Origin of the sequence: Streptomyces pseudovenezuelae, assembly GCF_029892565.1 — a bacterium.
GTDB lineage: Bacteria > Actinomycetota > Actinomycetes > Streptomycetales > Streptomycetaceae > Streptomyces > Streptomyces pseudovenezuelae_A.
In genome coordinates this window covers 1-94606 of sequence record NZ_JARXVH010000028.1, presented here as the reverse complement: position 1 = coordinate 94606, position 94606 = coordinate 1, and the positions used below count along the sequence as shown (strand labels likewise).

General features: G+C 68.4%; 88 protein-coding genes and 17 pseudogenes. 51 read left to right on the top strand and 54 right to left on the bottom strand.

Annotation, left to right across the window (positions count from 1 at the left end):
- Positions 1–53: 53 nt before the first annotated feature.
- The gene (locus M2283_RS46825) at positions 54–311 is read right to left on the bottom strand and encodes a hypothetical protein (protein WP_280882715.1); all 258 of its coding nucleotides are present in this window, start codon (positions 309–311) and stop codon (positions 54–56) included.
- A gap of 465 nt (positions 312–776) precedes the next feature.
- Here M2283_RS46825 and M2283_RS46820 point away from each other — a divergent pair, with 465 nt between their 5' ends.
- The 3 genes and pseudogenes from M2283_RS46820 to M2283_RS46810 all read left to right on the top strand — a co-directional run bounded on the left by M2283_RS46820 (position 777) and on the right by M2283_RS46810 (position 3783).
- Positions 777–1301 (top strand): hypothetical protein, encoded by a 525-nt coding sequence (locus M2283_RS46820; RefSeq protein WP_280882714.1) that lies wholly within the window; start codon positions 777–779, stop codon positions 1299–1301.
- 143 nt (positions 1302–1444) lie between these two features.
- Positions 1445–1967, top strand: a pseudogene (locus tag M2283_RS46815) (transposase); the annotation flags it as partial.
- A gap of 406 nt (positions 1968–2373) precedes the next feature.
- Positions 2374–3783, top strand: coding sequence for an acyltransferase family protein (locus M2283_RS46810; protein WP_432423235.1), 1410 nt, complete (start codon positions 2374–2376; stop codon positions 3781–3783).
- A 152-nt stretch (positions 3784–3935) separates the two neighbouring features.
- Here M2283_RS46810 and M2283_RS46805 read toward each other — a convergent pair whose 3' ends face one another.
- On the bottom strand, positions 3936–4313 hold the full coding sequence (locus M2283_RS46805) for a MerR family DNA-binding transcriptional regulator (protein ID WP_280882713.1): 378 nt from the start codon (positions 4311–4313) through the stop codon (positions 3936–3938).
- 76 nt (positions 4314–4389) lie between these two features.
- On the opposite strand from M2283_RS46805, the gene M2283_RS46800 reads away from it, so the two are divergent.
- A complete protein-coding gene (locus M2283_RS46800) occupies positions 4390–5118 on the top strand; it encodes an SDR family oxidoreductase (protein WP_280882712.1) in 729 nt (242 codons plus the stop codon).
- 80 nt (positions 5119–5198) lie between these two features.
- On the opposite strand, the pseudogene M2283_RS52160 reads toward M2283_RS46800, so the two are convergent.
- Positions 5199–6080 (bottom strand): annotated as a pseudogene (locus M2283_RS52160) (IS701 family transposase); the annotation flags it as partial.
- 357 nt (positions 6081–6437) lie between these two features.
- Between M2283_RS52160 and M2283_RS46785 the strand changes: the two are divergent.
- Entirely contained in the window at positions 6438–7439 is a 1002-nt protein-coding gene (locus M2283_RS46785) for a glycoside hydrolase family 11 protein (RefSeq protein WP_280882709.1), read from the top strand.
- Positions 7440–7473: 34 nt separating this feature from the next.
- Complete coding sequence (locus M2283_RS46780) at positions 7474–8457, top strand: polysaccharide deacetylase family protein (RefSeq protein ID WP_280882708.1); 984 nt, start codon at positions 7474–7476, stop codon at positions 8455–8457.
- A 73-nt stretch (positions 8458–8530) separates the two neighbouring features.
- On the opposite strand, the pseudogene M2283_RS46775 reads toward M2283_RS46780, so the two are convergent.
- Positions 8531–8632, bottom strand: a pseudogene (locus tag M2283_RS46775) (SDR family oxidoreductase); the annotation flags it as partial.
- 691 nt (positions 8633–9323) lie between these two features.
- Between M2283_RS46775 and M2283_RS46770 the strand changes: the two are divergent.
- Positions 9324–9467, top strand: a complete 144-nt coding sequence (locus M2283_RS46770; RefSeq protein ID WP_280882707.1) for a hypothetical protein — start codon at positions 9324–9326, stop codon at positions 9465–9467.
- A 209-nt stretch (positions 9468–9676) separates the two neighbouring features.
- On the opposite strand, the gene M2283_RS46765 is transcribed toward M2283_RS46770, so the two are convergent.
- The 3 genes from M2283_RS46765 to M2283_RS46755 form a co-directional block, all read right to left on the bottom strand.
- On the bottom strand, positions 9677–10855 hold the full coding sequence (locus M2283_RS46765; protein WP_280882706.1) for a hypothetical protein: 1179 nt from the start codon (positions 10853–10855) through the stop codon (positions 9677–9679).
- A 112-nt stretch (positions 10856–10967) separates the two neighbouring features.
- Positions 10968–11876, bottom strand: coding sequence for a nitrilase family protein (locus M2283_RS46760; RefSeq protein WP_280882705.1), 909 nt, complete (start codon positions 11874–11876; stop codon positions 10968–10970).
- A 54-nt stretch (positions 11877–11930) separates the two neighbouring features.
- Positions 11931–13121, bottom strand: coding sequence for an asparaginase (locus M2283_RS46755; RefSeq protein WP_280882704.1), 1191 nt, complete (start codon positions 13119–13121; stop codon positions 11931–11933).
- Here M2283_RS46755 and M2283_RS46750 point away from each other — a divergent pair.
- A complete protein-coding gene (locus tag M2283_RS46750; protein ID WP_280882703.1) occupies positions 13089–14156 on the top strand; it encodes a LacI family DNA-binding transcriptional regulator in 1068 nt (355 codons plus the stop codon). The two genes, M2283_RS46755 and M2283_RS46750, sit on opposite strands and share 33 nt — an antisense overlap.
- A gap of 532 nt (positions 14157–14688) precedes the next feature.
- Here M2283_RS46750 and istB read toward each other — a convergent pair.
- Positions 14689–15483: pseudogene (gene istB, locus M2283_RS46745) on the bottom strand (IS21-like element helper ATPase IstB).
- Entirely contained in the window at positions 15480–17141 is a 1662-nt protein-coding gene (gene istA, locus M2283_RS46740; protein WP_280882718.1) for an IS21 family transposase, read from the bottom strand. The pseudogene istB and the gene istA overlap by 4 nt, the downstream one beginning before the upstream one ends.
- A 505-nt stretch (positions 17142–17646) precedes the next feature.
- On the opposite strand from istA, the gene M2283_RS46735 reads away from it, so the two are divergent.
- Positions 17647–17967, top strand: coding sequence for a hypothetical protein (locus M2283_RS46735; protein WP_280882702.1), 321 nt, complete (start codon positions 17647–17649; stop codon positions 17965–17967).
- Between the two features lie 446 nt (positions 17968–18413).
- Here the strand turns inward: M2283_RS46735 and M2283_RS46730 are convergent, their stop codons facing one another.
- The gene (locus tag M2283_RS46730; protein WP_280882701.1) at positions 18414–19022 is read right to left on the bottom strand and encodes a TetR/AcrR family transcriptional regulator; all 609 of its coding nucleotides are present in this window, start codon (positions 19020–19022) and stop codon (positions 18414–18416) included.
- A 151-nt stretch (positions 19023–19173) separates the two neighbouring features.
- Between M2283_RS46730 and M2283_RS46725 the strand changes: the two genes are divergently transcribed.
- Both M2283_RS46725 and M2283_RS46720 read left to right on the top strand, forming a co-directional pair.
- A complete protein-coding gene (locus M2283_RS46725; RefSeq protein ID WP_280882700.1) occupies positions 19174–19887 on the top strand; it encodes an SDR family NAD(P)-dependent oxidoreductase in 714 nt (237 codons plus the stop codon).
- Positions 19888–19927: 40 nt separating this feature from the next.
- Positions 19928–20377 (top strand): helix-turn-helix domain-containing protein, encoded by a 450-nt coding sequence (locus M2283_RS46720; RefSeq protein WP_348538986.1) that lies wholly within the window; start codon positions 19928–19930, stop codon positions 20375–20377.
- Here the strand turns inward: M2283_RS46720 and M2283_RS46715 are convergent.
- Positions 20347–20889 (bottom strand): annotated as a pseudogene (locus M2283_RS46715) (transposase); the annotation flags it as partial. The gene M2283_RS46720 and the pseudogene M2283_RS46715 sit on opposite strands and share 31 nt — an antisense overlap.
- 226 nt (positions 20890–21115) lie before the next feature.
- On the opposite strand from M2283_RS46715, the gene M2283_RS46710 reads away from it, so the two are divergent.
- Positions 21116–22561, top strand: coding sequence for an eCIS core domain-containing protein (locus M2283_RS46710; RefSeq protein ID WP_280882697.1), 1446 nt, complete (start codon positions 21116–21118; stop codon positions 22559–22561).
- Positions 22562–22582: 21 nt separating this feature from the next.
- Here M2283_RS46710 and M2283_RS46705 read toward each other — a convergent pair whose 3' ends face one another.
- Positions 22583–22753, bottom strand: a complete 171-nt coding sequence (locus M2283_RS46705; protein ID WP_280882696.1) for a hypothetical protein — start codon at positions 22751–22753, stop codon at positions 22583–22585.
- Between the two features lie 492 nt (positions 22754–23245).
- Here M2283_RS46705 and M2283_RS46700 point away from each other — a divergent pair.
- Positions 23246–23422: pseudogene (locus tag M2283_RS46700) on the top strand (zinc-binding dehydrogenase); the annotation flags it as partial.
- A gap of 479 nt (positions 23423–23901) precedes the next feature.
- Here the strand turns inward: M2283_RS46700 and M2283_RS46695 are convergent.
- Positions 23902–24828 carry an AraC family transcriptional regulator gene (locus tag M2283_RS46695; protein ID WP_280882694.1) on the bottom strand — a complete coding sequence of 309 codons (927 nt, stop codon included), beginning with the start codon at positions 24826–24828 and terminating at the stop codon, positions 23902–23904.
- 72 nt (positions 24829–24900) lie between these two features.
- On the opposite strand from M2283_RS46695, the gene M2283_RS46690 reads away from it, so the two are divergent.
- Positions 24901–25743 carry an SDR family oxidoreductase gene (locus M2283_RS46690; protein ID WP_280882693.1) on the top strand — a complete coding sequence of 281 codons (843 nt, stop codon included), beginning with the start codon at positions 24901–24903 and terminating at the stop codon, positions 25741–25743.
- A gap of 111 nt (positions 25744–25854) precedes the next feature.
- Here the strand turns inward: M2283_RS46690 and M2283_RS46685 are convergent, their stop codons facing one another.
- Positions 25855–26814, bottom strand: a complete 960-nt coding sequence (locus tag M2283_RS46685) for an NADP-dependent oxidoreductase (protein ID WP_280882691.1) — start codon at positions 26812–26814, stop codon at positions 25855–25857.
- 152 nt (positions 26815–26966) lie between these two features.
- Here M2283_RS46685 and M2283_RS46680 point away from each other — a divergent pair, with 152 nt between their 5' ends.
- Entirely contained in the window at positions 26967–27809 is an 843-nt protein-coding gene (locus M2283_RS46680) for a helix-turn-helix transcriptional regulator (RefSeq protein ID WP_280882717.1), read from the top strand.
- Between the two features lie 69 nt (positions 27810–27878).
- Here M2283_RS46680 and M2283_RS46675 read toward each other — a convergent pair whose 3' ends face one another.
- On the bottom strand, positions 27879–28244 hold the full coding sequence (locus M2283_RS46675; RefSeq protein ID WP_280882690.1) for a VOC family protein: 366 nt from the start codon (positions 28242–28244) through the stop codon (positions 27879–27881).
- Positions 28245–28254: 10 nt separating this feature from the next.
- Complete coding sequence (locus M2283_RS46670) at positions 28255–28860, bottom strand: TetR/AcrR family transcriptional regulator (protein ID WP_280882689.1); 606 nt, start codon at positions 28858–28860, stop codon at positions 28255–28257.
- A 108-nt stretch (positions 28861–28968) separates the two neighbouring features.
- Here M2283_RS46670 and M2283_RS52155 point away from each other — a divergent pair.
- Together M2283_RS52155 and M2283_RS46665 are read left to right on the top strand one after the other, a co-directional pair.
- Positions 28969–29126: pseudogene (locus M2283_RS52155) on the top strand (IS1380 family transposase); the annotation flags it as partial.
- A gap of 167 nt (positions 29127–29293) precedes the next feature.
- Complete coding sequence (locus M2283_RS46665) at positions 29294–30616, top strand: hypothetical protein (RefSeq protein ID WP_280882688.1); 1323 nt, start codon at positions 29294–29296, stop codon at positions 30614–30616.
- Positions 30617–30676: 60 nt separating this feature from the next.
- On the opposite strand, the pseudogene M2283_RS46660 reads toward M2283_RS46665, so the two are convergent.
- A pseudogene (locus M2283_RS46660) lies at positions 30677–30912 on the bottom strand (DUF4360 domain-containing protein); the annotation flags it as partial.
- On the opposite strand from M2283_RS46660, the gene M2283_RS46655 reads away from it, so the two are divergent.
- Complete coding sequence (locus M2283_RS46655; RefSeq protein WP_280882720.1) at positions 30907–31308, top strand: hypothetical protein; 402 nt, start codon at positions 30907–30909, stop codon at positions 31306–31308. The pseudogene M2283_RS46660 and the gene M2283_RS46655 sit on opposite strands and share 6 nt — an antisense overlap.
- Before the next feature lie 18 nt (positions 31309–31326).
- Here the strand turns inward: M2283_RS46655 and M2283_RS46650 are convergent, their stop codons facing one another.
- From M2283_RS46650 to M2283_RS46640, 3 genes are read right to left on the bottom strand one after another with little or no spacing between them, the layout of a single operon-like run.
- The gene (locus M2283_RS46650; protein WP_280882687.1) at positions 31327–31749 is read right to left on the bottom strand and encodes an arsenate reductase ArsC; all 423 of its coding nucleotides are present in this window, start codon (positions 31747–31749) and stop codon (positions 31327–31329) included.
- A 25-nt stretch (positions 31750–31774) separates the two neighbouring features.
- The gene (locus tag M2283_RS46645; RefSeq protein ID WP_280882686.1) at positions 31775–32512 is read right to left on the bottom strand and encodes an MIP/aquaporin family protein; all 738 of its coding nucleotides are present in this window, start codon (positions 32510–32512) and stop codon (positions 31775–31777) included.
- Positions 32509–32883 carry an ArsR/SmtB family transcription factor gene (locus tag M2283_RS46640; protein ID WP_280882685.1) on the bottom strand — a complete coding sequence of 125 codons (375 nt, stop codon included), beginning with the start codon at positions 32881–32883 and terminating at the stop codon, positions 32509–32511. Before M2283_RS46640 ends, M2283_RS46645 begins: the two co-directional genes overlap by 4 nt.
- A 105-nt stretch (positions 32884–32988) precedes the next feature.
- Here M2283_RS46640 and arsM point away from each other — a divergent pair, with 105 nt between their 5' ends.
- Positions 32989–33882, top strand: a complete 894-nt coding sequence (gene arsM / locus M2283_RS46635; protein WP_280882684.1) for an arsenite methyltransferase — start codon at positions 32989–32991, stop codon at positions 33880–33882.
- 175 nt (positions 33883–34057) lie between these two features.
- Here arsM and M2283_RS46630 read toward each other — a convergent pair whose 3' ends face one another.
- Entirely contained in the window at positions 34058–34648 is a 591-nt protein-coding gene (locus tag M2283_RS46630) for a class I SAM-dependent methyltransferase (RefSeq protein ID WP_280882683.1), read from the bottom strand.
- A 176-nt stretch (positions 34649–34824) separates the two neighbouring features.
- On the opposite strand from M2283_RS46630, the gene M2283_RS46625 reads away from it, so the two are divergent.
- Positions 34825–35397, top strand: a complete 573-nt coding sequence (locus M2283_RS46625; RefSeq protein WP_280882682.1) for a Chromate resistance protein ChrB — start codon at positions 34825–34827, stop codon at positions 35395–35397.
- A complete protein-coding gene (locus M2283_RS46620) occupies positions 35394–36572 on the top strand; it encodes an MFS transporter (protein WP_280882681.1) in 1179 nt (392 codons plus the stop codon). The genes M2283_RS46625 and M2283_RS46620 overlap by 4 nt, the downstream gene beginning before the upstream one ends.
- A gap of 267 nt (positions 36573–36839) precedes the next feature.
- On the opposite strand, the gene M2283_RS46615 is transcribed toward M2283_RS46620, so the two are convergent.
- Together M2283_RS46615 and M2283_RS46610 are read right to left on the bottom strand one after the other, a co-directional pair.
- Positions 36840–37952 (bottom strand): sensor histidine kinase, encoded by a 1113-nt coding sequence (locus M2283_RS46615; RefSeq protein WP_280882680.1) that lies wholly within the window; start codon positions 37950–37952, stop codon positions 36840–36842.
- Positions 37949–38617 (bottom strand): response regulator transcription factor, encoded by a 669-nt coding sequence (locus M2283_RS46610; protein ID WP_280882679.1) that lies wholly within the window; start codon positions 38615–38617, stop codon positions 37949–37951. Before M2283_RS46610 ends, M2283_RS46615 begins: the two co-directional genes overlap by 4 nt.
- A gap of 196 nt (positions 38618–38813) precedes the next feature.
- Here M2283_RS46610 and M2283_RS46605 point away from each other — a divergent pair, with 196 nt between their 5' ends.
- The 3 genes from M2283_RS46605 to M2283_RS46595 all read left to right on the top strand — a co-directional run bounded on the left by M2283_RS46605 (position 38814) and on the right by M2283_RS46595 (position 41098).
- Complete coding sequence (locus tag M2283_RS46605) at positions 38814–40064, top strand: DUF418 domain-containing protein (RefSeq protein WP_280882678.1); 1251 nt, start codon at positions 38814–38816, stop codon at positions 40062–40064.
- Positions 40065–40339: 275 nt separating this feature from the next.
- Complete coding sequence (locus tag M2283_RS46600) at positions 40340–40684, top strand: hypothetical protein (protein WP_280882677.1); 345 nt, start codon at positions 40340–40342, stop codon at positions 40682–40684.
- A gap of 291 nt (positions 40685–40975) precedes the next feature.
- Positions 40976–41098: a hypothetical protein gene (locus M2283_RS46595; protein ID WP_280882676.1), complete on the top strand. Its 123-nt coding sequence runs from the start codon at positions 40976–40978 to the stop codon at positions 41096–41098.
- A gap of 98 nt (positions 41099–41196) precedes the next feature.
- Here M2283_RS46595 and M2283_RS46590 read toward each other — a convergent pair whose 3' ends face one another.
- Positions 41197–41586, bottom strand: a complete 390-nt coding sequence (locus M2283_RS46590; protein ID WP_280882675.1) for an ArsR/SmtB family transcription factor — start codon at positions 41584–41586, stop codon at positions 41197–41199.
- Between the two features lie 133 nt (positions 41587–41719).
- Between M2283_RS46590 and M2283_RS46585 the strand changes: the two genes are divergently transcribed.
- Positions 41720–43705: a heavy metal translocating P-type ATPase gene (locus tag M2283_RS46585; protein ID WP_280882674.1), complete on the top strand. Its 1986-nt coding sequence runs from the start codon at positions 41720–41722 to the stop codon at positions 43703–43705.
- 288 nt (positions 43706–43993) lie between these two features.
- On the opposite strand, the gene M2283_RS46580 is transcribed toward M2283_RS46585, so the two are convergent.
- On the bottom strand, positions 43994–44644 hold the full coding sequence (locus M2283_RS46580) for a type III effector protein (RefSeq protein ID WP_280882673.1): 651 nt from the start codon (positions 44642–44644) through the stop codon (positions 43994–43996).
- Between the two features lie 126 nt (positions 44645–44770).
- Here M2283_RS46580 and M2283_RS46575 point away from each other — a divergent pair, with 126 nt between their 5' ends.
- From M2283_RS46575 to M2283_RS46565, 3 genes and pseudogenes are all read left to right on the top strand, one after another.
- Entirely contained in the window at positions 44771–45205 is a 435-nt protein-coding gene (locus M2283_RS46575; RefSeq protein ID WP_280882672.1) for an Hsp20/alpha crystallin family protein, read from the top strand.
- Positions 45206–45299: 94 nt separating this feature from the next.
- Positions 45300–45580, top strand: a pseudogene (locus M2283_RS46570) (DUF2267 domain-containing protein); the annotation flags it as partial.
- Positions 45581–45687: 107 nt separating this feature from the next.
- Positions 45688–46122 carry a DUF2267 domain-containing protein gene (locus M2283_RS46565; protein ID WP_280882671.1) on the top strand — a complete coding sequence of 145 codons (435 nt, stop codon included), beginning with the start codon at positions 45688–45690 and terminating at the stop codon, positions 46120–46122.
- 155 nt (positions 46123–46277) lie between these two features.
- Here M2283_RS46565 and M2283_RS46560 read toward each other — a convergent pair whose 3' ends face one another.
- Positions 46278–46613, bottom strand: a complete 336-nt coding sequence (locus tag M2283_RS46560; RefSeq protein WP_280882670.1) for a MerR family transcriptional regulator — start codon at positions 46611–46613, stop codon at positions 46278–46280.
- Between the two features lie 902 nt (positions 46614–47515).
- Entirely contained in the window at positions 47516–48328 is an 813-nt protein-coding gene (locus M2283_RS46550) for an amidohydrolase family protein (RefSeq protein ID WP_280882669.1), read from the bottom strand.
- 131 nt (positions 48329–48459) lie between these two features.
- Between M2283_RS46550 and M2283_RS46545 the strand changes: the two are divergent.
- A pseudogene (locus tag M2283_RS46545) lies at positions 48460–48687 on the top strand (RNA-guided endonuclease TnpB family protein); the annotation flags it as partial.
- Between the two features lie 85 nt (positions 48688–48772).
- Positions 48773–48958 (top strand): annotated as a pseudogene (locus M2283_RS46540) (zinc ribbon domain-containing protein); the annotation flags it as partial.
- Positions 48959–48974: 16 nt separating this feature from the next.
- Here the strand turns inward: M2283_RS46540 and M2283_RS46535 are convergent.
- Complete coding sequence (locus M2283_RS46535) at positions 48975–49349, bottom strand: STAS domain-containing protein (RefSeq protein ID WP_280882668.1); 375 nt, start codon at positions 49347–49349, stop codon at positions 48975–48977.
- Between the two features lie 239 nt (positions 49350–49588).
- On the opposite strand from M2283_RS46535, the gene M2283_RS46530 reads away from it, so the two are divergent.
- On the top strand, positions 49589–49960 hold the full coding sequence (locus M2283_RS46530) for a helix-turn-helix transcriptional regulator (RefSeq protein WP_280882667.1): 372 nt from the start codon (positions 49589–49591) through the stop codon (positions 49958–49960).
- Positions 49961–50315: 355 nt separating this feature from the next.
- Here the strand turns inward: M2283_RS46530 and M2283_RS46525 are convergent.
- Positions 50316–51019, bottom strand: a pseudogene (locus M2283_RS46525) (CocE/NonD family hydrolase C-terminal non-catalytic domain-containing protein); the annotation flags it as partial.
- A 97-nt stretch (positions 51020–51116) separates the two neighbouring features.
- Positions 51117–51749: a TetR/AcrR family transcriptional regulator gene (locus M2283_RS46520; RefSeq protein ID WP_280882666.1), complete on the bottom strand. Its 633-nt coding sequence runs from the start codon at positions 51747–51749 to the stop codon at positions 51117–51119.
- Between the two features lie 106 nt (positions 51750–51855).
- On the opposite strand from M2283_RS46520, the gene M2283_RS46515 reads away from it, so the two are divergent.
- Positions 51856–52590 carry an SDR family NAD(P)-dependent oxidoreductase gene (locus M2283_RS46515; protein ID WP_280882665.1) on the top strand — a complete coding sequence of 245 codons (735 nt, stop codon included), beginning with the start codon at positions 51856–51858 and terminating at the stop codon, positions 52588–52590.
- 324 nt (positions 52591–52914) lie between these two features.
- A complete protein-coding gene (locus M2283_RS46510; RefSeq protein ID WP_280882664.1) occupies positions 52915–53535 on the top strand; it encodes an NADPH-dependent F420 reductase in 621 nt (206 codons plus the stop codon).
- Between the two features lie 59 nt (positions 53536–53594).
- On the opposite strand, the gene M2283_RS46505 is transcribed toward M2283_RS46510, so the two are convergent.
- Together M2283_RS46505 and M2283_RS46500 are read right to left on the bottom strand one after the other, a co-directional pair.
- Positions 53595–54041, bottom strand: coding sequence for a hypothetical protein (locus M2283_RS46505; RefSeq protein ID WP_280882663.1), 447 nt, complete (start codon positions 54039–54041; stop codon positions 53595–53597).
- A 312-nt stretch (positions 54042–54353) separates the two neighbouring features.
- Positions 54354–54838: pseudogene (locus M2283_RS46500) on the bottom strand (hypothetical protein).
- A 93-nt stretch (positions 54839–54931) separates the two neighbouring features.
- On the opposite strand from M2283_RS46500, the pseudogene M2283_RS46495 reads away from it, so the two are divergent.
- Positions 54932–55659, top strand: a pseudogene (locus M2283_RS46495) (transposase).
- 87 nt (positions 55660–55746) lie between these two features.
- Here the strand turns inward: M2283_RS46495 and M2283_RS46490 are convergent.
- The 3 genes and pseudogenes from M2283_RS46490 to M2283_RS46480 all read right to left on the bottom strand — a co-directional run.
- Complete coding sequence (locus M2283_RS46490) at positions 55747–56631, bottom strand: helix-turn-helix transcriptional regulator (RefSeq protein WP_280882662.1); 885 nt, start codon at positions 56629–56631, stop codon at positions 55747–55749.
- 36 nt (positions 56632–56667) lie between these two features.
- Positions 56668–57474 (bottom strand): SDR family oxidoreductase, encoded by an 807-nt coding sequence (locus M2283_RS46485; RefSeq protein ID WP_280882661.1) that lies wholly within the window; start codon positions 57472–57474, stop codon positions 56668–56670.
- 374 nt (positions 57475–57848) lie between these two features.
- A pseudogene (locus M2283_RS46480) lies at positions 57849–58017 on the bottom strand (IS1380 family transposase); the annotation flags it as partial.
- Positions 58018–58825: 808 nt separating this feature from the next.
- On the opposite strand from M2283_RS46480, the gene M2283_RS46475 reads away from it, so the two are divergent.
- On the top strand, positions 58826–59350 hold the full coding sequence (locus M2283_RS46475) for a GNAT family N-acetyltransferase (RefSeq protein ID WP_280882660.1): 525 nt from the start codon (positions 58826–58828) through the stop codon (positions 59348–59350).
- 12 nt (positions 59351–59362) lie between these two features.
- Here M2283_RS46475 and M2283_RS46470 read toward each other — a convergent pair whose 3' ends face one another.
- Together M2283_RS46470 and M2283_RS46465 are read right to left on the bottom strand one after the other, a co-directional pair.
- Positions 59363–59743, bottom strand: coding sequence for a hypothetical protein (locus M2283_RS46470; RefSeq protein WP_280882659.1), 381 nt, complete (start codon positions 59741–59743; stop codon positions 59363–59365).
- Positions 59744–59882: 139 nt separating this feature from the next.
- Positions 59883–61643 carry a PucR family transcriptional regulator gene (locus tag M2283_RS46465; RefSeq protein WP_280882658.1) on the bottom strand — a complete coding sequence of 587 codons (1761 nt, stop codon included), beginning with the start codon at positions 61641–61643 and terminating at the stop codon, positions 59883–59885.
- Positions 61644–61844: 201 nt separating this feature from the next.
- Here M2283_RS46465 and M2283_RS46460 point away from each other — a divergent pair, with 201 nt between their 5' ends.
- The 12 genes from M2283_RS46460 (at position 61845) to M2283_RS46405 (ending at position 75412) form a co-directional block, all read left to right on the top strand.
- The gene (locus M2283_RS46460; RefSeq protein ID WP_280882657.1) at positions 61845–62150 is read left to right on the top strand and encodes a general stress protein; all 306 of its coding nucleotides are present in this window, start codon (positions 61845–61847) and stop codon (positions 62148–62150) included.
- A 303-nt stretch (positions 62151–62453) separates the two neighbouring features.
- Entirely contained in the window at positions 62454–64370 is a 1917-nt protein-coding gene (gene dnaK, locus M2283_RS46455) for a molecular chaperone DnaK (protein WP_280882656.1), read from the top strand.
- Between the two features lie 10 nt (positions 64371–64380).
- Positions 64381–64965: a nucleotide exchange factor GrpE gene (locus M2283_RS46450; protein WP_280882655.1), complete on the top strand. Its 585-nt coding sequence runs from the start codon at positions 64381–64383 to the stop codon at positions 64963–64965.
- Between the two features lie 6 nt (positions 64966–64971).
- A complete protein-coding gene (locus M2283_RS46445; RefSeq protein ID WP_280882654.1) occupies positions 64972–65907 on the top strand; it encodes a J domain-containing protein in 936 nt (311 codons plus the stop codon).
- On the top strand, positions 65907–66275 hold the full coding sequence (locus M2283_RS46440) for a chaperone modulator CbpM (protein ID WP_280882653.1): 369 nt from the start codon (positions 65907–65909) through the stop codon (positions 66273–66275). Before M2283_RS46445 ends, M2283_RS46440 begins: the two co-directional genes overlap by 1 nt.
- A complete protein-coding gene (clpB, locus tag M2283_RS46435; RefSeq protein ID WP_280882652.1) occupies positions 66266–68905 on the top strand; it encodes an ATP-dependent chaperone ClpB in 2640 nt (879 codons plus the stop codon). Before M2283_RS46440 ends, clpB begins: the two co-directional genes overlap by 10 nt.
- Complete coding sequence (trxA, locus tag M2283_RS46430) at positions 68902–69360, top strand: thioredoxin (protein ID WP_280882651.1); 459 nt, start codon at positions 68902–68904, stop codon at positions 69358–69360. Before clpB ends, trxA begins: the two co-directional genes overlap by 4 nt.
- A 6-nt stretch (positions 69361–69366) precedes the next feature.
- Positions 69367–69627, top strand: a complete 261-nt coding sequence (locus tag M2283_RS46425) for a UBP-type zinc finger domain-containing protein (RefSeq protein ID WP_263233558.1) — start codon at positions 69367–69369, stop codon at positions 69625–69627.
- Positions 69627–71408 (top strand): FAD-dependent oxidoreductase, encoded by a 1782-nt coding sequence (locus M2283_RS46420; protein ID WP_280882650.1) that lies wholly within the window; start codon positions 69627–69629, stop codon positions 71406–71408. The genes M2283_RS46425 and M2283_RS46420 overlap by 1 nt, the downstream gene beginning before the upstream one ends.
- A gap of 41 nt (positions 71409–71449) precedes the next feature.
- Entirely contained in the window at positions 71450–71947 is a 498-nt protein-coding gene (locus tag M2283_RS46415) for an Hsp20/alpha crystallin family protein (RefSeq protein WP_280882649.1), read from the top strand.
- A 473-nt stretch (positions 71948–72420) separates the two neighbouring features.
- Positions 72421–74349, top strand: a complete 1929-nt coding sequence (locus M2283_RS46410; protein ID WP_280882648.1) for an MFS transporter — start codon at positions 72421–72423, stop codon at positions 74347–74349.
- Between the two features lie 271 nt (positions 74350–74620).
- Positions 74621–75412 carry a class I SAM-dependent methyltransferase gene (locus M2283_RS46405; protein ID WP_280882647.1) on the top strand — a complete coding sequence of 264 codons (792 nt, stop codon included), beginning with the start codon at positions 74621–74623 and terminating at the stop codon, positions 75410–75412.
- Positions 75413–75477: 65 nt separating this feature from the next.
- Here M2283_RS46405 and M2283_RS46400 read toward each other — a convergent pair whose 3' ends face one another.
- From M2283_RS46400 to M2283_RS46375, 6 genes are all read right to left on the bottom strand, one after another.
- The gene (locus tag M2283_RS46400) at positions 75478–76809 is read right to left on the bottom strand and encodes an ISL3 family transposase (protein WP_280882646.1); all 1332 of its coding nucleotides are present in this window, start codon (positions 76807–76809) and stop codon (positions 75478–75480) included.
- 253 nt (positions 76810–77062) lie between these two features.
- On the bottom strand, positions 77063–77731 hold the full coding sequence (locus M2283_RS46395) for an NADPH-dependent F420 reductase (protein WP_280882645.1): 669 nt from the start codon (positions 77729–77731) through the stop codon (positions 77063–77065).
- Positions 77732–77904: 173 nt separating this feature from the next.
- Positions 77905–78522 carry an NADPH-dependent F420 reductase gene (locus tag M2283_RS46390; RefSeq protein WP_280882644.1) on the bottom strand — a complete coding sequence of 206 codons (618 nt, stop codon included), beginning with the start codon at positions 78520–78522 and terminating at the stop codon, positions 77905–77907.
- Between the two features lie 99 nt (positions 78523–78621).
- On the bottom strand, positions 78622–79476 hold the full coding sequence (locus tag M2283_RS46385) for an LLM class flavin-dependent oxidoreductase (RefSeq protein ID WP_280882643.1): 855 nt from the start codon (positions 79474–79476) through the stop codon (positions 78622–78624).
- Between the two features lie 68 nt (positions 79477–79544).
- Positions 79545–80981 carry an MFS transporter gene (locus M2283_RS46380; protein WP_280882642.1) on the bottom strand — a complete coding sequence of 479 codons (1437 nt, stop codon included), beginning with the start codon at positions 80979–80981 and terminating at the stop codon, positions 79545–79547.
- A gap of 173 nt (positions 80982–81154) precedes the next feature.
- Positions 81155–81889 carry an SDR family NAD(P)-dependent oxidoreductase gene (locus M2283_RS46375; protein ID WP_075028644.1) on the bottom strand — a complete coding sequence of 245 codons (735 nt, stop codon included), beginning with the start codon at positions 81887–81889 and terminating at the stop codon, positions 81155–81157.
- A 204-nt stretch (positions 81890–82093) separates the two neighbouring features.
- Between M2283_RS46375 and M2283_RS46370 the strand changes: the two genes are divergently transcribed.
- Positions 82094–82561, top strand: coding sequence for a MarR family winged helix-turn-helix transcriptional regulator (locus tag M2283_RS46370; RefSeq protein ID WP_280882641.1), 468 nt, complete (start codon positions 82094–82096; stop codon positions 82559–82561).
- A gap of 106 nt (positions 82562–82667) precedes the next feature.
- Here the strand turns inward: M2283_RS46370 and M2283_RS46365 are convergent.
- Positions 82668–82937: pseudogene (locus M2283_RS46365) on the bottom strand (ISL3 family transposase); the annotation flags it as partial.
- A gap of 210 nt (positions 82938–83147) precedes the next feature.
- Between M2283_RS46365 and M2283_RS46360 the strand changes: the two are divergent.
- Positions 83148–83351, top strand: a pseudogene (locus tag M2283_RS46360) (IS5 family transposase); the annotation flags it as partial.
- A 21-nt stretch (positions 83352–83372) separates the two neighbouring features.
- Here M2283_RS46360 and M2283_RS46355 read toward each other — a convergent pair.
- The 4 genes from M2283_RS46355 to M2283_RS46340 form a co-directional block, all read right to left on the bottom strand.
- Positions 83373–84215: an aldo/keto reductase gene (locus M2283_RS46355; protein ID WP_280882716.1), complete on the bottom strand. Its 843-nt coding sequence runs from the start codon at positions 84213–84215 to the stop codon at positions 83373–83375.
- A 252-nt stretch (positions 84216–84467) separates the two neighbouring features.
- The gene (locus tag M2283_RS46350; protein WP_280882640.1) at positions 84468–84902 is read right to left on the bottom strand and encodes an NUDIX hydrolase; all 435 of its coding nucleotides are present in this window, start codon (positions 84900–84902) and stop codon (positions 84468–84470) included.
- A gap of 246 nt (positions 84903–85148) precedes the next feature.
- Entirely contained in the window at positions 85149–85799 is a 651-nt protein-coding gene (locus tag M2283_RS46345; protein WP_280882639.1) for a response regulator transcription factor, read from the bottom strand.
- Complete coding sequence (locus M2283_RS46340; RefSeq protein ID WP_280882638.1) at positions 85796–86950, bottom strand: sensor histidine kinase; 1155 nt, start codon at positions 86948–86950, stop codon at positions 85796–85798. Before M2283_RS46340 ends, M2283_RS46345 begins: the two co-directional genes overlap by 4 nt.
- A gap of 123 nt (positions 86951–87073) precedes the next feature.
- Between M2283_RS46340 and M2283_RS46335 the strand changes: the two genes are divergently transcribed.
- Together M2283_RS46335 and M2283_RS46330 are read left to right on the top strand one after the other, a co-directional pair.
- Complete coding sequence (locus M2283_RS46335) at positions 87074–87799, top strand: class I SAM-dependent methyltransferase (RefSeq protein WP_280882637.1); 726 nt, start codon at positions 87074–87076, stop codon at positions 87797–87799.
- Positions 87796–88476 carry a DedA family protein gene (locus M2283_RS46330; protein ID WP_280882636.1) on the top strand — a complete coding sequence of 227 codons (681 nt, stop codon included), beginning with the start codon at positions 87796–87798 and terminating at the stop codon, positions 88474–88476. The genes M2283_RS46335 and M2283_RS46330 overlap by 4 nt, the downstream gene beginning before the upstream one ends.
- Here the strand turns inward: M2283_RS46330 and M2283_RS46325 are convergent.
- From M2283_RS46325 to M2283_RS46300, 6 genes are all read right to left on the bottom strand, one after another.
- Complete coding sequence (locus M2283_RS46325) at positions 88446–89102, bottom strand: response regulator transcription factor (protein ID WP_280882635.1); 657 nt, start codon at positions 89100–89102, stop codon at positions 88446–88448. The genes M2283_RS46330 and M2283_RS46325 overlap by 31 nt on opposite strands.
- A gap of 45 nt (positions 89103–89147) precedes the next feature.
- A complete protein-coding gene (locus M2283_RS46320; RefSeq protein WP_280882634.1) occupies positions 89148–90251 on the bottom strand; it encodes a sensor histidine kinase in 1104 nt (367 codons plus the stop codon).
- 439 nt (positions 90252–90690) lie between these two features.
- A protein-coding gene (locus tag M2283_RS46315; RefSeq protein WP_432423234.1) for an IS5 family transposase occupies positions 90691–91622 on the bottom strand; the annotation gives its coding sequence in 2 pieces (ribosomal slippage) (positions 90691–91286 and positions 91286–91622; 933 coding nt in all).
- 56 nt (positions 91623–91678) lie between these two features.
- A complete protein-coding gene (locus M2283_RS46310) occupies positions 91679–92152 on the bottom strand; it encodes a hypothetical protein (RefSeq protein ID WP_280882633.1) in 474 nt (157 codons plus the stop codon).
- Between the two features lie 9 nt (positions 92153–92161).
- Positions 92162–92965: a response regulator transcription factor gene (locus M2283_RS46305; RefSeq protein WP_348538985.1), complete on the bottom strand. Its 804-nt coding sequence runs from the start codon at positions 92963–92965 to the stop codon at positions 92162–92164.
- 105 nt (positions 92966–93070) lie between these two features.
- Positions 93071–94006 carry an SGNH/GDSL hydrolase family protein gene (locus M2283_RS46300; RefSeq protein WP_280882632.1) on the bottom strand — a complete coding sequence of 312 codons (936 nt, stop codon included), beginning with the start codon at positions 94004–94006 and terminating at the stop codon, positions 93071–93073.
- Between the last annotated feature and the right edge of the window lie 600 nt (positions 94007–94606).

Here is a 94606-nt window from a genome sequence, read left to right as displayed (position 1 = left end):
AAGCGCGGCAAGCCCCCGGTCAAGTGACCCCGATCAGGCGAGGGGTGGGCGAATTACGCAAACTTTCGGCGGGGGAATATCGCGAACGTCCACAACTGCTCCAAGACCGTCAACTCGCCGCCGCCGACCACGAGCTGCCGCATCTCCCGCACGTGCGGGATGTACGCGACACGGTCGTACACGGCCCCGTTGATGCGCTGGACGAAGGTCGGCGTGATCAATCTGTCCAGCGTCGTTTCCAGCGGCTCAGTGCTCTCGTCTCCGAACAGCAGCTCCGACAGGACGGCGGGCAGGTCGATTTCCTCGCTCATCAGTGATGCTTCCTTCTGCCCCGCAGAGGGGCGGACGTGTTCACGCGGTGATGCCCCACCTCGCGGTGTCGGCGCACTGACATCATGCTTTCGGAGATCAACGGCAGACAGGGCCAGCCTGTCCCCCTTGCTCCTGACTGCGGACTTGCCCAAGGGACGGGCTGCTGCCGCCGACTTCATCGGCGGCAGCAGCACTTTGCCCGGAGCGCTCCTCCGGGGAGGGAGGAGGGCCGCGGAATCCGTCCCCACCCGGTCCCGACAGATCACCCGCACCCCGGGGCGCGCGGTCAACCATGCCGACAGTGGGGCCACTTCAGCAGAATGGTTGAGCTTGACACTGGAACAGGCCATCGACAGCATCGGCCTCGCTCGGCAACATCAGCCGAAGCCCTCCCTGCCCGTCCCGTTGTCAGTGCGGACTGGCAGGATCACGAACCAAGCTGACCGAGACGAAGGCGGATGCAGATGAAGGTGCTTGTCAGTGGCGAGGTGCATGTTGACTACGGCCAGGTCTTTGTGGAGAGCGAAAGTGGCGAAGGCGACCTGCACGATGCCTTTACCGGGCAGGAGGGGGTCGGGCTCTGCGGGGGCGGGACTGACGGTCTGCTGTTTCTCCTGACCGGTCTGCGTATTGGCGGCGTTGGCTTCACTGTCGAGCTGCATGACAGCCGACCTGCGGTGGACGAGACGTGGGAGGAGATCGTCGAGGTCCCGTTCCGGCCGGTGTCGGAGGAGACGCGGCTGCGGCAGTGGAACTGGAAAAACTCTTGGGAGTTGGAACTGGAGAAGCAGGACTACCGCGTGCGCTACTCCGCCGTCGGTATGGATTCCGGCAGGCGTAAGGACGTCCGGGAGGACGACGAGCCTCAGACCGATGACCGGTATCTGCTGCAGTTGTGGCCTGCCGCGCCCGAACCGGCCCGACTGCTCAAGCAGACCAGCCGCGCAGCCGCGTCCTGGCATGCCTTCGCCACTTCGCCGGTGGGCTGACCGCCTGAACGGACCGGGTGCGGGCGGACACGGCAGCCGCTTTGTCATCTCGGGCTCCCCAGACCGTAGTTGACGGCTCAGCGTCACGGACCGCTCCCGCAGAAGACCGTGTCCTACGTGGTGAGGCGGACGGTGAGCCGTACATGCGGCGGGGCACGTGGAGTTGGATTGTTCCGGACAGGCTGTGGGAGATCGCGAAGCCGCTGACCCCGCCGTCGAGCGTGCGACCGCAGGGCGGCGGAACGCAGGACGCGCCTGATGAGCCGCTGTTCGCGGCCATCGTCTACGTCCTGGTCAGCGGTTGTGCCTGGCGTCAACTGCCGGCCTGCTTCGGGATATCGAATTCGTCCGCCCACCGCCGGTTCCTGGTCTGGTCCCGGGCCGGCGTCCGGGCCGCCTGCACGAAGCCGTGCTGCACTGCCTCGACGACGCCGGCCTCATCGACGTCACCCGTGTCGTTCTCGACACCACCCACGTCAGGGCGAAAAGGAGGGCGAACACACAGGTCCGAGCCCTGTGGACCGGAGGCGGATTCAAGGGGGCAAGCCGGGTTTCAAGATGCACGTCCTGTCGGACGCGAACGGACCGCCTCTCCTCGTCGGCATCTCTCTCGGCAACACCCACGACAGTGAAGGGCACCGCCCTCTCAGTGCTGGTCTGCCCACGGTGGTCCGTCAGCCGACGACGTCGTCGAACGGTCGCGGTGAGTTGTACCTCCTGCCTGATGGCCCAGCTGCCAAGCGGTGCCAGAGCGGCGGGCAGCGCGCGGCCGAGCTTCTTCGATGCACGCAATAGCGATGCGGTGAAACTTTTGGCGACCGGTCGGATCAGCGGTACTGCATCAACAGCATTTCGCTGCCGCTGCCGCTGCCGCTGCCGCTGCCGCTGCCGCGGGCATAGCGGTCATCCTCGACTGACCGTCCAGCCAGGCACAAACCGGATGAGCCGTCGGCCCAGAGCCGAGGAGCACTCCAGTCCACTTGATTGGGCGTGAGAAATCCGAGCCCGCGTGACCTACGGGTTGCCGGGTAGAAGAAGTCTTTCCAGCGGCGCGGTCGGCAGATGGGAAGCGATGCGTTTCATGAGCAGGTCAGGGAGTGTGCCAGCGACGGCTGGCGACTGGGAAGCGGGGGCGAAGCAGGATGCCTCAGGTCCTTCACCCGGGCCGGCGGAGTCGTCGAGACGCGCGACGTCCGGCCGGGGTTTCCCGTCGGCGGCCGCGCACAGCGGCCGAGTAAATGGTCTGGACGGACTGAGGACTGTTGCGGTGGCGATGGTCCTCGTCTACCACGTGAGGCCGGACCTGTTGCCGGGCGGCTCGGTCGCAGTGGATGTCTTCTTCACTATCAGCGGTTTTGTCATCACACGTCTGCTGCTCGCCGAGTACGCCCGCACGGGCGGCATCGGCCTGCGGAGCTTCTACCGGCGGCGCTGGCTGCGACTCGTCCCCGCCCTGCTGGTGGTCTGCGCGGTGTGCGTGGTGCTGTCGCTGACCACCTCACTGCGGGCGTTCGACGGCGCTTGGGCGGCTGCCGGCCTCGCGGCGGCGTTCGTGGTGAACATCGTGCGGGCCCTGCAGCCCGGCCCGTACTCCGACGTGACAGGACCGCTGGGGCACACATGGTCGCTCAGCGTAGAAGAGCAGTTCTACCTGCTGTGGCCGCTGGCGTTGCTGTTCCTGCTAAGGCGATTCCGGGCTCGTACGGTGCTGCTGTGCACCGCGGCACTGTGCGCGCTACCGGTGCTGTGGCGATACCACCTGTGGAACCCCGACGCGGCGCACCGCATCTACAACGGCACGGACACCCGCGCCGACCAGTTGCTCGCCGGCGCTTTGGTGGCAGTGGCCCTGGCCCGGTTGCGCGCCGACGATCCACGGCTGGCCATGCTGCGCAGCTGTGCCGGGCGACTGGCCTGGCCCGCGCTCGGCCTGCTGTTCCTGGTTGCCTTGAAGGTGCCGGTAACCGGCGGCGAGGGCGCCTGGAACGCAGTCTGGTACACCGTCGGGTTCTTGGCGGTCGCCATGGTGTCCGCCACGCTCGTCATGGGGCTCGTGCTGCGCCCGGATACCCGGCTCTCACGAGTGCTGTCCCTGGCGCCCCTGGCCTGGGTGGGCCGCAACCTCAGCTACGGCATCTACTTGTGGCACTACCCAATCATCCGTCTCCTGGGCTCCCTCGGGGTGAAGGACGGACGGATGTCGGCCACGGTGGTGCTGACCATGCTTATGGCTCTGCTGTCGTACGCACTCGTCGAGACCCCCTTCTTGCACAGAGGCCGACGAGTCCCCTCGGAGCCTGCACGCTGTGCTGCGGTGAGTAGCCCGACGGCAGCACCTCCATCGACGTGGCCCGAAGCCGACTGTGGAACGGGCCGGCAGCGAACCCGACGAGGCCAAGGCCCGGTACATGTTGACGGTATCTCCGGGAGGCCGACTGCGGCTGGGCCTCGTAGTGAGGGACCAGTCAGTGATGGTTCATGAGGCGGCCCAGTGTGTTCTCGACGTTCCAGCGACGACAGCTGCGCAAGCATTTCGCCGAACACACGGTAACCCTCGGCATCGACGTCAAAATCGTCCAACGACCCCTAATACTCCAGCCGTAGATCGCTGGTGCGACGTCGGACCGACCGCGCCTACGGGTGCGTGTCCGTGATCGCGATGACCTCGTCGAGGCGGTCCAGGGCAGCCTGCAAGTCGTCGATCTTGGCCCGGATGCGGTCCCGCTCGGCGCGCAGCATGGCTCGTTGCTCGGCGTCGGTGTGCCCGGCATCCCAGCACGGAAGGAGTTCCGTGATCCTTCGGCTGGTCAGGCCAGCGGCGAACATCTGCTGAAAGAAACGGACCAGGGGGACGGCATCCTGCCGGTAGAGGCGCTGGCCGGATGGGCTGCGCTCCGCGATGAGCAGCCCCTGCTGCTCGTAGTAGCGCACGGCGCGTACCGAGACGCCGGCACCCCGCGCCACCTCGCCGATGCGGATCAGCCGCTCGGCCGCAGCCTCTGTGACGGTCATGAATGATTCCTCTCAGCCCGGCCCTGATGACCAGCACTTGCCTCTGACGTTAACGTCAGGTTCTAGCGTACCGGGCATGGACATCAACAACTCAGTTGCCCTTGTCACCGGAGCCAACCGAGGCCTGGGCCGCGCCTTCGCCCAGCGCCTGCTCGAACGGGGCGCCCGCAAGGTCTACGCGACGGCTCGCCGGCCCGAGACCGTGGACCTGCCCGGGGTCGACGTGCTGCCGCTCGACATCGCCGATCCCGCATCCGTGAGGGCTGCGGCCGAGGCCGCCCCGGACGTCTCGCTGCTCATCAACAACGCGGGGATCCAGACGGGGACCGACCTGGTGAGCGGTTCGCTGGACGCGGTACGGCACGAGCTGGAGACGAACGTGTTCGGCCACTTGGGAATGATCCGGGAGTTCGCGCCGGCGCTCGCCAGGGACGGCGGGGGCGCGATCGTCAACGTCCTCTCCGCCATGTCATGGTTCGGGGGCAAGGGCGCCAATGCCTACCACCTGACCAAGGCTGCCGCCTGGGCCATGACCAACGGCGTCCGCCTGGAACTCGCCGAGCAGGGCACGCTCGTGACAGCGGTGCACCTCGGCCTGGCCGACACCGACATGGCCGCGGGCTGGCCCGTGGCCAAGATCGCGCCGTCGGACCTGGCCGACGCGGCGCTCGACGGTGTCGAGGCGGGCTCCGCCGAGGTCCTCGCCGACCAGTGGAGTCGGGACGTCAAGTCCCGGCTGCCGCTGGCGCCGGAAGAATTCAACGACGCGATGGACCGCGCCCTGGCGGCGCTAACGGCGGCATGAGGGGCCCCTCGGGCCGCATTGACTTCGGTCGGTTGCTTCTGAGCGCAGTCAATTAATACTCCATCCGCAGTTGTGGATTTTCATGTTGTGGCCTCGCGTCGGCGGTAGTCAGCCGCGGGCGCGGGCCCGGTGTCGACGACGCCATAGGGACCAGTGCAGACGATGGTCGCGTTGGTCGTTCGGGGATGCGGCGGGCAGGGCGAATAGTCACTGTATTTCGTTGCAGGTGAGGGCGATGAGTCCGGTGGGGGCGGGGTGTTCGTAGTGCTCGCCGGCGCGGATGACGGCCAGGAAGGCGTGGGCGAGCATTGCGAGGGTCACCCAGCGCAGCCAGGGGGTGTGGCGGCGGACCTGGTGCTCATCCAGGCCGGCGAGGCCCTTGCTGGCCTGGAAGGTCTCCTCGATCTTTCAGCGGGTTCCGGCGACGCGGACCAGGGCGGGCAGCGCTACGGGCCGTGGGCTGAAACAGCGGTAGAAGGTCACCTCGCCGGTGGTGCGGTTGCGGCGGATCAGTAGCTGACAGGTGGCCGCCGAGTGGGCGGGGATCAGGTCGACGGCGGCCTAGTCGTATCGGCGCGGGCCTTTTTCGCCGGCGCCCGCGGACAGTTGCTGCCAGCCGCGTCGGGGCACCTTGCCATCAGCACGTCGAGACGGAACTTGCCGCCGGGGGTGCGTACTTCGGTGCGGCAGGAGACGGCCATGACGTATCCCGTCCCGTGCGTGGCGATCACCGACAGCAGGGCCGGGTTGCCACCGTAGGCCTCGTCGCCGGTGACCCAGCCGGCCGTGTGACCGCCGGCCCAGAACCTCTCAAGCATCGCGGCGGCGAGCTGCGTCTTGGTGGCGTAACGCACCTCGTCGGGGTCCAGGCCCGCCCTGCGGTACCGCTCGGGATGGTCGGTCCATGCTCTGGGCAGGTACAACTCACGGTCAACGGCGGCGTGTCCACGCGGCGTGGCATGGGGTCCGGCATCGGCGGCCGGTGCGATGTGACCCGGGAGGCCTTCACGTCGGGGGACGGCGCGCCCAGTGCGTGACGATTCCACGGCTGTCCTGGTGCAGAATCATCCGGAAAATCTCCGAAACATTCGATCGCAACATTCGGTCAGCGGATACTGTCCGTTTACCCATAGCCCGGCAACCCATGCTGTGAATCGTTCAATGAGTGGTGTGAGCTGGAGGATTCCTCCCAGAACCTCGCGTATCTAGGTGGCGAATATTTCGCCACTGATACCGAAACTATTGACAGTTGTCAGGGCCAGTTCAACACTGGCGCCGTCGTGACCGTGTTGCCACGAGAACGAGGAGGAAGCACTCGCATGGACAACGCACCCGCACACACGACGGACCGTGAACACCGTGGACGTGGCCGCTTCAGGCTGTTGGCCAGCAGCGCCTGCACCCTGCTGTTGGCTCTGCTGGCGGCGATGACCCTGCCCGGCACCGCACGTGCCGACACGGTTGTCACCACGAATCAGACCGGGACCAACAACGGCTACTACTACTCGTTCTGGACCGACTCCCAGGGGACGGTCTCCATGAACCTCGGCTCCGGTGGCAACTACAGCACCTCATGGAGCAACACCGGTAACTTCGTGGCCGGCAAGGGCTGGAGTACCGGTGGGCGTCGGAGCGTGACGTACTCGGGGACCTTCAACCCGTCCGGCAACGGGTATCTGGCGCTGTACGGATGGACGTCGAACCCGCTCGTCGAGTACTACATCGTCGACAACTGGGGCACCTACCGGCCCACCGGAACGTACAAGGGCACCGTCACCAGTGACGGTGGGACGTACGACATCTACAAGACGACGCGGTACAACGCCCCCTCCGTGGAAGGCACGAAGACCTTCGACCAGTACTGGAGTGTCCGGCAGTCGAAGCGGACCGGCGGCACCATCACCACCGGCAACCACTTCGATGCCTGGGCGCGCGCCGGGATGCCCCTGGGCAGCTTCAGCTACTACATGATCCTTGCCACCGAGGGCTATCAGAGCAGTGGGAACTCCAACATCACAGTGGGCGGCACCAGTTCAGGTGGTGGCGGCAGCAGTGACAGTTGTGCCGCCACCCTGTCGGCCGGTCAGCAGTGGAGTGATCGGTACAACCTCAACGTCTCGGTCTCCGGCTCCAGCAACTGGACCGTGGCGATGAACGTGCCGTCCCCGGCGAAGGTCCTCTCCACCTGGAACATCGCCGCCACCTATCCGAGCAGTCAGGTGCTGAGCGCCAAACCCAACGGCAGCGGCAACAGTTGGGGCGCCACCATCCAGCCCAACGGCAACTGGACCTGGCCCACGGTCTCCTGCACCGCGAGCTGACCCCCGAACTCCCGAGGCTGGAGGACCACTTCGCATGAGAAACGGACCACGTTGCTCGTTACGCTCCCTGGTCGCCAGGTTGGCCGTCGTCGCCCTGGCCGCGGCGGGTACCCTCGCCGTCGGCGCGGCCGGCCCGGCGCAGGCCGCCACCTGCAATGGGTATGTCGGGCTCACCTTCGACGACGGGCCGTCCGGCAGCACGCCCACCCTGCTCAACGCGCTGAAGCAGAACGGCCTTCGGGCCACGATGTTCAACCAGGGGCAGTACGCGGCCTCGTACCCGTCCCAAGTCAAGGCGCAGGTCGACGCCGGTATGTGGGTCGGCAACCACAGTTACACCCACCCGCATCTGACTCAGCAGAGCCAGGCGACCATCGACTCGGAGATCTCCCGGACCCAGCAGGCCATCGCGAGCGCGGGTGGTGGCACACCCAAGCTGTTCCGGCCGCCGTACGGAGAGACCAACGCGACGGTGAAGGCCGTCGAGGCCAAGTACGGCCTGACGGAGATCATTTGGGACGTTGACTCGCAGGACTGGAACGGCGCGAGCACCGACGCGATCGTCCAGGCGGCCGGCCGGCTCACCAACGGCCAGGTCATCCTCATGCACGACTGGCCGGCCAACACGGTCGCGGCGATCCCGCGTATCGCCCAGGGGCTGGCCGCCCGCAACCTCTGCGCCGGGATGATCTCCCCGCAGACCGGCCGGGCCGTCGCCCCCGACGGCAGTGGCAACGGGGGTGGCAGCGGCGGCAGTTGTACCGCGAGCCTGTCGGCCGGTCAGCAGTGGAGTGATCGGTACAACCTCAACGTCTCGGTCTCCGGCTCCAGCAGCTGGACCGTGACGATGAACGTGCCGTCCCCGGCGAAGATCATCGCTACCTGGAACATCAGCGCCACCTATCCGAGCAGTCAGGTGCTGAGCGCCAAACCCAACGGCAGCGGCAACAGTTGGGGCGTCACCGTCCAGACGAACGGCAACTGGACCTGGCCCACGGTGTCCTGCGCCGCGAGCTGACGGGCAACGGGATCGGCCCGGCAACGCGACATGGTCGCCAAAGGGTGCGGGGAGCCGCGTAAGCGCCCCACACCCTTTGGCCACCGCCCCCTGACACCATCACCCCGGTCACATACGAGGCCGCCGGCGACAGTACGAACGCTCCCGTCCGCCCGAACTCCTCCGGCGCCCCGTACCCGCAACGAGACCGCGCCTCCGGCGACGGCCGGACGGTTTGCCCTCGCCTGGGTCCTCGCCCAAGACGGGGTCACGGCCGTCCCTGGAACGAAGCGGCGCACCTGGCTGGAGCGGAACGTCGCCGCCGAGGCCATCGACCTCGACCCCGCGACCGCGCGGGCCGTCGGCGCCGACCCGGCCCGCGCGATGCGCTTGCCGACCGAGACCGAGGCCACCGGACACTCGTGCACCCTCACGCAGGCAGAACTCGGCGTGGGTCGACCGCACTTCCCCGAACCATCCGTCGTCGGCCGACGCACCGCCGGGGCCCGCCTGCACCCGTACGCCGATCGTCAGCCCGCCGGGACCCGCTCGGCGGTCGTGCGCAGGCTCGGCCACCGCAGCCAGTGGCTGCGTAGCCCTCAACGGATGTCGTTTGTCGATGAGTTCGAATGTCATCCGAGGGTCTGTGGGGCTGTGAATGTCGGTGAGTTTCGATGTCACTCGGGTATGCGGATGCCGGGTCTCTGTGCGCCCGATCTGCTGCAGCCATGGGAGCCTGCGTCTGAAATCAAGATCCGAGGCGAGTGGGTGGGTCGCGTTTGGGTGGCGCTTTGCCGGTGCGGGGCGAGGACACTTGGGGCGGGATCCGTCCGGGTTTCAGCGTCCTAGAGAGGGGCCTTGTGGAGGCGTCGCCCTCTGCTGCCCAGGTGAAGACCATCGCGGAGATCGTGGTGGCGGTCCGCGAGGCTGACCATTGGCGGGCCGGTGTCCTGATGGAACGGTTTGTAGTGAATGCGGACCTGCCGGCGCTGCTCTCGCTGCGGGCGGCTCTCAGCGAGGTTCAGGCGTAACAGGTCTCCGGTCGAAGCCCCTGATGGGCGGGAGTGGCGGCATGTGGGCGGCGCCTGGTGTCGGCGTACACGTGAACTGCCCAGCTGCGTATGGACGAACGTGCTTGCTCAGTTGCTGACGTGCTGAGGGTTGTGAGTCGGCAGTCTGCTGTTGTCCCTTCGGGGGCGAGGACGGGCGACAGTGGTTTTAGGCAAGCTTCGCCAGCTGGTCAGACCAAGTGTCCGATGGTGGGGACGATCACTGCGGTTGAGATCGCCATGGAGACGGTGTTGCCGATGAACGGATGGAAGTCGTCGGGCAGCACTTTGGAGATCGGCCGTGCAATGACGGGGCAGAGCACCGCACCGCTCATGGCACCGAGGACGAGTGCGGTGACGCTGTTCCCGTGGGCCAGGACCGTTGCCGGCGCCACGGACACAACCGAAATGTAGGTAGGTGCCCATCCTCCATCGCGGTACAGGTGGCGCCAAATGATGATGCCGATGGCCGAAGTGAGAGCCTGCGCGAGCATGATCTTGGGCAGCAGCCCTGTGCCGTAGGAGGCGAACGACGGATTGAGCACGGTGGTGACGATCGCACCCACGATCAGCCCGATGCTTGCCCACTCGTTGGCGTAGAACTGGGTTTCGGTGAAGTCGGTGATGATCCGGCGAATCATCCATCTGGTGTCGCCCAGGAGCGTTGGGGCTGCCTTTTTGGCTACGACGGTCTCCTCCTGGGATTCGGGCTCGGAGGTGGGGCGCCTCATCCAGGGCAGCGCCCGGCACAGCAGGAAGGTGAGCGCGGCGCCGATGCTCATGGAAGTGGTGTTCGCTACGACCGGCGGGAGCGAGAGGGGCCCGGTGACATGGTCGATGAGCACCATGGCAAGCGGGGTTGTGAACGCACCGAGGATCGCACCGGTGAGCAGTTTCGTCCAGCCGCGGCCGTAGACCAGGATCACGGAGGTGGCGACACATACGAACGGGACGAAGGTCGGCTGCCACCCACTGTCGAGGCTGCCGCCGAACAGGGCGTTGGACAGTACTAGGCTGAGGCCGGCCGCGCCGAGCATCCACGGCCACAGCCCGGTGCCGTAGGCGATGGGCTCCCCGGCCCACCGCTTCTTCGCCCGCAGGGCCCACCAGCCGACGGTGGCTCCTGCGAGCAGGCCGAGCGAGGCGACCCAGGACTTGTAGAACTGCGGTTCGGTGATGTCCCCGAGAAGCCACTGCAGTCGTGCGACCAGCTCGTGGGGGACTTCCGAGGCCCAGTCCGGGTAGTCCGGCAGGGCATTGTGGCTGGACGGTACCGCGTTCAGGACGGCCAGCAGGGCTGCGAAGGCCCCCACGGTCAGCGCTCCGCCGAGCAGGAGTCCGGGCAGGGCCAGTTCGCGTCGGTTGTTCATCGCGTGTGTTGAGTCGACCGGAGACTGGGGTTGGGTCGGAATTGTCATCGTGGGATCCGCCTGAAGGGTCTGCTGGTGGCCAATGGGCTCAGATGCCTGGTCGGCTGCGGGTTCAACGGACCGTGGGGCTGCCGCCGGTGTAGCCGAGCAGCGGGTCGTAGAGGTCGATGCGGCGGTCGCGGGGGAGGTCGTTGAGTTCGCTCCAGACGACCGCCGAGCGGGAGGCGACGACGTCCATGTCGGCGTAGAGGATCTCTTCCTTCTCCGCGTCGGCGATGCCGGCGCTCGGCCAGCCGTTCACGCCGGTGATCAGTGAGCATCCGAGGAACTTGCCGCCTCGTTCCTCACCGACGCGGTTCGCGGCGATGATCGGGACGCTGTTGACGTGGGAGGCCCCCATCGTGAGGTAGCTGGCCATGCAGTTGCCGGCCTGGTCGAACAGGGGCGGTGGTGTCCACACCCAGTTGTTCACCGAGCAGATGATGTCGGCGCCCTGCGCCGTGAGGATTCGGGCTACCTCGGGGAACCAGATGTCCCAGCAGACGAGGAGGCCGATCCGCCCGATCTTGGTCTCGAAGACGGGGTAGGACGATCCGGGGGTGAAGATGAGCTTCTCCCGGTTCCACAAATGAGACTTGCGGTACTTGCCGATGAAGCCGTCGGGACCGATCAGGACGGCCGTGTCGTACAGGTGGACGCCGTCGATTTCTGCGATGCCGGCCACGATATAGACATCGAGCTGGCTGGCGAGTTCGATCCACTTCGTGCAGGTGGGGCCGTCCGGGACGGGCTCGGCGTGCGCATAAGCCTCTTCTCTGGTGTCGAAGGAGTAGCCGGTGCCGGCCAGCTCTGGCAGCACGATCAGTCGGGCACCGTTGCCGGCGCACTTGGTGATCTGCTCGAGGGTGGCCGCGACGTTGGCCTCCTTATTCTCAAGTCCGACCTGCGGGTCGGACTGGACGGCGGCGACGCGGAGCGGGCTCGCGGCCGGGTGGGTGGCCGAGCGGGGGGTTTCAGTCATGGCGGGGACTCCCTGTGGGTTTGGGTATTGCTTCTGACTCGACGGCGGCTGGGGTCACGTGGACAACGACGGCGTCACCGCTTCCGGTGACTCGATGTACCGATCGGGTTCGGCGGCGAACGCCGGGACGATCTCCTCGCGCGTGCGCCCGGAGGCGATGAGCGCGGCGAGCAGGATCCGCGCCTGGCTCGGACGCAGGTGGCCTGAGGAGATGGCGCCCGCGGCAACCAGGTCGACGCCGCCACCTCCGCCCCCGTACACCGGCTTGATGACGCCGGCCGCCACACGCGAGGAGAGGACCACGTGCACGCCGGCGCGTGTGCAGCGTTCGACCGCGGCGACGATTTCCGCGTTCGCGTTCCCGTAGCCGGTCGCCTGCAGGACGACTCCTCGGGCGCCCTTGGCGAGAACTGCCTCAAGGGCGGCCGCATCGGCCCCGGGAAAGGTCGCGACGATGTCGACACGCGTGCCTGCGATCACCACGCTGGGCGGCAGTCCGGTCGGGGCCCGCCGGAGCCTGGTGTGAACGCGAACGCAGCCGTCGCCGATGACCGTGCCCAGCGGACCATGGTCGGCGTCGAGGAACGCCGAGTCTGCGCTGTTGTGCACCTTGCGGGTTCCCCGCGCCGAGTGCAGCACGCCGGCGAAGCAGACCAGGACTCCGAGACCTCGGGCGTCGGCGGCCGCCGCGGCAGCGATCGCGTCGCAAAGGTTGCGCGGGCCATCGGTTGCCTGGTTGTCGTGGCTCAACTGGGCCCCGGTGAACACCACCGGCCGGGGGTCCTGGTGGAACAGATCGACCAGCATCGCCGACTCCTCGAGCGTGTCGGTGCCGTGCGTCACCACCACGCCGCAGGTGTCGATGTCGGCGAGCGCCTCCTTCACCAGGCGGCTGATCTCATCCATCTGCTCAAAGCCGATGTCGTAGCTGTTCCGGTTCATCGCCTCCACGACGCGCACCGACACACTCCCTCCGGCGGGAAGACCGGACATCAGGGTGGCGCCGGAGACGCTCGCGACCTTGGCGCCGTCCTCATCCGAGGTGCTGGCGATGGTTCCGCCCGTGGTGATGACGACTACTGTCCGCACAGCTGCCCAATCGTTTGCGCCAATCGATTGTGCTAATGTAGCCGGGGTCACATCGGGTGGCAAGAGGTCGCTTTTAAGGTCTCTCCGGCGGTGTCGCTCGGGGAGAGCTAGGGGGAACGCAGCGTGTCCAAACCGGTCAGGGACGATCTTCCTCATCTGGACAAGGCCGGCCGGCCGACACTGGCGACCGTTGCCACCCTCGCGGGAGTGCACCCCTCGACGGCCTCGCGGGCCCTGTCGAGTTCACTGAAGGGCGGCGTGCGCGTCGGTTCCGCCGACACCGTCGAAAGAATCCGCAGGATCGCCAAAGAACTCGGGTTCTCCCGCAACCTCCACGCGGCCGGGCTCCGGACGCAGCGCACATCACTTGCCGGTGTACTAGTCCCGCGCCTCACCGATCTCGTACTCGCGACAATCTATGAAGGCATCGACGAAGAGGCGCGCCACCACGGCTACCAGACGTTCGTGGCCAACACCAACGACGACGAGGCCGAACGCGCTTCCAAGACCGACATGTTGCTGGCCCGCCAAGTCGACGGGATCGTGCTCGGCGACGCGCGGATCGACCACGACGAAATCATCGAACAACTCCAGGCGCGCCGCGTGCCGTTCGTCCTGGTTAGCAGGCGGTCTCAGCACCATCCGAGCGTGACCTGCGACGACTACGCGGGAGGCCGCCTTGCCGCCCAACACCTCCTCGATCTTGGACACCGCAGGGTCGCGGTCATCGCCGGTGAGCAGTACGCCAGCACCGCCCTCGACCGCCTGCAAGGATTCGCCGACGTCTATCGCGAAGCCGGCCATCCCCTGGCTCCCGAACTCGTCGTCCCATCCCGGTTCGACGTCGCCGGAGGACGCCGTGCATGTCAACAGATCCTGAACACGTCCGGTGCTGCGCCCACAGGCGTCTTTGTCGTCAACGACTTCGCCGCCATCGGCGCTCTGGGAACGCTCCGGTCGGCGGGCCTGACCGCGGGTCGAGACATCGCCGTGATCGGATATAACGACATCTCGCTGGCCAGTGAACTGCCCCTGCCGCTGAGTTCGATCAGATCGCCGCTCCACGACATGGGAACCGAGGCTATGAGGCTCCTGCTCGCAGGAATGGAGGGAGCGGAGATGACTTCCAAGACCCTCAAGCCCAGCCTGGCGGCCCGTGAGAGCACCTTGGGAATAAGCACTCCGGCTTAAGCCGTGGAGTGGAGGTGCGTCACAGGAAACAGCCAGAAGTCCGACGCGCCAGGGCATGCCGGATGTCACCCGTCTGCCAGTTCAGGCCAACATCGGACTGATGCAATATACGAACCTGACGCGGCTCGATGTGTCGCCTTCCCCCTGACCGCACACACCCAACATCAGCACATCGCGGGACTGAGCACGTTCACGGGTACCCCGACACTTGGATGAACGGTGAAGCGGTGAAGCGGGCGGTAGCTGAGCCGCCGGTCGGGCGGGCAGTTTTCCCATGTGGGACACATCTATGTCGGAGAGATGCCGGGTGGCGGCTTGCCCTGACGGAACGGCTGTTGGCGGCTCAGGACTGCGCCGCGCGGCTGGGCAAGGAGAATCGTCAACTCTCTGAGGAGAATCGGCAGCTCAGGTTGTCGCGTTCCCGGACGCTTGAGCTTCTGAAGGCGGACCGGCCGCAGCTTTCCTCCACGGCGACCTGATTCCTGGCAGGTCGCTGGAGAGCATCCCCCGGCGCGAAGCGCCGGGGCGGGGGTCAGACTGTGGCTGCCTGTTCGGCTCGGGCTTTGGTCTGGGCGAGACGGTAGGGGGCTGTGCCGGTCTCGATGATGGCCGCGTCGAAGGTGAGCCGGTCTACGATGGCCGTGCAGAGCCTCGGATCACTGAACGTCTTCGTCCATCCGCCGAAGCTCTCGTTGGAGGCGATGGCGACGCTGTTCTTCTCCTCGCGTTCGGTCAGGACCTGGAACAGCAGCTCGGCGCCCCTGCGATCAAGCTCCATATAGCCTAATTCGTCAATACAGAGGAGATCGACGCGTCCGTATCGGGCGATCGTCTTGGTCAGCAGCCGCTCGTCGGCCGCCTCGACGAGCTCGTTCACCAGTTTCGTGGCGAGGGTGTAGCGGACGCGGTAGCCCTTCATCGCGGCCTCCGTGCCCAGCGCGATCAGCAGGTGCGATTTCCCGGTGCCCGAGTCGCCGATCAGGCAGAGGGGCTGTCCCTTCCTGACCCACTCGCAGGTCGCGAGGGTGTTGATCGTGGCGGCGTCGACGTTGGGGTTGGCGTCGAGATCGAACGCCCGCAGTGACTTCTCGCGCGGGAACGCGGCGGCCTTGATCCGCCGCTCCGAGCGCCGGCGGGCCCGGTCGTCGCACTAGGCCAGCAGCAGTTCGGCGAGGAAGCCCTTGTAGGACATCTGATCGCGCTTCGCGGCCTCGGCGAGGTCGGGGAACTGGCTCCGGATGGTGGGCAGCCGCAGCATCCGGCATGCCTGGTCGATGGCGGTGTCGGCGGCTTGTTCGGTCAGGCCGTGATGGCGTTGGGCACTCACGTCGCTTCTCCCTCGGTGGCCGGGGCACCGCCTGGGCGGCGGTGTCGCAACAGCTGGTCGTAGGGGGCCACCGAGGGCAGCGGCCGGGTGTCGGCCGGCAGATGCGCCATCCGCCAGTCGGACAGGAAGGTGACCGTCGCCCGCTGCCGCCCAGGCGGCTCGGGCAAGGAAACGTGGGCGGGAGCGGAGGCCGCCAGTTCGTCGGCTTCAGCGGCCTTGCGGGCCTCCAGGGCGACCGCGTCCGCGGTCAACGCGCCGGCCCGCAGAGCCGTGGCCAGTCCGGCGACGATGTGTTCGTGGCTCATGTGACGCCCCAGCAGCAGGACCTCGATCAGGGCCCTGGTGCCGTCCTTGTCGCCGTGGGCCGCCCGGGCGGCCGTCCACCAGTCGTCATGGACTGGCGTGAACTTCCCCGCGGACTTGGCCTGTTCGAGGGCGGTGGCGCTGGGGAAGGCGCCGGGCTTGCGGATCAGTGCCTCCAGATAGTGGTCCAGCTCCAGGCGCGAGCCGGCCTTCGTGCTCAGCCGCTCGTGGCGGGCGACCTCCCGGCCCTGGTCGTAGACGATGAGGTGGTTGGCGTGCAGCATCACCCTCACCGTCCGGCCGATCAGCCGGACCGGAACCGAGTAGCGGTTGGTCTGGACGGCGATCTGGCTGTAGCGGTCCACCCGCGGCGTGAAGAGCCGGCCCGTCTCGAACAGTTCGGTCGGCAGCGGCTTGAGCAACGGCGCCTCGGCGGCGAAGTACTCGCCCACCGTCCTCGCCCGCGAGCGGATTCTTCGGCCTTCGTCCTGAAGGTCCCACCGGTCGACCATCTCGTTGAGCTCGGCCACCGAGGCGACCTCGGGGACGGGGACGAAGTGGTTGCGCCGGAAGTACCCGATCTGGCCCTCGACGCCGCCCTTCTCGTGGGCGCCTTCGAGTCCTGGCCTGCAGTAGAAGCTCTCGATGCCCCAGTGTGTGCGAAACGCGGTCCACCGTTCGCTCTCCTTGCGGTGCCGGGCGAACCCGAGCACCTGGGCGACCGCGGCCTTCAGGTTGTCGTAGCGGACCTTGCCGCGAGGCGCGCCGCCCAGCACCGACAGCGCGTGAACGTGGCCCTCGAAGAACGCCGCCTGGCCGCAGGACGCGAATACCCGGTGGACCGCCTTGCCCGAGTACGACAGCCGGAAGGAGAACAGATAGCAGCGGGTCGCCACGCCGGCGAGCACGATGTGCACGTCTCCGAAGTCCACTTCTGCCTCGGTGCCCGGCAGATGGGTCTGTGGCACGAACACCTCAGACGGCCCCCGCCCTGCCTCCTGGCGGATCTCCCCACGACGTGTGGCGATGTAGCCGCGGACCATCTGGTACGAGATCCCCGTCGTCGTGTACTCGTCGAGCAGCCGGTCGAAGACCCGCTTGGCGGTGTGCCGCTGTTTTGGCGGAGCGTCCAGATCCTTGCGGAGCATCTCGTCGATCAGCGGCTTGTAGGGATCCAGCCTGGTCGGACGCGGGGGCAGCTTCTTGCGCGGCTCGGGCCAGACCAGATCCAGTGCCTTGCGGACCGTCTGCCAGGTCACCCCGTACTTGCGCTCCAGAGCACGCATCGACATCCCGGCGCGGTGGTCCCGACGGATCGCCGCGTACAGATCGGCCTTGGATTTCGACAGGCGCATCGGTGCCCCCAGCATGAGAAGCACAGCCATCGTCCCACCACAAGGCCCCAAGTGTCTCTAAAACTCAGCGACTTCACTTTCGCCGCCACGACAGTGCCATCCGCACTCAACGACAAACGACATTACGACTCACCTACAGAGCCACAGCCAGGGTTCTCCAGGCTGCTATGCGTCTCGCGAGGCACACCTACACCCACTCGCGGGTGTCCTTTACTTCCGGACGTCGATCCGCAGCACCAGCGCGAGCTGAGCCCCGGGGTTCCACGACTCTCCTCCGAACGCGCCCGCGGGTCTCGGGGATCGAGAAGGAGATCGAGATCCGGGGGTCCGGTGTGGGCGTGGTGGGTGTCCGTCCAGCTCACGCATGTTCAGTGAGGGTGGGCTGGACAGTAGGGCTGGTGGGGTTGCCCGGACAGTGGCCTGGAATGTGCCGGCTTCTGCAACTCAGGTGGGTGCTCCGGCGTCCCACTCCATGACGGACACCTGCTGATCACCGGGAGAGCGCGTGGCGAAGAGCGACCAGTCGAGGGATGCGGCGGGGGAGAGGGACCGCGAGAAGTGGATGGCGCGTTTCCAGGTACGGCTGGCGATGCAGCCGGGTGTGGACCGGGCGGTCGTGCTTGAGGCGGTGAAGGGTGTCACGGCGCATTGCGCGGAGACGGGAGAGGACCCGCAGACTGCCTTTGGTGATCCGGACGACTACGCGGTGCAGGCCGCCGCGCGGCTGGTGCCGGCGGACCGGGCGGCGCACGCGAGGCGGCGCAACGTCGTGGTGGACAGGTTCAGTTCGGTGCTCAAGAGGGTGAGGGATGTCCCCGGTCTGTGACCGGTTGGAGCGGCTTCTGCCATGGCTCGGCTAGCCGGTCGGTGCCGGTAAGAGGGTGTGCCCCCCGGCGCTTCGGGGCAGATATGGACGCTTTAGTCCTGTTTGCTCGGAGTGGACCGAGAGGTGGCGGGAGCCGAACACTCAGGCGATCTTGCGAGCGGCGACGCTGACGACAGCCCCCGTCGCCATGTCGTGGCGTTGCCCGCCTCCAAGGCGGTCACGCCTCCGTCCGGTCATTCGATCAGTGCCGTTGCCCCGGTGGGCACCGTGGTGTGCACCTTGATACCCGAGGTCCAGGTAGCGGAGTGGACGTGCCATCTCGTCGCGCATGACGCCAAGTGTGGCCCATCTGTACCGAGCTGGGAGATCCGGATGCGGAACCGCTCTGTGGCAGCGGATGCGCCCAGTTTCCGTCCGCGGTTTCCGGGCTGGTTGGCCGCTGCGGGTCAGCCGCGCACCGCGGCCAGGCACTCGTCGTACAGGTCCATGATCTCGCCCTTGCCGTCGTTGGCGACCCACGTCATCGATGCGGCATCCAGGCACGCGAACGCCGTCGCGATCACCGCGCGGACCTTCGCCCCCTCGTTGCCGGTAGCCGCGTCCATACGGGTCTCGACGAGCGGCAGCAGGTTCTCCTGGAATCGCAGTCGCTTTTCGAGCCAACCTGCACGCAGCGAGGCGGTGTTGTGCAGGAGACGGAACCGCTCCAGGGCGTGTTCTCGGCTGTCGTGCAAGGCCAGTACGGCAGCAACCCCTGCGCGCAGGGACTCCCAGACACCGGCATCGGCGGGCTGTTCGCTGATCGTGTCCATCAGGACCTGCCCGAACCGGTCCTGGCCGTCGCCGAGAAGGTCCTCCTTGGTGCCGAAGTAGCGGAAGAGGGTGCGCTGGGAGACGCCGGCCTCCCGGGCGATCTGGGCGATGGTCGTCTCGTCGTAGCCCTGCTCGGTGAACAGGCGTAGCGCCGTCTCGAGGATCTCCTGGGAAGCCAGCTGCCGTGTCCGGTCCCACAGCGTGGTCGGTGCGCCCGTCGCTGACTTGGCTTCCTGCTTCATGTCTCCAGACTAGCCCAGCACTGCCAGGCCGACACTCACATCACACTTGGCAGTCGCTGTCAGATAGGCGTACGCTGCCATGGTGGTGGCGCGGCACCGCCCACTGCCCCACGGACAGAGCCCCCGCCCAGAAGTACGCAAGGAGCGCATCATGCCTGCACCCACAGCTTTGATCACCGGTGGAACCAGCGGCATCGGCAAGGCGACCGCCGAAATACTCCACTCCCGCGGCTACCGCGTCATGGTCACTGGCCTCGGCAATGTCGCCGACGCCGCACTTCCCGAAGACGTCACGGCTGTCCGGGCCGACGCACGGTCCCTGCCGGACCTCGACCAGGTGATGGACCAGGCGCGCCGGCAACTCGGCTCCCTCGACCTGCTCTTCCTCAACGCGGGCGTCTCCCGCCCCGGCTCGATCGAATCAACCGACGAAGACGCCTTCGACGCCCTGTTCGACATCAACGTCAAGGGAAACTTCTTCACCCTGCAAAAGGCGCTGCCGCTCCTCAACGAGGGCGCCTCGGTCGTGTTCACCGTGGGCGCCGCCGAAGGACTCGGCGCCGCGATGACAGCGGCCAAGGGTGCTCTGCTGCCCCTCATGCGGTCCCTCGCGCTCGAACTCGCCCCCCGCCGCATCCGCGTCAACGCGGTCAGCCCGGGAATGATCAACACCCCTGTCTACAGCAAGATGGGTGTCTCCCAGGAAATGATCGACTCCTGGGCCCGGGACGTCCCGCTCGGCCGCGTCGGCGCTCCCGCCGACATCGCCGAAGCCGTGGCCTTCCTCGCCTCGGACGCCGCCGGCTACATCACCGGCGACAACCTCACCGTCTCCGGCGGCATCGGTGTTCACTCCAACGCCTGACGAGTAATTTGGCTCTGTCCTGGAAGGCTCACCGGGTCCGATGCCCAGGCTGTGGCCCTGGCGAACCAACGGCCCGTGCGGGAAGCCGGCCCCGCCGCGCTTCGTTCTCCACCACGGACAGGTGGGCCGCTCTCCTTCCATGCCCGTGTGTCCCGCCGTGCTCTTGGAACTGACCGCTGCCGAGCGCCACCGCCTCAAGAAGACGGCCTACGGCCACAAGACCCCGCACCAGGCACGCCAGCGGGCGACAATCGCGCTCCTGACAGCACGAGGCCGCAGCAACGCCCAGGTCGCCGCTGAAACCCACCTGCACCTGGACACCGTGCGCCGCCGGCGCAGCCGATTCGCGGCCGGCCGGGTGCCCGCCCTGGCCGACCGCAAGCGGTCGGGGCGGCCTCCAACGTTCACCGCACTGCAGGGGGGTGCTTCTATCTGTTCGGTCAAGGTCTGTGGGTTTGGTCAGGCTGTCTGTTGGCGCCCGGGCTGGTAGAGGGTGCGGTGTTTGAGCATGGCGTGCAGGACGTCGACGCGGCGGCGGGTGAGGCAGATGAGGGCTGCGTTGTGGCGTTTCTTCTCCGCCCGTTTCCTGTCGTAGTAGGCCCGCGATTCTGGGCTGCTCAGCGAGGCGAACGAGGCGAGGAACAGGGCCCGTTTGAGCATCTTGTTGCCGCCACGGGGCGGTCCTTCGCCCCGGATGGAGGTTCCCGAACGACGCGTGGTGGGGGTCAGTCCCGCATAGGAGGCCAGGTGGGCGGCGGTGGGGAATGCGCCGGCGTCGCCGACCTCGGCCAGGATGCGGGCACCGGTCCTGACCGCGACCCCGGGCATGGAGGTCAGGACCTTCGCGAGAGGGTGGGCCCCCAGCAGTGCGGCGATGCGAGTCTCCAGAATGTCCCGGCGCCTGAGGAGGACCGCGAGGGCCTCGGCCAGGCCGGAGACGATCTCGCCTGCCGAGGCGGTGCCGGGGACCTGCACCGTCTGCTCGGCCAGAGCGGCGACCATCCAGTGCCGCCAGGACCGGCGACAGCACCCCCCGGATCATCAAGGACAGGGGCAACGAGTCATACCGGCCCCGGAGGCCACGAGCCCGAACCGGGCTCTACAAGAAAGGTAATGGGCTGACCCGGTGCCCGTTCGGGAAGGAGGTCTACCCCGGGGCTTCTACCGGGTGGCGCGGGGAGCTGGTAAGCAGGGCGGGAACGCCGCCACGTCTCCCGAAAGGCCGCCCATGCGCGCGCAGGATCCCGCGAAGGACCCCGACCGAGCAGCCCGCGGCGGCCGTCTGCGGGCGGCCGACCCCGCGGCGCCGCGGCCCGCGGCCGGCCCGGCGGCACAGATGCTCGCGCTCCAGCGCACCATCGGCAACGCCGCGGTGGCCCGCCTGATAGACGCGGCCCGGCACACACACGGGCCCGGGTGCGGCCACCAGGAGGCGCCGGTGCAGCGCTCCGCCGTCCATGAGGCGCTGCGCGGCCCGGGGCAGCCGATGGCGGCGCCGCTGCGCGCGGAGATGGAGTCCCGGCTGGGCGCCGACTTCTCCGACGTACGGCTGCACACCGACGCGGCGGCGCGGCGCTCCGCCTCCGGCATCGGCGCCCGGGCCTACACGTCCGGCAGCCACATCGTGGTCGGCGCGGGCGGCACGGACCGGCACACCCTCGCCCATGAGCTGACGCACATCATCCAGCAGCGCCAGGGGCCGGTGGCGGGCACCGATCACGGGGACGGGCTGGCGCTGAGCGACCCGTCGGACCGGTTCGAGCGGGCGGCGGAGGAGAACGCGGCGCGGGTGATGAGCGGCCCGGCGCCGCAGGCCGCGGTGCAGGCGGAGCCGGCCGCGCGGCCGGTGGCCGGCCCGCGTGCGGCGCCGGTGCAGCGCCGGCTGTCGTACGGTCCGTGGTCGCGGAAGCACGTCCAGGACGGGGAGTTCATGTCGTTGCTGGAGGCGGCGGACCCGGGTGCGCGGGCGCGGGGTATCGAGGCGCCGTTCGCGTCGCTGGTGCGGCAGGTGGAGCAGGCCGGGCGGCAGGTGCACTTCCGGGAGGAGAAGCCGCCCCGGGGCCGGGCGGCGTTCTCGGTGGTAGAGGGCGAGGGGGTCCTCGCGATCGACCCTCCGTCGGCCACCGCGAGCGCCAAGGAGCTGCGGGCGTTCGCCACCACGCTCGCCCATGAGCTGCAGCACGCCGTGGACTTCACGGAGAAGCGGTTCCCGACCGACCGGAAGGCGGAGTATCCGGGAGACGACGACACGAAGCGGAAGACCGGGCAGATCTCGGCGGAGCTGCGGGCGTTCGGCGTGGAGGCGGCCGCCGCGGCGAAGCTGGCGCTCGGCGACCACTACGAGGAGGCGGAGAAGCCGTTCAGCAAGCTGGTGTCGGGGCTGGGGTCGTCGTCGATCTCGCCGGAACAGCAGACGATGGTGCAGGAGTTCCAGCAGATCGCGTCCTTCGAGGCGGCCGGGAAGGACCCGCTGCTCGCGCTGCGCAAGGTCGGTGTGGCGCAGAGCCGGATTCTGGACCGTCTCGCCGCCTATCTCCTGCAGTACGGCATGATGCCCGAGCCCGGCCCCGACAAGGCCCTGGCCTGGCTGGAACAGAACCCGAAGGTGGTACAGCTCGGGCTCGTCGAGGGCGCGGGGCTCTTCCACGCCCGGCGGCCGCAGCTGCGGAAGTGAGCGCGCCGGGCCCGGGGGCGGTCAGGAGCCGCCGCATTCCTCGACCGTCTTAAGGACGGAGGGCAGCGGATACCAGTCAGTGGTGGCGAAACTGGCGTAGGCGTAGGCGAGCCGGCGGACGCGGGCGAGGGCGTCGGCCTCGGTGGGGCGGGTGCCGTCGATCTCCGGGGCCACCTTGTGGGCGTCCGCCATGATCAGCGGGTAGTGGCGACTGTCGTACCAGGCGGTGTCGGTGCCGTCGGTGAGGTACTTCGAGGCGTCGTCGTCGAAGACGACGAACGGGGGGCGCAGCGGGGGCGAGGGTCGCCGGCGGAGGCGCCGTGCACGGCGGGGAAGGCCGTGGAGCGGACGAGGTCGCCCTTGGCGGCGAGGTCCTTGGTCAAAACGATAGATACCGCTGCATTTGGGAATGCGTGGCACAAAGCCATAACGCCCTCACTCCCACCGCGAAGCAAAGGTTGTCGCATCCATGAGCGCCGCCGAACTCACCGCCCGCATCCACGAGGTCGTTGCCCATCCGCTGACCGGTGACGCCGGCTTCGACATTCACCGAGCTCTGCGTGACGTCCTCGTGCCGGCCGGCCTGCGCCCCGAGGACAGCGGCGGAAGGATCACGTTCAACGGGAGCGACCCGATCGTCCCGAGCACCATGCGTCTGGGCGCCGTCTCCGCGCTCGGTCTGACCGCCAAGTCATCGCTGTCGACCCCGACCCGGTCGGCCTGCGGGGGCTTGTCGAACTCGTCGAACAGGGCAGGCTGCGGGTCCACGTGCAGGAGACGTTCCCGTTCGAGCGCGTCGCCGACGCGCACCGGCTGCTCGACGGCGGGCACCTCCAGGGCAAGGCCGTCCTCACCGTCTGATCCCGCCGCGCGGCCTCATGTGAGCGAGGCCCAGGCCGAGTTGCAGATCCACGTGCTCGAAGTGTTCTCAGGGGGCTCGATCGAGCCGATGACGCACAAGCATTCACCGAGGGGGTCCTCATGGCCATCATTCAAGACGACACGCTCCTCACACGAGAGGGGCGAGCTGTGGCGAATCAGTGGCGAGGTGGCGTCCGGCCTTGCCCACCAGGGGGATCCGGCGCGGATGTGTCGTCGCGGTTCAACTCCCGAACCGGCTCGAGTTCGTCTACGTGCTAGCCGCGGTCGTTCGCTTGGGCGCCGTGTTCTGTCAGTTCCGCCGGACTATCGCGCACGCGAGATCGAGTTCATCTTCCGGTTCTCCGAGGCGCACACGTTGGTGGTGCCGGACCGGTTCACCCAGCCTCGGCCGTAGTCGACCGATGTCGCCCCGACCTGCCCGCTTGTCCCGCACGAAACGAAGAATCGAGCATCAGATCTCATACCGCCCTCTGATGGGCATACCGGCCGGGAGCCGATCCGGTAACGCGGGAAAACGCGGTGCTGAAGGCACTGGTCGAGCCGTAACCAACCATCCGGGCGATTTCGGCGATCGGCTGATTCCCTTGTCGCAGAGCTCGTTTGGCCATGGCCATCCGCCAGGACAGCAGATATTCGATCGGCGTCAGGCCCACGCGTCGGACGAACCGCTCGGCCAGGACCGATCGTGAGATCCGTGCCTCGGCCGCCAGGCCGGCCACTGTCCAGGGCCGGGCGACGTTCGCGTGGATCGCGTGCAGGGCAGCCGCCACCGGGGGGTCGCTCAGGCCTGCCAGAAGGCCGGCCGGGGGTTGCTCCAGCGTCGCCGGAGCGCTGCGCAGCGCCTCCACCAGCATCACTTCGACGAGCCGGGTCAGCACCAGCGACGCGCCGGGTCGGTCCGCGCCGGCCTCGTCGCCGATCAGTTCGAGCAGGCTCGCGATCCGCCCGGCGCCGTCGGTACCCGCCCGCAGGTGGACCACGGTCGGCAGCAGGTCCAGCAGGAGATCGGCGTTTTCCGGCTCGATCGCGAAGTGCCCGGCGAGCAACTGCACTGCCGGCCCTCCTTCGCTGCCCAGTCTCAGGTGGTTGTCCTGGGTGCCGGCCAGTGTCCGTTCCCCGTCGACGACGTCCCCGCGGGTGTCCTCGTCGATGTCACTGCTGAAGGTGAAGGCAGGCGGGCCCGACAGCAGCAGGAAGTCTCCCTTCGTGAGCCCGACCGGGCCTCCCTCGCACTGCAGCCAGCAGTGGCCGGTGGTGACCACGCCGAAGTTGATGTCGGGGTTGGCCTCGAATCGCAGCGCCCACCGCCCGGTGCCCTCGATCTTTTTCCAGAGGACGACGCGCGGGTGCAGCAGGCCGATCACATCGGCCAGGGGTTCGGTCACGCGGACGCTCGCTAACTAATGTAGGGGTATTGATGATAGACAGTCCGGGTGGGTGGCGTCGAGACTCAGTGCATGAACACACAGACCCGCAAGACCGTCCTGATCACCGGCAGTTCGTCGGGGTTCGGCAAGGCCACGGCCGCGCTCTTCCTGGACCGGGGGTGGAACGTCGTCGCGACTGCCCGCCGCCCGGCGGCGGAGGGCCACCTCGGCCCGGACACCGAGAACCTGCTGACCTGCGCGCTGGACATCACCGACCCGGACTCGATCCAGGCCGCCCTCCGGGACGCTCTGGTCCGCTTCGGCCGGCTCGACTGCGTCGTCAACAACGCCGGCGCCGGGCTGTTCTCCGTCTTCGAGTCCACCCCGATGGCCACCGTCCGGGCGCTGTTCGAGACCAACGTCTTCGGGATGATGCAGGTGACGCAGGCCGCCCTGCCGATCCTCACGGCCCAGGGCAGCGGGTGCCTGATCGCGATCAGTTCCGGGGCCGCGATCGTCCCTGAGCCGCTGCTGTCGGTCTACAGCGCCACCAAGTTCGCCGTCGAAGGCTTCACCGAATCCCTGCGGTACGAGGCAGCTGCGCGCGGGATCTCGGTCAAGCTCGTCGAGCCCGGGTTGGTGCGGGGAACCAACTTTCTGGCCCACACCGCCGAGAGTGCTCAGGCCGTCCCCGTCGCCGCCGGCTACGAAACGCTCGTGCAGCAGGTGATGGGCGCGTTCGAGCAGGAGTGGCCCTACCGGCTCGCGACCGCACAGACGGTGGCCGAAGTCGTCGTCACTGCGGCCGGCGACGACAGCACGCAGCTTCGGTACCTGGTCGGCGAGGACGTCGAGACCTCCGCCCGGATGCGGCGCGAGACCTCCGAGAAGGACTACAACGACTGGGCCCTGGCCCGCGTCGGCGCTCAGTGAGGTCGCAGGTCGCCCGCCTTTTCACCCCCGGCGTGGCGGCCCGGTTCGTGACCGCCGACGCCCATGACCGTGGCGTCGGCCTGCGCACCACACCCCGCTGGCCGGGCTCAGTCAGAGGGAGCTGCGCGGCACCGTCACCACGTGCTTGCCCACGACGCCGCCGCGCTCGAACGCCTGGTGCGCGGCGGCGATGTCCGCGAGCGGGTACACGCTGTCGATCACCGGGCGCAGCGCACCTGACATGACACGGCCGGCCACGTCGCGCAGGACGGGGGTTTCGGGGTTGGCACTGAAGGTGCGGATGCGGCGGGAGCCGTGCACGCTGGAGGCGGCGATCGCGGCTATGGCGGACGGGGACAGTCCGACGGTGACCATCCGGCCGCCCTTGGCCAACCGGCCTCGGTAGCAGTGCAGTTCCGTGCCGACGGTGTCGACGATGACGTCGAACGGCCCGATCTTGTCCGAGGTGGTGGAGCGGTAGTCCAGGACCTCGTCGGCGCCGAGGTCGGTGAGGAGCTCGGCGTGGCGATCGCGAGCCAGCGCGGTGACGTGACCGCCCATGGCGTGCGCCAACTGCACGGCGGCCGTGCCGACTCCGCCGGCCGCGCCCCGCACCAGGACCCGTTCCCCGTCCGCGAGGTGCACGCTGTCGCGCAGCGCGATGAGCGCCGTAGCACCGGCGACCACCAGAGAAGCCGCCTCGACCGACGAGAGGTCCGCCGGGGCGTGCGAGATACGGCTCGCAGGAACCACGACGTATTCGGCCGCCCCGGCGAGGGAGTGCCGCTGCCGGGGATGCACCATGCCCCACACGCGGTCCCCGACCCGATAGCCCTCGACACCGGCGCCGGTCGCGGCGACGGTGCCCGCGAAGTCCAGTCCCACGCCGATCGGGAAGCGGCGTCCCGACACCATCTTCAACTCTCCCGAGCGGACGATCACATCGTGTCCGTTCACGCTGGTCGCTTCGACCGACACCAGCACCTCACCCGCACCGGGAGCGGGACGATCCACCTCATTGACCCGCAGGACGTCCGCTGTACCGAAACCCGTGATCTGAACGGCCTTCATGTCGCTGTTCCTTCCGTGACCGGCTGTGGTGGATCCGATGCTGGACCCCGCGCGCGACATCGCGGTCGTTCTCTTTTTCCTGGGTCTGGCAGACCCACCCTTACGGGCGGCGCCGACGGCATACTGACGCCGTGACCGACTCCTCCCACGCCATGAGCGACGATCCCCGGCGCGAACTCGCCGACTTCCTGCGCACCCGTCGAACTCGGCTTCGGCCAGAGGACGTTGGACTGGAGCCCGGTCCGAGGCGGCGCGTCGCCGGATTGCGGCGCGAGGAGTTGGCCCTGCTGGCGGGGGTGAGTTCGGACTACTACCAGCGCATGGAGCAGGGACGCGACGTCCGGCCCTCCGAACAGGTCCTGGACGCCCTCGCGCGCGCCCTGAACTTCTCCGCCGAGGAGTCCCGGCACCTGCACAGCCTCGCCGCCGCCGCACGTAATCCGGCCCGCCCGCCGCGGGCGTACGAGCCGGAGGCGGTGCCGGACACCACACTGCGGCTGCTGCGTACGATGACCTCGCCCGCTCTGGTCGTCGGGCGCTTCCTGGACGTGCTGGCCTGGAACCCGCTCGGCGGTGCCCTGCTGGGCGAGTTCACCCGACAGCCGCAGAGGGAGCGCAACCTGCTGGCTCTGTTCCTGCACCCCCAGGCCGACCGGACCTGCCCGAACCGGGCGGCCACCGTCGCCGAGCTGATCGGGATGCTGCGGACCCAGGTCGCCGCCGATCCCGGCCACCCGCGCGCGGTCGAGCTGGTGGGTGAACTCGCCGTCCGCAGCGACGAGTTCGCGGCCCTGTGGGCCCTTCACGACGTGGAGGAACCCACCCGCGGCCAGATGCGCCTCAACCATCCTCAGGTCGGCGAACTGAACCTGGACTGGGACGCCTACCCGATACCGGGCAACCCTGGCCCCGCACTCATGGTGTGTACCGCCGCCGAAGGCAGCCCCGACGCCGAACGGCTCCAACGGCTCGCCGGCCTGCTGGGCACCCCTTGACGCACCACGGAAACCCATCCTGCGGGTCAGTACGAGCTTGGAGCGATGCGGCTCAGATCATCCGCGCTGCTACCTGGGGGACATGATTTCGTAGAGGTTCCCCGCGTCGTCGGTGAAGTACAGGCCACGAGGGCACAAGGGGTGGTCGATCCGACCGTTGTCGGGCTCGCTGGGATCGTTGCCATAGGGCACCCCGGCGGTTCGGAGCCGCTCGAGGATCGCGTCGAAGGACGACGGGCCCACGTCGAAGGCCAGGTGATGGCCGACCGGATTCTCGACGGACATGAAGTCCAGCGTCAGAGAATCGTTGACCTGCACCGGCGCGAAATGCCGATCTGCACCTCGATAGCCCAGTCCCATGACGGAGGCGAAGAAGCGTGCTGCCGCCTCGTTGTCGATGGCTGGGACGATGGTGTGGTTCAGCGTGATGGACATGCTCTGCCTCTCAGTTCTCGACCGGCTGGGACAGGACGCCGTGAAGGAAGACGTCGACGAGGTCGTGCACTCCCGACTGCGTCGACGGATCCGCTGACTCGCCTTCTACCGGCTGCCTGCCATTCCCGACGAACAGCAGACCCAGGAAGATCAGTGCGGCCTGCTCAGGAGGCAACCGCAGCGACTCCCGCTCAGGTTCGAAGAGTTCGGCCAGCGCCTCTCGCACGGGCAGGGAACCAGCCGCACGATCAGGCGGCGCCTCTGAGCTGCCGGGACGGCCACTTCGTCCCCGCCCTCCCGTCGCATGAAGCGCACCAACCACCGCGCCGACCCGGTCCAAGTGGGCATGCAGCGCCGAGGCAGCCTCGGTCAGCCGGGTAGCGAGCGGCTGCTCCATGGACACCAAAGCGAGTTCATCGAGGGCAGGGGCCGGGCTGAGAGCCTCCGTCACGCATGCGTCCAGGAGCTCCTCCTTGTCCGCGAAGACGCGGAAGATCGTGCCCTCCCCGATGCCTGCGGCCCGAGCGATCTGGCGCGTCGTTACCGCGCTGCCGTGCTCGATCACGAGGGGAAGCGCAGAACGAACGATCATTTCCCGGCGGCTGTCGGGGTCCATTGCCGGCGCTCTTCGCCGACTTGATGTTGTCGCCATGGCCACAAGTATCGGAGTGAGCACTCACTCCGGTCAAGGGACCGCCCACCCGGAGGGTGAGCTGCCCGCCCCGGTCGTGGAGCGGTCTCGCAGGCCGGGGCGGTGTTGCTGGTCGACACGATCCGCAAGTCCGGTTTGGACACCGCGACATCGGTGGCAAGGCGCCGGGGCGCAAGCCGCGGACGGTGCACGACCCGGGCGAGGCCAGAGCCTGTCTGGCAATTCCCGTCCGCTCGACGGCGTACAGGGCCATCTCCCGCGCGGTATGGGATGTGGATCCTCCATGAATTCCGTGGAAACTTCACCTACTTCACGTGCTCATGACAGCATTCGGGCTGATGTTCCATTTGTTGTCGAACGGGGGAGCGGGATGAGGAAGAGACGTAGGGTCGCAGGCGTGTTGGCGGCCGCCGCCATGGCCGTGCTGGCGTGGGGAACACCGGCGCAAGCCGCGACCCCGGTGCCCACACCCGGGGCGCTGCTCCCGAACGCGACCAGTTCAGCGATGAGCAAGCTGGAGCTGACCGAGCACCGTGTGTCCGCCACGACGATCAGCACGCTGGACGGTCATCTGCCCAATGTCGGGGTGGACACGGTCCTGCAGTCCGCCAACCACCCCATGTACAACAGCTCCAGCTCCGGGTGCACGAACACCGAGTTGGCCGCGCGGCCGATCAACCCTTCGGCGGCGTCGGCCTACTGCTGGGACACAGGGGACGCCCTCACCCAACAATTCGTACCCCAGGGACTGACCTCGTCCGGCGACGCCGACGACGACGGCATGTGGGGTACGAACAAGGTGATCCTCTCGGGGTGGACCAACAACAACGACCTCGCGAGCTCCACCGCCGATGACGACGGCCTGGCGCGGGTGGCGTTCATCGACGCCAACACCCCCGGCGCCTTCAAGTACCGGTGGGTGCTGCTGGTCGTGCCCACCGAAGGCGGCGACGACTTCGACAAGCTGGGCTCGCACCTCGGCGGCATGGTCTGGTACGGCAACAAGCTCCTGGTCACCGCGTCCCGCGGCGACGACAGCGACAACGCGCTGTTCGTCTTCGACTTCACGCACATCCTGCAGGCAACGGTGAACTCCCACGAGATCGGCCAGGTCAGCGGCGGCTACTCGGCGCGCGGCTACCAATACCTCATGCCCGCGATCGGTTCCTACAGCCTGGGCGGCGGGTGCAGCGGCGCATCCATCACCGGCTACCCCTGCTTCGACGGGCTCACCATGGACCGCAGCACCAGCCCGTACAGCATCGTCGCCAACGAATGGCGCACCACCGGCGGTGACGCCCAGCCCGCCCGGATCTTCCGCTACGCCCTCGCCGCTCCCGGTGGTGCCATGCCGCTCGTCACCAGCGGGGGGAAGGCCTATGCCGACCCGACCAAGAGCTACGTGACCAACAACGCGGCGGGGTTGCAGGCGGTGCTCGCGAACAACGACAAGTACTACGCCGCCGACGCCCTGTGGGGGCCAGGGGTGCACGGCATCATGTGGAAGATGAGCAACACCGGCGTCGCCACGTCGCACACCTGCAGCGGACAAGTCCAGGCGAACGCATGCTGGGCCCAGCACAGCGAGGGCATGTCGCTGTGGTGGAGCACCCAGCAGCTGTGGTCCCAGACCGAATGGGCCGCGGACTCCGCCGGAGGGTGGAATCAACCGGCGGTTCCCGAAAGGGTGTTGTTCTCCGTACCGCTCAAGAACATGTGACGGCGGCGCCGGGCGGGCGAGGCGGCCCGCAGCGCCGAGGGTCGCCTCCTCACTGCCGGGTCAGGACTGCGGGCACTGCTGCCATGCCATGTGGTAGACGGTGCTGATGTCCCCGTCCGTCGAGTCCATTGTCATGAAGCTGACCTTGCCGGAGTTCATCGACCCCGCGGCCACCCTGAGCTCGGTGTTGATGTTGAAGTGCGCTGAACTCCGCAGGGCGCGCGGACCGGTTGGGCCCGGACGGTCTCGTCGGTGGCCTGCCAGTTGTCGTCGTAGGGGCCGGTGAAGGGGTGGGTCGTGATGCGGTCTGCGGGCAGTCCCTCCTCTACGGCATCAGCGGCCAGCGGATCACCGAACCCACCGCCGATCGCCTCACCGGCGGCAAGCAGCCCACCACCCTGCTCGGATCCGACCCCGCAGCCCTCCCACCGGCGGTATTCCAGCTCTTGGCCCAGCAAGCCGAGCATGCCGTGACCGCCTCGGCCATCGCCCGCAGCAGCAGTCGCCCCGGGCCATCCTGGCTGTTTCCCGGCCAACTCGCCGACCAGCCCGTTACTGCCCACTGCCTCACCGCCAAACTGCGGCGCTACGACCTCCCGGTCGTCGCCCTGCGCAATCCGCCCTCCAGTGCCCTGCAGTGGACACGGCGCGCCGGCCGCGGCTGGAACGCCTACCTGGCCAGTCGCACCTGACCGCGCCCCGCGCCGTGATCACGCTGGGACCGCAATCCCCAGCTCGCCAAGCAGGCCGCGCACCCGCTGTTCGACAGCGTCACGGATCGGCCGGACGGCCTCGACGCCCTGGCCGGCCGGGTCGTCCAGCTGCCAGTCCAGGTACCGCTTACCGGGGAAGACGGGGCAGGCGTCGCCACACCCCATGGTGATCACCACGTCCGAGGACCGCACCGCCTCCACGGAGAGAACCTTCGGCGTCTCGGCGGAGATGTCGATACCGATCTCCTTCATCGCCTCTACGACTGCCGGGTTGACGGCGTCGGCGGGCGCGGAGCCGGCCGAGCGGACCTCGACCCGGTCGCCGGCGAGATGGGTGAGGAAGGCGGCGCCCATCTGGGAGCGGCCGGCGTTGTGGACACAGACGAACAGGACCGACGGACGCGGGGTGGGAGTGCTCATGGCGGGTGTCTCTCTCAGGAGTTGGTCAGGACGAGGCCGGCTCAGGTTCGCTGCTCGGGACGTCGATCGCGCGTCGTGCCGAGGCAACGTTCGGGGCGTAGACCGCGGTCACGACAGCGAGGCCGAGCGCGGTGCCGAGCAGCTGGGCGGCAATGAACGGGGCGACGGAGGCGGGTGCGATACCGGCGAAGGTGTCAGTGAAGGCCCGGCCGATGGTCACCGCGGGGTTCGCGAAGGACGTGGAGGAGGTGAACCAGTAGGCGGCCCCGATATAGGAGGCCACCGCGGCCGGAGCGAGCGCGGCGCGGCCGACCCGGGTCAGGCCGAAGATCAGCAGGATCAGTCCCGCCGTGGCGACGACCTCGCCCAGCCACAGGTGACTGGCGGACCGGTCGTGGGTGGAGAAGTTCGCGAGTGGCCTGGCGAACATCGCGTCGGCCAGGATCGCCCCGCCGATCGCGCCCGCGATCTGGGCGGGCACGTACGCGGCGACGTCTCGCAGGGGGAAGCCTTCCGGAGTGCGGCGACCGCCGAACCAGGCAGCCAGGGTGACGGCCGGGTTGAAGTGCGCGCCGGAGACCGGCCCGAGTAGCAGGATGAGGACACCCAGGCCGAAGACGGTGGCGAGGGAGTTGGCGAGGAGCTGCACGCCGACGTCGTGCGACAGCTCGCTGGCCTGGATGCCGGAGCCGACCACCACGGCCACCAGCAGTCCGGTGCCGATCGCCTCGGCGGCGACGCGACGGCCCAGGGAGGTGTTCACGCGGTGACTCCGGCGGGCTGCGGAGTGCTCAGGAACGCAGCGAGCTTGTCCAGGACGCCGGGCAGCACCCAGTAGTAGACCCAGGTGCCGCGGCGCTCGCAGTCGATGAGGCCGGCCTGGCGCAGGAGCTTGAGGTGGTGGGAGATCGTCGGCTGGGACAGGTCGAAGGCAGGGGTCAGCTCGCACACGCAAACCTCCCCGCCCTGCCCGCGCGAGGCGATCATCGACATCAGGCGCAGACGCACCGGGTCACCCAGGGCCTTGAACACCTTCGCCAGGTCGGCCGCCCGGTCCTCGTCCAGCGGCGCAGCGGCCAGGCCCGGGCAGCAGGTGGCGTCCTGGCCGATCACCTCAAGCTCTTGTTTCGACATGCCTCTATGTTGACGTTTTTCGATTCAAGGCGCAAGGTTGAATCAATGAACGTCAATACAGGCCGTTCCGGGCGCACGCCGTGGCCCGTCACCTGGGAGTGAGTCATGAGCGAGCAGTCCACCGACCTGCGCGAGACCGTCCGGCAGCGGTACGCGGCGGCGGCCGTGAAGGTCACCGAGGGCGGTACCGCCTGTTGCGGGCCCCAGCCGGTCGAGGTCGACGAGAACTTCGGCTCCACCCTCTACGCCGCCGACGAGCGCGACACCCTGCCCGCCGAGGCCGTGGCCGCCTCCCTCGGCTGCGGCAACCCCACCGCGGTGGCCGAACTGCGCGAGGGCGAGCGCGTCCTCGACCTCGGCTCCGGCGGCGGCATCGACGTCCTGCTCTCCGCCCGCCGCGTCGGGCCCACAGGGAAGGCGTACGGGCTGGACATGACCGAGGAGATGCTCGCCCTGGCCCTGGCCAACGCGGAGAAGGCGGGCGCCACCAACGTGGAGTTCCTCAAGGGCGCCATCGAAGCCGTCCCGCTCCCCGCGAACACCATCGACGTCGTGATCTCCAACTGCGTGATCAACCTTTCCACCGACAAGCCCGCCGTGTTCGCCGAGACCTTCCGCGTCCTCAAGCCCGGCGGCCGCATGGGCGTCTCCGACGTCGTCGCCGACGACGCCCTCACCTCCGGGCAGCGGGCCGAGCGCGGTGACTACGTCGGCTGCATCGCAGGCGCGCTCTCCTTCGCCGAATACCGCACCGGCCTCGAAGCCGCAGGGTTCACCAACATCGAGATCACCCCAACCCACCCGGTCGCCGACGGAATGCACTCCGCGATCGTCCGCGCCACCAAGCCGCTGGCCACCGAGACCCAGACCGAGGTGACCCAGTCCGCCGACGCCTGCTGCGGCGTCAACTCCTGCTGCACCTCCGTCGAAACCGCCGCCGATCCCGCCCTGACCGTCACCGAGGCCAAGGCCGCCTCGGGCTGCGGCTGCCAGGACTGAGCTGAGCCTACGTGAGCAGGACCTCGCCCCTGAGGTCCTGCTCACGTACGAATACCGCGGACTTCGAAAACGTACCTGGTACCAGCTGTGCGCGAGGGCCTTGCTGTGCAGCGGGTGCCGCCCTTCGGCACCTGACCGCGGCACCATGGCGACACCGCCGGTCATGAGGGTCGGGTCAGTGCGGCCGGCGCTGGGTGACGCGCCACAGCCGGCGGGGCAGTTCGCCCTCCTCGAAGGCGTGGACCTGGTTCAGGTGCCAGCCGTCGGCGAGGGCGTCGACTAGCGGGTGGTCGAAGAAGTGCACGGCCAAGCCGCCGTGTTCGAAGATGTTGTCCCCGCGGGCGGTGCCGGTGCCGTAGTGGGCGTCGCCGGTGTGGCGGACGGTATAGACGAAGGTGCCGCCGGGCCGCAGCACCCGGGCGACCTCGCCGACCAGGGCGTGAATCTCCTTGGTGGACAGCGCCCTGCACAGCAGCATGTGTGCGAAGACCGCGTCGACGGATGCGTCCGGCAGCGGCAGGGCTTCCCGGACGTCGTGCACGGCCGTGGTCACGCAGCTGTCCAGCCCTCGGGCACGGGCGGCGTGGCGCAGCTCGTCGAGTCCGGTCGCGGAGAAGCCGGTGGCCTGAACGTTGAAGCCCTGGGCCGCGAGGTACAGGGCGTCGCGGCCGTGGCCGGCGCCGAGTTCGAGAACATCCCGGGCCCCGGTGGCGCGGAAGACCTCAGATGCGTGGACTGCGGGCTCGGACGGCTCCTCGCCGTACATCCCGGGGTAGGCGGCATAGGTGTGCTGCCAGTGCGCGCGCTGGACACCGGTGCGCGGTAGCTGCCGAGGTCGTCGTCGGGGTGGGGCCTCTGGGTCTGCTGGCCGCGAGGGTGGTCAACACTTGACCTGCTTTCACACGATGCCGACTGGATGTAACGCCTGCTACATTCCACGGCGTGACGAAAGCGAACAGGGAATCTGGAAGCCGCTGGCTCATCCTCGTGATCAAGCTTCCCGCGGAGCCCTCACGCCACCGGGTCGCAGTCTGGCGAGAGCTGCGCAGGATCGGCGCGCTCTCGCTCGGCCAGGGCATCTGGGCCGTACCCGACGTGCCCGTCTTCGGGGACGGCATCGCCCGTGCGATCGGACTCACCGAGCAGTCCGGCGGCCAGGCGGTGACGCTGAACGCATCGGGGCGCGGTCCTGAGGACGCTGCCCGATTCCAGGCCATGTTCACCGCCGCACGGTCGGAGGACTGGACGGAATTCCTGGCCGACTGCGGCAAGTTCGAGGCGGAGATCGCCAAGGAGATCCGCATCGCCAAGTTCACCCTGGCGGAGCTGGAAGAAGAGGAACAGTCACTGGAACGACTGCGTCGCTGGCACCGCGACCTCACTGCCCGGGATGTGTTCGGTGCCCTGGAGGCGGCCGAGGCCGGTGAGCGCCTCAAGCGGTGCACCACCGTCTGCGAGGACTATGCAGAGCGGGTCTTCCGTGCCCTGCACGAGGTCCCGGAGCAGGGTCGATGACTACGCCGGTGGTTTCCCAGGCGGCGCCCGCCCGGCAGATGTGGCCCCTGTACGCGGCCGGGTTCACCACCGCGTTCGGCGCGCACGGCATCGCCGCCAACCTCGGCGGCTACTCCGGCGATACGGTCACCTCCCTCCTGGTGCTCGGCGGCCTGCTCGCGTTGTACGACGGGGCCGAGGTCCTGCTCAAGCCGGTCTTCGGCACGCTCGCCGACCGCGTCGGCGCCCGCCCGGTGCTCCTCGGCGGGCTCGTCGCCTTCGCCGCCGCGTCCGCGGTGTACGCCATCGCGGACAGCCCCGGCTGGCTGTGGGCGGCCCGCCTGGGCCAGGGCGCCGCGGCCTCCGCCTTCTCCCCGTCGGCCTCCGCCCTGGTCGCCCGTCTCAACCCGGCCGCCAAGCACGGTCGGGCGTTCGGTAGTTACGGCTTCTACAAGTCCATCGGCTACACCCTCGGCCCGCTGCTCGGCGGCGTCCTGGTGTGGGCCGGCGGCCTGCGGCTGCTGTTCGTCGTACTGGCCGTGCTGGGCGCGGTGGTTGCCGCCTGGGCCGCACTCGCCGTCCCTGCTCTTCCTCCGCTGCCCAAGATCCGGCAGACCGTGCTCGACCTTGCCCGGCGCCTCGCCGATCCGGCCTTCCTCGGCCCCACCGGTGCCCTGGCCGCCGCTACCGCCGCTCTGTCCGTCGGCGTGGGTTTCCTGCCCGTCTCCGGCCTGGCGGCCGGGCTGGGCACGGTGGCCACCGGCGCGGCGGTGTCGGTGCTTGCCGCGTGCGCCGCGCTCGTGCAGCCGCGAGCGGGGCAGGCGTTGGACGACGGACGCCTCACCACCCGCATGGGCATCACCGCTGGCCTGCTGACCGCCGCCGCTGGTTTTGTCTGTGCCATGTCCCCGGGGCTGGCCGGCGTCTTGACCGGCGCGGCCTTGATCGGCATAGGCACCGGTCTGATCACGCCGCTCGGCTTCGCGGCTCTCGCCGCCTCCACTCCCGCCGAGCGCCTGGGCCAGACGATGGGCGCCGCTGAACTGGGACGTGAACTCGGTGACGCAGGTGGCCCGCTTCTGGTCGCGGGAGTTGCCACGCTCACCACCCTCACCCACGGCTACGCAGCGCTCGCGGTGCTGCTCGCCGCCGCAGCGGCGGTTGGCCTCGTCCACCGCCGCTCCGCAACGGCATGACCCCGACTTGCGTATGACGCCGACCGGTCATCGGAGGCAGCCCCGCTCAGCAGGCGATGTCCAGCGTGATGACGGAGCCTGACGTTCTGTTCTCGGCGCGGGCGCTCCCGTCGTGCGAGACGGCGACGGGTGCGCGACTGAGACCCGATCGGGGGATGCCGGCGGCTCCTCTCGACGCGGGTGAAGCGGTCGAAGAGGCGCGGCAGGAACTCGGCCGGGAATCCAGGCCGTTGACCGGTGACGCACACGAGGAGCGGCCCGCGCAGGTCAGGAGGAGTCGTCGGCCGGCAGTTCCAGGCGGAGTTGGTAGCCGCCGTCGGTCGTCGGGCCGGAGGTGATGGTGCCGCCGAGGAGTTCGGCGCGCTGGCGCAGGCCGACGAGGCCGTGGTGAGCGCCGGGCAGGGGGAGTGCGGGGCGGGTGGCGGCGGAATTGGTGACGGTGGTCCGCAGGGCGCCGTCGCGGTGGTGGATGCGGACGGTCGCGCCGGCGCCAGGGGCGTGTTTGCGGACATTGGTGAGTGCCTCCTGAACCGTGCGGTAGACGGCACGCTGGAGAGCGGGCGGGAGTCCGTCGGGCAGGTCGGTCTCCAACTCGGTCTCGATGCCGCTGGCCCCGATCAGCTGGTGCAGGTCTGCGAGAGAGGGCTGGGGCGTGAGTTCGGTAGGGCGGATGCCGGAGGCGCGCAGGACGCCCACCATGTGCCGCAGCTCTTCCAGTGTCTGCACGCTGAGCCGGCGGATCGTGGCCCCGGCCGCTCTCGCCTCGGCGTCCGGGCTGCCGACCTGGAGCGCGCCGGCGGTTACGGCGATGAGGCTGACCTGGTGGGAGACGACGTCGTGCATCTCGCGGGCGAGCTGGGCGCGTTCCTTCGCCAGCACAGCCTGGGCGCTGAGCAGTTGCTCCTGCTCGCGGGCCTGGGAGATCTCCGCGAGCCGGAGCGACAACTCACGTCGGGCCTGGACGAGTTGGCCGAGGAAGACGGGGGCGGCGGCCGTCGCGAGGGTGTAGGTGAGGTGGACCAGGCTGTAGGTCTCAGCGAGTTCGTCGACGTCGAGGGACGTCCACGGCCAGGGCATGAAGTCGCAGACGGCGAAGGCCAGAGCGCAGCCCACGAGGAGGGCGCGGTGGCGGCAGTGAGAGGAGAGGGTGTACAGCGTGGCCATTGTGGCGAACACCGCGTCGCCGACCAGGGCGCTGGGGAGAGTGAGCGCGAAGGCGAGCAGCGGCCGGTGGCGGCGCAGGGCGAGGGCCAGGGCGGCGAGGAGACCGTAGGCGGTGGCCGGGTGGTCCTCGCTGTCGACGTTCACCCACAGGTCCAGCAGTGCGACACAGACCAGCAGTGCGTCCAGCAACAGGGCGGGTGGGCGTCGGGGGTTCATCGGTCGGCTCCGTGATCGGGCGGCCCGAGCAGACCCGCGCGTTCGGCGACCAGTGCTGCCTGCACGCGGTTGTCGACCTGCAACTTCTCGAAAACGGCGCTGACATGGCCTTTGACGGTGCCGGTGCTCAGGTGCAGTCCGTCGCCGATGTCGGTGTTGGACAGTCCCTCGGCCATCAGCGTGAGGACGGCACGCTCGCGCCCGCTGAGCCGGGCGACTAGACGGACGGCGTAGGGCTCGCGCCCGCCCTGGTCGAGAAAGGCGTTCACCACCGTGCGGGTGACCTGCGACGACAGTACGGTTCCCCCCTCGGCCAAAGTGCGGATCAGATGGGGCAGTTGCTCGGGGTCGGTGTCCTTGAGGAGGAAACCGGAGGCGCCGGAGCGCAGCGCCGCCTCGACGTATTCGTCGGTGTCGAACGTCGTCAGCATGGCCACCACGGGTGGGTTCGGCAGGCGGCGGAGCTCGGCCAGGACGGTCAGTCCGTCCACGTCGGGCATCCGGATGTCGAGGAGGACGACGTCAGGGCTCAACTCCCGTACGGCCTGGATGGCTTGACCTCCGGGAACCGCCGCCACGGCCCCGATGTCGCCCGCGGCGTTGAGTATGTGCGTGAAGCCCGTACGGACGAGAGCCTCGTCGTCGACCACCAGTACACGGATCACGTGCGCCCCGCTCCTCAACTGCCTGCCGTTCGATGGGTACCACGCCGAACGGCTCTCGTCTGCGGGACCCGGTTCGGCTCCGGCCAGTCGTCGACAGGGACCATCCGGTCGGCCGGTGCGGTTCCAGCCGACCGGATGGTCGGCTTCGGAAAGTTGCCGGGTGTGCTGTTCCCCGCGGTCCGCGAACCCTGAAGGCATGACACACGACGCATCCCCGGCCGCGCCGGCAGCCGCGTTACCCGAGCGGCGGACGGTCCCCTGCGACGCTCCAACGACCGGACGGCTGATCGGTATCGACCTTGCCCGCGGGCTCGCTGTCCTCGGCATGTACTCCGCCCATGTCGGGCCCGACGTCACGGTCGGCGGGCCCGTCGGCTTCCTGCTGGAGACCGCACGTGGCCGCTCCTCCGCGCTGTTCGCCGTGCTCGCCGGGTTCTCGCTGGTTATCATCACCGGCCGTCCCCGGCCCCGGACCGGCCGTGCCGGACGGCAGGCGGCGATCAGGATCGTGATCCGCGCCGTCGTTCTGCTGGCGCTCGGTTACGCGCTGACCGCCCTGGGCACCGAGGTCGACGTGATCCTCAGCTTCTACGGTCTGCTCTTCCTGAGCGTCCTCCCGCTGTACCGGCTGCGCCCCGCGACGCTCGCGCTGATCGCAGCCTTCGGCGCGCTGGTCATGCCTCAAGTCCTGTACGCCGCACGGAAGTCCATCGAGGAGGGCGCGTGGGCGGACACCGTCGTCCAGGCGGACCCCCTGGCCTGGATCGGCGGCGCGGACGGCGTCGTAGAACTGTTGTTCACCGGCGAGTATCCGGTTCTGACCTGGGCGCCGTTCCTGATCGCGGGCATGGCTGTGGCCCGGCTCGACCTCACCCGGCCCCGGATCCGGTCCCGGCTCGCCCTGGCTGGCGGGCTGCTCGCCGTCCTCGGTTACGGAGGTTCCTGGCTGGCCCTGCGCCTCGTCCCGCACGCGCTCATCACCATCGCGTCGGCCACGGGCGGCGGTTCGGCGTCGTCGGCCTGGTGGTCCGACACGGTGGGCGAACCTGAGAACGGCACACCGCTCGCCTGGCTCCTGGTGGCCGCACCGCACAGCCAGACGACCCTCTCCGTCCTCGGCAACACAGGCGTCGCCCTCGTCGTGATCGCCACGTGCCTGACCGTCGCCGACCGGATGCCACGCCTCACTCGCCTGGCCACACCCGTCTCGGCGGTGGGCACGATGGCGCTGACGGCCTACGTCCTGCACATCGTCGCCTTCTGGTTCCTGACCGATGTCTGGTACCTGGCCGCCGTCGAGGACGAGACGATGTCCGGACTGCCAGCACTGCTCGCCTTCATCGCGGCCACCGTGCTGCTGGCCACCGTGTGGACCGGTCACTTCAGGCGCGGGCCCCTGGAGCACCTGCTGCACATGGCCACCCGGCCCGCACGGCACATCAAGTAGCCGCGCATCGCCGAGTTCCGGCCGCCGAAAGAGCGAGCCGTCACCGGTGCACGGCGTCGGAGGGCACGCTATGGGGCACCACCGCGTGGATCTGTTGGACGGCCTCATTGCGGACGCGGGCTTCGAGGTCGGCCGGCACGGCGACGTACGGCCCTGGCTGTACTACGTGCAGGCAACGCGACCGCGGTAGTGACAGGGCACCGGCCTACCCCTCATGAGGTGTGGGTCATGGCGACGTCAACCCATGTGTCCCGGCTGTGGTGGTCGCCAGCGGGATGGACGGTTTCGCATACGTCCCCGAGCCGCTGACGGCGCTCGTTCCCGAGGGGCTCGTCACGCACAGTTCCCACCACGACCATCTCGCGAAGTTCGTGGGGCGGGATGTGCTCGTGGTGGATGCAGGCCAGTCGGCGCAGGAGAGCGCGGCACTGTTGAGCGAGGCTAGGGCGTGGGTACAACTGCTCGTGCGTGGCGGGAAGTTGGTGTTCGGCACGGCTGCGACGCCTCCGCCGCACTGGCAGCCGGACACGGGCTGGGCCGGTCCTGGGGGCTGTACGGCGTTGTTCACCATGCGGCGGCGTTCCGCTTCCTGCCCGAAGCCACGCGGCTGCAGGTGGTGAAGCGGGTGCTGGGGCCCTTCGGCTCCTGGTGGCTCAAGCCGCGCCTGGAGGGCGTCGTGCCCCTCCACGTCGGGCAACACATCACCGAGGCCACGCGGAACGACGACGGCGTCACCCTCACCACCCGGGACACCGACGGCCGGACCCGCACCATCGAGACCGGTCACGTCCTGGCAGCCACCGGCTACCGGATCCGCCTCGACGCGGTGGACTTCCTCGCCCCCCGAACCGCAGGCCGAGCTGACCCGCACGGCCGGCTTCCCGCACCTCGACGCCGGGCTGCAGTCGTCGGTGCCGGGCCTGTACTTCACCGGCATCCAGGCGGCGGCGACCTTCGGGCCCGTGCTGCGGTTCACGTGCGGCACGGAGTTCGCGGCACCGCGACTGGCTGCGGCGATGGCGACGACCGGCTGATGGCGGATCGGGCCTGGGGGCGTCGCTGCGGTAGGACCCCCCCAGGCCGTCGGCCCGACCTCTGGCCGTCCCGTTCTTACGTCGGACCGGAGAGCGGCTCAGCGGGTCCCGACCGTCGCGGTCGGGACCTCCGTCGCGGCGTCGCGCAGGCCGAGGCGAAGGTGCTCGACGTGGTAGAGGGCCTGTTCCAGGAGTTCGGCGACGTGGTGGTCGTAGAGCGCGTAGATGACCGAGCGGCCGCGGCGCTCTCCGGTGACCAGACCGAGGTTGCGCAGCAGACGTAGTTGGTGGGAGCAGGCGGACTGCTCCATGCCGACTGCGTCGGCGAGTTCGGTCGCCGCGCACGGACCTTCCTGGAGACGGGCCAGGATCCGCAACCGGGAGGGAGTGGCCAGGGCCTGGAGCGTGGCGGCGACGTCGGAGGCCCCCACGGCCTCCAGGCGTTCGCGCGCGGTGGCGGTGGTCTTGGCGTCAGCTCCGTGGCCCATGGCACTCATCTTACGGAGGTGAACCCATGAACACATGAATGGGTCTTCATGTGGTCCTGTATTGTGGAGAGGCGAGGCCGGTTCCCCGGCTGACCGTTGTTTCGTCATGCCTCCGTGAAGGACTTCCGCTCCGATGACCTCCACCCTCACCCAGCCGTACGCCGACCCAGCCACGCCGCCGCGCGATGGCGGCACCCTTCGGCACCGCACCCGTGTCCTCGCCCTGTCCGAGGTGCGCTGGGCGATGGCGGCCACCGTCCTCTTCCTGCTCGCGCTGGCGGCGCAACTGGCCGGCGCTCCGGGGTGGGCGTGGGGTCCGCTGTACGCGCTGTCGTACGCCACCGGCGGGTGGGAGCCGGGCTGGGAGGGCCTGATGGCGCTGAAGGGCAAAACCCTCGACGTCGATCTCTTGATGGTCGTCGCCGCGCTCGGTGCAGCGGCGATTGGGCAGGTCATGGACGGCGCGCTGCTGATCGTCATCTTCGCCACGTCCGGTGCGCTGGAGGTGTTGGCCACGGCGCGGACGGCCGACTCCGTGCGCGGGCTGCTGGGTCTGGCACCGGCGACGGCCACGCGCGTCGACGCCGACGGTCGCGAGGAGACCGTGGCCATCGAGGAGTTGGGCGCCGGCGACATCGTCCTCGTACGGCCCGGCGAGCGCGTCGGCGCGGACGGCCGGGTGCTGGACGGGGCGAGCGACGTCGACCAGGCGACCATCACCGGCGAACCGCTGCCTGTCGCCAAGGAGAAGGACGACGAGGTTTTCGCGGGCACCCTCAACGGCACCGGCGCGCTGCGCGTCCGTGTCGAGCGGGACGCCTCCGACACGGTGATCGCCCGGATCGTGCGCATGGTGAAGGAGGCGTCGGAGACCAAGGCGCCGACCCAGCTGTTCATCGAGAAGGTCGAACACCGTTATTCGCTCGGCATGGTGGCGGCGACCCTCGCGGTGTTTCTCGTCCCGCTCGCCTTCGGCGCGAACCTCACCGACTCACTGCTGCGGGCCATGACCTTCATGATCGTGGCCTCGCCGTGCGCGGTCGTACTGGCGACCATGCCGCCCCTGCTGTGCGCCATCGCGAACGCCGGACGTCACGGTGTGCTGGTCAAGTCAGCCGTGGTCATGGAACGGCTGGGGCAGGTCGACGCGGTGGCGCTCGACAAGACCGGCACGCTGACCGAGGGCACCCCGCGGGTCACCGACGTCCGACCGCTGCCCGGATCCGGTCTGGACGAAGGCGAGTTGCTGGTCCTCGCGGCAGCGGCGGAGCACCCGAGCGAGCATCCGCTGGCCCGGGCCGTGGCGGATGCGGCACGCGAGCGCGGACTCGCCCTGCCGGTGGCGGAGGACTTCACCTCCACGCCCGGCGTCGGAGTGACCGCCACGGTCGACGGGCGCGTGGTCGCGGTCGGCGCACCGGCCCGGTTGCTCGTCGCCGCCACGGACACCGGCTCCGCCCCGGCGGCGGTGCTCGCCGCCGGGTTGGAGGACGGCGGGCGGACTGCGGTGGTGGTCAGTGTGGACGGTATGCCGGCCGGCGTGCTCGGTATCGCGGACCGGCTGCGCCCGGACGCCGTCGCCGCCGTCGCCGCACTGACGTCTCTCACCAGGGCCGCGCCCGTGCTGCTGACCGGCGACAACCAGCGCGCCGCTGCTCGCTTCGCCGCCGAGGCCGGCATCGAGGACGTGCGCGCCGGGCTGCTGCCGCAGCACAAGGTGTGCGCCGTACGGGAGTTGGAGGCCGCCGGCCGCAAGGTGCTGCTCGTCGGCGACGGTGTCAACGACGCCCCGGCGCTCGCCGCCGCTCACACCGGCGTCGCCATGGGGCGGGCGGGCTCCGACCTCGCCCTGGAGACCGCGGACGCCGTGATCGTCCGCGACGAACTCGCCACCGTCCCCGCCGTGATCTCCCTGTCCCGGCGCGCTCGCAGGCTGGTCGTGCAGAACCTGGTCATCGCCGGTGCCTTCATCGCGGGCCTGGTGGCCTGGGACCTGGCCGGCACCCTGCCGCTGCCGCTCGGTGTGGCGGGCCACGAGGGCTCCACCGTCATCGTCGGCCTCAATGGACTCCGGCTGCTGCGCGAAGCGGCCTGGCGGCAGGCCCCAGAGTGGGTGTGATCATTCGTGCTTCGCCGATGGCGCGGAGGAAGCCGGGGGTAGTACCGCTATAGATGAATCGGAGTGCAACGTTTCCGGAAGGGCGCCGAGCTTACTCAGCGTAGGTAGACACGAGCGGGCTCGATCGCTTACGAGTCCCGGGTGTTCCGCGAGGCAGACGGCCGCAGTCTGCACCATCTTGCCTTCTGCCGATCAACTGGAGTGGATCTGTGCTCCCTTGAGCAGTGCTGTGCTGGACCGTCTGCTCGCGCGTCGCGTCCGCACGGAGCCCTGGCTCTGGGTGGTGGTTCAGTGGTGGTCGTTGCCGGTTTGGCGGAGCTGGTCGGTGTGGTGGGTGATGGTGTTGATGCGGGCTGCGAGGTCGGGGTGGTTGGCCTTGAGGTGTGTGTGGGTGTCGGTGAGTGGGCCGATGAGGTTGACGGTGTCGTTGTCGGCGAGGGCTTGGGTGAGGCGGGTCAGGGGGGTGTGGGCCTGGGTGGGGAGATCGGTGAGTGCGGTGATCTGGCCGGCGAGCTGGCGCAGGTCGGCTGCGTTGGAGCGGGCCCAGGTGGTGAGGGTGCGGTCGGCGGCGCGGCGGTTGCGGGTGGCTTGTACGCGCTGTTCGCCGGTGGCGCCGGGTGTGCCGGGACGTACCCGCAGGTAGCGGCGCTCTGCGGCCTGGCGGCTGGCGACGCCCAGGGGGTGGGCGAGGTCGGCCCAGCTGGAGCCTGCCGCGCGTGCTGCCTCGATGAGTCCGGGTTCCCATCCGGCGAGTTGGTCGCGTAGTTCGCGCAGCATGAGCAGGGCGGCCAGGACTTCCTGGGAACTGGCCTGTGCGCCTTCGGCGGGTGGTGGGGTCTGCGTGTTCTGGGCGGTGCGGACGGCTTCGTTGATGGTGTTCAGCGCTGCCGCGGCGGCGAAGAACGAGGTGGGGTCGCGGGGGGCGGGGGAGGTGGTCATGGAGATCCTCTCAGGCCGTCATCGTTTGGATGACATATCACTTGTCATCGCATGGATGACATGTTACAACGGTGTCAGACGAAGCGCATTGGCAGTTCCTGCCAGACCTGTGGAGGTGTTTTCGCGATGTTGATGCGCACCGACCCGTTCCGCGAACTCGACCGGCTCGCTCAGCAGTTGACAGGTGTGACCGGTACCTGGTCCAGGCCCTCGGCGATGCCGATGGACGCCTACCGGGAGGGTGAGGAGTATGTGATCGCCCTCGACCTGCCGGGTGTGGCGAAGGACGCGATCGACATCGACGTCGAGCGGAACATGCTCACCGTCAAGGCCGAGCGCCGCCCGGTCGCGAAGGCCGACGACGTGCAGATGGAGCTCTCCGAGCGGCCCCTGGGTGTCTTCTCCCGGCAGCTGGTGCTGGCCGACACCCTGGATGCCGAGGGCATCACGGCCGACTACGAAGCAGGGGTGCTGACCCTGCGGATCCCGATCGCCGAGCGCGCCAAGCCCCGCAAGATCACCATCGGCGGGGCGTCCGAGCCCCGGCAGATCGGCGGCTGAGGAGCCAGTCCCCTCGACCGCACGGACGGCGGAGAACGGGCATCGATCTCCCCCTCTGGTCCCGTTCTCCGCGTCCCGTCCTTCGCACTACGACCTGGTGGGTGAGGTCCGGGCCGAGCTGGCCGTCCGGCTCCCGGAAGCCTTCGCCCTGGTTCTCCTCAATCCGCCGCAGGCCAGCCAGCCGCTCCCGCCGGAGCGGTTCCTGCGGGCGACTGCGGCGTGGATTGAGGGGCAACCAACCAGACCGCTGCCCGGGATGCCGGCGCCGTACTGAGCGTGACCGCCGGTGCGGTGGGCGAGGAACTCACCCGCCGCATTCTGTTCCAGCTCCCCCCGGGCTACGGCCTTCTCCTCGGCCGCCCCGACTCCACCTGAGCCCACTGAGGCGCGGCCCGCCCGCACAGTCACAGGGCCGTCCCTCATCCGGCCGGCCCTTCCCGCCGGCGACGAGCCCATTGCACGAGAAAGGCAACCGCATCCCCATGCTTCCGCTGCGTGAACCGGCCTTTGCCCGGCCTGGCATGACGTTTCACCAGATGTTGGAAAGAATCCGCTACGAGGGCGCGTATCCCACCCGGGAGCGGGCCGAGGACGTCACACGCGCCGTACTGGAGGCCTTGGGCCGCCAGCTCACCGGCGACGAACGCGTCGAACTCGCCGCCTGCCTCCCTGCGGAGGCCGCCCTGGACTTCACCGGCCAGATCCCATCCCCTCAACCGCTCACCGGCTGGTGCTTCGTCAAGGACCTGGCTGCCCGCACCGGTGCCACCCCCGCGACCGCCCGCTGGGATACCGGAGCCGTCCTGGCCGTCGTCGGCCGCCTGGCCGGCCTCAGCCTCCTGGACCGCATCCTCACCCAGCTCCCGTCCGGATACGCACTGCTGTTCGGCCGCGCCGAACTCACCCAGCCCGCCTGACCGTCCCGGGCCGCAGAGCGAGAACGGCTGCGGTGGTCAAGGACACGGCTGGAACGTGAAAGGGCTCCGGCGATGACATGGTCGGGGCCCTGCGTTCCGGGCTGCTGGCCCGGGCAGGCCGCCATCCTGCCGACGGCCGTACGACGCCGGCCGGGTCAGGCGTCCGCCGCGTGGTGCGACCCTGCCGCGGTGCGGTGCTCTTCGTTGATGCGGCGGGCTTCTTCGAGCTGGTCTTCGAGGATGACGATGCGGCAGGCGGCCTCGACCGGCATGCCCTGGTCGACGAGTTCGCGAGCGCGCGCGGCGATCTTCAGCTGGTAGCGGGAGTAGCGGCGGTGGCCGCCCTCCGAGCGCAAGGGCGTGATCAGACGGGCTTCACCGATCGCCCGCAGGAAGGCAGGCGTGGCGCCGAGCAGCTCGGCGGCCCGTCCCATCGTGTAGGCGGGGTAGTCGTCGTCGTCGATACGACTCAGAGGGTCTTCTGCGGTCATTCGCACCTCGTTTGCGGGAACGCATCGGGGGGCCCTGGTGCCGTACGGCACCAGGGCCCCAAGGGAATTCCAACACCATCGGCCGGCTTACTGCGATGCCGGCCTTCTCTGTCCGCCCACTCTCCCGTGAGAGGGAGATGCGTGCGGGGATCGCGTCTGCGTGACCGTGGGACCACCTTCCGTTCCGGGGCCTGCGGTACCCGGGCCGACTATCTCCGCCCGGGCGATCCTGATGGTGTCTGCCTCCTTCACTTCCTTCTGATCCATCTGCTTGCGCCTGCGGGTCCTGCGTACTGCTGACGGCCCCGGTGGGCCGCCCGACCCGGCAGTCAGCGAGGGGGCCCCGAGATCCTTCCGGCCCCGCCACTCCACTGCCGTGCCACTACCTGCCTGCGTCCTGCGTGCGTGGCAGTTCGTGTCTGCCGCGCTTTCCTGACTTCCTGGCTACGGGCAAGACATTAGCCCCCCGCGATCCTCAATGTCTACTCCCACCGCTACAGATTTTCTGCGTGCCGGGGTGGCTGTGTTCTGTCATCCGGCCACGCCGGAAGCTGCAACGGAAGATGGAGGGCAGGTGCGAAGCCGTAGAGCGGGGGTACACCGCCTGGCGCTGCACAGCGGTAGAACCGATGCAGGTGAGCGCATGAACAGCAGGAGGGTAACGATCGCTCGTCGGGCTTGAGCTGCCGAAACATAGTCGAACATGTCTGTGGCCTGCGGAGGTCGCCCACCTGTTTCGGTGCTGAGGCAGGCAAGGAGCGCACTATCGTTGAGCAGTGCTCTAATCGGTTCACGCGGCGGCGCGGCCTGGTGCTGCGGACTAAGCAACTTGCTCTCGCCCCTCGAGGTCGCGCTCCACCTCGCGGCGATCCTCATGTGGACCCGGCGCTGACCTGGTGCGCTCAGAGGCTGAAGACCCGTCGGGCGTTGCCGGACAGGAACAGCTCGGTGGCCTCCTCGTCCAGGTCCAGCTCGTCGAGGTGTTCCAGCGCCTGGACGGGGGTGATCATGGGGTAGTTGGTGCCGAACAGCACCTTCCGGCGGCCCCGGCCGCGCAGGTACTCGACGAGCTCGGGCGGGTAGCGGCGGGCGGTGTAGGCGCTGGTGTCGATGTAGACGTTCGCGTGCTTGTCGGCCACCGCGATCATCTCCGTGGTCCACGGATAGCCGATGTGACCACACACGATGGTCAGCTCGGGGAAGTCGAGCGCGACCTGGTCGATATAAGGGATCGGACGGCCTGTCTCGGACGGGCGCAGTGGGCCGGTGTGCCCGACCTGGGTGCAAAACGGGATACCGAGATCCACGCAGACGGTGTACAGCGGGTAGTACAGCCGGTCGGTGGGCGGAAGTTGCCACAGCCAAGGCACGATGCGCAGGGCCACGAAGCCAAGCTCATCCACTGCCCGGCGCACCTCTCGCACGGCCTGGACCGGACGGGTGAGGTCTGCGCCGGCCACCCCGCGCAACCGTCCCCCCGACTGGGCAACGAACTCCGCCACCTCGTCATTGCTGATCAGCACCCCCTGGGGCCCGTACCAGGCCGCCGAAAGGCCAATCTCGACATCAGCCGCCGCCATCGCGGCCACCGTCGCCTTGACCGGCACCTGCTCCTCCAACAGGCCCCGCCCCGTCCACCGGCGCAACGACTCGAACATTTCGTGGTTGGAGTGGCGGAGCGTGGGGTGCTGCATCCACGCATCGATGACCGGCATCAGGTTTCCTGCCTCTCTGATGGCGCTCCGACTGAGCTCAATCGGAAGATAAGCGATCGCTTACTTAGGCCTTAACCAGCACATGTCGTCCGCAACCACCCCTCAAGCGGGAGGACCTCAAGGTCCGCAATATGAGCAAGGCGCCCGCGTCGAAGCCCGACCCCGGCCGGCCGGGCCTCTTCCTGCACAACGGGGCCGCGGCGAAGGCCGGGCTCAACAGGTCGATCAACGATGCCGGTTGGGGGGTGGCGGAGCGGACAGCAGAACGAACCTTCGTCTCGTACACGCCGACTGCCATCGCCAGCACCATGCCAGCGACGGCAAACGGCCTCATAAGCAGGAACCCGCGTCGTCCATAGGGGCTTGCTTGAGCCGGATGCGGTTAACGTCGCACGTCCGGTTCTGAGGGGGCCGGGGCACAGCAATGTGCTCCGGCTACCCGACCGGGAAGTGATCGCCGTAGATCCCCGCAACGCCTCCCGCCAGTGCCCCGACTGCGGGCACACCGCCAAGGAGAACCGGCCCACACAGGAGAAGTTCCACTGCGTCGCCTGCGGCCACACTGACACAGTGGGAGCCATCAACGTATTACGGGCCGGGCTGGTCCGTCGCAACGCCAACCCGGCGTAACGAGAAGCCCCCGGCTTCAACCGGGGGAGGAGTCACGAGGTTGTGCGCCGTGGCGGAATGGTCGTGCCAAGGCGTGGACAATCCCGTTGACGGGGGCACGAGCCTGGGTGAACAGCGACGACGTGTCGGTGAGGGCGAATAGTCTCTCGACCCTGGGGCTGACGGCCCGGACGCGAAGTGTCTTTCCGTCCGACAGCGCGATCCAGCGGACGCGCAGCAGGACATTGAGGCCGGAACAGTCGCAGAAACCGACTCCGCTCAGGTCGAGGTCCACGCCTTGGGAAAACCGGGCCAGTGCCAGGCGCAGAGCGTGTTGCATCGTCTGTTCCGTGTCCATGTCGATCTCTCCGGAGATCGTCACGACCGTATGGCCCCCGGCCGGATGCGTCACGATCTCCAGGAAAGCCGACGGGGCGACCGCCGCTGGGACGCGCGGCGTTGCAGGGATGGCTGGGCCGCTGCTCCTGGGCGGAGCGGAAGGTTGGCGTTCCGGCATGGCAGTCGCTCCCGAAGCGTTCGCCTGTCCTCTGCCAGTACAAGTCTCATCAGGCGTATGGAACGCGTCAAGAGATACATGAAATCTGTTTCGCTCCTTTGAATGCGTGAACATCACGTCCTAAACTGGGGCGCATGGGTGGAGTATCCGAGACACACGCAGGATGGACGTTCCTCACCAGCCATGCCCGGGTGTTGGCCACGATCGCCGAGGATTACCGCATCCGCATACGTGACATCGCCGCGCGGTGCAGGCTTACCGAGAGGGCCGTCCAGAAGATCATTTCCGATCTGGAGGAGGACGGCTATCTCACGCATACACGGCAGGGGCGAACCAATGTGTATCGCATCGAGCCGGGGACCATCCTGCGGCATCCGGCCGAGGCGGGGATGACGGTCGAAGCGCTGCTTTCCGCCCTCGCGCGGCACGACGCGCAGCGTGATGGACGACCACAGCGGTCGTCGACGGTATTGCCGCGTGAGCGTGATTCCGAATCCGCCAGGTGACGGCGGCGACCTGGGCGCTGGAGCGCCTGGGCATCTGCCGGCCCGCGTGTTGTCCCATCTGGCGCAGGCGGTGAGCGGCGCTGTTTGAAGCAGGCGGCAAAGTGGACTTGGTCGCTGCTGAGTGGCAAAGGTTGTCCGACGGCGCCGTGGTGAGCGGTCCCGTCGGACAGCGCCGCAGCCGTCCTTCGAAACCCGGATCGAGCCGGCCGGCACCCTCGCCGTCCGGCTGCCGGGCGCGGGCTGAGAAGGCCGAGAGGAACGGGGGCATGGAGGGAGGCCGCCGAGCCCTTGCCGAGGTGGCATTCCGCGGGCAGCCTCCCGCCGGAGCCCCCTGTCGTCTGCTCAACCGCACGCTCTACAGCGCGTCCCTCGGGGTCGACTCGTTCCACGTTCGGGAGGCGACGCGTCGACCGCACTCGTACGCGTCCAGCGTGGCGTTGACGTGGAACGTCTCGGCGCCGCAGGTCAGTCGGGTGTTCGTGCGGACTTGCACGTCCCAGTCCCTGCGCCGGAAAGTCATCGTCCAGGTCACCTCGCCGGCCGGTGACGTGAAGTCGTCGGCGACCGAGGTGTACCGCTCCTCGGCGCGGCAGCCGACGTCGAGGTCCATCGTGTCGTAGTGGACGGTGCTGCGGTCCTTGACGATGTTCAGGCCGCGCCGTAGTCAATCAGGTCGCGAGTGACCTCCCAGCGTTGCTCGGGCGGGGTGCTCTGTGTCGTCGCGAGGGGGGGCCGTGCCCTCGGGCGCCTCGAACGGGGCCGACGCGTCGGACTCGGCCGTCGGGCGGACCGGCAGGACGAGGCGACAGGGTTGCTCGTGCACGGTCAGGAGCGTGGGCCTCGGCGGTGGCCAGGCCAACGGCCAGTACGACGTGGACAGGGAGAGCCGTATGCGATGGCCCAGCGGGAAGCCCTGTGCCACACCGTTCAGGTGCAGCGTGGCCCGTTCGCGCTGGCCCGGTTCCAGGGGGGCTCGTCCGCGCTGTCCCGGCGCGTCAGGTTGAGGACGCCGTAGGTGACCTGGGTGGCGCTGCCGTCGGGGGCCACGTCCGGCAGTCGGCCACACCCGGCGCCAGCCCCCCGTCCCACACCCCTTGTTGTTCCGAAAGATCAGCACCCTGCAGCCCGCAATGCCATGTGCTGCACAACCCCAGCTTCACTCGAAACGAACCGCACCCTTTTCGCTTCCCCGGTCCCGGTCTGTCGCGGGGAGGGCGTTGTCGATGAGGACGGCGGCGATGGCGGCGGCGGCGGGGAAGGATTCGGCATTGAGGACTCGGGTGCGGGCCGAGGCGCCATCGAGGAGCAGCGCCAGTTGTTCGCCGAGCTGTTCGGGGTTGGCGGCGCCGCCTTCGCGGGCCGTTTCGGCGAGCCGCGCGGCGACGGCGAGCTTGTAGTCGCGTGCGTATTGGGACGCGGGGTGTTGGGGGTCGTGGATTTCGACGGTCGCCGCGATGTAGGGGCACAGGGGCGTGAGTTCCTCTGGGCCGGATGTGGGGACCTCGAAGGCGGCGAGGAGTCGTTCGCGGGGTGTGAGGTCGGTGCGGTCGAACACTCCGGCCATGATGTCGGGATCGAATCGGCGCAGGTATTCGGCGACCAGGTCGTCCTTGCCGGTGAAGTGCTGGTAGGCCGTGCGCTTCGAGACCTGGGCCACTGCGCAGAGTTGGTCCATGCCGGTGCGGTTGATGCCCTGAGCGCGGAACAGTTGCTGTGATGCGCTGAGGATGCGCTCGCGCGCCCCCCTGCCGCGGCGCCGGCCTTGGGGGCCCTTCTCCAGCTTCGTCATGACTCCATCATAGCCCAGCGCGGTACCGCTCGGTGTACATAGCTTGCGTTCCCGCCGGTCGACGGATACGTTTTAAGTACACAGCTCGGTGTACAAAGGAGTAATCGTGGGAAAGCTCGATGGCAAGGTAGCGGTGATCACGGGCGGGTCGACCGGCATGGCGCTGGCCGGCGCGAAGCTGTTCGCCGAGGAAGGGGCTCATGTTTTCATCACGGGCCGGCGGCAGGAGGCGCTGGATGACGCCGTCAAGGTGATCGGCCGGAACGTGACCGCCGTGCAGGGGGACGCGGCCGACCTGGACGACCTGGACCGTTTGTACGAGACGGTCAGGCGGGACAAGGGCTCGATCGACGTGCTGTGGGCGAGTGCCGGTATGGGTGAGCAGGGCAAGCTCGGCGAGATCACCGAGGAGCAGTTCCATCGCGCGTTCTCGCTGAACGCGCGCGGCACGCTGTTCACCGTGCAAAAGGCGCTGCCGCTGCTCAACGACGGTGGCTCGATCTTCATGACCGGGTCGAACGCTTCGCTCAGGGGCTTCCCGGGGTGGAGTGTGTATGCGGGGAGCAAGGCCGTGCAGCAGGCCTGGGCCCGTGTGTGGCTGAACGAGCTGAGGGACAGGCGGATCCGGGTGAACGTGCTGACCCCCGGCCAGGTCGCCACGGCCAAGCAGGAGGAGTTGTTCGACGAGGAGACGAAGCGGCAGTTCGAGTCCCTGATCCCGCGGGGCAAGATGGGCCGCCCCGAGGAGATCGCGACGGTCGCGCTGTTCCTCGCCTCGGACGACTCAAGCTATGTGAACGGGCTGGAACTGACCACCGACGGCGGCACCACGGTGATCTGAACGGACTCACCAGGTGACCACATGGTGGCTCCCGCTGCCGTCCGCCGTCGACATGCAGGGGCGCCTTGCGCATGTCCTCGGCGTGCAGCCCTGGGAACTGCACACGAACGGGGAGTAACGATCATAGATGCCACTGTCCCATGTCTGTGACCTCCTAGGAACAGGTCACCGAGGGGCAGGTTCACGCATCCCGACCTACCGGCGGAATATCAGCCGGCGCCGACTGGATGCCGGCATCCAGTCGGCCCCGGCTCCTCCGCCAGCACCGAACTCTGCACAGACGAAACAAAGCGATGTCCGAGAACAAGGAAGAGAGCACACCTCATGAGCAGCATCAGCATCATTGGCACTGGGAACATGGCCCGTACCATCGGCGCGCTGGCGGTAGCGGGCGGCAACACTGTCGAGGTCATGGGCCGCGATCACTCCAAGTCCGCTGACCTGGCCAAGGCTCTCGGCGGCGCCACGCAGGGAGAGTGGGGCGCCGTCCCGGCCGGGGACATCGTCATCGTGGCCCTGTTGTTCGACGGTGTCGTTCCGGCCGTCGCCCACTACGGAGACGCCCTCGCGGGCAAGGTCATCGTCGACATTAGCAACCCCTTCAATTCCACGTTGGACGGTCTGGCCCACCGCGAGGTCACCTCGATCGCGCAGGAAGTCGCCAAGGTGGCCCCGGCCGGTGCCAGCGTGGTGAAGGGATTCAACACCGTCTTCCGTCATGTCCTGGAGAACGGCCGGCCCGACGTCTTCATCGCTGGCGACAATGTGCAGGCCAAGGCGGGCGTGGAGGCGTTCATCAAGAGCCTCGGGATGCGCCCGATGGACGCCGGTGGCCTGGAAATGGCGCACTGGCTGGAAGGAGCGGGTGTGCTCACGATGGGCCTCGCCCGCCACGGGGTGGGGGGTTGGGACTTCGCCCTCGGCGTCACGGAACTTCCCGCCTGAGCTGCACCGGAGGAGATACTCGCGACGAAGCTTGGAGGTGGTCGGCGGCCCCTTTCCCTTTACGGAGAGTCTTGACCGCTGAACCCGGAGTCGTGTCCGCCGGCGGGCCGATGTGGTCGGCGTTCCGGAAGCCGTGTGATCGCGGCGCTCACTGCCAGCCCGAGCGTGACACCGACAGCGGAGCCAACGCTCTGCGCCCAGGCATCGTCGAGGGAGCCGGGCAGGACGGCTCTTGTGAGCCGGCTGGCAGCCGACAGGACTGTTAGCGCGGCCAGTATGGCCGTCCAGCGGTACCGCACTCCGTCGATGATGTCGCCATAAAAGAGGAGCAGCAGTGCCATGCCGAACTCGTCGTCCCAGCCGATCGCGGTGAGCCCGGCCCCGAAGGCAAGCGCGAACAGCCAGAGCCCCACCAGTTGCCGGGCGAACGTGGGCGGCTGCCGTCTTGCACCACGCGGGGGCCAGAAGAACCGTGTGATGTGCTGGACGATCGCGTACTTCTGCATGACTCGCGTCCCGATCCCCCCGGGGTAGCCGACTTCTGCCGGCGCTCAGTAGTAGGACGCACAGGAGCAGGACGCGGTTGTGGTGAAGTGTTGCCGCATGTCGTCTCGGGGAGCCAGAGGCTGTCGATCTTCGCTTCTGGTGACAGAAGGGCCGCCGACACCGAATTCGCATGTGTGACAAGCCGCGTGCCTTGCTTGTGACAACCAGGCCGCTTCAACCGGTCCTGTACACCGGATCTTCTGCCTCCCCTGGTGACAACTTCCGTCCTTCGGCTCACGAGTACGGAGCAACCTGAAGAGCTGGCGAGGTGCTCAGCCGGTGGTTCGTGAGGTGTCCAGGGAACTGGCGAAGTCGGCGAGCGTGTGGAAGTCGTTCTCTCGTGGGCCGATCCGCGGGTTGACGTGGTGCAGGAGCCCGGGCCCTTGATGGTGGGCGGTCACGTACGTCTGATCCAGCTCACTCTGCTCGTCGTCCACCCAGGCGAAAGGACGGCCGCCTGCGTAGTCCACCAGCGGCTCGGTCTTCCAGTGGACTCCATCGGGGCGTTCTTGGAGTAGGACGTCGCCGAAGTCGACGAAGGGAAGTTCCGGAAGGCCGAGGACCGGTGCGATCCACCGGTTGGCGTCGTCCATCCATGTGGTGGCCCAGCACACCTCGAAGCCGAGCTGGAGCAGGATTCGTCCGTGCTCTGGGTTGAGCCAGACACGTAGGGGGCGTCGTCGGGACGCCTCTCCGGCTGGGCCGTGTAGGGGTTGAGCGGCCCGTCCACGTCGAGAAACAGCGGCGGTCGGTTCACGGTTTCCCCCGGTCTTGCTCACTGTGGACGGCCCCGATCAGCGTAGCTGTGGGATTGTCTCGGCATTGGGCCAGCCTGATTGATGATCACGATATGGCGAGTGTGATCACGGCATTGGAGCCGTCCTGGATAGCCCCGTTCACAGGGCTGAGCCCGCGCTGCTTCGGCAAGTTGCTGACCACGTTGCGGCGCGATGGAGCAGATGTGGTCCACCGAGACCGGCCGTGGAGTGCGTACCAATCTGACGTTGCGGCAGCTCGCTCCGCTGTTCGGCGTCTCGAAGTCCACGGCCGGCCGAGTCATCAACTACCTCGGGCCCCTGCTCGCACTCCGGCCCCGCAAGCGGTTCGCCAAGGACACCGTTCTCATCGTGGACGGCACCCTGGTCCCCACCCGCGACCACCAGGTCGCCGAGCAGTCCAAGAACTACCGGTACTCCACCAACCACCAGGTCGTCGTCGACGCCGACACCCGGCTCGTCGTCGCCGTCGGCCGGCCGTGCCCGGCAACCGCAACGACTGCACGGCGTGGGAGCTGTCCGGCACGAAGGGCACCGTCGGCCACACCACGGTCATCGCCGACGGCGGCTACGGGGCACCGGCCCGCTCATCCCGCACCGCCGCGAACCCGGCCAGACCGAACTCCCTGCCTGGAAAGCAGAACACAACCGCTCGCACCGCAAGGTCCGAGCCCGCGTCGAGCACGTCTTCGCCCACATGAAGACCTGGAAGATTCTCCGCGACTGCCGCCTGAAAGGTGACGGCGCTCCCCACGCCATGCTCGGCATCGCCCGGATGCACAACCTCGTCCTCGCCGAGTAGCTCGACAGGTGGCACGGTGGCCCGCTATGCCCGAGGCGACTCAAAGATCTTTACGGGGCAACCCTTAGTACGGCTGAAGGGGTTGGACTATCCGTTGTGTGCTTCGAACTCGGTCGCCAGCGTCTGTTGGGTGGCCGCCCACGACGCCAGGAGCGCTAAATTGTCAGCGGTCGGTGTGCCCGCGGGTGCGGTGTAGACGTTGAGGTGCAGGCCGGGTTCGGCGGGCAGTTCCAGGGATTCGACGTCCAAGTCGAGCTGGCCCACGATCGGATGGTGCATACGCTTGCGGCCGGACCGGTGCAGCCGCACGTCCTGAGATGCCCACCGCTGCCGAAATAGCTCACTGCACGTTGACAGTTCGCCGACCAAGGCGATCAGTTCCTCGTCGTGCGGATTGCGGCCGGCTTCCATGCGTAGCTTCGCGGCCACGCCACCGGCAACCTGGTCGTAGTCGACAAAGAAATCTCTGGCCGCCTCGGGGTTCAGATAGACGAACCGCGCTGTGTTCGCGGGCCGTCGCGGGTCGGCCAGCACCGGTGAATACAGCGCGCGAGCGAGTTGATTCATGGCGAGCACGTCATAACGGCCGTTACCGATCCAGGCCGGCGCATCGGAGATCGCGTCGAGTACCTGCTGCAGCGTCGAGCGCACCGCCACGGCAGGCCTGCGCCGGCCTGGGCTGCGGGGCGCCCTCGATTGGCGTGCGAGGTGGAACAGGTGGTCGCGCTCGGCTTCGTCGAGCTGCAAGGCAGAGGCCAACGCCTCGAGCACGCCGTCGGAGGCACCGGCGAGGCTGCCGCGCTCCATGCGCACGTAGTAGTCGACCGATACCCCCGCCAGTAGCGCGACCTCCTCGCGGCGCAGACCTTTGACCCGGCGGTTGCCGCCGTAAGCGGGCAGGCCCGACTGCTCGGGTGCGATGCGGGCGCGACGTGAGCTGAGAAACTCCCGGATCTCGGTGCGTAGATCCATCGCGGTTATCTCCTCACCGTAAGCCCGTCCCGCAGTTTAATGGATACCCGATGCGGTCGTTGCGGTACCGCCGTCCACCGGGATGATGGCGCCCGTGAGGTAGGACCCAGCCCGGCTGGCGAGAAACACGGCGGCACCCGCCATGTCGTCGTCGCGGCCGAGCCGGCGCAGAGGGGCCGCCGCCGCGATCGTGTCGCCGATGGCATCGATCGTGGAGTCCATCATCTGCGACGGGAACACTCCCGGTGCTACCGCGTTCACCGTGACGTGCTGTGGACCCAGCTCCCTGGCAAGTACCCTGGTGAGTTGATGGAGTGCCGCTTTGCTGCTGGCGTACGAGTAGTTGGGCGACGGGGCGACGTGGATGGCGGCGATGCTGCCGATGTTGATGATCCGTGCGGGATCATCGGCGGTGCCCGCCTTACGAAGTGCCGGGAGCAGTGCCTGCACCAGCCAGAACGGCGACTTGAGGTTGAGGTCGAGCACTGCGTCCCAGGCCTCGTCCGGGAACGTCTCCAGCGGCTCGCGCCGCATCGCTCCCGCGTTGTTGACAAGGATGTCCAGGCGGTCCGAGTCGGCCTGGACAAGATCAGCGAGGCGCTGACACTCGTCGTGCCTGGACAGGTCGGCGGGGATTGCTCGCACGTCGCCGAATTCGGACAGTAGACGCTGTGCCTCCGCGCACGTGTCTGCGTTGCGTGAGCTGATGACGACGCGGGCGCCCGCCTGGAGAAGGCCGCGCGCTATCATCATCCCAATGCCTCTGGTGCCGCCAGTGACAAGGGCGTACTTTCCCCTCAGGTCGAAAAGTTCTGTGTGAGTGGTGAATTGGTTGTCCGTCATTGGTCTTCGTCCCTTCTGTCGTGGAAGAATGCGCCGACACGGTCACGCATTCGGGGCAGCTGAATTGAACTGATGGGGTAAAGCTGCAGTGCGTTTCCATGGAGTGTTGTCGGCGCTTTCGACTCACTCAGATTGACAGGCGTTCCGGACGTCTGGGAGACCCTGGTGATACAGGTACTGCGAGATCCCCCCTTGCCTGGTGCGCTGATTCAGCCCGGATCCGCCGGCTTGATTCCCGGTTGGTCGTTTCGGGGTCGTGCAGGGCCGTGTTGGGGCTGAGTTGCGGATTCGGGCATGGAGTGGCCGCTGGTCTGCCCAGCTCTTCCGCTTTGTCCGCAGGTCTCGGGCCCTTTCGGGCAGGTCGGGCAGGTCGGTCAGGGAGCGTCAGAGGGTCGGCGGTGCCTGCACCGTGCTGAACAGCTGGGTGAAGTCCTCGCTCCAGGGCCAGCGTTCGGGCAGGTGCAGGGTGAGGCGGCGGGCGGAGCGGGCCAGGCTGGCGAGCACGTTGATCAGGCGATCACGGATGGTGGCGGTGGTCGTCCTGCTCTTTTGCGGACGGCCCGCTGCCATCTTCGGGCGGCGGGCGGGTGCAGCACGATGCCGGCGGCAACACGCCGTGGCCAGCGTCAGATGGGGAGCTCGCCTCGTCCATCATGGCTTCTTCGGGTTTCTCAATCAGGCTTTCCGACAGGATGGTTCAGTTCAATCGAAGATTCAGACGCTTGCACGGCACTGCACTGCGGCGTGAGCAGGCTTTGCTGGCTTCGGTCACTCGCCCACAGAATGGTGACGCTGGCTGGAGGTGCTGGCCACGTTTCGAGGAGATAGTCCTCGACCGGTTCCGTGCTCACCCGGTCGCGAAGGATTTTACGACCCTGACGTGGGCGCGTACTCGATACCAAGCGGGGCCTTTTTCCAAGGTACTCTACGCATGGTTGGGCCGCCGGGGCATTCACGCTGGCCTCGACAACCTCCTCCAAGGAATCCGAGGATGTGCCAGCTTGGCTGCTATTCAACTCTTCCACAGCGGCCCGCACATTGCTGGCATTGATTCCAGTCACGATCAGTGCTCCTTACGCCATAGGAACGGCGAACCCGTTTGACCAGTCAGCCGTTTCGCTAGGAACCGCACCGCCGTCCACCAGGCCAAAGAGCCCATCATTGATGGAGACCTGGTATAGATTTGCCACAATGGTCCTTTCTGTGCGATTTTTCCTCTCGCGGAAGATGTCACACCTGCGACCACGGGCTGGTGGTTCGGCAAAAGAACTTGCGCCCGTCGAAAAGATCTTGGCACCCTCTCTTCAGCCGCTGATACGGTCCTTTTGTCAGCCCAATTGATGGAGTGGCAGTGAAAACTGAAACCAAAGCTGAACATGAGATTGACTCAAGCAGCCGCGAAGCAATTCAAGAATTGCTTTCCGCATGCTTTCCTCAATACCCTTCACGCACCTACTACAAGCAGCTGCCTCACCTCAGACACCTGGCTTGGGAGGATGGCATCCTTGCTGCCCAGGTGGGCATTGATCACCGAATGATCAAGAACGGTGATACAGCGTTGCGAATTTTTGGCATAATTGACCTTTGTGTCGCCGCTTCGGCGCGTTCTCGTGGGATCGCGAGCCGTCTTTTGGCGGAAGTCGAAGCCGCGGCGCGCACCTCTGGGGTCGATGCGATTCTCCTCTTCGCAGATGACCCACGTATCTACCTTGCCAACGGATACGAGAAGGTGGCGAACTGTGCGAAATGGCTCATGATCAACGATCATGAGACTCTCGGGATAGCAGAAAAGCCCATCGCCGAGATGATGGTGAAGATGCTTTCGGGAGATTCGTGGGACGAAGGCTCCGTCGACCTACTCGGCTACCTGTTCTAAAATTGCATTTAATCAATCTTGCGCGGATGGGGCGGCGTCTGGCGCGGGCACGGGCGGCCGGGTCGGGCGCAACATCTCCGACGTCTCCTGCACGAGCCACTCGCGGTCCGCCAGGCGCCTGGCCTTCGAGCGCGCCCCTTCGGCCTGCGCCGACGTCGCCTGAAGGCCCAGCTCCACGGTGATCTCCTTGACTTTCAGCGGTCCTTGGCCCGCCGACAGTCGCTCGTCGAGGACGCCGGGGATCCGCTGGTAGTCCGGCGCGAGTACCGTCACCGGCAATCCTTCGCGCCAAGGTGGCACAATCGAGCCCGGCACCGGCGCGGTTTCCTGTTCAGCCTCGGTCACGGCGGTGGTCTCGGCGGCCCCTTTGTGGAGCACCAGCAGGGCGGACACCACCTGAACCTCGAATCTCCGGGCCTGCTGGGGACCCCTGGGCATCGACTTTGACTGGTTTGATGTGTCCGGCGATGTCACAGGCGACCTGTTGGAGTGCCGCGCTGCCCCGCTGCGCCGGCCTTCCGGGTATCCGCGGTCAGCGCCGCCCACCCAGGATGATCTTCCAGACACGCGTTGCCACCTGCAGATTGAGCCGGGTGTCCGCATCCGTCAGATCGCGGTCACTGATCTCACGGATGCGCTGCAGCCGGTAGCGCAGGGTGCTGCGGTGGACCGTCAGCGCGGCGGCCGCATCGTCGTAATTGCCTCCGCAGTCGAAGTAGCGCGAGAGCGTCTCCACCAACTCGGTGTCGTGCCCTGCGTCGTAGTCGATGAGCTGGCCGAGCCACTCTCGCACGAAGCCTTCGAGCTCCCGGAGGTCGTTGCCGGGCCCCAGGATCCGGTACAGCCCGAGTTCGTCGAAGAACGTCGTCCCGCTGCGCTGGCGGGAGTTCTGACGCACCTCCAGGGCCCGCAGCGCCTCCTGATAGCAGCGGGGAACGCCGTCCGGGGAGTCGCAACGGGTGCTCACCCCGATCGCTCCGTCGGGCGTCCCCAGCTCCTGGGCCAGCGCCGCGTGCACGGCATTGTCGTTGGGCCTTGCTTGAGTCAGCATGACCACCCGGTCGCCGCGACGGGTGATCAGCGGACGGGTCGCTGTGGTGGCCGTCGCTTGCTCGACGGCGCGGGTGAAGGAGCTGTTCGCGGCGTTGCCCGGCCAGTGCACCACGACCACGTAGTGGGTACGTTGCAGGTCGTGGCCGACAGCTTCGGCCCGGGCGTAGGCGCTCGTCTCGTCAGTGCCCTCCAACAGGTCGTCGATCAGTTGGCGGCGCAGCCGCAGTTCGACCTCGGTGAGTTCGCGCATATGCATGAGTTCCTGGGCGAGCGACCGCTGGGCGTGATCCAAGGCGAACCTGGTGTGCTCGTTGGCCGTCGCTTCGGGGTCCTCGATGGCGAGTACGCCGAGGACATCGCCGCGCGGGCGGGCCAGGGCGATCAGCCGGTCCTTGACTCTGACCGGGCCCGCCTCGCGCGCGACCTGCCGCAGCATCTCTTCCTGGTAGATCGAGGACCGCACCGGATAGGGATCGGGCCGGTCCGGACCGGCCCAGGACCGCAGGTTCCCGAACCGGTCCTCGATGAGCGCCGACAGCCCGGTGAGCTCGTACAGTGCTTGAGTGATGGAGTCCTCGCCGCCGCCCCGGGCAGCGACACCGGCGAGGGTCTCGTGCACGGTCTTCTGCATGTGCAGCTCGGCGCGCGTTGTGTCCAACTGCCGCAGTGCGGTGTCCCGTTCGGTGCGGAGTCGGCTCAGTTCGCCGGCGTTGTCGTGGTGCGCGGGGCGCGTGGCCGCCAGTGTCAGGGCCGCCGATGTGAGCCCCACGAGGGTCGAGAGGAGGAAGTGCCCCTGCTCATCGGGCCCGGAGGTGGAGGAGACCACGATGTAGCCGAGCAGACGGCCGGCCCGGCGCAGGCCGAACGCCCAGTTCCAGGACCGCTCTGGAAGGGATACGGAGCCGTCAGCCTCGCCCAGCTCCTTCATCCGTGCGTCGTCGACCATCGGCGCTCCCGCGTCGGGGCCGGGGACGCGGGACAAACCGTCGCCCGTCGCGAGGTATCCGGCCTCGGCGTGGTAGGGACCAAGGGCACTGACGTGCCGCATGGCCAACCGCACGATTTCACTCTGCTCCGCGCATGTGAACAGGGTGTGGGCCAGCACCAGCAGCCCGTGTGGGTCCAGCGCTGCGAGCGGACGGGGGCCGTGCCGTTCGGTGCCTGCGGTGTTGCTCGGGTGGCGGGGCACTTCCTGGTCGGAGACGTGAGGGGACAGTCTCCGTGACGGATGGCGGTCCATTGATCACTCCGTTCTCCTCCGGTCATCGGAGGCGATCGAGCGAGCCGTGGGATCCACGCCTGGGCGAGCCCTCAGCACCCAGCCTAGGCAAGAACCTCGGACTTGTCCGAATTTGGGCCTTGTTCTCGTGGACCGACCGACTGCGTCGATTTCTGACCTGCCGGGGTCAGGCGGAGCGCGCTGCTCCTTGCCACGCTGGGCTTGTCAGGGATCGCTGGGCGCGCCGGTGGCCGTGGCAGGAAGGACTGGCTGACGAACGAGCAGGCCCGCAGGACCATCGTCTCCTTCACGAGCTACCACGACGCGGAACGCGCCGTCGACCACCTTTCCGATCAGGGTTTTCCCGTAGACAGGATGGCCCTCATCGGGAAGGACGTGTGCCTGGTCGAGCAGGTGGCCGGCCGGATGGGACATGGCGGGGCCGCGCTGCACGGCGCGGCGAGCGGTGCACTGGGCGGGTGGATATTCGGGCTGCTGAACTGGCTGGACCTGTTCGTGTCGGACTGATCCTCGCCCTGTAAGGGCTGGTTTGCGGAGCACTCGCCGGTGCTCTGCTCGGCCTGCTGGCGCACGCGGCCCAGCGTGGCCGCCGGGGCCCCGCCTCGGTGAGCTTCATGTAGCCCAGCCGGTGCGATGTCGTCGCCGGCGAGGCGGTGCAGCTGCCGGCCGAGCTGACCGGCACCAGCACAGGTAGCGGGGCTTGGAAGAGCAGCCGCCCGCGGAGTGGTCCCGCCGTCATCTGAGCGAGTGTGGAAGACCGGGCGCGACTCCGAGGGCGAACGGGGCCGCCCGTTGCGGAAGGAGTTCCTCATGGCCAAGGCAGTAGGCATCGACCTGGGCACCACGAACTCGGTGATCGCCGTCTGGGAGGGCGGCGAGTCGAGGGTCGTACCCAACAGCGAGGGCAACCGCACGACGCCGTCTGTGGTGGCCTTCACCGATACCGGTGAGCGCCTGGTGGGCCAGCTGGCCCGACGCCAGGCGATCCTCAACCCCAAGGGCACCATCTACTCGGCCAAGCGGTTCATCGGCCGGCACTTCGACGAGATCTCCGAGGAGGCCAAGGCCGTCGCGTACGACGTGGTCGAGGGAGACGGCGGCGCCGCCCGCTTCGAGGTGCGCGACAAGCTCTACGCGCCCGAGGAGATCAGCGCGCAGGTGCTGCGCAAGCTGGCCGACGACGCCTCCAAGCAACTGGGTGAGCGGGTCACGGAGGCGGTCATCACGGTGCCCGCCTACTTCAACGACGCCCAGCGCACCGCTACCAAGGACGCCGGACGGATCGCCGGCCTGGAAGTGCTGCGGATCATCAACGAGCCGACCGCGGCCGCTCTCGCCTACGGCATGGACAAAAAGGAGCACGAAACCGTGCTCGTCTTCGACCTGGGCGGCGGCACCTTCGATGTGAGCATCCTCGATGTCGGCGACGGCGTGGTGGAGGTGCGGTCCACGGCGGGCGACAGCCATCTGGGCGGCGACGACTTCGACCGCCGGCTGGTCGACCAGCTCGCCGACGGCTTCCAGAAGGAGAACGGCATCGACCTGCGCAAGGACCCGCAGGCGCTGCAACGTCTGTTCGAGGCCTCCGAGAAGGCCAAGACGGAGCTCAGCTCGGTGACGCAGACGCAGGTCAGCCTGCCGTTCATCACCGCCGACGCCTCCGGGCCCAAGCATCTGACCACGACGATCATGCGGTCCACGTTCGAGCAGATCACCGGCGACCTGGTGGAGCGCTGCCTGGGGCCGGTGCGGCAGGCCATGGACGACGCCAAGGTCAGTGACAACGACATCGACGAGGTCATCCTCGTCGGCGGCTCCACCCGCATTCCCGCGGTCCAGGCCCTGGTGCGGAGGCTGACCGGTGGCAAGGACCCCAACATGAGCGTCAACCCCGACGAGGTCGTGGCGATGGGCGCCGCGATCCAGGCCGGGGTCCTCAAGGGCGAGGTCAAGGATGTCCTGCTGCTCGATGTCACCCCGTTGTCGCTGGGCGTGGAGACACGCGGTGGCGTGATGACGAAGATCATCGAGCGGAACACCACCATCCCGGTGCGCCGCACCGAGACCTTCTCCACCGCCGAGGACAACCAGCCCGCCGTCGACGTCGTCGTCCTGCAGGGGGAGCGGGAGAGGGCCGCCGACAACCGGGTCCTGGGTCGCTTCCAGCTCACCGACATCCGCCCCGCGCCGCGCGGCGAGGCGCAGGTCGAGGTCACCTTCGACGTCGATGCCAACGGCATCCTCAACGTCACCGCGCGGGACAAGGACACCGGCAAGGAGCAGGGCATCACCATCAGCGAGAGCTCCAACCTCGACCGCGGCGAGGTCGAGCGGATGGTCCAGGAGGCCGACCGCAACCGCGGCCAGGACCAGGCCCTGCGCGAGGCGGTCGACGCCCGCAACGAACTGGACGCCATCGCCTACCAGGTCGAAAAGCACCTCGGCGAGCTCGGCGACGCGGCGCCCGCACATGAGAAGGCCCGCGCCGAGATGCTGGTGGCCGAGGCCCGCGAGGCGGTCAAGAACGAGGCCGGGGTGGACAAGGTCCGTCCGCTGACATCCGAACTCCAGCAGGTCTTCGCGGGGCTCGCGGCCCATCAGGCGGGAGCCGCCGCGGGCGGTCCGGCGGGCGCCGGCTCACCGGACGGATCCGGTACCGGCGGGGCCGCGCCGGGCGGCGCCGGGGGCGACGACGATGTGATCGACGCCGAGTTCGACAAGGGCTGAGGTGCCCGCCATGCCCATCCCACCGCAGGGCCCAGAGCCCCACCCGCCGCCGGAAGGCGCCGTACGGCCGCCGCGCGGAGATCTTGCGCAGTCCGGACAGCCGACCGAGGAGGCCGAGCCGGGGCCCGACGCCGCAACCGGCGCCACCGCACCTGACGACGCATACGCGGCCGCGTTGCGAGAGGTCGAGGACCGCTGGCGCCGCGCCCTGGCAGACCTCGACAACCTGCGCAAACGCCACGCCAGGGAGCAGGAGCGGGAGGGTGCGGCCGAACGCGCCCGTACGGCTGCGGCCTTCCTGCCCGTCATCGACAACCTGGAACTCGCCCTGAGCCACGCGACCGCCGACCCCGGTGCGATTGCCGAAGGCGTCCGCGCTGTGCGTGACCAGGCCGTGAACGTCCTGGAGCGGCTGGGTTACCCGCGCCACGCAGAGAGCGGCGTGCCGTTCGACCCGGCCCGGCACGAGGTGGTCGGCGTGGTCCAGGATCCCGACGCCGGTCCGAACACCGTGGTCCAAGTGCTGCGGCCCGGTTACGGGGAGGCCGAGCGGCAACTGCGGCCTGCCGCCGTGATCGTCGCCAAGCGGGAGTGAGCGGCCATGGCACGCGACTTCTACGAGGTGCTCGGTGTCTCGCGCACCGCCGACCGGGACGAGATCCAGCGGGCCTATCGCACCCTGGCTCGCAGGTACCACCCCGACGTCAACAAGGACCCCCAGGCGGAGGAGCGGTTCAAGGAGATCAACGAGGCCTTCAGCGTCCTGTCCGATCCGGAGCAGCGAGCCCGGTACGACCGCTTCGGCGAGGACTTCCGGCAGGTCCCGGAGGACTGGGAGGAGCGGGTCGCCGCCGGCGCTGGAGCCGGCAACGGCTCCCGTCGGGCCACCGGCGGCGGTCCCCGGGTGCGGTACTCCACGGCAGGCTTCGGGGGCGAGGGGGTCGACGTCGAGGACCTGTTCGGCTCGCTGTTCGGCGGCACCGGGCGAATGCGCGTGCCCGGCGCCGACCAGGAGGCCGAACTGCCGCTCACCGTCGAGGAGGCCTATCGGGGCGGCCGCCGTACGGTCACCCTCGCCGGGCCGAGCGGCCAGCGCCGGTACCAGGTCGACGTGCCGCCCGGCACCGTCGACGGGCAACGCATCCGGCTGGCCGGGGAGGGCGGGCGCGGGAGCGCCGACGACGCTCCCGCCGGGGACCTGTACCTGAGGGTGCGGATCCAGCCGCACCCTGAGTTCCGCCTCGACGGCCGGGACGTCCACGTGAGGCTTCCGGTCACCCCGTGGGAGGCGGCGCTGGGAGCGACCGTGCCGGTGCGCACGCCGAGCGGTGACACGGCGAAGGTGACCGTGCCCGCCGGGTCCTCCAGCGGACGGCGCCTGCGGCTGCGCGGCGAGGGCATGCCGGGCCCGCGCGGCGTGAACGGAGACCTGTACGCGGAGCTGCGGATCATGGTGCCGTCCCGGCTGAGCGACCGGGAGCGCGAGCTGCTGGAGGAACTTGCCGCTGTCTCCTCGTTCGACCCCAGGAGGACCTGATGACCGACCGAGCGGCCAAGGCCCGCCCGTCCCACGCACGCACGACCGAGGTGGGCGTGCAGTACGCGATCGTGCCCGTGCCCGTGCTCTCCCTGGAGACCGTAGCCCGCCGCTCAGGCCTCCATCCCGACCTGATCCGTAGGTATGTCGCCCTCGGACTGGTGGACGCGGGCCGTGACGCCTCCGGACGGCTGGTGTTCGCCCCCACGGCCCCGGCCGCCCTGGCCCGCGTCCAACGTTTGCGCACCGGGCTGTGCCTGAACTACGCATCCCTCGGTCTCGTGCTCGATCTGCTCGACCGCATCAGCTTGCTCGAAGCCGCGCTGCGGCGTGCAGGCATGAGGAGTGATCTACCACCATGGACATGAACCGCCTGACCCAGAAGTCACAGGAAGTCCTGCAGGAGGCCCAGAGCGCCGCCGGCCGCCTGGGCCACACCGAGGTCGACGGCGAACATCTGCTGCTTGCCCTCCTCGACCAGGAGGAGGGCCTGATCCCGCGGCTGGTGCAGCAGGCGGGCACCGAGCCCAAGGAGTTGCGCGCGGCCGTACGCGAGGAGCTCTCCCGCCGGCCCCAGGTGACCGGCCCGGGCGCGGCGCCGGGCCAGGTCTTCGTCACCCAGCGCTTGGCCCGGCTGCTGGACGCGGCCGAGCGGGAGGCCAAACGCCTCAAGGACGAGTACGTGTCCGTGGAACATCTGCTGCTGGCGCTGGCCGAGGAGGGCTCGGCGACCGCCGCCGGGCGCCTGCTGAAGGAGCACGGCGTGACCCAGGACTCCTTCCTCGGCGCGCTCACCCAGGTCCGCGGCAACCAGCGCGTGAGCTCCGCCAACCCCGAGGTGGCCTACGAGGCCCTGGAGAAGTACGGCCGTGACCTGGTCGCCGAGGCCAGGGCCGGGCGGCTCGACCCCGTCATCGGCCGGGACGCCGAGATCCGCCGCGTCACCCAGATCCTCAGCCGCAAGAGCAAGAACAACCCCGTCCTGATCGGCGACCCCGGCGTCGGCAAGACCGCCATCGTGGAGGGTCTGGCCCAGCGCATCGTGCGCGGTGACGTGCCCGAAGGATTGCGCGACAGGACGGTGTTCGCCCTCGACATGGGCTCGCTCGTGGCGGGCGCCAAGTACCGCGGCGAGTTCGAGGAACGCCTCAAGGCCGTGCTGAGCGAGGTGAAGGCCGCCGGGGGGCGGATCCTGCTCTTCGTCGACGAGTTGCACACGGTCGTTGGCGCGGGCGCCGCCGAAGGAGCCATGGACGCGGGCAACATGCTCAAGCCCATGCTGGCACGCGGCGAACTGCACATGATCGGCGCGACCACCCTGGACGAGTACCGCAAGCACATCGAGAAGGACGCCGCCCTCGAACGCCGCTTCCAGCAGGTCCTGGTCGACGAACCCAGCGTGGAGGACACCATCTCCATTCTGCGCGGCCTGCGCGAACGCCTCGAGGTCTTCCACGGTGTCAAGATCCAGGACACCTCGCTGGTCGCGGCAGCGACGCTCTCCCACCGCTACATCACCGACCGTTTCCTGCCCGACAAGGCCATCGACCTCGTCGACGAGGCCTGTGCCCGGCTGCGTACGGAGATCGACTCCATGCCCGCCGAACTCGACGAGATCACCCGCCGCGTCACCCGCCTGGAGATCGAGGACGCGGCCCTGTCCAAGGAGACCGACCCCGCCAGCAAGGCCCGCCTGGAGGAACTGCGCAGGGAACTGGCCGACCTGCGCGGCGAGGCCGACGCCAAACACGCCCAGTGGGAGGCCGAACGGCAGGCGATCCGCCGCGTGCAGGACCTGCGCCAGGAACTGGAGCAGGTCCGCCACGAGGCGGAGGAGGCCGAACGCGCCTACGACCTCAACCGCGCCGCCGAACTCCGCTACGGCCGCCTCCAGGACCTGGAGCGCCGACTCGCCGCAGAGGAGGAGCAACTAGCCGCCAAACAAGGGCAGAACCGGCTGCTGCGCGAGGTCGTCACCGAGGAGGAGATCGCCGAGATCGTCGCTGCCTGGACCGGCATCCCCGTCTCCCGCCTCCAGGAGGGTGAACGCGAGAAACTGCTGCGCCTCGACGACATCCTGCGCGAGCGCGTCATCGGCCAGGACGAGGCCGTCAAGCTCGTCGCCGACGCCATCATCCGCGCCCGCTCCGGCATCCGCGACCCTCGCCGCCCCATCGGCTCGTTCATCTTCCTCGGCCCCACCGGCGTCGGGAAGACCGAGCTGGCCAAGACCCTCGCCCGGACCCTGTTCGACTCCGAGGAGAACATGGTCCGCCTCGACATGAGTGAGTACCAGGAGCGGCACACCGTCAGCCGGCTCATGGGTGCACCGCCCGGATACGTCGGCTACGAGGAAGGCGGCCAGCTCACCGAGGCCGTACGCCGCAAGCCGTACTCGGTTGTGCTGTTCGATGAGATCGAGAAGGCGCACACCGATGTCTTCAACACGCTGCTGCAGATCCTCGATGACGGCCGCATCACTGATGCTCAGGGCCGCACGGTCGACTTCCGCAACACCGTGATCATCATGACGTCCAACATCGGCTCCGAGCACCTGCTCGACGGCGCCACCGCCGAGGGTGAGATCAAGCCGGACGCCCGCGCCCTGGTGATGGGCGAGCTGCGCGGGCACTTCCGCCCGGAGTTCCTCAACCGCGTCGACGACATCTTGCTGTTCAAGCCGCTCGGTGAGCGGCAGATCGAGCGGATCGTGGAGTTGCAGTTCGACGAGCTGCGGCAGCGGCTCGCCCAACGCCGCATCACCGTCGAACTCACCGACGCGGCTCGGGAGTTGATCGCCCACCGGGGCTACGACCCGGTGTACGGGGCCCGGCCGCTGCGGCGTTACATCTCCCACGAGGTCGAGACACTGGTCGGACGCGCCCTGCTGCGCGGCGACGTCCAGGACGGCGCGACGGTGCGCGTCGACGCCGAGCAGGGCGAACTGGTGGTCACCTACGACCAGCCCGGGGACGGGAAGGGAGCGAGGGCGGCATGAATACCGTGCAAGCCACCAACGTCACCTGCCCGCACTGCGGACGCACCAACCGGGTACCCGTGGCCGCCGAGGGCCGCCCCACGTGCGGCAACTGCAAGCAGCCTCTGCCGTGGATGGCCGACGCGGGTGACGACGACTTCACCGAGGTCGTCGAGCAGGCCACCGTGCCCGTCGTCGTCGACCTGTGGGCCACCTGGTGCGGCCCCTGCCGCATGGTGAGCCCCGCGCTGGAGAAGGTCGCCACCGATCTCGCGGGAACGATCAAGCTGGTCAAGGTCGACATCGACGAGAACCCGCGCCTGGCGCGGCGGTTCGAGGTCCAGGCGGTACCGACGCTGCTGGTCCTCGACAAAGGACAGACCATCGCCCGGCAGTCGGGTGCCGCACCTGCCCCTGCTCTGCGGCGGTGGGTGGAGCAGTCGATCGCGGGCCGCGAACCGGCCGGGAAAGGATGATCGGCCATGACCGTACGAACCGACCCCCACCTCGCCCTCGTACGCCCCGTCACCCCGCGCGCCCCGGGATGCGAGGAATGCCTGGCCACTCATTCCCCCTGGGTCCACCTCAGGCTCTGCCTGACCTGCGGCCACGTCGGCTGCTGCGATTCCTCGCCGAACCGGCACGCCCGCCGTCACGCCGCCGCCGACGGTCATCCGATCGTGGCGTCGCTGGAGCCCGGCGAGGACTGGCGGTGGTGCTTCGTCCATGAGGCGTTCGTGTGATGTCCGGCGACGAGACGCGGCCGGGCGCAGCGCCGGTGCCGGACGAGGCGGAGGAGAGCGTCCCCTTCGAGACCCCCGACATCTACGGCGCCTATCCCCGCCTGTCGGACGACCAGATGGCCCGCCTGGCGCAGCATGGCCGGCGGCGTGCGGTTGACGCCGGTGACGTGCTGATCCGGGAGGGGGAGCGGTGCGAGATGTTCTACGTCGTCCTCAGCGGCTCGGTCGCCATCGTCGAGGGCTACGGCGCGCCCGATGAACACCTGCTGCGGGTGCACGGCTCTGGTCGCTTCATCGGCGAACTCGGCCTCCTGAACGGACAGGTGGCCTTCTACGCCGCCGTGGTCAGGGACCCCGGCGAGGTCCTCGCCCTGTCGATGGATCAGCTGCGCGACCTGGTGACCCGGGACTCCCTCCTTGGTGATGTGGTGCTGCGCGCCTGCCTGGGCCGCCGTGCCCTGCTCGTCGGGCAGGGCGCCGGGTTCCGCATCATCGGCTCGCGCTACTCGCCCGACACCCGGCGGCTGCGCGAGTTCGCCGCCCGCAACCGGCTGCCGCACCGCTGGATCGATCTGGAGACGGACGAGGAGGCCGAGGCGCTGCTGCGCCGCTTCGCGGTGGGTCCGGAGCAGACGCCGCTGGTGATCTGGCGGGACACGACCCTGCTGCGCAATCCGAGCAACGCCGAACTGGCCCGGTTGATCGGCTTGCCGCCCCTGCCGTCGGGCAACGGCCGCGACGATCTCCTGATCGTCGGCTCCGGTCCGGCCGGGCTCGCCGCCGCGGTGAACGCCGCCTCGGAGGGCCTCGGCACGACCGTGGTCGAGGCGATGGCTACCGGCGGCCAGGCCGGGACGTCGTCCCGCATCGACAACTGCTTCGGCTTCCCCGCCGGCATCTCCGGCGCCGAACTCACCGAGCGCGCCGTGCTCCAGGCCGGCAAGTTCGGCGCCCGGATCAGCGTCCCGGCGGAAGCGGCCCGGCTCGAACGGCGGGACGGCCACTACGCCGTCGGGTTCGCCGACGGCAGCGAGATCACCGCCCGTACCGTCGTTCTGGCCACCGGCGCCCGCTACCGCCGCCTTCATGTGCCCGGCATCGAGCCGTTGGAGGGCACGGGCGTCCACTACTCGGCGACCGTCTACGAGGCCCAGCAGTGCCGTGCCGACCCGGTGGCGGTGGTCGGCGGCGGCAACTCCGCAGGCCAGGCCGTGCTCTTTCTGGCCGGGTACGCACCACAGGTGTATCTGCTAGTCCGTGGGCCGAGCATCGAGGCGCACATGTCCCGCTACCTGATCGATCAGATCGAGCGCCACCCTCGGGTGCGCGTGCTGCTGCACACCGAGATAACGGAGGCACTCGGCGACAAGGCGCTCGAGGCGGTCACCGTGATCGACCACCGTACGGGCGAGCATCGCCACCTTGCGGTGCGGGCCCTGTTCGTCTTCACCGGCGCCGACCCTCACACCCAGTGGCTGTCCGGCGCGCTCGCCCTCGACGCACGCGGCTACGTGCTCACCGGCGCGGAGGCACAAGCCTGCTCCGTTCCCGAACTGTGGCAGAGCCAGGGCCGCGACTGCCTGACGTTGGAGACCAGTCTGCCTGGCGTCTTCGCCGCCGGCGACGTCCGCAGCGGCTCGGTGAAGCGCGTGGCCTCCGCGGTCGGCGAAGGCGCGATGAGCATCCACTTCGTGCACCGCTACCTGGACCACACGGCCGCGCCCGGCGGCACCGACAGCTCTCCGCACACCCGTCCGAAAGAGTCCGCTTGGCTCGCATGACACCCAGCGGGCGACGAGATCATGAGAAGGAGGCGATGGAAATGACCACGCCCGTCCGGCCCCACCGCGGTGGCGCAATGCAGGACAGGCCTCTTGGCTGGGCACGCAATCCGCTGACGGAGTTCGACCAACTGCTCAGCGAGATGAGCGGACTGATCGAGTCCACGGTGGGAGGCACTGCGCCCGCAGTCGCGTGGACACCACTGGCGGATGTCACGGAGTCCGACGACGCCTTCCACGTCGAGATCGAACTCCCCGGCGTCAAGAGCAAGGACATCAACGTCGAAGCCAACGGCCAGGAGCTGGTGGTCACCGGAGAGATCAAGGAGAAGGAACGCAAAGGCGTCCTGCGCCGGAGCGCCCGCCGCAGCGGCGCCTTCGAGTACCGGCTGCGGCTGCCCGGAGAGGTCGACACCGAAAAGATCAATGCGCAGATCTCGGACGGAGTGCTCACCATCACCGTCCCCAAGGCCGAGGTCGCAAAGCCCCGGCACGTCGAGATCAGCGAGAGGAGTGAAAGCACCGAGAGCAGCGGCTGAGACGCGAACGCCGCGGTTCCGGACACCCATCAGGCACCGCGGCCGGGCCGGCGAGGCTCGACACCCGAGGTGGCTCATGAACGACGTCCCCTGTCACAACCCCTCACGGCGGCGGAGACTCGACACGCGGCTGCTCACCGGCTTCCTTTCGGCGCCGCAGACGCCAGGCGCGGAGCAGCCGAAGGGGGAGCAGACCCAGCGGTGCTCGCCGGCCCATGTCCGCCTGGTCCTCGTGGTCGAATGCCCGTGCGTAACGCTCGGCGTCCTGGGCCGTCGGATACCGCTTGCTTCCCTCCGCTCCGCATCCACGCGCGCAGCGCCAGAGCATCGTGTCGCCCTCATGGAGAAAGCGAAAACGGTGTCCCAGAAGGCGGCAGCGCAGCACAGCAGACCACGCTATGCGGACCTGTCCATTCCGGCCTGTTCTGTCCCTCTCCAGGCAACGGCCCAGGCCCTGATCGAGGAGGTGTGGCATGACCAGCACCGCCGAGCTCGGTGTCATCACGACCAAGGTCCCCGCCCGGCTTGACCGGCTGCCGTGGTCCCGATTCCATTGGCGGATCGTCATCGGTCTGGGAGCCGTCTGGATTCTGGACGGACTCGAAGTGACGATCGTCGGGGCGGTTGCCGCCCGTATGACGGAGCCGGGCAGCGGCATCGGCCTGACCAGCGCCGACATAGGCACTGCCGCCGCCATCTACGTGGCAGGCGCGTGCGCGGGCGCTCTCCTGTTCGGGAGTCTCACCGACCGCTACGGGCGCAAGAAGCTGTTCATGCTCACGCTCGGCATCTATATCCTCGCCACCGTCGCGACCGCGTTCGCCCACGACGCCTGGTACCTCTACCTCGCCCGTTTCATCACCGGCATGGGCATCGGCGGAGAGTATGCCGCGATCAACTCGGCCATCGACGAGCTGATTCCGGCCCGCAACCGCGGGCAGGTGGATCTGGCCATCAACGGCAGCTACTGGGTCGGTGCGGCGCTCGGCAGCCTGGTCGCCGTGCTGCTTCTCAACGAGGGGCTGCTGGCAGCCGACCTCGGCTGGCGGCTGGCCTTCGGCCTGGGCGGCATTCTGGGCCTGGGCATCATGCTGGTACGCCGCCACGTTCCGGAGAGTCCGCGCTGGCTGTTCATCCACGGGCATCAAGCCGAGGCTGAACGCATCGTCGACCGGATCGAGGCCGAGGTGCGCCAAGAGACCGGCCGCGAGCTGCCGGAACCGGGAGAGGCGGTCACCGTACGGCAGCGCGACGTCATCCCGTTCACGGAGATCGCCGGCGTGGCTCTGCGGCGATACCCGCGTCGCGCCGTTCTCGGTCTGGCGCTCTTCATCGGACAGGCGTTCCTGTACAACGCGATCGTCTTCGACCTGGGCACGATCCTGAACGGCTTCTTCGACATCGGCTCCGGCTCGATCCCCTACTTCCTTGCCCTCTTCGCGATCGCCAACTTCCTCGGACCACTCCTTCTCGGTCGGCTGTTCGACACCGTCGGCAGAAAGCCGATGATCGCGGGCACCTACTTCGGCTCGGCCGTCGTGGCAGCCGTCCTCGCCGTCCTGCTGATCAACGGCTCCCTGACGACATGGTGGTTCTTCCTGCTGGTCTCGTTGACCTTCTTCGTGGCGTCCGCGGGAGCGAGCTCGGCCTACCTGACGGTGAGCGAGGTCTTCCCCATGGAGACCCGAGCCCTGTCCATCTCGCTGTTCTTCGCGATCGGCACGGCCGTGGGCGGAATCACCGGCCCGCTGCTGTTCGGCCACTTGATTCACAGCGGCGATGCAGACCTGGTGGCCATCGGCTTCCTCGTCGGAGCGGCAGCCATGGCGCTGGGCGGCCTGGCCGAGGTCTTCTTCGGTGTCCGGGCCGAACAGCAGTCCCTGGAGAACATCGCCCGGCCGCTCACCGCTGAGGAAACCGAGGCAGCCTGGCGCAACGAGCCCGCGCCACAGGACGCACGAGACCGCCTCCGGCCCGCGCACGTCCGGCAGGCCGCGCACGAGCGGGAACTGCGGATCGCCGACCGCACCGCCCGCCGAGAGCGGGAGCGCGCCGGAGCCCGCCGCTACCGCCCGGGCACCGGACCGGGCAGCACCATGTACTCGCCGGGGATGGCCGGCACCGCGGGCACGGCAAGCCGTACGTCCGCCATGGCCGAACAACGCCTCGACGACGAGATCGAACAGATCACCCACGCGCTCCAAGAAGCCGGTCCGACGAGCCGCGACCGACTCGAACAGGCCGTGGGCGGCCGTTCCTGGGGCCCCGGGCGCTTCCGCCGTGCCCTGCGTGAGTCCGTGGGGGAGTCCCGGGCCAAGAGCCTGGCGAACGGCAGCTACGCGCCGACGGACAGACCCGCCCGGCCCGACAGCGCACCGGGCGACCCCCATTACCAGCGGTGACCGGGGCAGAAGGAGGCAGCGATGAAGCGTCTCTGTTCAGCTGAGCGAACCTATGCGACAACCGGGTCATCAAGACCGTCGCCCGCGACGCCTACGGCTTCCGCCACCCCGTCAGCCAGCGCCTGCACACCCGCTGCGCAACCACCCGGCGAGCCCGGGGGCACCTCGACGCCCGCTAATTTCGTTGAGCCCGCGCCTGTGATCGTGTTGGCTGGCGGCGCCGAACTGTCGGTACCGCTGGTGTCCGCTGGGCTGTAGCAGGGAGTTAAACGTGCAGGACCGTGTCGTCGACCCCGGTGCCCATAATCGGGCAGCCTGGGACAAGTACGTCCAGGAGGGCAACGAGTGGTCGAGGCCGGTGAGCGCCGAGGATGTCGAGCGCGCCCGCATGGGCGACTGGTCGATTGTTCTCATCGGGCGTGAGCCAGTCGACCGCTCCTGGCTGCCGACGGACCTGACCGGCAAGGACGTGTTGTGCCTGGCCTCCGGCGGTGGTCAGCAGGGTCCGATCCTCGCCGCCGCAGGGGCGCGGGTCACCGTGTTCGACAACTCGCCCCGCCAGCTCGGCCAGGACCAGATGGTGGCGGCGCGCGACGGACTTGAGCTGCGCACCGTCCTGGGTGACATGCGCGACCTCAGCGCCTTGGGCGACGCAGCATTCGATGTGGTGTTCCACCCGGTCTCGAACCTGTTTGTACCCGACTTGGCACCGGTGTGGCGTGAGTGCTTCCGCGTCCTGCGACCGGGCGGAACTCTGCTCGTGGGCTTCCTCAACCCTGATGTGTACTTGTTCGACCACGAGGCCCTCGACGAGCGCGGCGAGCTGGTCGTCGTGCACAAGCTGCCCTACAGCGATGTCACGCAGTACTCCGCCGAGGAACGCGCCACGAAGTTCGGCGCGGATGCCCCTCTTGAATACAGTCACACCCTCACCGACCAGATCGGCGGGCAACTCGCTGCGGGCTTCGTCCTCACCGGCTTCGCAGAAGCACCGGATCAATCCAACGCATCCGCCCAATACATGTCGAACTATTTCGCGACGCTGGCGGTCAAGCCAGGCTGACCCAGCGGCGGCGCCGGCCGAGACGGCCGTGAACAACCAAATACCATTCGAAGATTGGCGGCTCTTCACAATCGAGGGTGTAGTCGGGGCCTGAACCCGCCGGACTCGAGCAGGGATCTGGCGATGTAGTTGGTGAGGTTGCGAAACCCGAGGGCTGAGCCGCGTAGGTGCTCGAGCCGTCCATTGATGGCCTCCGTCGGTCCGTTGCTTGTGCCGGGCCGGTCGAAGTAGGCCAGAACATCGTCGGCACGCTGCTTGAGGGTCCGTCCAAGGGTGATCAGTTCACTCAGCACCGTTGGGACGCCGACGCTGACGGACTCGATGAGCTTGACCATCAGCTCGCGACCCTTGACGCGGTCGGGTTCGCGGTAGGCGGCGATCATCCGTTGGTGGATTCCCCAGGTCGCCTCGACCTGGACGTGGTCCGCGCCGTCGAACAACGCGACGAGGCGGTCCTTCTGCTTCTTGGTGAGGAGATCGGCGCCGGTGTGCAGGGTCCGACGGGCCCGGTAGAGCGGGTCGTCCTTTCTACCGCGGTGACCACGGGTGATCTGCTGAATCCGTCGCCGGCACCGTTCCAACGCGTCGCCGGCCAAGCGCACGACATGAAACGGGTCCATCACGGTCGTCGCGTCAGGGAGCTCCTCGGCGGGAGCAGTCTTGAAGCCGGTGAACCCGTCCATCGCGACGACCTCGATCCCGTCGCGCCACCCCTGCGGGCGTTCGCTGAGCCAGGTCTTGAACGCCTGCTTCGAGCGTCCCTCGACCATGTCGAGCAGCCTGGCTGGGCCGGTGCCGTCGCGGATCCCGGTGAGGCCGATGACCACGGTGACGTACTTGTCCCCCTTCCTGGTGTGGCGCCACACGTGCTCGTCCACGCCTAGGACCCGGACGTCGTCGAACCTGGTGGTGTCGTCGATCAGGACCCGTCTGCCCTCGGCCAGCACGGCGTCATTGGCGGTGTTCCACGCGACGCCGAGGCCCTCGGCGACGCGGGCGACGGTGAGGTGCTGGACTACCAGAGCCTCCAACGCCCACCGCAGCCCACGACGTGACAGCTTGGCTCGTGGCTCTGCGGCGCGAGTGGTGTCTTGGCGCCACACGTGCGAGCACTCGGCGCATCGGTAGCGGCGGATCGTGACCGCCAACGTCGTGGGCCGCCAGCCGAGCGGCTCGTGTGCGAGCCGCCTGGTCACCGTGTCACGCACGGTCCCCTCGCCACCGCAGCAGCGGCACCACTGGTCGGGTTCGAGGACCCGAAAGGCGAGCACGGCCCGGTCGGGTGCGAGACGTTGGCCGGTCACCTCGAGTCCGAGCTCATCGAGACGGCAGAACGTGGTCAGATCAGCGCGCGTGAACCCATGATCGGGGCGCGCCGCGACGGTAGCGTCGGGCATGCCGAGAGCGTCCAGATGAGCAGTGTGAGAACGTCCATCCTCGGGAGACCTCGACGACTATCCCGTCACCGACGCACCGGTCCCAGCGGCGAGGACCACACTCTCATCTGTTGGAGCCCGCTTAGGTCGAGCGCGCCTTGTCGACGGCCCGCTTCCTCAGGCCCCTCTATGGGACCATCTTGTGTACCTGCTGCACGCGTTCATGGGCCTTGCGGGAGCAGCGAGAAGTGCTGCGGCGCGCGCCGACTTGCGGTTACCGCGTGGCCCTGGCCAGGGCGGCGCGGATCGCATTCGCGCCGACCGGCCGGCCTTCCTCCTCCGAGTACGGTCCATATGGCGTCCCCCACACCGGCGTACTCGTCTCCTGCCGCCAGCTGTCGGCCAGCGGTCCTGTGTCCACCACGCTGTAGCCGATCGAGTCGATGAACTCGGCCACCGTCGCCTTGGCCTCAGCGGAGTCGCCGGCGATCGGCAGGTAGGAGCGGTCGGCTGCTCCTACCGGGCGGCCGAGTGACAGCAGGTGCTTGTAGAAGATGTTGTTGAACGCTTTCACCAGCACGGCGTCCGGGAGATAGCGCAGCAGCAGTGCGCTCGAGGGCAGCGACTTATCGTCGAGTTCGGGGATGGGCCCATCCCGCTCGGAGCCGTAGTTGCAAGTATCGATGACTGTTTTCCCGACCAGTGGCGCGGCGGGCAGCCCAGGAAAGGCCCTGACTGGCACCGCTACCACGACGATGTCGCCGGCCGCCGCGGCATCCGTGCTCGATGCGGCCGACGCCTGCGGCCCCAGTTCCGCAATCAAGTCCGCGAGCGTTTCGGGACCACGCGAGTTGCTCAGCACCACCCGGTGCCCGGCTTCGATGGCGAGCCGCGCGACCGCGCTTCCGATCTGCCCACTTCCGATGAATCCAACCGTTGTCATAGTTCTGCTTCCCTTCTCGAAAGCACCTGCTCTGTCGTTGCTACTGCTCGATGTCGGCCTAGGAACGACGTCCTTGAACACCGGTCGCCCTCGAATCACAGAGGCCGTACCAGTCACACAGCCGCCCATCTGCCTCACCCGATCAGCACGGGGCAGCCGAGACAGCCATGTGTTCAGTTGACTTCTGCGCCGAGGGCGATGTCGAAGCCGGCGCCGTGGCGGGCCAGCCCCATTAGCAGGAGGCCGGTCCATTCAAGGACCGACGCCATCTGGAGCCCTCCTGCGTCGAGAGGCCGCAAGCCGATGCTCTTCAGAAACGCCGCGACTTGGGCCTTCGCCTCGGCATCGTCGCCGGCAAGAAACGCGTCCAGGGGCTTGTCGTGAGCGAGGACGTGCCCGAATATCGAGTTCAGCGCCTTCACGACCGGTGTGCCCTCGGGGGCGGCAGCGGCGATCTCCTGGGCCGCCGAGCGACCTGGGGTAGTCGCGAGCCCGTCGGCGTCGGTGTTGAAGGGATTGGAGATGTCGACGAGGATCTTGCCGGCCAACGCGCCGTCGTAGCGAATGACCGCGTCGACTGCGCCGGTGTACGGGACGGCCACGATGACGATGTCACCTGCCGGCGTTGCACCGAACGCGCCGACGGTGGCTCCATTGCCGATCTGGTCGGCCAGCGCCTGAGCTTTGACGGTGTTGCGGCTCATGAGCTCGATGGTGTGGCCGTGCTTCGCCGCCCGGGTGCCGATGGCGGTGGCCATGTTGCCCGAGCCGATGATGCTGATGGTGGTCATGACGTTTTCCTTTGCTGTCTATCAATCAACTGCTGGGTAATAGGGGTCTTGCCGGTGTGGTGGGCTGCGTCGAGAGCATTGGCCGCGCAGGGCGGAGTGCTAAGAGCGTTCGCGGGCGACGTGTTCGCGTACGGCGGGGATAGTTTCCGCGGCGAAGCGTTCGAGTACGTCCGGGTCGTCGCTGGCCAGGATGAAGACGCTGACACCCTCCTCGACGGCCATCTGGGCCAGTGCCTCCGCGGTCTGCTGACCCGGGAAGATGTTCAGCAGCCGGGTGATCTCGCGGGGGTCGCGGCCGGCGGCCCGCGCGGCGTCGTCGATGATCGCGTTTCCCTTCTGGAGGCCGCCTGGCTCCATGACCGGCAGCGACGGCAACCAGCCATCGGCCTTACGTCCCACCAGGCCCTGCATCTTCGGCTTGTGGGCTCCGAGCCAGATCGGGATCTCGTGTGCGGGCGCGGGTCCGCGCTCGGCGCCGTGGACCGAATGGAACTCCCCGTCGACATCCAGTCCTCCGGGCCCGTCGGCGTCCCACACCCCGCGGATCACGTCGATCGCCTCGCTCAACGCCGCCACTGACTGCAACGGGGTCAATCGACGTCCGCCGATCGCCTGCACCGCATCCCAGTAGAAGCCGGCCCCGAGCCCGAGGCTCATCCGACCACCGGAGAGCAGGTCGAGGCTGGCGGCCGCGCGGGCGAGCACGGCGGGAGGCTGACGCAGCGGCAAGTTGAGCACATTGCCAGACAGACCGATGCGCTCGGTCCGCGCGGCCACCCAGCTCAGCAGAGTCCAGGTATCGAGAAAGCTCGACTGGTAGGGATGATCCTGGAAGGTCACGAAGTCGAAACCGAGCCGCTCACTGAGCTGCGCCAACTCGACCGGACGGGTCGCCGGGGAGTTCGTGGGACCAATGAATGTTGCGAAACGCAAGGGATGACCATAGTCAGGCATCGATGTCTCCTTCAGCCGTTCGTGTGTGGTCAGCCGCGACGCGCGACGTCGTCGCCCACGGCGTGTTGTCAGATCAGGGCGCTGACGATTCCGTCGAGAGGCTCTGGCTGGCCGGCCTCGTGGTGAAGGCTGGTGCCGCCGCGGATCAGGGCGCCGCAGATGACAGCGGCGGCCCAGAAAAGGCCCGCAGCCCACCAGAATCCGATGGCGAACCCGTGCACGGTGGCACCGACGACGGCCGTGCTGCCATGGTCGGTCAGGTAGTGGTTGGTTGCGGTGGCGACGAAGGTGCTGATCAAGGCGACGCCGAGCGCTGAGCCGAGCTGCTGTGAGACATTGTTGAGCGCCCCGGCGGTGCCGGCGTCGCGCGGTTCGACGCCCATCTGCCCGACCGCGACGGCCACGACGGCGGCCGAGCCGATACCCGTTCCGATCAGCACCAGCCCGGGCAGCACCCAGGCCGCGTACGGGCTGCCCGCATCGGCCTGGGTCAGCAAGGCGGCCCCAGCACCGGAGGCGATCAAGCCGGCGGCGACGATGAACCGCATGGTCAGGCGCTGCAGCAGCACGCCCTGGGTCAGCGTGGCTACCACGCCGATTGTGACCATCAGCGGCAGGAACGCGACGCCGGTCGTGATCGGCGAGTAGCGCAGCACGCCCTGGAAGTAGTACGTCAGGAACAGGAACACTGCGAATACCGCCGCGTTCGCCAGGAAGAGCGTCAGGTAGGCCGCACTGCGATTGCGGTCGGCGAGTACGCGCAGCGGGATGAGCGGGTGACGGTCGACCTTCTGGAGCACGACGAAGCCGACCAGCAGGAGACCACCGACGACGAGCGGCGTCAGCGTGACTGCTGAGCCCCAGCCGTCCGTCTGGGCCCTGGCCGAGCCGAAGACCAACCCGAAAATCGCCGCCGAGCCGACGACCGTGCTAGGCACGGAGAGTTTGGGCTTGTCGGGTTCGATGGAGTTGTGCAGCAATGTGAGTCCGCCGATGAGTCCCACGACCGCGAGGACGATGTTCACGTACATGCACCAGCGCCAGCTCACATAGTCGGTCAGCAAACCACCCAGCAGCAGGCCGATGGCGCCGGCGCTGCCCGACACCGCACCGAAGATCCCGAACGCCTTGTTCAGCTCCCTGAGGTCGGTGAAGATCACGGTGATCAGCGACAACGCCGCCGGCGCGAGAATCGCGGCGAACCCACCCTGGACGGCTCGGGCAGTGACCAACGTGCCAATGTTCGGGGCCGCGCCGCCGACGGCGGAGGCAATCGCGAACCCAAGCAGTCCCACGATGAACATGGCTTTGCGGCCGTACGCGTCGGCGAGCCGGCCGCCCAGCGGCAGCAAACTGCCGAACGCCAGCACGTAAGCAGTGATGACCCACTGCCGGTTGGCGTCAGAGAAGCCCAGGTCGACCTGCGCCGAAGGCAACGCCACGTTCACGACAGTCGCATCCAGCAGAATCATGATCTGGGCGGTGACGACGACGCCCAGAGCCATCCACCGTCGCTCGTGGTACGGATTGTGTGGAACCGTCGATTGCGCTGCGTCGGCTTTGGCGACGACTGAGACGCGGGGGGCCCTGGAGGGCTCGTTACTGCTCATTTTCTCTGCCCTTGGTGCGGTTAGGTCGGAGCGCCGACATGAGGCGCTTCTCTGGTCGTCGCTCGCTGTCAGATCTGGCTGAACCCGCCGTCGACGACTAGGTTTGCGCCGGTGATGAAGCTGGCGTCTGAGGAGGCCAGGAACAGCGCAGCAGCCCCGATTTCCTCGCTGCTTCCCAGCCGTCCCAGCGGGATGGCGGCGGTGATCTGCTCCCGAATCTCGGGGGATACGGTGCTGAAGAGCGCGGTGTCGATCGAACCGGGACTGACGACATTTACCCGGATGCCGCGGACCTTCAGCTCCGCGGCCCAGGTGCGGGCGAGTGAACGCACGGCGGCCTTGCTCGCCGAGTAGACCCCGGCACCGGGAATGCCCTTGGTCGCGCTGGTCGTGCCGTTCAGGATGATCGACGCACCGTCGCTCATCAGCGGCAGCAGGTACTGAACGGTGAACACAGTGCCGCGGAAGTTCACGCCCACCAGCGCATCGAACGTATCCGGGGTGATGCTTCCCAGCGGGTCCGAAACCGATCCGAGGCCGGCGCTCGCAAATAGGACGTCGACTCGTCCGTGACGCTCCCGCACGGTCTCGGCCAAGCGAGCCAGGTCGTCGAGATTTCCCGAGTCCGCCTGTACGCCCGTCACGTTGTGGCCGATGGAGGCGACCGCCTCATCCAGTCGGCGCCTGTCTCGTCCGGTGATGAACACGTCGGCGCCTTCGGCCACGAACAACTTGGCCGTCGCCAACCCCATCCCAGAGGTTGCTCCAGTGATCACGGCGACCTTGCCATCAAGTTTGGGCATGTTGACCTTCATCCTTCTGTCGGCAAAACGGCCGAACGGTGCGCGGACCCTGCGGGGCACGCGGGTCGGCGAGTACGCGCCGGTTGTGCGAAGCGCTCCGCAAACGGGACTGTTCTCCCGTTCGTGACTACACGCTCACCGTACCAGATGCGTGCGCGCGCACCTAAATGGGAGGGCACTCAGTTTCCGGGTATGCTGCTGGGTGTGAAGGCACCCGTGTCGCAACCGCGCATCATCTCCCCGGACCAGGTCAAGGGCTGGTTTGCGCTGCTGTTCACCCACGCCACAGTTACCGGGCGGATCGACGCCGCGCTGATGGACCAGCACAAGATCTCGTTCAGCACCGTCGAGATCCTGTGCTGGCTCCTGGAAACCGAGCCTCAGTCGGTTCGAGTTCTGTCTGGCGAACTTGTCAGCGTGAGCCCCACTCGAGCATCACGGTTGGTCCAGAATCTGATCGATGCCGGGCACCTCCAGCGTGGCGCCGACCAAGGCGACGGGCGGGTGTCGCTCATCAGCTTCACCGAAAGCGGACGGCACTTCGCCGAGACGGTCAGACGAACCTTCGAGGATTCGGTCAAGAGATACTTCGTCGATCCCCTCGACGACGATGACATTGCTGCCATCACCCGGATTTGGGCCAAGCTCGAAAACGCAGAAGGCCCTAGCTGAGGGAAATCCGGATCGCTGTGATCGCTATTCTCTTCCGGCGACACGAGACCGGTCAGCGGCTGTCGTCCGCTGTCGGGACTTCGAGCGACAGGGACCGCGCGATGCGGCGGCGGATCGTGACCGCCAACGTCGTGGGCCGCCAGCCGAGCGGCTCGTGTGCGAGCCGCCTGGTCACCGTGTCACGCACGGTCCCCTCGTCACCGCAGCAGCGGCACCACTGGTCGGGTTCGAGGACCCGACAGGCGAGCACGGCCCGGTCGGGTGCGAGACGTTGGCCGGTCACCTCGAGTCCGAGCTCATCGAGACGGCAGAACGTGGTCAGATCAGCGCGCGTGAACCCATGATCGGGGCGCGCCGCGACGGTAGCGTCGGGCATGCCGAGAGCGTCCAGATGGGCAGTGTGAGAACGTCCATCCTCGGGAGACCTCGACGACTATCCCGTCACCGACGCACCGGTCCCAGCGGCGAGGACCACACTCTCATCTGTGAAGAGCCAGATTGGCCACTGGTTCATTCGATATGGCCCATCTCCGACTGGCCAAGTGGAGCGCTGTTCCAGCCGACCCCCCTAACTTCGCTGACCCTCGATCAGGCCCGAAACCGCAAGAATCTGGGCTCCCGCGGCGGTCGGCCGCCGAAATTCGACAAGACGGACTACAGGGCGCGCCATGCCGTCGAGGGCGGGAACAATCGGCTCAAGAGGCGCCGCGCTGTGGCGACGCGCTACGACAAGCGCGCGGTCCACTACGAGGCGACCGTTCTCGGCGCAGCCATCAACGAGTGGCTGTGACCAGCACATTCGATATACGCCCTACGCGGGCAACGCCGTACGGTCGAGGCGCTGCCGCTGGGATTCGGTCAGTTGGAGGTCTGCCGCGGCGAGGTTCTCCTCCAGGTGGGCAAGCGAGCTGGTCCCGGGGATGGGCAGGACGACCGGGGACCGAGCGAGCAGCCAGGCGAGCATGGCCTGGGGTGCGGTGGCGCCGAGTTCGGTAGCGACGGCGTGTACCGCGGGTGCCGGGCCGGAGGCTGCGGCGGCGACCGGCTGCCAGGGGAGGAAAGCGATGTCCGCGGCCTCACACGCCTGGAGGACGGGCTCGTGCTCTCGGTCCAGGAGGTTATAGCGGTTCTGCACACTCGCGATATCAGCGGTCTGCCGGGCCTCGGCAAGCTGCTCGGCAGTGACCTCAGACAGCCCGATGTGTCCGATCTTTCCTTCCTGCTGAAGTTCGTGGAGCGAGCCGATCTGTTCGGCCAAGGGGACCGTCGGATCGATCCGGTGCAGCTGAAGCAGGCCGACGCGCTCGATACGGAGCCGGTGCAGGCTCTGCTCGACCTGCTCGCGCAGGCTCTCCGGCCGTGCGTCGTGCGCCCACCCGTCAGGGCCGGACCGGGTGATCCCGGCTTTGGTGGCGATCAGGAGGTCGTCCGGGCACGGGTGTAGGGCCTCGGCGAGGAGTTCCTCGTTGGCTCCCCATCCGTACATGTGGGCGGTGTCGATCAGCGTGACGCCCAGCTCGACGGCACGCCGGGCCACCGCGATGGCGGTGCCCCGGTCGGAGCCGGGCCCGGTCGGCAAGCGCATGGCGCCGAAACCGAGCCGGGATACCCGGTAGTCACCCCCGATAGAGAACGTGCTCGGCGTGCCGGACATGCGCGGTGTGTCTGACGTCATCGGTTTCCCCCTCGACAACCGACCATACCCGGCCGCTCACTGGCCAATTGAAGCATTCAGGCACCTCACACCCAAGATCCACTACCGATACACGCCCTAAGCGGACGTCCCGGTGATGCCCCTCAAACTGGTCACCACGAAACCAGCGGCAGTGGAATGGCACGGGACAGCCGTCCCGTGCCATCGGTTCCTTTTGCGGTCCGTCAACGATCTCGGGTCAGTCGAGGAAGTTCACTTGTCGCCGGGGAAGTCGTCGACCAAGAGAAGAGCCAGAGGGCCGGCGGGCAGGAGGAATCTCCCCTCATGGACGGTCTTCACGGCGTCGTCCATCGGCCACCACATGAGGTTGAAGTCCTGTTCCGTCTCTGTGAGTTCCTGTGCACCGATGGTGAGTTCACGGGCCTCGAACAAATGGACTCGCGCAGCAGATCCGAGAGTGATCGCGTATGCGCCGAGTGGGTGCCACTGTTCTGCGGTGACTCCTGCTTCCTCTCGAAGTTCACGGCGGGCGCATTCGAGCGGGGATTCGCCGGGCTCGAAGCGGCCGCCGGGGAGGAACAGGAATTCGCCCCCGTGACGGGGGAAGCTGGCGGTCAGCAGAGCTACCAGCCCCTTCGCGTCGCGGGCCACAACCACGGAGGCGTCACGCGTCACTTCAGTGCTCATGCCCGGTGAGCCTAACCTCGCGCTCATAGGCCCTGGCTATGCGGAGCGCAGCCGCGATTCCGCATGGGGCAGGCCGTGCGGCGGCCCCAGCGAGGTCAGGTCGACGGCGCGCAGCGCCTCGCTGTCCAGAACGGCGGCGACCGCTCGGTCGCGCGCCTGCCGTACATGAAGGGAAGCCAGACCGACAGCCTCGGCCCCGCGGCGAGGCTGTCGGACCTCGCCTTCCGTGTTCCCTGCCTCCGCCGGTCAGGCTGTGAGTCCCGCGTCACGGGCCAGCAGGGCGGCCTGGACGCGGTTGGTGACTTCCAGCGCGGTCAGGACACGGCTGACGTGGGCCTTGACGGTGCTCTCGCGCATGGCGAGGCGGGCGGCGATGTCGGCGTTGGTGTCGCCGTGGGCGAGCAGGGCGAGCACCTCGCGTTCGCGGGGGGTGAGCCGGTCCAGCCGGGCCTTGGCACCGGTTGCTTCGGGCTGGTTGGCCGCGTGGTAGCGGTCGATGAGACGGCGGGCCGCGAAGGGGTGGAGCATGGCCGAGCCGGCGGCCACCAGGTGGACGGCGCGCAGTATTTCGTCCGGGTCGGTGTCCTTGAGCAGGAAGCCGTCGGCTCCGGCGGCGAGGGCGTTGTAGACGTACTCGTCGAGGTCGAAGGTGGTCAGGGTGATCACCTTCGGCGGGTGGGGGAGGGCTCGCAGGCGGGCGGTGGCGGTGATGCCGTCCATGCGGGGCATGCGTACGTCGACGAGGGCGACGTCGATGCGGTGGGCGGTGGCCTGATCGATGGCCTTCAGGCCGTCGGAGGCTTGGGCGACAACCTCAATGCCGGGGTCGCCGTCGAGGAGGTCGGCCAGGCCGAGGCGGACTAGGGCGTCGTCGTCGACGATCATGGTGCGGATCATGTGCGGGTGCCGTTCTGTTCGATGCCGGCGGGGTGGGGGATGCGTGCGGCCAGCCGCCAGGCGCCCGCGCCGGCCGGTCCGGAGCTCAGGTGCCCGCCGAGGGCGGTGACGCGTTCGCGCAGACCGACGAGCCCGTAGCCGCTGCCCACGGTGTCCGTGCGGGCAGTGCCAGGGGGGTTGGTGACCTCGACGAGTGTGGCGGGCGGCCCGTAGCCGATGCGTACGGTCACCGGAGCGCCGTCGGCATGCTTGCGGGCATTGGTCAGTGCCTCCTGGACGATGCGGTACACGGCCAGGCGGTGAGTGGTGGGAGCCTGCTCAGGAAGGCCGTCGGTGGTCACCTCGATGTGCTGGCCGACGGCGCGCGCCTCGTCGGCCAGCTCCCCTACTTCCCTCATCATCGGTGTGAGGGCGGCGCTGGCCGGCGTGGCGGCGGGGTCGCGCAGCACACCGAGAACCTCGCGCAGATCGGTGAGGGCCTCGACGGACGTCGTGCGCAGCAGTCCGAGGCGCTCGGTGACCGGTGCGGGCAGTGTGCCGCTCTTGGTGGCCAGGACACCGGTATGCAGGGCGATCAGGCTCAGGCGGTGGGCCAGGACGTCGTGCATCTCGGCGGCGATACGGGACCGTTCCGCGACGCGGGCCGCATCCTCGCGCAGCTGCGCCTCGACGCTCAGGTGCTCGACGTCGGCTGCCAGCGCCCGGAGCAGGCGGCGGCGACTGCCCAGCCACAGCCCGACGAGCACGGCCAGAACCGGCAGGAGCACCGTGGACGCGTAGGACTGGCTTGTCCACAGGGAGGTGGCCCGGTAGCTGAGGAGGTTGGCGCCCAGCGCGGCGACACCACAGCCCGCTGCCATCCGCACGCGGCGGTCCACGGCCAGGTCGTACAGGACGACTGCCAGCATGGGCAGCAGCAGCACTCCCCACCATGCCGTGGCCACGGTGACCAACACCGGCGCAGCGGGCCATCGCAGCCGAGGCACGAGCAGAGCCGCTCCGCACACCAACGCTGTGGCCATGACGGGGGCCAGGTAGTGCCCCTGGAGCGCCGCGTCGTTGACCACTGCGGCCAGTACGCACAACGCCACGAGCGCCCCCCGCCCGTAGGCCGCCCATCTGCGGTTTTCTCTGCTGCTCACCTGCGCCATCCTAGGCAGCCCGGTGCGCTGTTCCGTCCGACGATCGATGACGTCCACCCCCTACTTTCGTGGGGGGACGCCGTCGCAGAACGACGGATCCCATGACGATCGCGGCTTTCTAGCGTCGATTCCATGAACGACCGGACCACCTCCCACGACCGTGTCCTGACGCAGCGCAATGCCGAAAGCTGGATGTTCCTGATCGAAGCAGCCCGTGATCTGCGCACCACGGGCGCCATAGCCCCCAGCGGCAAGGCCCTGGCCCGCGTGCTCACCGAACCCGTACGGGCTCAGACACCCCACCCGCTGGCAGTCCTGGAAGCCGGCGCCGGCACCGGCCCGGTCACCCGGGCCCTGATACCGCAGCTGTCCCGGGGCAGCCGCCTGGACATCGTCGAGGCCAACCCGCGTTTCGCCGCGCGACTGCGCACTCTCGTCACCGCGCACCCGCACCTGACAGCCACGTCTGCGCAGGTGAACGTGCATCAGACCTATGTCGAGCAGCTCGACACCGACCAGCGGTACGACGTCATCGTCTCCGGGCTTCCCCTGACCAACTTCACGCCCGCGCAGGTCGAGCACATCATGGCCCGCTACCTGGAGCTCCTCCACCCCGGCGGCACGCTGACGTACTTCGCCTACCTGGGCACCCGCAGGGCCCGTGCATTGACGGCGTCGCGAGCCGAAGCCCGCCGCCACGCCGCCGTGGACGAGATCATGGCCACCTATCAGCGGACCTACGCCACGGGCCTCTGGACGGTATGGGCCAACGTTCCCCCCGCTTACGTCTGGCATCTGCAGCGCCCCCTGGTCTCCGCGGACCAGGCCGAACCGCAGTCCGTCGAGGCGCGGCGGTGAACGCGCTCTCCGACATCCTCGGCCACCTCCCGCCGGCCGCGGCGTACGCGGTGGTGGCTGCTGCGGTCCTGGCCGAGTCGATCCTTCTGATCGGCGCTTTCGTTCCGACGCTGACCCTGCTCCTGACCGCCGGCGCGCTGGCCCGCACCGGCCAGGTCAACCTTTTTCTCGTCATCGCCACCGCGGCCGGAACCGTGGTGGCGGGTGACTTTCTCGCCCATCGCACCGGCAGGTTCCTCGGTGACCGGCTGCGCGCAGGTCGCATGGGGCGTCGCGTTCCGGATGCCCCGTGGGGCCGGGCTGAGACCCTGATGACGCGCCATGGCGGCCGAGCGGTCTTCGTGGCCCGCTTCCTGCCGGTGGTGCGCACCCTCGCGCCGCACTCCGCGGGCGCTACCCGCGTGCCCTACCGGCGCATCGCTCCGTACAGCGTCGTCGCCGCTTGTGTGTGGGCCACAGCGGAAGCGGGTGTCGGATACGCCGCCGCGACCTCTCTCCAGCGCGTCCTCACGCTGGGCGGCCCTGCCCTCGCCCTGGTCGCTCTGATGGCGAGCGGGGGCTCGCTGCTGTGGCGAAGAGGACGACGCCCGTCTCCTTCGGCCCAGGAACCGGCGCCCGAGCCCGCCACGACGTCCTGCGGCCATTCTCAGGCAGGCCTGACGAGGCCGGTGTCGTAGGCGAAGATCACGGCCTGGACCCGGTCCCGGACCCCGATCTTGGTGAGGATGCTGCTCACGTGTGACTTGACGGTGGACTCGGCGAGGGAGAGGCGTTCGGCGATCTCGGTGTTGCTCCAGCCGGTCGCGATGGCGGTGAGTACTTCGCGTTCGCGGTTGGTGAGGCGTGCCAGCTGCCGTTGCTGTTCAGGTGTGTAGCCCGGCAGACGGCTGCTGAAGGCGTCGATGAGCTGGCGGGTCAGACCGGGCGAGATGACGGCGTCTCCGGCGGCCACCGCGCGGATGCCGGAGACGAGCTCGTCGGGAAGGGCGTCTTTCAGCAGGAACCCGGACGCTCCGGCGCGCAGGGCGTCGTAGGCGTATTCATCGAGGTCGAAGGTGGTCAGGACCAGGATGCGGGAGCGGCCGCCGGACGCGATGATGCGTCTGGTGGCCTCGATGCCGTCCATGCCGGGCATGCGGACATCCATGAGGACGACATCGGGCTTCAGCTCTGCGGCCATGCGGACGGCTTCGGCGCCGTGGGTGGCTTCGCCGACGAGGGTGAGATCGGGGTGCTGCTCCAGGAGCATGCTGAAGCCGAGGCGTTGCAGAGCCTGGTCGTCGACGATGAGCACGGTGGTCATGTGCGGGGTTCTCCGTTCCGGTCGTGGATGGGGGTACCTCCCTGCTCACGGGGGAGGGCGGGGGGTCAGGAAACGGGCGTGGACGCTCCAGCCGCCCTCACGGTTGGGTCCGGCGGTGACCTGGCCCTGGTAGATGGCCGCGCGTTCGCGCATGCCGATCAGGCCGCGGCCGTTTCCGGTGCTTCGTCTTCGGGAGTGGGGTGCGCGGAGGGGGCCGGTGTCCTCGACATCGACGTGGACCGTTCCGTGCCCGACGGTTACCCGGACGTTGACGGAGGTGTCGGCGACGGCGTGCTTGAGGGTGTTGGTGAGAGCTTCCTGGACGATGCGGTACACGGTGAGCTGAAGGCCGGGGGCCAGCGCGGCGAGGTCGCCGTCGGCGCCGAGGGTGATGCTGGGGCCGGCGGTGCGGACGCGTTCGATCAGCGGGATGAGGTCGGCGAGGCCGGGCTGCGGGGCGAGCGGGGCCTCGTGTTGCCGGTCGTTGTCGTTGCCGATGACGGCGAGGAGACGGCGTAGTTCGGCCAGGGCGCCGCGGCCGCTGTCGGCGATGATTCGTAGGGTCTCGGCACCGCGTTGGGGCTTGGTCTCGGTGAGGCCGGCGGCGCCGTCGGCGAGGCCTACGATGACGGCGAGGGTGTGGCCGAGGATGTCGTGCATCTCCTTCGAGACGCGGGCGCGTTCCTGGGCGACGGCGAGGCGGGCCTGCTGGTCCTTCTCCTTCTGCAGGGCGGCGATGACGACGTTCACCAGACGGGTGGCGAGGCCGAGGCCGGCGATGGCCGTCACCGTCACCATCCCCAGCAGTATGAGGAGTTCCGGGCGTGCGGCGTACTCTGCCTGGCCGTCGCCCCACAGCCCGGCGGCCCAGGCCACGAGCTGCATCAGGGAGATGGCCAGGGCGATGAGCACCTGGCCGGGGGTGGCGAAGCGGCCCACATTGAACAGGGCTACGAGGCGTGCGACGTCGGCGCTGGCGTTGCCGTTGGCACCGTGGAGGGACCCTGTGCAGGCCGTCAGCACAGCGGTGGCAGTGATGAGCGCGAAGACCAGCATGGGCCTGCGCTCCCGCCACAGCAGCGGAACGGCCACGGCGACCGTGAGGGCCAGCTCTTCGACGACCCCGGATTCGCCGGCGGAGGCGAGCATGGACGGCAGGCCAAGGCCAGCGCAAAGCAGCGGTACGCCCCACCGTCGGACCCAAGGGCGGGTCCGGTCCGCCCACCGCCAGGAGGACAGCCGGGCGATGATGGACACGATCACACGCTGCTCATCATCGGTTGTCAGTGCCTCGGGCAGCTTGGGAACGTGTCGGCCGGGCCGGGAATCCTGCGGGGAAGTGGGGGTCAAGGTCTGTGCCCTTCGAGGTGCAGGCGAGCCGCCCGCCGGCCCTCGGGGGAAGGTCCAACGGGCGGCGACTGGGAAGAACGCCGACCGGTGCCGACCGCTCTTCCATGATCGTACGGCCGAAGAAAGCACGGCTTCGGTGGTCGTCCTGCCCGGGCTTCAAACCTAGAACCGGTATCCGCCGACGCCACGGCACCGCGGGTGGAAATGCGGCGACGCCGACTAGGATTTGTCCGGGCGATCATGTTCGGAGCCAGATGGTGAGGGCTGCCGCGGTGGCCGTGCCAAGGTAGACATAGCCGCGCTTGTCATAGCGGGTGGCCACCGCCCGGTGCTGCTTCAGCCGGTTGATGGCCCGCTCGACGGTGTTGCGCTTCTTGTACCGCTCTTCGTCGAAGCCGGGTGGTCGTCCGCCGCGTGAGCCTTTGCGGAGGCGGGCGGCCTGGCTGTCGGTCTTCTCCGGGATGGTGTGCCGGATGCCCCGGCGCCGTAGGTAATCGCGGCAAGGTCGGTTGCTGTAGGCCTTGTCTGCGGCGATGCTGTCGGGCTTTGTGCGGGGCCTGCCCGGCCCGGGTTTCGGGACTCGGATCTTCTCCAACACCGGTTTGAACTGCGTGCAGTCAGCCCGCTGACCTGGTGTGACGATCAGGGACAGTGGGCGGCAGCGGCCGTCCGCGCTCAGGTGGAGCTTGGTGGTGAACCCGCCGCGCGAGCGACCCAGGCCCTCACCTCCTGCACCACCTCCACCAGGCGGGCGACGAGGCTCTGCCACGGCGTTTCGCCCTGGTGTTCGTTCGGTTCTGCCCCTTTGGAGGCGAGGGCTGGTGGCGGTTCGGTGCGGGCGCCGGCCGCGTGCTGGTGGGCGCGGACGATGGTGGAATCGACCGAGACATCCCAGTCGATCTCGCCCGCGGTGTCGGCCGCGGCCTGGACCTGTTGGAGCAGATGCTCCCACGTTCCGTCGGCCGCCCACAGCCGGTGACGTTCATAGACGGTCTTCCAGGGCCCGAAGCGTTCAGGCAGGTCACGCCACTGCACGCCGGTCCGCACCCGGTGCAGAATCCCGTCGATCACCTGCCGATGGTCCCGCCACCGGCCACAACGCCGGTTGCTGACAGGCAGGAACGGCCGCAGCCGTTCCCACTCCGCGTCACTCAGATCACCCCGCCCCATGGCAGGAAGAACGACCCGGACGCATGCCGGTCACAAGATCACTCGAACTCTGATCCCTACTTCGTGACGAAGGGTGCGTATCCGACCGGGATCTCGCTCACCTGAAGGTCCGAGAAGAGCAAGGTCAGGTTGTGTGCGTTGGTCTCAATGCGGACCTCATGAAAGTCGATCCCGAGGACATTCGACCAGCGGCGGGTCGCCTCCGACTCAGGGAGAAGCTTGGCTCCCGGGTACAGGCAGTGCCACTTCACGCCCCAGACGTAACCGTCGAGGTCGACGCCCGTCTCGGACTCGATGAGCCGGTCGTCCAAAGAAACCCGCCAGGTCCCCGCCGACACGGACGTCTCGCAGCGGGCCTCGACGCAGTACCGAAAGAGATACCGCAGGTGGGACGGCGTGACGCCGGTACGGGGATCCGCAGTCGCGTAGACGATGACCTCGTAGTCGCGCATGTAGTTGGTGTACCCGTGGTGCACGACAGCGTGATCGAAGGTCTCGTCCAGCATCTGTTCAAGAACAGCGGTATCCATACCGCCCTTCTACCTCACTCGGCGAGACCTTCGACAACGAGATTCACAGGCGTCAGGCACCGTTGCCTCAGAGATCGCCCGGACAAGTCCTAGTACCGGGGTACTACCTCGCAACGTCGCTATGACCGGGCGAAGGAAGCGGCGAGCGACTGGTGCGCAGAGCGGCGGGCCGGCCTCGTAGGCGAAGGCAACGGCCTGGACGCGGCTGCGGGCGCCGATCTTGGTGAGTATGCGACCGATGTGGGACTTGACGGTGGTCGGGGCGATGGACAGGTGTTCGGCGATCTCGGTGGTGCTCCAGCCGCGGGCCACGGTGGCAAGAACCTGGCGCTCACGTTCGGTGAGTGTGCCAATCCGTTGTGCCGCGGGGGCCGTGGAAGCGGGCGGCCGCCGTCGTACGGTGTCGATGAGCCGGCGGGTGAGCTCAGGAGTGATGACGGCACCTCCGGCAGCCACTGCGCGGATGGCCGCGGTCACCTCGTGCGGGGCGGTGTTCTCCGGCAGCAGTGCGTCAGCGCCTGCCGCCAGCGCGGCCCAGGCGTACCCGTCGAGCCCGACAGGGGTAAGCACCAGTACGCGGGGGTGGAGTGGACTGTCACCGCGTGTGAGGCGGCCGATGGTGTCGATCCAGTCCGTGCTGGGCTTGAGGATGTGTATGAGGACGACGTCCGGGCGGAGCCGGGTGGCCGTGCGGACCGCCTCGGCACCGCCGGCCGCCTCGCCCACCGGGCTCAGGTCTGGCTCGCAATCCAGCAGGAGGCGGTAGCCCAGGCGTCGAGGTTCCTGGTCGTTGACGATGAGAACGGTGAGCACGCTGCCGGGGTTCTCCCTGTATGTGGGGCATACCGGCGACGAGCGCGGTGGATCGGGTGGGCCGGTCGGTCGCCAACGGCTGGAAGATCCCTGCCTTTTGGGAACTCAGTCGCCGATCGCCCGGAGCACGGCATTGGCCATGCCTTTCTCGCCGTGTGCGTTCGGGTGGACGGCGGCGGCCGGGCTGCTGGGCTGGAGGGGCTCTATCCAGCGGGTCTTCTGCGCGGAGCAGGCGTCGTGTCCGACGGACGGGGAGTAGGTGTCGACGTACGTCGCTCCGGCGGCTTCGCTCTGCCCGCGCAGCATGGTGTTGAGCTGCTTCCCCTTGTCGTACAGGTAGGTCGCGTCACCGGGCGCGAGGGGCAGCTCCCGGCCGCAGCCCTTGGCTTCGGCGGGCAGGATCGCCGGATAGCCGACGACGTAGACCCGGGCCTTCGGCGCACGCCGTTCGATCTCGGCCAGCGCCGCGGACAGCTTTCGGCCGGTTGCCTGGATCTTCTGTGCCACTTCGTCGGTGCCGCCGTCGGCGTACTGCTTTTTGCAGGGCGCATTGTCAGAGAAAAGGCGGCCGCTGCCGATCGCACGGTACATCGCTCCCATCGTGACGCATTTCGTGACCGTCGAACCGAACCCGATGTCGTTGCCGCCTATGCCGAGGGTGACCAGTCGCGTCCGCTTCGAGAGGGCCGAAAACTGGGCGGGGTTGGTCCCGTTGGATGTCTTCTGCGGCGCGGTGAGGTCGGTGATCGTGGCGCCGCTGCAGCTGACGTCACGGAAGTCAGCGGCCGTGACGCCGAGTTGGCGTGCCACCACCGCGGGATAGTTGTGGTCGGAGCGGTCGCATCCGGCCGGGGTTCCGGACTGTCGGGGGATCTTCGGACCAGAGGTGTAGGAGTCGCCGAGAGCGACGTAGGGTCCGGGCTGCGGATGCTCGCTCCCGGAGTTTTCGGCGTCGTCGTCCGGCCGTGCGACGAGCACGGCGGTGAGCAGAACACCGCAGCTCACGATTGCGGCCAGACCTGTGCGTGCATACGGTCCCATGGGTTTCTCCTGTCGTCGTCACAGATGACCAACTGCTGGGCGGGCACCGCAGTGCAAGGGGGCTGCGGGGGATGGGCGGCGGTGCCCGGAGCGGGACCGGCAGGGCTGGCTGAGGGAGGCGGAAGGTTTGCCCGGATGGCGGCGGGGACGAGGGCGTATGTGAACCTGTCGTCAAACTAGGCGGGGAAACGCGCTTGTCGGCGGCACCGCGGGACCGAATACGGCAGTGCCGAGTAGTACTGCGGTAGGAAGGCACGTCGACTCGCGGCGGAGGTGCAACCAAGGCCGGCCGGGTATGTCGTAGGCATACCGGCGCAGCGCGCATCCGTTCGCATCAAACCCGTGGAACCGAACCGGAGTTGACGACGTGCCTGGTGGTCTCGATGCCGGGCATGCGGGTGTTTGCACGGACAGTGTCGGGGTGGCGTTCGGGGTGTGCCGACTGATCCGCAGGCGTCCGCGGCCTCGCAACGGCGGTGAGGCCGGGCCGCGCCCTGGCGTCATGGCCGAAACCCCACCCCCGGGGGGGGGTGGGGGTTGGGGGGGTCGCCCCTGTCAAAACGGGGGGTTGTCCACCGCGTTTGGGGGGGGGGTGGGGGT

Bases quoted from the DNA above. Each gene is read 5' to 3' on its own strand.
- M2283_RS46825 (WP_280882715.1), bottom strand. From the start codon at position 311: ATGAGCGAGGAAATCGACCTGCCCGCCGTCCTGTCGGAGCTGCTGTTC.
- M2283_RS46820 (WP_280882714.1), top strand. From the start codon at position 777: ATGAAGGTGCTTGTCAGTGGCGAGGTGCATGTTGACTACGGCCAGGTC.
- M2283_RS46810 (WP_432423235.1), top strand. From the start codon at position 2,374: ATGCGTTTCATGAGCAGGTCAGGGAGTGTGCCAGCGACGGCTGGCGAC.
- M2283_RS46805 (WP_280882713.1), bottom strand. From the start codon at position 4,313: ATGACCGTCACAGAGGCTGCGGCCGAGCGGCTGATCCGCATCGGCGAG.
- M2283_RS46800 (WP_280882712.1), top strand. From the start codon at position 4,390: ATGGACATCAACAACTCAGTTGCCCTTGTCACCGGAGCCAACCGAGGC.
- M2283_RS46785 (WP_280882709.1), top strand. From the start codon at position 6,438: ATGGACAACGCACCCGCACACACGACGGACCGTGAACACCGTGGACGT.
- M2283_RS46780 (WP_280882708.1), top strand. From the start codon at position 7,474: ATGAGAAACGGACCACGTTGCTCGTTACGCTCCCTGGTCGCCAGGTTG.
- M2283_RS46765 (WP_280882706.1), bottom strand. From the start codon at position 10,855: ATGAACAACCGACGCGAACTGGCCCTGCCCGGACTCCTGCTCGGCGGA.
- M2283_RS46760 (WP_280882705.1), bottom strand. From the start codon at position 11,876: ATGACTGAAACCCCCCGCTCGGCCACCCACCCGGCCGCGAGCCCGCTC.
- M2283_RS46755 (WP_280882704.1), bottom strand. From the start codon at position 13,121: ATGAGGAAGATCGTCCCTGACCGGTTTGGACACGCTGCGTTCCCCCTA.
- istA (WP_280882718.1), bottom strand. From the start codon at position 17,141: ATGCGCCTGTCGAAATCCAAGGCCGATCTGTACGCGGCGATCCGTCGG.
- M2283_RS46730 (WP_280882701.1), bottom strand. From the start codon at position 19,022: ATGAAGCAGGAAGCCAAGTCAGCGACGGGCGCACCGACCACGCTGTGG.
- M2283_RS46725 (WP_280882700.1), top strand. From the start codon at position 19,174: ATGCCTGCACCCACAGCTTTGATCACCGGTGGAACCAGCGGCATCGGC.
- M2283_RS46720 (WP_348538986.1), top strand. From the start codon at position 19,928: ATGCCCAGGCTGTGGCCCTGGCGAACCAACGGCCCGTGCGGGAAGCCG.
- M2283_RS46710 (WP_280882697.1), top strand. From the start codon at position 21,116: ATGCGCGCGCAGGATCCCGCGAAGGACCCCGACCGAGCAGCCCGCGGC.
- M2283_RS46705 (WP_280882696.1), bottom strand. From the start codon at position 22,753: ATGGCGGACGCCCACAAGGTGGCCCCGGAGATCGACGGCACCCGCCCC.
- M2283_RS46690 (WP_280882693.1), top strand. From the start codon at position 24,901: ATGAACACACAGACCCGCAAGACCGTCCTGATCACCGGCAGTTCGTCG.
- M2283_RS46685 (WP_280882691.1), bottom strand. From the start codon at position 26,814: ATGAAGGCCGTTCAGATCACGGGTTTCGGTACAGCGGACGTCCTGCGG.
- M2283_RS46680 (WP_280882717.1), top strand. From the start codon at position 26,967: ATGAGCGACGATCCCCGGCGCGAACTCGCCGACTTCCTGCGCACCCGT.
- M2283_RS46675 (WP_280882690.1), bottom strand. From the start codon at position 28,244: ATGTCCATCACGCTGAACCACACCATCGTCCCAGCCATCGACAACGAG.
- M2283_RS46670 (WP_280882689.1), bottom strand. From the start codon at position 28,860: ATGGACCCCGACAGCCGCCGGGAAATGATCGTTCGTTCTGCGCTTCCC.
- M2283_RS46650 (WP_280882687.1), bottom strand. From the start codon at position 31,749: ATGAGCACTCCCACCCCGCGTCCGTCGGTCCTGTTCGTCTGTGTCCAC.
- M2283_RS46640 (WP_280882685.1), bottom strand. From the start codon at position 32,883: ATGTCGAAACAAGAGCTTGAGGTGATCGGCCAGGACGCCACCTGCTGC.
- arsM (WP_280882684.1), top strand. From the start codon at position 32,989: ATGAGCGAGCAGTCCACCGACCTGCGCGAGACCGTCCGGCAGCGGTAC.
- M2283_RS46630 (WP_280882683.1), bottom strand. From the start codon at position 34,648: ATGTACGGCGAGGAGCCGTCCGAGCCCGCAGTCCACGCATCTGAGGTC.
- M2283_RS46620 (WP_280882681.1), top strand. From the start codon at position 35,394: ATGACTACGCCGGTGGTTTCCCAGGCGGCGCCCGCCCGGCAGATGTGG.
- M2283_RS46615 (WP_280882680.1), bottom strand. From the start codon at position 37,952: ATGAACCCCCGACGCCCACCCGCCCTGTTGCTGGACGCACTGCTGGTC.
- M2283_RS46605 (WP_280882678.1), top strand. From the start codon at position 38,814: ATGACACACGACGCATCCCCGGCCGCGCCGGCAGCCGCGTTACCCGAG.
- M2283_RS46600 (WP_280882677.1), top strand. From the start codon at position 40,340: ATGGACGGTTTCGCATACGTCCCCGAGCCGCTGACGGCGCTCGTTCCC.
- M2283_RS46590 (WP_280882675.1), bottom strand. From the start codon at position 41,586: ATGGGCCACGGAGCTGACGCCAAGACCACCGCCACCGCGCGCGAACGC.
- M2283_RS46585 (WP_280882674.1), top strand. From the start codon at position 41,720: ATGACCTCCACCCTCACCCAGCCGTACGCCGACCCAGCCACGCCGCCG.
- M2283_RS46580 (WP_280882673.1), bottom strand. From the start codon at position 44,644: ATGACCACCTCCCCCGCCCCCCGCGACCCCACCTCGTTCTTCGCCGCC.
- M2283_RS46575 (WP_280882672.1), top strand. From the start codon at position 44,771: ATGTTGATGCGCACCGACCCGTTCCGCGAACTCGACCGGCTCGCTCAG.
- M2283_RS46565 (WP_280882671.1), top strand. From the start codon at position 45,688: ATGCTTCCGCTGCGTGAACCGGCCTTTGCCCGGCCTGGCATGACGTTT.
- M2283_RS46560 (WP_280882670.1), bottom strand. From the start codon at position 46,613: ATGACCGCAGAAGACCCTCTGAGTCGTATCGACGACGACGACTACCCC.
- M2283_RS46550 (WP_280882669.1), bottom strand. From the start codon at position 48,328: ATGCCGGTCATCGATGCGTGGATGCAGCACCCCACGCTCCGCCACTCC.
- M2283_RS46530 (WP_280882667.1), top strand. From the start codon at position 49,589: ATGGGTGGAGTATCCGAGACACACGCAGGATGGACGTTCCTCACCAGC.
- M2283_RS46520 (WP_280882666.1), bottom strand. From the start codon at position 51,749: ATGACGAAGCTGGAGAAGGGCCCCCAAGGCCGGCGCCGCGGCAGGGGG.
- M2283_RS46510 (WP_280882664.1), top strand. From the start codon at position 52,915: ATGAGCAGCATCAGCATCATTGGCACTGGGAACATGGCCCGTACCATC.
- M2283_RS46505 (WP_280882663.1), bottom strand. From the start codon at position 54,041: ATGCAGAAGTACGCGATCGTCCAGCACATCACACGGTTCTTCTGGCCC.
- M2283_RS46490 (WP_280882662.1), bottom strand. From the start codon at position 56,631: ATGGATCTACGCACCGAGATCCGGGAGTTTCTCAGCTCACGTCGCGCC.
- M2283_RS46485 (WP_280882661.1), bottom strand. From the start codon at position 57,474: ATGACGGACAACCAATTCACCACTCACACAGAACTTTTCGACCTGAGG.
- M2283_RS46465 (WP_280882658.1), bottom strand. From the start codon at position 61,643: ATGGACCGCCATCCGTCACGGAGACTGTCCCCTCACGTCTCCGACCAG.
- dnaK (WP_280882656.1), top strand. From the start codon at position 62,454: ATGGCCAAGGCAGTAGGCATCGACCTGGGCACCACGAACTCGGTGATC.
- M2283_RS46450 (WP_280882655.1), top strand. From the start codon at position 64,381: ATGCCCATCCCACCGCAGGGCCCAGAGCCCCACCCGCCGCCGGAAGGC.
- M2283_RS46445 (WP_280882654.1), top strand. From the start codon at position 64,972: ATGGCACGCGACTTCTACGAGGTGCTCGGTGTCTCGCGCACCGCCGAC.
- M2283_RS46440 (WP_280882653.1), top strand. From the start codon at position 65,907: ATGACCGACCGAGCGGCCAAGGCCCGCCCGTCCCACGCACGCACGACC.
- clpB (WP_280882652.1), top strand. From the start codon at position 66,266: ATGGACATGAACCGCCTGACCCAGAAGTCACAGGAAGTCCTGCAGGAG.
- trxA (WP_280882651.1), top strand. From the start codon at position 68,902: ATGAATACCGTGCAAGCCACCAACGTCACCTGCCCGCACTGCGGACGC.
- M2283_RS46425 (WP_263233558.1), top strand. From the start codon at position 69,367: ATGACCGTACGAACCGACCCCCACCTCGCCCTCGTACGCCCCGTCACC.
- M2283_RS46420 (WP_280882650.1), top strand. From the start codon at position 69,627: ATGTCCGGCGACGAGACGCGGCCGGGCGCAGCGCCGGTGCCGGACGAG.
- M2283_RS46415 (WP_280882649.1), top strand. From the start codon at position 71,450: ATGACCACGCCCGTCCGGCCCCACCGCGGTGGCGCAATGCAGGACAGG.
- M2283_RS46410 (WP_280882648.1), top strand. From the start codon at position 72,421: ATGACCAGCACCGCCGAGCTCGGTGTCATCACGACCAAGGTCCCCGCC.
- M2283_RS46400 (WP_280882646.1), bottom strand. From the start codon at position 76,809: ATGCCCGACGCTACCGTCGCGGCGCGCCCCGATCATGGGTTCACGCGC.
- M2283_RS46395 (WP_280882645.1), bottom strand. From the start codon at position 77,731: ATGACAACGGTTGGATTCATCGGAAGTGGGCAGATCGGAAGCGCGGTC.
- M2283_RS46390 (WP_280882644.1), bottom strand. From the start codon at position 78,522: ATGACCACCATCAGCATCATCGGCTCGGGCAACATGGCCACCGCCATC.
- M2283_RS46385 (WP_280882643.1), bottom strand. From the start codon at position 79,476: ATGCCTGACTATGGTCATCCCTTGCGTTTCGCAACATTCATTGGTCCC.
- M2283_RS46380 (WP_280882642.1), bottom strand. From the start codon at position 80,981: ATGGCTCTGGGCGTCGTCGTCACCGCCCAGATCATGATTCTGCTGGAT.
- M2283_RS46375 (WP_075028644.1), bottom strand. From the start codon at position 81,889: ATGCCCAAACTTGATGGCAAGGTCGCCGTGATCACTGGAGCAACCTCT.
- M2283_RS46355 (WP_280882716.1), bottom strand. From the start codon at position 84,215: ATGTCCGGCACGCCGAGCACGTTCTCTATCGGGGGTGACTACCGGGTA.
- M2283_RS46350 (WP_280882640.1), bottom strand. From the start codon at position 84,902: ATGAGCACTGAAGTGACGCGTGACGCCTCCGTGGTTGTGGCCCGCGAC.
- M2283_RS46345 (WP_280882639.1), bottom strand. From the start codon at position 85,799: ATGATCCGCACCATGATCGTCGACGACGACGCCCTAGTCCGCCTCGGC.
- M2283_RS46340 (WP_280882638.1), bottom strand. From the start codon at position 86,950: ATGGCGCAGGTGAGCAGCAGAGAAAACCGCAGATGGGCGGCCTACGGG.
- M2283_RS46335 (WP_280882637.1), top strand. From the start codon at position 87,074: ATGAACGACCGGACCACCTCCCACGACCGTGTCCTGACGCAGCGCAAT.
- M2283_RS46325 (WP_280882635.1), bottom strand. From the start codon at position 89,102: ATGACCACCGTGCTCATCGTCGACGACCAGGCTCTGCAACGCCTCGGC.
- M2283_RS46320 (WP_280882634.1), bottom strand. From the start codon at position 90,251: ATGCTCGCCTCCGCCGGCGAATCCGGGGTCGTCGAAGAGCTGGCCCTC.
- M2283_RS46310 (WP_280882633.1), bottom strand. From the start codon at position 92,152: ATGGATACCGCTGTTCTTGAACAGATGCTGGACGAGACCTTCGATCAC.
- M2283_RS46300 (WP_280882632.1), bottom strand. From the start codon at position 94,006: ATGGGACCGTATGCACGCACAGGTCTGGCCGCAATCGTGAGCTGCGGT.